The organism is Oscillibacter acetigenes, assembly GCF_025567605.1.
GTDB lineage: Bacteria > Bacillota > Clostridia > Oscillospirales > Oscillospiraceae > Oscillibacter > Oscillibacter welbionis.
Genome location: NZ_JAOQKG010000002.1, coordinates 321,054 through 436,396, shown reverse-complemented (window position 1 = coordinate 436,396; position 115,343 = coordinate 321,054). Strand labels below are relative to the sequence as shown.

The 115,343-nt window shown below is 57.6% G+C and carries 98 protein-coding genes, 1 tRNA gene and 1 riboswitch (2 of these 100 cut by a window edge); of the genes, 36 read left to right on the top strand and 63 right to left on the bottom strand.

Going from position 1 to position 115,343, the window contains the following annotated elements; genetic code table 11:
* The 4 genes from purD to OCV80_RS05955 form a co-directional block, all read left to right on the top strand.
* Positions 1–1,153, top strand: the 3' portion of a protein-coding gene (purD, locus tag OCV80_RS05970) for a phosphoribosylamine--glycine ligase (RefSeq protein WP_267288278.1). The gene continues 128 nt to the left of window position 1, outside the view; only the last 1,153 of its 1,281 coding nucleotides appear in the window; its start codon lies off the left edge, out of view; the stop codon is at positions 1,151–1,153.
* 46 nt (positions 1,154–1,199) lie between these two features.
* Positions 1,200–4,895 (top strand): phosphoribosylformylglycinamidine synthase, encoded by a 3,696-nt coding sequence (locus tag OCV80_RS05965; protein WP_136891536.1) that lies wholly within the window; start codon positions 1,200–1,202, stop codon positions 4,893–4,895.
* 63 nt (positions 4,896–4,958) lie between these two features.
* Complete coding sequence (locus OCV80_RS05960; RefSeq protein ID WP_021749356.1) at positions 4,959–5,447, top strand: GNAT family N-acetyltransferase; 489 nt, start codon at positions 4,959–4,961, stop codon at positions 5,445–5,447.
* A gap of 41 nt (positions 5,448–5,488) precedes the next feature.
* Positions 5,489–7,003, top strand: coding sequence for an IMP dehydrogenase (locus OCV80_RS05955; protein WP_021749357.1), 1,515 nt, complete (start codon positions 5,489–5,491; stop codon positions 7,001–7,003).
* Positions 7,004–7,536: 533 nt separating this feature from the next.
* On the opposite strand, the gene OCV80_RS05950 is transcribed toward OCV80_RS05955, so the two are convergent.
* Both OCV80_RS05950 and OCV80_RS05945 read right to left on the bottom strand, forming a co-directional pair.
* Complete coding sequence (locus OCV80_RS05950; protein ID WP_021749358.1) at positions 7,537–8,106, bottom strand: hypothetical protein; 570 nt, start codon at positions 8,104–8,106, stop codon at positions 7,537–7,539.
* On the bottom strand, positions 8,103–8,663 hold the full coding sequence (locus tag OCV80_RS05945) for an RNA polymerase sigma factor (protein ID WP_025543485.1): 561 nt from the start codon (positions 8,661–8,663) through the stop codon (positions 8,103–8,105). The genes OCV80_RS05950 and OCV80_RS05945 overlap by 4 nt, the downstream gene beginning before the upstream one ends.
* A 291-nt stretch (positions 8,664–8,954) precedes the next feature.
* Here OCV80_RS05945 and OCV80_RS05940 point away from each other — a divergent pair, with 291 nt between their 5' ends.
* Positions 8,955–9,368 (top strand): YjdF family protein, encoded by a 414-nt coding sequence (locus OCV80_RS05940; RefSeq protein WP_025543487.1) that lies wholly within the window; start codon positions 8,955–8,957, stop codon positions 9,366–9,368.
* Between the two features lie 129 nt (positions 9,369–9,497).
* On the top strand, positions 9,498–10,316 hold the full coding sequence (locus OCV80_RS05935; protein WP_021749362.1) for an amidohydrolase family protein: 819 nt from the start codon (positions 9,498–9,500) through the stop codon (positions 10,314–10,316).
* Between the two features lie 63 nt (positions 10,317–10,379).
* Here OCV80_RS05935 and ftsH read toward each other — a convergent pair whose 3' ends face one another.
* From ftsH to OCV80_RS05920, 3 genes are all read right to left on the bottom strand, one after another.
* Positions 10,380–12,194: an ATP-dependent zinc metalloprotease FtsH gene (ftsH, locus tag OCV80_RS05930; protein WP_021751877.1), complete on the bottom strand. Its 1,815-nt coding sequence runs from the start codon at positions 12,192–12,194 to the stop codon at positions 10,380–10,382.
* Positions 12,191–12,640 carry a hypothetical protein gene (locus OCV80_RS05925; RefSeq protein ID WP_136891535.1) on the bottom strand — a complete coding sequence of 150 codons (450 nt, stop codon included), beginning with the start codon at positions 12,638–12,640 and terminating at the stop codon, positions 12,191–12,193. Before OCV80_RS05925 ends, ftsH begins: the two co-directional genes overlap by 4 nt.
* 148 nt (positions 12,641–12,788) lie before the next feature.
* Positions 12,789–13,331, bottom strand: coding sequence for a TetR family transcriptional regulator (locus OCV80_RS05920; protein ID WP_021749366.1), 543 nt, complete (start codon positions 13,329–13,331; stop codon positions 12,789–12,791).
* A gap of 262 nt (positions 13,332–13,593) precedes the next feature.
* On the opposite strand from OCV80_RS05920, the gene OCV80_RS05915 reads away from it, so the two are divergent.
* Complete coding sequence (locus tag OCV80_RS05915) at positions 13,594–14,457, top strand: DegV family protein (RefSeq protein WP_036630382.1); 864 nt, start codon at positions 13,594–13,596, stop codon at positions 14,455–14,457.
* A 141-nt stretch (positions 14,458–14,598) separates the two neighbouring features.
* On the opposite strand, the gene OCV80_RS05910 is transcribed toward OCV80_RS05915, so the two are convergent.
* From OCV80_RS05910 to OCV80_RS05880, 7 genes are all read right to left on the bottom strand, one after another.
* Positions 14,599–14,991: a metal-dependent transcriptional regulator gene (locus OCV80_RS05910; RefSeq protein ID WP_021749369.1), complete on the bottom strand. Its 393-nt coding sequence runs from the start codon at positions 14,989–14,991 to the stop codon at positions 14,599–14,601.
* Between the two features lie 46 nt (positions 14,992–15,037).
* Positions 15,038–15,202, bottom strand: a complete 165-nt coding sequence (locus OCV80_RS05905; RefSeq protein WP_021749370.1) for a FeoB-associated Cys-rich membrane protein — start codon at positions 15,200–15,202, stop codon at positions 15,038–15,040.
* A gap of 15 nt (positions 15,203–15,217) precedes the next feature.
* A complete protein-coding gene (feoB, locus tag OCV80_RS05900) occupies positions 15,218–17,401 on the bottom strand; it encodes a ferrous iron transport protein B (protein ID WP_267288277.1) in 2,184 nt (727 codons plus the stop codon).
* A 318-nt stretch (positions 17,402–17,719) separates the two neighbouring features.
* The gene (locus tag OCV80_RS05895) at positions 17,720–17,941 is read right to left on the bottom strand and encodes a FeoA family protein (RefSeq protein WP_021749373.1); all 222 of its coding nucleotides are present in this window, start codon (positions 17,939–17,941) and stop codon (positions 17,720–17,722) included.
* Positions 17,942–17,962: 21 nt separating this feature from the next.
* A complete protein-coding gene (locus tag OCV80_RS05890) occupies positions 17,963–18,175 on the bottom strand; it encodes a FeoA family protein (protein ID WP_025543494.1) in 213 nt (70 codons plus the stop codon).
* A gap of 242 nt (positions 18,176–18,417) precedes the next feature.
* Positions 18,418–18,849: a flavodoxin gene (locus tag OCV80_RS05885; protein WP_119310673.1), complete on the bottom strand. Its 432-nt coding sequence runs from the start codon at positions 18,847–18,849 to the stop codon at positions 18,418–18,420.
* A 32-nt stretch (positions 18,850–18,881) separates the two neighbouring features.
* Positions 18,882–19,448: a DUF3793 family protein gene (locus tag OCV80_RS05880; RefSeq protein ID WP_021749377.1), complete on the bottom strand. Its 567-nt coding sequence runs from the start codon at positions 19,446–19,448 to the stop codon at positions 18,882–18,884.
* Between the two features lie 258 nt (positions 19,449–19,706).
* Here OCV80_RS05880 and OCV80_RS05875 point away from each other — a divergent pair, with 258 nt between their 5' ends.
* Together OCV80_RS05875 and OCV80_RS05870 are read left to right on the top strand one after the other, a co-directional pair.
* On the top strand, positions 19,707–20,174 hold the full coding sequence (locus OCV80_RS05875) for a metallophosphoesterase family protein (RefSeq protein WP_025543495.1): 468 nt from the start codon (positions 19,707–19,709) through the stop codon (positions 20,172–20,174).
* A 72-nt stretch (positions 20,175–20,246) separates the two neighbouring features.
* Entirely contained in the window at positions 20,247–20,651 is a 405-nt protein-coding gene (locus OCV80_RS05870) for a hypothetical protein (protein WP_021749380.1), read from the top strand.
* A gap of 43 nt (positions 20,652–20,694) precedes the next feature.
* On the opposite strand, the gene nifU is transcribed toward OCV80_RS05870, so the two are convergent.
* The 8 genes from nifU to iolE all read right to left on the bottom strand — a co-directional run bounded on the left by nifU (position 20,695) and on the right by iolE (position 29,310).
* The gene (gene nifU / locus OCV80_RS05865) at positions 20,695–21,132 is read right to left on the bottom strand and encodes a Fe-S cluster assembly scaffold protein NifU (protein WP_025543496.1); all 438 of its coding nucleotides are present in this window, start codon (positions 21,130–21,132) and stop codon (positions 20,695–20,697) included.
* A gap of 15 nt (positions 21,133–21,147) precedes the next feature.
* Positions 21,148–22,335, bottom strand: coding sequence for a cysteine desulfurase family protein (locus OCV80_RS05860; protein WP_119310672.1), 1,188 nt, complete (start codon positions 22,333–22,335; stop codon positions 21,148–21,150).
* A 126-nt stretch (positions 22,336–22,461) separates the two neighbouring features.
* Positions 22,462–22,995 carry a M15 family metallopeptidase gene (locus tag OCV80_RS05855; protein WP_394802910.1) on the bottom strand — a complete coding sequence of 178 codons (534 nt, stop codon included), beginning with the start codon at positions 22,993–22,995 and terminating at the stop codon, positions 22,462–22,464.
* A 568-nt stretch (positions 22,996–23,563) separates the two neighbouring features.
* On the bottom strand, positions 23,564–24,601 hold the full coding sequence (locus OCV80_RS05850; protein ID WP_021748895.1) for a Gfo/Idh/MocA family protein: 1,038 nt from the start codon (positions 24,599–24,601) through the stop codon (positions 23,564–23,566).
* Positions 24,602–25,029: 428 nt separating this feature from the next.
* The gene (locus tag OCV80_RS16545) at positions 25,030–25,242 is read right to left on the bottom strand and encodes a PF20097 family protein (protein ID WP_353733894.1); all 213 of its coding nucleotides are present in this window, start codon (positions 25,240–25,242) and stop codon (positions 25,030–25,032) included.
* Between the two features lie 224 nt (positions 25,243–25,466).
* The gene (iolD, locus tag OCV80_RS05845) at positions 25,467–27,395 is read right to left on the bottom strand and encodes a 3D-(3,5/4)-trihydroxycyclohexane-1,2-dione acylhydrolase (decyclizing) (protein ID WP_119310671.1); all 1,929 of its coding nucleotides are present in this window, start codon (positions 27,393–27,395) and stop codon (positions 25,467–25,469) included.
* Positions 27,396–27,412: 17 nt separating this feature from the next.
* Positions 27,413–28,216, bottom strand: coding sequence for a 5-deoxy-glucuronate isomerase (locus OCV80_RS05840; RefSeq protein WP_021748900.1), 804 nt, complete (start codon positions 28,214–28,216; stop codon positions 27,413–27,415).
* A 191-nt stretch (positions 28,217–28,407) separates the two neighbouring features.
* Entirely contained in the window at positions 28,408–29,310 is a 903-nt protein-coding gene (gene iolE, locus OCV80_RS05835; RefSeq protein ID WP_021748901.1) for a myo-inosose-2 dehydratase, read from the bottom strand.
* A gap of 944 nt (positions 29,311–30,254) precedes the next feature.
* Here iolE and OCV80_RS05830 point away from each other — a divergent pair.
* The gene (locus OCV80_RS05830) at positions 30,255–30,665 is read left to right on the top strand and encodes a putative ABC transporter permease (protein ID WP_025543501.1); all 411 of its coding nucleotides are present in this window, start codon (positions 30,255–30,257) and stop codon (positions 30,663–30,665) included.
* A gap of 30 nt (positions 30,666–30,695) precedes the next feature.
* Here the strand turns inward: OCV80_RS05830 and OCV80_RS05825 are convergent, their stop codons facing one another.
* From OCV80_RS05825 to OCV80_RS05745, 17 genes are all read right to left on the bottom strand, one after another.
* Positions 30,696–31,649 (bottom strand): VanZ family protein, encoded by a 954-nt coding sequence (locus OCV80_RS05825; RefSeq protein ID WP_025543503.1) that lies wholly within the window; start codon positions 31,647–31,649, stop codon positions 30,696–30,698.
* 91 nt (positions 31,650–31,740) lie between these two features.
* Complete coding sequence (locus OCV80_RS05820; RefSeq protein WP_025543504.1) at positions 31,741–33,633, bottom strand: polysaccharide biosynthesis protein; 1,893 nt, start codon at positions 33,631–33,633, stop codon at positions 31,741–31,743.
* A gap of 537 nt (positions 33,634–34,170) precedes the next feature.
* A complete protein-coding gene (gene asnB, locus OCV80_RS05815; protein WP_160117402.1) occupies positions 34,171–36,099 on the bottom strand; it encodes an asparagine synthase (glutamine-hydrolyzing) in 1,929 nt (642 codons plus the stop codon).
* Between the two features lie 311 nt (positions 36,100–36,410).
* On the bottom strand, positions 36,411–37,913 hold the full coding sequence (murJ, locus tag OCV80_RS05810; RefSeq protein ID WP_158629804.1) for a murein biosynthesis integral membrane protein MurJ: 1,503 nt from the start codon (positions 37,911–37,913) through the stop codon (positions 36,411–36,413).
* A 39-nt stretch (positions 37,914–37,952) separates the two neighbouring features.
* Positions 37,953–38,912, bottom strand: coding sequence for a flagellar basal body-associated FliL family protein (locus OCV80_RS05805; protein ID WP_136891533.1), 960 nt, complete (start codon positions 38,910–38,912; stop codon positions 37,953–37,955).
* Positions 38,899–40,254, bottom strand: coding sequence for a hypothetical protein (locus OCV80_RS05800; RefSeq protein ID WP_267288276.1), 1,356 nt, complete (start codon positions 40,252–40,254; stop codon positions 38,899–38,901). Before OCV80_RS05800 ends, OCV80_RS05805 begins: the two co-directional genes overlap by 14 nt.
* The gene (locus OCV80_RS05795; protein ID WP_136891531.1) at positions 40,255–41,352 is read right to left on the bottom strand and encodes a Gfo/Idh/MocA family protein; all 1,098 of its coding nucleotides are present in this window, start codon (positions 41,350–41,352) and stop codon (positions 40,255–40,257) included. It lies immediately after the preceding gene.
* A 15-nt stretch (positions 41,353–41,367) separates the two neighbouring features.
* Positions 41,368–42,483, bottom strand: a complete 1,116-nt coding sequence (locus OCV80_RS05790; RefSeq protein WP_256264372.1) for a glycosyltransferase family 4 protein — start codon at positions 42,481–42,483, stop codon at positions 41,368–41,370.
* Between the two features lie 50 nt (positions 42,484–42,533).
* The gene (locus OCV80_RS05785) at positions 42,534–43,853 is read right to left on the bottom strand and encodes a nucleotide sugar dehydrogenase (RefSeq protein WP_336303862.1); all 1,320 of its coding nucleotides are present in this window, start codon (positions 43,851–43,853) and stop codon (positions 42,534–42,536) included.
* Between the two features lie 5 nt (positions 43,854–43,858).
* Positions 43,859–44,761, bottom strand: a complete 903-nt coding sequence (locus tag OCV80_RS05780) for a UDP-3-O-(3-hydroxymyristoyl)glucosamine N-acyltransferase (RefSeq protein ID WP_136891529.1) — start codon at positions 44,759–44,761, stop codon at positions 43,859–43,861.
* Complete coding sequence (locus tag OCV80_RS05775) at positions 44,761–45,888, bottom strand: DegT/DnrJ/EryC1/StrS family aminotransferase (protein ID WP_136891528.1); 1,128 nt, start codon at positions 45,886–45,888, stop codon at positions 44,761–44,763. Before OCV80_RS05775 ends, OCV80_RS05780 begins: the two co-directional genes overlap by 1 nt.
* Positions 45,889–45,893: 5 nt before the next feature.
* Complete coding sequence (locus tag OCV80_RS05770) at positions 45,894–46,793, bottom strand: UDP-3-O-(3-hydroxymyristoyl)glucosamine N-acyltransferase (RefSeq protein WP_025543520.1); 900 nt, start codon at positions 46,791–46,793, stop codon at positions 45,894–45,896.
* Positions 46,790–47,518: a polysaccharide deacetylase family protein gene (locus tag OCV80_RS05765; protein ID WP_036626761.1), complete on the bottom strand. Its 729-nt coding sequence runs from the start codon at positions 47,516–47,518 to the stop codon at positions 46,790–46,792. Before OCV80_RS05765 ends, OCV80_RS05770 begins: the two co-directional genes overlap by 4 nt.
* A 5-nt stretch (positions 47,519–47,523) precedes the next feature.
* Entirely contained in the window at positions 47,524–48,750 is a 1,227-nt protein-coding gene (locus OCV80_RS05760) for a glycosyltransferase family 4 protein (RefSeq protein ID WP_025543522.1), read from the bottom strand.
* Between the two features lie 26 nt (positions 48,751–48,776).
* Positions 48,777–49,418 carry a sugar transferase gene (locus OCV80_RS05755; protein WP_256264374.1) on the bottom strand — a complete coding sequence of 214 codons (642 nt, stop codon included), beginning with the start codon at positions 49,416–49,418 and terminating at the stop codon, positions 48,777–48,779.
* A gap of 8 nt (positions 49,419–49,426) precedes the next feature.
* Complete coding sequence (locus tag OCV80_RS05750) at positions 49,427–50,620, bottom strand: DegT/DnrJ/EryC1/StrS family aminotransferase (protein WP_119310664.1); 1,194 nt, start codon at positions 50,618–50,620, stop codon at positions 49,427–49,429.
* Positions 50,621–50,913: 293 nt separating this feature from the next.
* Positions 50,914–53,391, bottom strand: coding sequence for an O-antigen ligase family protein (locus OCV80_RS05745; RefSeq protein ID WP_119310663.1), 2,478 nt, complete (start codon positions 53,389–53,391; stop codon positions 50,914–50,916).
* A gap of 558 nt (positions 53,392–53,949) precedes the next feature.
* Between OCV80_RS05745 and OCV80_RS05740 the strand changes: the two genes are divergently transcribed.
* Both OCV80_RS05740 and OCV80_RS05735 read left to right on the top strand, forming a co-directional pair.
* On the top strand, positions 53,950–56,787 hold the full coding sequence (locus OCV80_RS05740; protein WP_267288275.1) for an S-layer homology domain-containing protein: 2,838 nt from the start codon (positions 53,950–53,952) through the stop codon (positions 56,785–56,787).
* 159 nt (positions 56,788–56,946) lie between these two features.
* Positions 56,947–57,579 carry a hypothetical protein gene (locus OCV80_RS05735; RefSeq protein ID WP_267288274.1) on the top strand — a complete coding sequence of 211 codons (633 nt, stop codon included), beginning with the start codon at positions 56,947–56,949 and terminating at the stop codon, positions 57,577–57,579.
* A 268-nt stretch (positions 57,580–57,847) separates the two neighbouring features.
* Here the strand turns inward: OCV80_RS05735 and OCV80_RS05730 are convergent, their stop codons facing one another.
* Entirely contained in the window at positions 57,848–60,712 is a 2,865-nt protein-coding gene (locus OCV80_RS05730) for an S-layer homology domain-containing protein (RefSeq protein ID WP_267288273.1), read from the bottom strand.
* Between the two features lie 547 nt (positions 60,713–61,259).
* Here OCV80_RS05730 and OCV80_RS05725 point away from each other — a divergent pair.
* Together OCV80_RS05725 and OCV80_RS05720 are read left to right on the top strand one after the other, a co-directional pair.
* Positions 61,260–61,733: a COG2426 family protein gene (locus OCV80_RS05725; protein ID WP_267288272.1), complete on the top strand. Its 474-nt coding sequence runs from the start codon at positions 61,260–61,262 to the stop codon at positions 61,731–61,733.
* 810 nt (positions 61,734–62,543) lie between these two features.
* The gene (locus OCV80_RS05720; protein ID WP_119310658.1) at positions 62,544–63,602 is read left to right on the top strand and encodes an FUSC family protein; all 1,059 of its coding nucleotides are present in this window, start codon (positions 62,544–62,546) and stop codon (positions 63,600–63,602) included.
* 743 nt (positions 63,603–64,345) lie between these two features.
* Here OCV80_RS05720 and OCV80_RS05715 read toward each other — a convergent pair.
* The 5 genes from OCV80_RS05715 to OCV80_RS05695 form a co-directional block, all read right to left on the bottom strand.
* Complete coding sequence (locus OCV80_RS05715) at positions 64,346–65,716, bottom strand: MATE family efflux transporter (protein WP_119310657.1); 1,371 nt, start codon at positions 65,714–65,716, stop codon at positions 64,346–64,348.
* Between the two features lie 55 nt (positions 65,717–65,771).
* Positions 65,772–66,980, bottom strand: a complete 1,209-nt coding sequence (locus tag OCV80_RS05710; protein WP_025543535.1) for a GNAT family N-acetyltransferase — start codon at positions 66,978–66,980, stop codon at positions 65,772–65,774.
* Positions 66,981–67,211: 231 nt separating this feature from the next.
* Positions 67,212–67,922, bottom strand: coding sequence for a TVP38/TMEM64 family protein (locus OCV80_RS05705; RefSeq protein ID WP_249390697.1), 711 nt, complete (start codon positions 67,920–67,922; stop codon positions 67,212–67,214).
* A 65-nt stretch (positions 67,923–67,987) separates the two neighbouring features.
* On the bottom strand, positions 67,988–69,010 hold the full coding sequence (locus tag OCV80_RS05700; RefSeq protein ID WP_249390916.1) for a GNAT family N-acetyltransferase: 1,023 nt from the start codon (positions 69,008–69,010) through the stop codon (positions 67,988–67,990).
* A 27-nt stretch (positions 69,011–69,037) separates the two neighbouring features.
* The gene (locus OCV80_RS05695) at positions 69,038–70,369 is read right to left on the bottom strand and encodes an MATE family efflux transporter (protein ID WP_136891520.1); all 1,332 of its coding nucleotides are present in this window, start codon (positions 70,367–70,369) and stop codon (positions 69,038–69,040) included.
* An 87-nt stretch (positions 70,370–70,456) separates the two neighbouring features.
* Between OCV80_RS05695 and OCV80_RS05690 the strand changes: the two genes are divergently transcribed.
* The gene (locus OCV80_RS05690) at positions 70,457–71,284 is read left to right on the top strand and encodes a MerR family transcriptional regulator (protein ID WP_021748948.1); all 828 of its coding nucleotides are present in this window, start codon (positions 70,457–70,459) and stop codon (positions 71,282–71,284) included.
* A gap of 466 nt (positions 71,285–71,750) precedes the next feature.
* On the opposite strand, the gene OCV80_RS05685 is transcribed toward OCV80_RS05690, so the two are convergent.
* Both OCV80_RS05685 and OCV80_RS05680 read right to left on the bottom strand, forming a co-directional pair.
* Positions 71,751–72,059 (bottom strand): LytTR family transcriptional regulator DNA-binding domain-containing protein, encoded by a 309-nt coding sequence (locus OCV80_RS05685; protein WP_025543540.1) that lies wholly within the window; start codon positions 72,057–72,059, stop codon positions 71,751–71,753.
* Positions 72,056–72,433: a response regulator gene (locus OCV80_RS05680; protein WP_025543542.1), complete on the bottom strand. Its 378-nt coding sequence runs from the start codon at positions 72,431–72,433 to the stop codon at positions 72,056–72,058. The genes OCV80_RS05685 and OCV80_RS05680 overlap by 4 nt, the downstream gene beginning before the upstream one ends.
* Before the next feature lie 209 nt (positions 72,434–72,642).
* Here OCV80_RS05680 and OCV80_RS05675 point away from each other — a divergent pair, with 209 nt between their 5' ends.
* The 5 genes from OCV80_RS05675 to OCV80_RS05655 all read left to right on the top strand — a co-directional run bounded on the left by OCV80_RS05675 (position 72,643) and on the right by OCV80_RS05655 (position 79,205).
* Positions 72,643–72,966, top strand: coding sequence for a hypothetical protein (locus OCV80_RS05675; RefSeq protein WP_021751682.1), 324 nt, complete (start codon positions 72,643–72,645; stop codon positions 72,964–72,966).
* Positions 72,967–73,183: 217 nt separating this feature from the next.
* Positions 73,184–73,825, top strand: a complete 642-nt coding sequence (locus OCV80_RS05670) for a GntR family transcriptional regulator (RefSeq protein WP_025543544.1) — start codon at positions 73,184–73,186, stop codon at positions 73,823–73,825.
* 163 nt (positions 73,826–73,988) lie between these two features.
* Complete coding sequence (locus OCV80_RS05665) at positions 73,989–75,980, top strand: alpha/beta hydrolase family protein (protein ID WP_136891518.1); 1,992 nt, start codon at positions 73,989–73,991, stop codon at positions 75,978–75,980.
* Between the two features lie 2 nt (positions 75,981–75,982).
* Positions 75,983–77,947: an alpha/beta hydrolase family protein gene (locus OCV80_RS05660; RefSeq protein ID WP_267288271.1), complete on the top strand. Its 1,965-nt coding sequence runs from the start codon at positions 75,983–75,985 to the stop codon at positions 77,945–77,947.
* Positions 77,948–78,002: 55 nt separating this feature from the next.
* Positions 78,003–79,205 (top strand): hypothetical protein, encoded by a 1,203-nt coding sequence (locus OCV80_RS05655; protein ID WP_051319936.1) that lies wholly within the window; start codon positions 78,003–78,005, stop codon positions 79,203–79,205.
* A 664-nt stretch (positions 79,206–79,869) separates the two neighbouring features.
* Here the strand turns inward: OCV80_RS05655 and OCV80_RS05650 are convergent.
* From OCV80_RS05650 to OCV80_RS05600, 11 genes are all read right to left on the bottom strand, one after another.
* Entirely contained in the window at positions 79,870–81,468 is a 1,599-nt protein-coding gene (locus OCV80_RS05650; RefSeq protein ID WP_256264384.1) for a hypothetical protein, read from the bottom strand.
* Between the two features lie 73 nt (positions 81,469–81,541).
* Complete coding sequence (locus OCV80_RS05645) at positions 81,542–83,038, bottom strand: tripartite tricarboxylate transporter permease (RefSeq protein WP_119310648.1); 1,497 nt, start codon at positions 83,036–83,038, stop codon at positions 81,542–81,544.
* An 18-nt stretch (positions 83,039–83,056) separates the two neighbouring features.
* Positions 83,057–83,521, bottom strand: coding sequence for a tripartite tricarboxylate transporter TctB family protein (locus OCV80_RS05640; RefSeq protein WP_021749390.1), 465 nt, complete (start codon positions 83,519–83,521; stop codon positions 83,057–83,059).
* 63 nt (positions 83,522–83,584) lie between these two features.
* On the bottom strand, positions 83,585–84,604 hold the full coding sequence (locus tag OCV80_RS05635) for a Bug family tripartite tricarboxylate transporter substrate binding protein (RefSeq protein WP_249390694.1): 1,020 nt from the start codon (positions 84,602–84,604) through the stop codon (positions 83,585–83,587).
* A gap of 17 nt (positions 84,605–84,621) precedes the next feature.
* Positions 84,622–85,608: a ComEC/Rec2 family competence protein gene (locus OCV80_RS05630; RefSeq protein ID WP_267288270.1), complete on the bottom strand. Its 987-nt coding sequence runs from the start codon at positions 85,606–85,608 to the stop codon at positions 84,622–84,624.
* A 76-nt stretch (positions 85,609–85,684) separates the two neighbouring features.
* Positions 85,685–86,680 carry a LacI family DNA-binding transcriptional regulator gene (locus OCV80_RS05625; RefSeq protein ID WP_267288269.1) on the bottom strand — a complete coding sequence of 332 codons (996 nt, stop codon included), beginning with the start codon at positions 86,678–86,680 and terminating at the stop codon, positions 85,685–85,687.
* Between the two features lie 1,262 nt (positions 86,681–87,942).
* Positions 87,943–89,370 carry an alanine/glycine:cation symporter family protein gene (locus OCV80_RS05620; RefSeq protein ID WP_021749396.1) on the bottom strand — a complete coding sequence of 476 codons (1,428 nt, stop codon included), beginning with the start codon at positions 89,368–89,370 and terminating at the stop codon, positions 87,943–87,945.
* Between the two features lie 33 nt (positions 89,371–89,403).
* On the bottom strand, positions 89,404–90,159 hold the full coding sequence (locus OCV80_RS05615; protein ID WP_136891513.1) for a serine hydrolase: 756 nt from the start codon (positions 90,157–90,159) through the stop codon (positions 89,404–89,406).
* 25 nt (positions 90,160–90,184) lie between these two features.
* On the bottom strand, positions 90,185–91,537 hold the full coding sequence (locus OCV80_RS05610; RefSeq protein WP_256264385.1) for an N-acyl-D-amino-acid deacylase family protein: 1,353 nt from the start codon (positions 91,535–91,537) through the stop codon (positions 90,185–90,187).
* Complete coding sequence (locus OCV80_RS05605) at positions 91,521–91,691, bottom strand: hypothetical protein (RefSeq protein ID WP_160117397.1); 171 nt, start codon at positions 91,689–91,691, stop codon at positions 91,521–91,523. The genes OCV80_RS05610 and OCV80_RS05605 overlap by 17 nt, the downstream gene beginning before the upstream one ends.
* Positions 91,692–92,010: 319 nt before the next feature.
* Entirely contained in the window at positions 92,011–92,187 is a 177-nt protein-coding gene (locus OCV80_RS05600; RefSeq protein WP_158629797.1) for a hypothetical protein, read from the bottom strand.
* Positions 92,188–92,361: 174 nt separating this feature from the next.
* On the opposite strand from OCV80_RS05600, the gene OCV80_RS05595 reads away from it, so the two are divergent.
* Entirely contained in the window at positions 92,362–92,829 is a 468-nt protein-coding gene (locus OCV80_RS05595; protein WP_267288268.1) for a hypothetical protein, read from the top strand.
* A 125-nt stretch (positions 92,830–92,954) separates the two neighbouring features.
* On the opposite strand, the gene OCV80_RS05590 is transcribed toward OCV80_RS05595, so the two are convergent.
* Complete coding sequence (locus tag OCV80_RS05590; protein WP_021748554.1) at positions 92,955–94,400, bottom strand: sodium:solute symporter family protein; 1,446 nt, start codon at positions 94,398–94,400, stop codon at positions 92,955–92,957.
* Positions 94,401–94,803: 403 nt separating this feature from the next.
* Positions 94,804–95,661, bottom strand: a complete 858-nt coding sequence (locus OCV80_RS05585; RefSeq protein ID WP_267288267.1) for a patatin-like phospholipase family protein — start codon at positions 95,659–95,661, stop codon at positions 94,804–94,806.
* 173 nt (positions 95,662–95,834) lie between these two features.
* Positions 95,835–95,948, top strand: a riboswitch (FMN riboswitch).
* A 162-nt stretch (positions 95,949–96,110) separates the two neighbouring features.
* Between OCV80_RS05585 and OCV80_RS05580 the strand changes: the two genes are divergently transcribed.
* The 5 genes from OCV80_RS05580 to OCV80_RS05560 all read left to right on the top strand — a co-directional run bounded on the left by OCV80_RS05580 (position 96,111) and on the right by OCV80_RS05560 (position 99,055).
* The gene (locus OCV80_RS05580) at positions 96,111–96,527 is read left to right on the top strand and encodes an MATE family efflux transporter (RefSeq protein WP_267288266.1); all 417 of its coding nucleotides are present in this window, start codon (positions 96,111–96,113) and stop codon (positions 96,525–96,527) included.
* A gap of 1 nt (position 96,528) precedes the next feature.
* The gene (locus OCV80_RS05575) at positions 96,529–97,515 is read left to right on the top strand and encodes an MATE family efflux transporter (protein WP_267288265.1); all 987 of its coding nucleotides are present in this window, start codon (positions 96,529–96,531) and stop codon (positions 97,513–97,515) included.
* 70 nt (positions 97,516–97,585) lie between these two features.
* Entirely contained in the window at positions 97,586–97,849 is a 264-nt protein-coding gene (locus tag OCV80_RS05570; protein WP_119310643.1) for an HPr family phosphocarrier protein, read from the top strand.
* Positions 97,850–97,883: 34 nt separating this feature from the next.
* A complete protein-coding gene (locus tag OCV80_RS05565; RefSeq protein WP_119310642.1) occupies positions 97,884–98,267 on the top strand; it encodes a CDP-alcohol phosphatidyltransferase family protein in 384 nt (127 codons plus the stop codon).
* A 230-nt stretch (positions 98,268–98,497) separates the two neighbouring features.
* Positions 98,498–99,055 carry a site-specific integrase gene (locus OCV80_RS05560; RefSeq protein ID WP_119310641.1) on the top strand — a complete coding sequence of 186 codons (558 nt, stop codon included), beginning with the start codon at positions 98,498–98,500 and terminating at the stop codon, positions 99,053–99,055.
* A gap of 88 nt (positions 99,056–99,143) precedes the next feature.
* Here OCV80_RS05560 and OCV80_RS05555 read toward each other — a convergent pair.
* Positions 99,144–99,230 (bottom strand) — tRNA-Leu (locus tag OCV80_RS05555).
* A gap of 55 nt (positions 99,231–99,285) precedes the next feature.
* Positions 99,286–100,245, bottom strand: a complete 960-nt coding sequence (locus OCV80_RS05550) for an HpcH/HpaI aldolase/citrate lyase family protein (RefSeq protein WP_036629861.1) — start codon at positions 100,243–100,245, stop codon at positions 99,286–99,288.
* A gap of 222 nt (positions 100,246–100,467) precedes the next feature.
* On the opposite strand from OCV80_RS05550, the gene OCV80_RS05545 reads away from it, so the two are divergent.
* The 6 genes from OCV80_RS05545 to OCV80_RS05520 all read left to right on the top strand — a co-directional run bounded on the left by OCV80_RS05545 (position 100,468) and on the right by OCV80_RS05520 (position 108,546).
* Entirely contained in the window at positions 100,468–102,738 is a 2,271-nt protein-coding gene (locus OCV80_RS05545) for a YceG family protein (protein WP_267288264.1), read from the top strand.
* Between the two features lie 3 nt (positions 102,739–102,741).
* Positions 102,742–103,908, top strand: a complete 1,167-nt coding sequence (locus OCV80_RS05540; RefSeq protein ID WP_119310639.1) for a toxic anion resistance protein — start codon at positions 102,742–102,744, stop codon at positions 103,906–103,908.
* Between the two features lie 24 nt (positions 103,909–103,932).
* Positions 103,933–104,514 carry a TerD family protein gene (locus tag OCV80_RS05535; protein WP_021748541.1) on the top strand — a complete coding sequence of 194 codons (582 nt, stop codon included), beginning with the start codon at positions 103,933–103,935 and terminating at the stop codon, positions 104,512–104,514.
* 17 nt (positions 104,515–104,531) lie between these two features.
* Positions 104,532–105,113, top strand: coding sequence for a TerD family protein (locus OCV80_RS05530; protein WP_021748540.1), 582 nt, complete (start codon positions 104,532–104,534; stop codon positions 105,111–105,113).
* 77 nt (positions 105,114–105,190) lie between these two features.
* Complete coding sequence (locus OCV80_RS05525; protein WP_025545042.1) at positions 105,191–105,793, top strand: TerD family protein; 603 nt, start codon at positions 105,191–105,193, stop codon at positions 105,791–105,793.
* A gap of 95 nt (positions 105,794–105,888) precedes the next feature.
* On the top strand, positions 105,889–108,546 hold the full coding sequence (locus tag OCV80_RS05520; RefSeq protein ID WP_025545043.1) for a calcium-translocating P-type ATPase, PMCA-type: 2,658 nt from the start codon (positions 105,889–105,891) through the stop codon (positions 108,544–108,546).
* A 45-nt stretch (positions 108,547–108,591) separates the two neighbouring features.
* On the opposite strand, the gene OCV80_RS05515 is transcribed toward OCV80_RS05520, so the two are convergent.
* The gene (locus OCV80_RS05515; RefSeq protein WP_119310638.1) at positions 108,592–109,152 is read right to left on the bottom strand and encodes a rhomboid family intramembrane serine protease; all 561 of its coding nucleotides are present in this window, start codon (positions 109,150–109,152) and stop codon (positions 108,592–108,594) included.
* A 176-nt stretch (positions 109,153–109,328) separates the two neighbouring features.
* On the opposite strand from OCV80_RS05515, the gene OCV80_RS05510 reads away from it, so the two are divergent.
* From OCV80_RS05510 to OCV80_RS05495, 4 genes are read left to right on the top strand one after another with little or no spacing between them, the layout of a single operon-like run.
* Positions 109,329–110,453, top strand: coding sequence for a phosphoribosyltransferase domain-containing protein (locus tag OCV80_RS05510; RefSeq protein ID WP_119310637.1), 1,125 nt, complete (start codon positions 109,329–109,331; stop codon positions 110,451–110,453).
* Between the two features lie 9 nt (positions 110,454–110,462).
* On the top strand, positions 110,463–111,515 hold the full coding sequence (locus OCV80_RS05505; protein WP_119310636.1) for a cysteine protease StiP family protein: 1,053 nt from the start codon (positions 110,463–110,465) through the stop codon (positions 111,513–111,515).
* Between the two features lie 2 nt (positions 111,516–111,517).
* Positions 111,518–112,291, top strand: a complete 774-nt coding sequence (locus tag OCV80_RS05500) for an HAD family hydrolase (protein ID WP_119310635.1) — start codon at positions 111,518–111,520, stop codon at positions 112,289–112,291.
* A 56-nt stretch (positions 112,292–112,347) separates the two neighbouring features.
* Entirely contained in the window at positions 112,348–112,719 is a 372-nt protein-coding gene (locus OCV80_RS05495) for a cupin domain-containing protein (protein ID WP_021748532.1), read from the top strand.
* A 185-nt stretch (positions 112,720–112,904) separates the two neighbouring features.
* Here the strand turns inward: OCV80_RS05495 and OCV80_RS05490 are convergent, their stop codons facing one another.
* Entirely contained in the window at positions 112,905–114,854 is a 1,950-nt protein-coding gene (locus OCV80_RS05490) for an oxidoreductase (protein ID WP_119310634.1), read from the bottom strand.
* A gap of 3 nt (positions 114,855–114,857) precedes the next feature.
* Positions 114,858–115,343, bottom strand: the 3' portion of a protein-coding gene (locus OCV80_RS05485) for a peroxidase-related enzyme (protein WP_021748530.1). 126 nt of this gene lie beyond the right edge of the window; the window shows 486 of its 612 coding nt (coding positions 127–612); the start codon falls outside the window, past its right edge; its stop codon occupies positions 114,858–114,860.

Here is a 115,343-nt window from a genome sequence, read left to right as displayed (position 1 = left end):
TGTGCCGCAGATCAGCGCCACAGACATCGGCGCTATTGTGGACTTCGCCGTCTCCCACGCCGTGGGGTTCGCGGTGGTGGCGCCGGACGATCCTCTGGCTCTGGGGTGTGTGGACGCCCTCCACGCCGCGGGCATCCCCTGCTTCGGGCCGGACGCCAGAGCCGCCCGGATCGAGTCCAGCAAGGTCTTTGCCAAGGACCTGATGAAAAAATATCACATCCCCACCGCCCAATATGAGGTGTTCGATACGTCCGCTGCGGCGCTCGCCTATTTGAAAACCGCCTCCTTCCCCATCGTCATCAAGGCGGACGGTCTGGCCCTGGGCAAGGGCGTGCTGATCTCCCGGTCCTATGAAGAGGCAGAGGATGCCGTCAGGACCATGATGGAGGACCGGGCCTTCGGGGACTCCGGCAGCCGGGTGGTGATCGAGGAGTTTTTGACTGGCCCGGAGGTCAGCGTCCTGGCTTTCACCGACGGCACCGCCATCGCCCCCATGGTGTCCTCCATGGACCACAAGCGGGCGGGGGACGGAGATACTGGCCCCAACACCGGCGGCATGGGCACCGTGGCTCCCAACCCCTGCTACACCGAGGACATCGCCCGGGTGTGCATGGACACCATCTTCCTGCCCACTCTGGCCGCCATGCGGGCGGAAAGCTGCCCCTTCAAGGGCTGCCTGTACTTCGGTTTGATGCTGACCCCGGACGGGCCCAAGGTCATCGAGTACAACTGCCGCTTCGGGGACCCGGAGACCCAGGTGGTGCTGCCCCTGCTGAAAACAGACCTGCTGACGGTCATGCAGGCGGTGGAAAGCGAGACCCTGGGATCGCTCACCGTGGAGTGGCGGCACGCCTCCGCCGCCTGTGTGATCTTGGCCTCCGGCGGGTATCCAGGGCACTACGAAAAGGGTAAGCCCATCTCTCTGCCCGCGTCGGCACCGGGAAACGTGACCATCTACCACGCCGGGGACAGACTGGACGAGAATGGGCAGCTGGTCACCAGCGGCGGCCGGGTACTGGGCGTCACCGCCACCGGTCCCACTTTGCGGCAGGCTTTGCACGACGCCTACGCCGCCGCCAGGGCGGTGGACTTTGACGGCAAATACCTGCGCCATGACATCGGCCAGCGGGCTCTGGCGGCTCTGGCGGACTGAAACGCATATTTTGATGAGCGCCCAACCGGCGCCGGGAGGTCATACGATGGTAAGACGGATCTATGTGGAAAAGAAGCCGGGGCTCCGGCAGGAGGCCCGGGGCCTGCTGCACGAGCTGCAGACCGTGGTGGGCGTCTCCGCCTTGGAGGACCTGCGCCTGCTGAACCGCTATGACGTGGAGGGCCTGGACGAGGCCGCCTTCCGCCGGGCGGTGGGGACAGTGTTCTCTGAGCCTCAGGTGGACGATACTGCCGCAGCCCTGCCCGCCGGGGACTGCATCGCCTTCGGCGTGGAGCCCCTGCCGGGACAGTTCGACCAGCGGGCGGACTCCGCCGCCCAGTGTATTCAGCTGATGACTCAGGAGGAGCGGCCCACGGTCCGCACCGCCAGGATCTATCTGCTCTTCGGTCCCCTGACGGCGGCGGATGTGGACGCGGTGAAGCGGTATGTCCTCAACCCCGTGGAGTGCCGGGAGGCGTCTTTGGACCTGCCGGAGCGGCTGGCGGCAGAGACCGCCGTCCCGGCAGACGTGGAAACGGTCACGGGCTTCACTGCCCTGGACCGGGCGGGCCTGGATACCCTGCTGGCGCGGCTGGGTCTCGCCATGGACCTGGAGGACCTGTCGTTCCTCCAGGCATACTTCCGGGACTCGGAGCGCCGGGACCCCACCCTGACGGAGATCCGGGTGGTGGACACCTACTGGTCCGACCACTGCCGCCACACCACGTTCTCCACCCATCTGGACCACGTGGAGATCAACGATCCGGCGGTCCAGGCCGCCTATAACCGGTATCTGGCCGCCCGGGAGGAGGTCTATGGGACAGAGAAAGCTGCCCAGCGGCCACAGACCCTCATGGATATCGCCACCATCGGCGCCAAGGTGCTGAAGCGACGGGGGCTTCTGCCGGAAATTGACGAGAGTGAGGAGATCAACGCCTGCTCCATCCATGTCGCCGCCCAGGTGAACGACAAGCCCCAGGACTGGCTGCTGATGTTCAAGAACGAAACCCACAACCACCCCACGGAGATCGAGCCCTTCGGCGGCGCGGCCACCTGCATCGGCGGCTGCATCCGGGATCCCCTGTCCGGCCGGGCCTACGTCCACCAGGCCATGCGGCTCACCGGCTGCGGCGACCCCCGGACGCCGGTGGCGGAGACCCTGTCCGGCAAGCTGCCCCAGCGCAAGCTCGCCCAGACCGCCGCGGCGGGCTACTCCTCCTACGGCAACCAGATCGGCCTGGCCACAGGGCTGGTCAGCGAGGTATATCACCCCGGCTACATCGCCAAGCATTTGGAGTGCGGCGTGGTGGTGGCCGCCGCCCCGGCGGAGAATGTGGTCCGCGAACGGCCCCAGCCCGGGGACGTGGTGATCCTGCTGGGGGGGCGCACCGGCCGGGACGGCATCGGCGGCGCCACCGGCTCCTCCAAGAGCCACAACAGGCAGTCTCTCACCACCATGGCCAGCGAGGTCCAGAAGGGCAACGCCCCGGAGGAGCGGAAGATCCAGCGGCTGTTCCGGGATGGGAATGTCACCCGGCTCATCAAGCGGTGCAACGACTTCGGCGCAGGCGGCGTATCCGTGGCCGTGGGTGAGCTGGCGGACGGCCTGGATATCGATCTGGACGCAGTGCGGAAGAAGTACGACGGCCTGGACGGCACAGAGCTGGCCATCTCCGAGTCCCAGGAGCGAATGGCAGTGGTGGTGGCCCGGTCAAACGCAGACCGATTCATCGCCGCCGCGGAGGCGGAGAATCTGGAAGCGTACCCCGTGGCGGTGGTGACGGCGTCCCCCCGGATGGTGATGCGCTGGCGGGGCAGGACCATCGTGGACCTGAGCCGGGACTTCCTGAACACCAACGGCGCCGTGAAGCACGCCCGGGCGGCGGTTCCTGCCCCCATTCCCGCGTCCCCGGTCTCCCAGGATGCCGAAAACTCCTCCCTCCGCTCCATAGCCTCCAGTCTGGCGTCCGCCTCCCGCAGAGGGCTGGCGGAGCGGTTCGATTCCACCATCGGCTGTGGCAGCGTGTTGATGCCCTTCGGCGGCAGAAATCAGAGAACCCCCGCCCAGGTGATGGCCGCCCTTCTGCCGGTGCTGCCGGGGCAGGAGACGGACCAGGCCAGCGTTATGGCCTGGGGCTTCGACCCGGAGGCTATGGCGGCGGACCCCTACCGGGGGGCCTATAACGGTGTGGTCACCTCCCTTGCCAAGCTGGTGGCCGCCGGGGCAGACTATCGAAGGGCCTACCTCACCCTCCAGGAGTTCTTTGAAAAGCTCCGGGAGGACCCCGCACGCTGGGGCAAGCCCTTCGCCGCCCTGCTGGGGGCTCTGGACGCCCAGCTGGACTTCGGCGCGGCGGCCATCGGCGGCAAGGACTCCATGTCCGGCACCTTCAACGATCTGGACGTGCCCCCTACCCTCATCTCCTTTGCCATCGCCCCCATCCGGGCCGGGGAGGTGCTCTCCCCCGAGTTCAAGGAGGCGGGACATCCGGTGTACCTCTTTGCTCCCGCCAACGGCGGCGCCCAGAGCCAGAGGGAAGCCTGGGAGACCTTCCACCAGCTTTGCCGGGCGGGCAGGGTGTGCTCCGCCTGGGCGGTGGAGCACGGCATCGCCGAGGGGATTATGCAGATGTCCTTCGGTAACTCCATCGGCTTTCAGGCCGAGGGGCGTGAGATCGCCTGGGACCTGCCGTGCCCTGGCGCCATTGTGGCGGAGCTGACGGAGGACACAGACCTCCTCTGCGCCGTCAGGCTGGGCACCACCACGGCGGAGCCGGTCCTCACCACCGGCGCTGACAGCGTCTCCATCGACGAGCTGCTCTCCCTGAACGAGTCCGTGCTGGAGGATGTATACCCCAGCCGAGTCCCTGCCGATCCTGCGCTGGTGCCGGTACTGGAGGCCCCGGCCTTCTCCCGCGCCGCTCCCCGGACAGGCACGGCAAAGCCAAAGGTGCTGATTCCTGTGTTTCCCGGCACCAACTGCGAGTACGACAGCGCCCGGGCGGCGCTACGGGCTGGCCTGGAGCCGCAGATCCTGGTGCTGAATAATCAGACACCGGACCATGTGGCGGCATCCGCCGCCCGGTTTGCCCAGGCAGCCCGGAGCAGTCAGATCCTCTTCCTGCCCGGCGGCTTCTCCGGCGGCGACGAGCCCGACGGCTCCGGCAAGTTCATCACCGCCTTTCTCCGGTCCCCCCAGGCCGCAGACGCGGTGATGGACCTGCTGCAAAACCGGGATGGCCTCGTCCTGGGCATCTGCAACGGCTTCCAGGCCCTCATCAAGCTGGGGCTGGTCCCCTTCGGAGAAATCCGGGACACAGATGCCGCCTGCCCCACGCTGACTTACAATGTCATCGGCCGCCACCAGTCCCGGATCGTCCGGACCCGGGTGGCCTCCAACCGGTCCCCCTGGCTGACCAAGGTCCAGGTGGGGGACATCGTCAGCGTCCCCATCTCCCACGGGGAAGGGCGGTTCCTCTGCCCGCCGGATCTCTTGGCACAGTTGGCGGAAAACGGCCAGATCGCCACCCAGTACGTGGATCTGGACGGCCATCCCACCATGGATATCGACGGCAACCCCAACGGCTCCGTCTGGTCGGTAGAGGGCATCACCTCACCCGACGGCCGGGTCTTCGGCAAGATGGGGCACGCCGAGCGGGTGGGGCCCTGCCTGTACCGAAATATCCCGGGGAATTACGATCTTGGCCTGTTCGATGCCGCAAAGGACTATTTTTCTCTCTAACGGTTGACAGACCGGCCGGAACCGGGTATCATATCTGAAACATCCGCCGGGAGGTGCTTGAATATGGATTCAACCGTTGTGATCGAACCGGCCTATAATGCCCTCTCAGACGTTCGGGCCCTGTTTGAGGCGTACACCGCCATGCTGGTGACGCACGACCCAGCTTTTCAAATCTATCTGGACATCCAGCACTATGCGGACGAGCTGCGCGCCCCCGCCGCCAAGTACGCCCCGCCGGACGGACGGCTGTACCTGGCCCGGGTGGACGGGCGGGCGGCGGGCTGTATCGCCCTGCGGCGGCTGGACGGCGAGCGATGCGAAATGAAGCGCCTGTACGTCCAGCCGCAGTACCGGGGCCGGGGGCTTGCCCGGCAGCTGATCCGCCGGATCACAGAGGACGCGCGGCAGATCGGCTACCGCTGTATGCTGCTGGACACCCTGCCGGTTCTGGAGGATGCCGTCCGCCTCTACCGGCAGCTGGGATTTTACGAGATCCCCTGCTACAACGACAGTCCTGTGGAGTCCACACTGTTTTTCCAGCTGGACCTGTAAATCCAGCTTCCACTTGAAATCTGATGAAATGAGGTGGCCCTATGGCTTATTTTTTCTCCGAGCCCTCCCGTACCTTCAGTGAGTACCTGCTGGTGCCCGGCTACTCCTCCGCGGAGTGCATTCCCGCAAACGTCTCCCTCAAGACCCCGGTGGTGAAGTACCGGCGGGGGGAGGAGCCCGCTCTCACCATGAACGTGCCCATGGTCTCCGCCGTCATGCAGGCGGTATCCGGAGAGCAGATGGGCATCGCCCTGGCGAAGGAGGGCGGCATCGCCTTCATCTATGTCTCCCAGCCCATCGAGCAGCAGGCGGAGATGGTACGGAGGGTGAAGAACTACAAGGCGGGCTTTGTCATCAGCGACTCCAATCTCCGCCTGGGGGACACGCTGGCGGACGTGCTGGCCTTGAAGGAACGGACCGGCCACTCCACCATGGCGGTCACGGATGACGGCACCGGCACCGGAAAGCTGCTGGGCCTCGTCACCAGCCGGGACTACCGGGTGAGCCGCATGGACCCGGCCACCCCGGTCAGCGAATTCATGACCCCGGCGGAGAAAATCGTCTCCGCCCCGGAGGGCACCAGCCTGAAGGCCGCCAATGATATCATCTGGGACCACAAGCTCAACGCCCTGCCCATCGTCTCCGCCGGCGGGCATCTGGTGAGCTTCGTGTTCCGGAAGGACTACGACTCCCACAAGGGCAACCCCCTGGAGCTGCTGGACAGTCAGAAGCGGTATGTGGTGGGCGCCGGCATCAACTCCCGGGACTATGAGGAACGGGTGCCCGCCCTGGTGGAGGCCGGCGCGGACGTGCTGGTGATCGACTCCTCCGAGGGCTACTCCGAGTGGCAGAAGCGGACCCTGGCCTGGATTCGCTCCCGCTATGGCGACACCGTGAAGGTGGGCGCCGGCAACGTGGTGGATGGCGAGGGCTTCCGCTTCCTGGCGGATTGCGGTGCCGACTTCGTGAAGGTGGGCATCGGCGGCGGCTCCATCTGCATCACCCGGGAGACCAAAGGCATCGGCCGGGGCCAGGCCACGGCGGTCATCGATGTGGCGGCAGAGCGGGACCGGTATTTTGCCGAGACCGGCGTCTACGTGCCCATCTGTGCCGACGGCGGCATTGTCCAGGACTACCACATCACCCTGGCCCTGGCCATGGGCGCGGACTTCTGTATGCTGGGGCGGTATTTCTCCCGGTTCGACGAGTCCCCCACCAGCAAGGTGCTGATCGGCGGCAGCTATATGAAGGAGTACTGGGGCGAGGGCAGCGCCCGGGCCAGGAACTGGCAGCGGTACGACCTGGGCGGAGCGGCCAAGCTCTCCTTCGAGGAGGGCGTGGACTCCTACGTGCCCTATGCCGGCAAGCTGTCGGACGGCATGGCCACCACCCTTTCCAAGGTGCGGTCCACCATGTGCAACTGCGGCGCGCTGACCATCCCGGAACTGCGGGAGAAGGCCAAGTTGACCCTGGTGTCCTCCGTCTCCATTGTGGAGGGCGGAGCCCATGACGTGCTGCTGAAGGACACCACCAATTCGGGGAATCAGCGGAGCTGAGAGATTTTTCCTGCCAGAAAATACGAGGCGGCTGGACGGAAGGCCAGCCGCTTTTTTATGGGTCCCACATAGGGGGATTCAGCCGCGATGACGGCTTGTCCCAATGCACATTCCAAAAGAACGCCTTTTGTCGCGCTCCGGCACGTGCATGCAAAGTTGCTGTATGGGGGCGGCATGAGAGGGTGCCTGCGGGTTTACGATGGCATCCCGGCGGGCGCGGCGGAGTGCCGCAGAGACTTGGCAGTTGATTCCCGCGGCGAAGTGCCGACCAAAATCAGGGTGTAAGGACGCCTTCGATCTGCCTCTGTTTTTCTGTCTCGCGCTGCGGCGCTCTCAGTATTTGCGACACCAGTGTTCCGCTGGTTTCCCTCCTTCTGCGCGCTCCGCTTGCCCGCATCGGGCACGCCGCAACCGTAAGGCGGCACAGCCGTCAACGGATGCGCAGTCGCTGCGCGCTCCCCTGGCGGTCGTAGGGGCCGCCCTTTTTGGGAGGGAAATAACGGGACGTTTCCGCATCAGCCCTTCCTGCGCCCTTACGGGGATAAGGTCTTTAATAGTTCTTCTCCTGTGACCCCCAGCTGCGCTTCATCACTTGCAAACGGGATCCGCAGCAGTGCTTCTCCGTCTACTTTATAAATATATATGTAAATGCCGGAACCGATGTCCTGGGTATCGCCCAAAAATGAAAGGACCTCTTCTCGCGTCATGGTCGGTGTCAATTCCCTGACCTGTTCTGATGTCACCTGTGTTGGCCTTTGTATCGGTTCTCCGCTATCTGGCAGCAGGTTCAGAATTTCTTCCGTCAGCAGGCTGCTTTCTCCCGCATCCATCGTTTTCACGGCCTCTTTGATTTCCGTGCGGGAGTAGTCGCTCAGATCTTCAACGGGGATCCCGAGGGAACGCAGATAATCCACTGCCGCATGATACTGAATGGTATCCATGGCGAATACGGTCAGCGGCGCCGCAAGCAGCAGGCATAAACAGGCCGCGATCACTTTCCACTTAAACCGCCTCCGCTTCTCGGCTTTGGGATTTGCTCCGGCCTCTTTCACATAGTTCTCATTGATGTCACCGAGGACTTCGCAAAATTCCTCTCTTTTCACAGGTCAAAGCCCCTTTCCTGAAGATAGTTGTGTAATTTCAGCCGGAGGCGATTCAGTGTTACGGATACATGGTTCTCCGTCATTCCAAACCGGGACGCGATCTTGGAAACCGGATCGAAATACCAGTACCGGCAGACAAAAATGCGCCTCTTATCCGCTGGAAGCCTCTCCAAAAAAGTGTCGATCGCCCTTACAAGTTCCCTGCGGTCCACTGCCCGCTCCACGTTGTCCGTGTCGGATACGAGCTCCGCAATTTCATCCAGCACAGCCGGGGCCTCTCCGCCGCCTCGTTTCTCCGCGATATGATGCTTGTATCGGTTCAGGGACAAGTTTCTCGTGAGCTTCCCCAGGAATGCGGACAGAACCCTGGGCCTGTGGGGCGGCATAGAGGTCCATGCACACAGATAGGTATCATTGACGCATTCTTCGGCGTCTTCCCGATTGCCCAGGATGTTCCAGGCGATCGAGTTACAGTAGTTTCCATATTTGCCGGATGTGGCGGGGATGGCCCGCTCATCTCGATCCCAGTATAACTGGACGATTGTTGTGTCATCCATCGGCTTTCACCTCGCTTCTTATTTACCCCTTCACTGATATACACAAGGTTTGCGATCAAATCTTACAGCTTGTTTCGGTCCCTTTTATCATATCATACGACCGCCGCGGCTGATGGGAAAAGGGACGCTTTGTCTCCCGGCCTTGCCATCCCGCGCCCGCTGTGGTATGCTGATAGCGCAAAGATAAAAACACGTCCCGGTTGGTAGTCCGGGAGCGGCCCATGTGCCGTCAGTAACCTGCCTCCTTGGTTGTCCGTTCTTTGTGCGAGACCTTTAAAGGAGGACACACGCATGGGCACAAGCAGGCTCACCATCCTGTTCGACGATCCCTTCTGGATCGGCCTGTACGAGCGGGAGGACGACACGGAGTACTCCGTCTGCCGGATCGTCTTCGGCGCGGAGCCCCGGGACCAGGAGGTCTACGCCTATCTTCTGGAACACTGGCGGACGCTGCGATTCAGCCCGCCCCGGCCAGGGACAGAGCATCTGCCCCCTCCCAAAAGCCCCAAGCGGCGCCAGCGGGAGGCCCGGCGGATGACCCAGGCCGCAGGGATCGGCACCAAGGCCCAGCAGGCCCTGAAGCTCCAACAGGAGCAGGGGAAGCAGGCCCGTCTCGCCCGCACCCGCCAACAGCGGGAGGCGGAGGAAGCGCGGAAGTTCCAGCTGCGGCAGGCGCGTCGAAAGGAAAAGCACAGAGGTCACTGACCTCTGTGCTTTTTTCGGGAACCGTTTTCATACGGGGGTTGCGAAGGCGGCAAACTCTGTTATAATAGCGGTGTTGAAAAATCGCCGCTCCGCTGGATACCGGGGCGAACTGGAAGGAGAACTGCGGGTATGAAGATCATCGACGCCCACCTGCACCTGTTTTCGGAAGATTCTGCCGAGGAGATGGCCCGGCAGGTGGGCCATCACAACAACGTAGACCATCTGCGGGAGGTCTATGGAGAACTGCACATTGCCCACGGCGTGGTGATGGGAAATCACAGTCTGGAGCTCCGGCGGCACGACTACCCCACAGACCTGTTCCACTACTGCGTGGGCCTGGACAGCAGCCTGCTGGAGGACGGGAGCCGGGTGATCCCGGACCTGGCGGACCGGGTGGAGGCGCACCTGCGGCGGGACAACTGCTGCGGCGTGAAGCTGTACCCCGGGTACAACAAGATCGCTCTGTCGGACCCCATGTACCAGCCCATCTACCGCCTGGCAGCCCGTTACGGTAAGCCGGTGGCCGTTCACATGGGGCTGACCGCCTTCTCCCGGGCCCATCTGAAATACTGCCACCCCCTGGCCCTGGATGAGGTGGCGGCAGACCATCCGGATACCCAGTTCGTCATGTGCCACTTCGGCAACCCCTTTCTGGAGGCCGCGGCGGCAGTGGTGGAGAAAAATCCCAATGTGGCCGCCGACCTGTCCGGCCTTCTGGAGGGGCGGGTGGACCTGGACGCCTATTTCCGGGAGCAGGCGGGCTACGTGTTCCTGCTGCGCACCTGGCTGACGGCCATCCAGTGCTGGGACAAGGTGATGTTCGGGACCGACTGGCCCATTGTCAACCTGGGAGAATATATCGGCTTTATCCGCCGGCTGGTGCCGGAGACACACTGGGAGCCGGTGTTCTTTGACAACGCCAACCGCATCTACGGCCTGGGGCTGTGAGACGGCAGCAAAAGAGGAGGCGCCGAAGGGCGCCTCCTCTTTTCTGATTTACGGATCGGATGCTCACTGATTCAGGATCTCCATGAACTCGTCACCGGTAATCGTCTCCTTTTCGTACAGATACCGGGCCAGCTCGTCCAGCTTCTCCCGGTTCTCCGAGAGGATTCGGTTGGCCTTTTCGTGCTGGCGCTTCACCAGCTCCACCACCTGCCGGTCGATCTCCGCCGCAGTCTCGGCGGAGCAGGCCAGGGAGGCGTCGCCCCCCAAGTACTGATTTTGCACTGTCTCCAGGGCCACCATGTCAAAGTCAGGGCTCATGCCGTACCGGGTAATCATGGCCCGGGCCAGCTTGGTGGCCTGCTCGATGTCATTGGAGGCGCCGGTGGAGGCGGAGTGGAAGACCAGCTCTTCCGCCGCCCGGCCGCCGGTAAGCGTGGCGATCTTGTTCTCCAGCTCCTCCTGGCTCATCAGGTAGTGGTTGCCCTCCTCCACCTGCATGGTGTAGCCCAGGGCGCCGGAGGTCCGGGGCACGATGGTGATCTTCTGTACAGGGGCGGAATTGGTCTGCTTGGCCGCGACCAAAGCGTGGCCGATCTCGTGGTAGGCCACCACCTTCTTCTCCTGGTCTGTCAGGATGGCGTTCTTCTTCTGGTAGCCTGCGATGACCACCTCGATGCTCTCTTCCAGATCTGCCTGGGCAGCAAAGCGGCGGCCGTCCCGGACAGCCCGCAGCGCCGCCTCGTTGACGATGTTGGCCAGCTCTGCGCCGCTGGCGCCGGATGCCATTCGGGCCACCTTGCCCCAATCCACGTCCTCCGCCACCTTGATCTTCTTGGCGTGGACCTTCAGAATATCCTCCCGGCCCTGTAGGTCCGGCAGCTCCACCGGCACCCGCCGGTCAAACCGGCCGGGCCGGGTCAGGGCGGGGTCCAGGGACTCCGGCCGGTTGGTGGCCGCCAGGATGATGACGCCGGTATTGCCCTCAAAGCCGTCCATCTCGGTCAGCAGCTGGTTCAGGGTCTGCTCCCGCTCGTCGTTTCCGCCATAGGCGCCGGAATTCCGCTTCTGGCCGATGGCGTCGATCTCGTCGATGAACACGATGCAGGGGGCCTTCTCCTTGGCCTGCTTGAACAGGTCCCGCACCTTGCTGGCGCCCATGCCCACGAACATTTCCACGAAGTCGGAGCCGGAGATGGAGAAGAAGGGCACGTTGGCCTCGCCTGCCACGGCCTTGGCCAGCATGGTCTTGCCGGTGCCGGGAGGGCCTACCAGCAGGATGCCCTTGGGCATGGTGGCGCCGATCTCCTGATACTTCTTTGGGTCGTGGAGGTACTCCACGATCTCCTTGAGATTGTCCTTGGCCTCGTCCTCTCCGGCCACGTCGGAGAATTTGATGCCCTCAGAGGACTTGACATACACCTTGGCGTTGGACTTGCCGAAGGCCATGGCGTTGGGGCCGCCCATGTTCTTCATCATGCGCCGGGAGAGATACTGCCCCAGGGCAACAAAGATGACGATGGGCAGGATCCAGGTCAGCAGAAAGCTGAGGATGGGATCCGTCTGCTGGATGACTTGGCCGGAGAACTCCGCGCCGGAGTCCTTCAGCATCTGTTTCAGGTCCGGATCCGGGATCATGCCGGTGGAGTAGACGGCGGTCTCATCCTTGTTGGTAAAGACGATCTGGTTCTCCTGCTCCTGGATCTCCACTTGGCCCAGATCCTGGTTTTCCGCCATGTCCATGAAGGTGCCGTAATCCACCTCCTGGATCTGCTGGCGGGCCATCCAGGGCATGGCCAGGAAGTTGAACAGCAGCAGAATCAGCATGGCCACGCAGTAGTAAAAAATCAAGGGCCGTTTCGGGGGTCTGACTTCTTTCATACGGGATGTTCCTTTCCTTGTTGTTCCTCACAGTTCATCTGTTGGTCCATGGCGGCCAGGGCCGCCAGCAGGGCGCTGCGCACGCCCTGGGCCGCGAAGTCGATGGCGTACTCCGCGAAAAGGGCCGCTGCCTCCGCCCGCTCCTCCTGCGGGTCCTCTTCCCCGTGCATCAGGCGGGGCAGCCTGTCCCGCAGCAGCTCCTCCATCCGTTTGGAGTAGTCCCGCTGGACGCCCGCCAGCTCCGCCACTGCCGGGGAGCGGCAGCCCTCCGCGCTCTGCTCCAGCAGCAGGGCGTTTTCCCGATAGTCATCCAGCACGTCCGCCAGCAGGTGCCGGATCTTCTCGTGGTCCGCCCCCTGGCACAGCTCCAGGCGGCTTCTCAGCAGGCCGTACTGATGCTCCAGCTCGCAGAGCTTCACGGCAAACATTCCATCTCTCAATTCCATGCGCGCACTCCTTTCCGGTCACTGCGCTGTCTCCGCTCTCATGCTGTGGTTATACCACGTCCGCTCCGTGCGCGCCACTGGCAGAGGAGGCTGTCTGTCCTGACAAAAATGCCCGCGTGTCAAGCTCTTTGACACGCGGGCACATCTGTCAGGTTTCCGGAGGGCGGACCATCTCGCCGGACAGCAGGCGGAACAGCTGATCCGCCAGCTCCTGCCGGTCCAGATCCCGCTGGCGGCAGTTCTCCAGCAGCAGTCCGGTCATCCCATAGGCATAGAAATCCAGGGCAATCTTCCAGTCCCCGGCCCGGAGGGCGGGCGTTCCCCGCCGCTCCCGCAGGCTGTCCGCCAGGTATGTACGGGTGGCGTCCACCATGATCCGCTCTATGGCCTCCCGCCGCTGGGAGTTCAGCAGCCGCTGAACCAGGGGCTGGGATTCTACGGCAAAATCCACGAAGACGCCCAGGGCCTCCTGGGGGGTGGCGGCGTTCAGGCTCTCGCGCACCAGTCGCTGGACTCCCTGCTGAGCCGCCCACTCCACCACATCCACAATGTCCTTGAAGTGGTAGTAAAACGTCTGACGGGAGATCCCACAGACCTCCACCAGGTCCTTCACGGTGATCTTGTCTGCATCCTTCCGGCGAATGAGCTCCAGCAGTGCATCCGCCACAGCGGCCTTCACATCCAGCGGCACGGTCTTTCCTCCCTTTCAGATCCTGTGTTTTATCATACCGGAAATCCGCCGCCTTTGGCAAGTCCTCTCGCTACAAAATTTCACCAGTAGACAGGAACGGGCTTCCTGTTCCCCCTACGGGGATTTTCCTCTTGATTTTTACGGTAGCATTCCATATACTAGGTTATATTGATATGGTGTGACGGAATGGGCACACCATATCATCCGATCCGGCGGACAGGTCTGCCGGCCCTGCATGAGAGAAAGGTTTGGAGATGTGACCATGACACCCCAAAAAATCGCCCTGCTCACGGATTCCTGCGCGGACCTCTCCCCTCAACTGGCGGCGGAAAACCAGGTCTTTGTCGTGCCCCTGCGGATCCTGTGCAAAGACGGAGAGTACCGGGACGGCGTAGACATCCACGCCGCCGACATCTATGCCCGGCTGCGGTCCGGAGAGCTGCCTCAGACCTCCCTGCCCGCCGCTCAGGACATTTCGGACGCCTTTGACGCCATCGCCGCGGCGGGGTATGACGGGGTCATCGCCCTGATGCTCTCCGGCGGCCTATCCGGCACCTACAACATGGTGCGGCTGCTGGCGGAGGAGCGGAGGGACCTGACCATTCGGGTGTATGACTCCGTCAGCGGGTCTCTGGGCACCGGTATGATGATCCTCCAGCTGGCAGAGGAGCTGCGGCAGGGGATGGACTGGCAGACGCTGACAGAGCGCCGGGTGCCTTGGTTGATCCAGAACACCTTCCCCTTTTTCTCCGTGGACACGCTGGAATATCTACAGAAAGGCGGCCGCATCGGCAAGGTGACGGCCATGGCGGGCACCATGCTCCAGATCAAGCCCCTCATCACCTTCGCCGCCGACGGGCAGCTCCAGTCCATTGCCAAGGTCCGGGGCCGGAACCTGGTGATCCGCAAGCTCATCGAGCTGGTGACGCAGTCCCACAACGGCGCGGCGCGGTACAATCTGGCGGTGGCCAACGGCGGCGCTCCGGCGGAGATGGAGATTCTGCAGGGCAAGCTCACCACCGCCCTGCCAAACTACGACCACATCTGGAGCGGCGAGCTGGATGGTACGTTGAGCGTCTACATCGGCGACGGCGTGCTGGGAGCCGCGGTACAGAGACTGGAATAGAGCGTGAAGATAAAGGATCGGAAACAAAAGGACCTGGCGGCCCAATGGCCCCGGGTCTTCTCAAAATATATCATATCTCTTTTATAGTTCTATGCTCAAGAAAAGAGGCAGTCCTGCGGCAAAAGCCGCAGGACTGCTTTTTTAAGGCGTGGCACATCCCATTGTCCCGCCGGATTCGGTCGTGCAGAGCTTTCGGAGACAGTGCTCCGGCAGGACTGAGGCCAGGGCCCCCGCCACGGCGGCGGTCTCTTCCCGGTCCAGGTCCAGGCCCAGGGCCGGCAGCCGCCGCTCCAGGTCCCGGAGGCCCGCTTGCAGCTGATGGGCCAGGGCCGCCCCCGTCTCCGTCAGGGTGATCTTGCCGTAGCGTTCCTTGGTCACCAGGTCCTTTTCCGCCAGGACAGCCAGCATCCGGGTGACGGAGGGGCGGGACACCTGGAGGACCCGGGCCACCTGGGTGGAGCTGACCGCCGCCTTTCCCTGGGACAGCTCGCCAATGGCCAACAGATACCGCAGATGCGCTTGGCTCAGTTCCATGAAATGGAACGCCTCCTTCCGCCCGGTGGGGCCGGGCTTCCGCTCGTCAGGAATGACGGGTATTTCCGCAGTGGCATCCGCCGCAGGCCCCGCAGTCGCCGCCGCAGGAGCAGCCGCCCTTTCCGTGACGCCGGTTGTAGATGCCCTTGCCTACGATGGCCGCAAAGACCACCAGGACGATGAGGGCCGCGATGATAGTGGGTGCGTTCATTGGCTGCTTCCTTTCTTATTTCAGGGCGGCGCGGCGTCCGGCGGCATCCACCGAGCGGATGGTCAGCCGCTCGTCCTCGTACTTGTTCTTACGGAACAGCAGGTACACAATGCCCACAACCAGGACCACGGCCACCACAGTGCCGATGCCGAAGGAGACCTCGCCGGTGATGAGGCCGCCGATCTGATAGACAATCAGGGAGACCACATAGGCGAACACGCACATATAGCCGATGGCAAAGGCGGTCCACTTGGCGTTGTTCATCTCCCGCTTGATGGCGCCCATGGCCGCGAAACAGGGGGCGCACAGCAGGTTGAAGATCATAAAGGAGTAGGCGGAAATGGCGGTGTAGTCCTGTGCCACCAGAGCCCAAATCTCGTCGCCGTTCTCACTGAGCTCCCCAGCGAAGTTGTACAGCACGCCGAAGGTGGCCACTACGTTCTCCTTGGCGATCAGGCCCGTGACCACGGCCACAGTGGCCCGCCAGTTGCCGAAGCCCAGGGGCACGAAAATGAAGGCCACGGCACTGCCGATAGCGGCCAAGACGGAGTTATTCATGTCCTCCACCAGGCCGAAGGCGCCGTTCTCCCAACCGAAGCCCTGGAGGAACCACAGGATGATAGAGGAGGCCAGGATCACCGTGCCGGCCCGCTTGATGAAGGACCAGCCCCGCTCCCAGGTGGCCCGCAGTACGTTGCCCACGGAGGGGATGTGGTAAGCAGGCAGCTCCATGACGAAGGGCGCCGGGTCGCCGGCGAACATCTTGGTCTTTTTCAGGATGATACCGGAGATGACGATGGCCGCCACACCGATGAAGTAAGCGGATGCGGCCACCAGGCCGGAGCCACCGAACAGGGCGCCGGCGATCAGGCCGATGATGGGCATCTTAGCGCCGCAGGGGATGAAGCAGGTGGTCATGACCGTCATGCGGCGGTCCCGCTCGTTCTCAATGGTCCGAGAGGCCATGACGCCGGGGACACCGCAGCCGGTGCCCACCAGCATGGGGATGAAGCTCTTGCCGGAGAGGCCGAACTTCCGGAAGATCCGGTCCATGATGAAGGCGATTCGCGCCATGTAGCCGATGTCCTCCAGAATGGCCAGCATCAGGAACAGTACCAGCATCTGGGGCACGAAGCCCAGCACCGCGCCGACACCGGCCAGGGCGCCGTCGCAGATCAGGCCCACGACCACTTCGTTGACGCCCCAGCCCTCCAGGGCGGCACGGGGGATCTCCACCAGCCAGGCAGTGCCCAGCACATCGTTGGTCCAGTCCGTCAGGAAGGTGCCGAAGGGACCCATGGCGATCCAATACACCGCGAACATCACCACGGCGAAGATGGGCAGGGCCAGGATCCGGTTGGTGACGATCTGGTCGATCTTGTCGGAGGTGGAGAGGCGATGTTTCTCGCCCTTCTTCTTGACGGCCTTCGTCACCAGATCGTTGATGTACGCATACCGCTGGTTGGTGATGATGCTCTCCGCGTCGTCATCCAGCTCCTTCTCGCAGTCCACGATGTGGTCCTCCAGGTGGGCCCGGAGGTCTGTGCTCAGGTTCAGGTCCGCCAGGACCTTCTCATCCCGCTCAAAGACCTTCACCGCGTACCAGCGGAGATATCGGTCGTCCACCATACCCTGGATGGACTCCTCGATGTGGGCGATGGCGTGCTCCACGCTGCCCGTGAACACGTGGGGCAGTTCAGCGGCGCGCTTCTGCTGGGCCATCTTGGCAGCCAGCTCCGCAGCCTCCATGCCGCCCTCGCCCTTCAGGGCGCTGATCTCCACCACCTGGCAGCCCAGGGCGTCACTCAGCTTCCTGGCGTCGATCTGGTCGCCGTTTCTGCGGACCAGGTCCATCATGTTCACCGCCACTACCACGGGCAGGCCCAGTTCGATCAGCTGGGTGGTCAGGTACAGGTTCCGCTCGATATTGGTGCCGTCCACGATGTTCAAAATGGCGTCGGGCTTCTCCTTCACCAGATAGTTCCGGGCCACCACTTCCTCCAGTGTATAGGGGGACAGGGAGTAAATGCCGGGCAGGTCCTGGATGACGATATCCTTGCGTCCCTTCAGCCGGCCCTCCTTCTTTTCCACTGTGACGCCGGGCCAGTTGCCCACGTACTGGTTGGAGCCGGTCAAGTCGTTGAACAGCGTAGTCTTGCCGCAGTTCGGATTGCCGGCCAGTGCGATCTTCATGTCCATCGTTCTCTCCTTCCAAAGTGTTAGTTTAGGCTAACTTTCATCCTGAAAAACAGCGGCAACAGCCGCCATTGATATTTCCACCGTCCCCGCATCATCCGGGAAAGGGGGGCCAGGGGAAACCTCCGGCTTCCCCGGTTCTTTCGCCAGTGGCGAAAGAACAAAATGAAATCATTTTCGGCAGGGCGTGTACCTGCCGAAAATCCCCCGACCCGTGCGTCCCTGGGGCGCACACACCAGTGACCAACGTCACTGGTGTGGGGGAATAGTGGAGGCAGACCGCAGGTCTGCCGGAGCGTAAAGGGGGACGCAGTCCCCTCTTTAAGAGACCTCGATCTTCTCCGCGTCGGCCTTCCGCACACTGAGCTCATAGCCCCGCACATTCAGCTCCATCGGATCGCCCAGAGGCGCAACCTTGCGGACGTGGATCTCCACACCCTTGGTAATGCCCATATCCATGATCCGGCGCTTGGTAGCGCCCTCTCCGTGGAGTTTGACCACTGTGGCGGTCTCCCCCACCTTGACATCTTTCAGGCTCTTCATATTCTTCCTCCTACTCTGCTCTCAAATCATGATCCGGTTCGCCATGGTCTTGTCCAATGCCACCCGGCTGTCCTTCACCTGCAGGATCAGATTGCCGGCCAGCTGGCTGACCACCGTGACATCACTGTTCACCACGAATCCCAGCTCCGCCAGATGCTGCCGGACCTCATCCCTGCCGGTGATCTTGCGGATCGTAACAGTCTCTCCCGGCCGGGCCATTGTCAGAGGCATCATAAAACCTCCCTCCTCTGCAAGACACTTCTTCCACTTGGATCTGTTCTGTGGTTAGCTTTTGCTAACCTTCTTTCGGTTTTGTAGTTTACCATGGCTAACCATGGCTGTCAAGCCCTTTTTCGGAAAAATTTGAAAGCCGTGAAAAAGGAGTCGGCCCCCGCGCGGCAGGCACACCGCGCGAGGGCCATGTTGAGGGGAAAAAAGGAGATAAGTATCAAAGAAAGATCTTTGATGAGCAAATGTTACCAGGCCGCCAGCTTGCGGCCCAACTCCCGGCAGGCCTCTCGGGCCTCTTCATTGGGAGAATCATTGGCGATCAGGCCCGCTTCGTCATACAGGTTGGCGCCCGCCGCCTCGCAGCGGCTGCACCACTCCCGCATCCATTGGCCGTCGCCCCAGCCGTAGGAGCCGAACAGGGCGATCTTCTTTCCGCCCAGAGAGTCCTCCAATCCGGCGAACATGGGTTCCACTTCGTCCTCCTCCAGCTGCTCGGCGCCCATGGCGGGGCAGCCGAAGGCCACGACACCAAATTCAGAAAACCGGGCGGCAGAGAACTCCCCAGGGGGCAGCATGGCGACCTCCGCACCGGACTCCCTGGCGCCGTCTGCGATGCAGTTGGCCATGGTCTCCGTGTTGCCGGTACCGCTCCAGTATACGATGGCTAATTTGTTCATAGCATTGCTTCCTTTCCAGCTTGTGTTGGAGCTCACGCTGCGATCAGCTGCGTGATGGCCGTGCCCTTCCGGAACTGCTCACAGCAGGCGGCAGTGCAGCGGCGGTATTGATCGAAACGCTTTTGTGCCGCCTCCGGGTCGCCGTAGGCCTTCCAGTATCCGCAGCAGGTGTAGTTCCTGCCCCGGTTCCGGATGAAGCCCACCACATCCTCCAGGGGGTAGCCCAGAAAGACGCCGATCTCATGGGGGAATTCCCGCTCCAGGCACAGCCGCCTGGAAAGCTGCCTCAGCAGCTCCTGACAGCTCTGATCCGCCCCATACCCCTGCCCCGCCAGAAAGGCGCGGGTGGATGGCTCCGAGAGGATCGACCGAAGCCATCCGGCCCGGTACAGGTAGATCAGACAAGCACCCGTCTGCGGACAGTATTTCAGGACCCGGATGGTGATGCCGTAAGGGGCCAGCTCTTTGGCCCAGCGGGCCGCGGCCTCCCGGGGCTGCCGCTTGTCAGCGCCCTGATACCGGAACAGGCTGGCCGGCTTCACACCCGCCAGCGTGGTGGCACATTGTTCCACCAGCACCGCTTCAAAGCTCCGTTCCATGACTGCCCTCCGTTCCTGCCGCCGAAGTTAGTTTTAGCAAACCCCGGCGTTGAAAGTATGGGCCGCTCCCGGCCCGCGCCGTTAGTTAGTTTTAACTAACCACAGGTAGAATATACCATAGCCGCTCTGCTCTGTCAAGCCCCTTTTTCAATTTTTCCGCATCCGGGAAAGCGCGCCGGGGATCCACGCAAAAAATTTGCAAAATCTGCCGCCGTCCTCTATACTGAACCAAAAGACCTCTCCGGAAAGGAAATGCCTATGAAAATTCTGGTACTCTCGGATTCCCATGGCGCCGTCAGTCCCATGGAGCAGGCCGTGGAGCAGACCTCCCCGGACCTGATTCTGCATCTGGGGGACTGCTGGCGGGACGGGGAACGGCTCCACGACAGGTTTCCCTCCATCCCCCTGGAACAGGTTCCGGGCAACTGTGACTTCCGTCCCACAGAGCCGGCGGAACGGCTGCTGGAGCTGCGGGGCAAGCGTATTCTCCTGTGCCACGGCCACACCTACGGCGTGAAGCAGTCCCTGGTGACCGCGGGGTTTGCCGCGGAGGAACAACAGCTGGACCTCTTCCTCTTCGGCCACACCCACAGACCTCTGGTGGACCGGCGGGGCCGGACACTGTTCCTGAATCCCGGCAGCATCGGTGCCCCCACCCGCCCCTCCTATGGCGTAGTGACCATCCAGGACGGACAGTTGGACGGCCGGACATGGTGGCTCGCGTGAACACCCCTTGTCAAACCGGCGGTTTTCCTGTATAATGATCGTACTCAGTTGGACATGGGAGGAGAACCCTGCATGGATATCGCCTCAATCGCCCTCCATTTTCTGTGCGCGGCTGTCGCCGGTTTTCTTATCATGAGCATCTTCGGCGTTCAGGCCCTGGTGGCGCTTTGCTCCTCCATCTCCCTGGCCAGACGCCGGAAGCACCAGGTCCCGGCCTTTGATCTGGCGCTGGCACTCCGCCGGATCGCCTGGCGCACGGTGATCGGCTTTCTGGGCGTGGCCGTGATTTCCGCGCTGATGATCTGGCTCACCGCCGCCCCCGGCACCTTTGGATATCTCTTCGGTATGATTTTGTCCTTTCTGAAGAATCTGAATCGGATGACGCCCAACGACCGGAAGAATCAGCGCCGGTTTGAGAAGATGTTCGCGGACTGCTACCCGTACGAGGACGAGCTAGACGGGGACGATGATTTTTGATTGGGAGAAACAACGCCCCGGAGCATTGCTCCGAGGCGTTTTCTTAATGTCCGCAGGTATCGCAATGTCCTTCGCAAGCCCGCAGTTCCTCTCCGTAGGGGATGCTGTTCCGGTCGTAGTAATCCCGGATAGCAGCCCGCACCGCCTCTTCCGCAAGGACAGAGCAGTGGAGCTTATGGGCCGGAAGGCCGTCCAGAGCCTCCACCACTGCCCGGTTGGTGAGCTGCAGGGCCTCGGAAACAGGCTTGCCCTTGATCATCTCCGTAGCCATAGAGCTGGTGGCGATGGCACTGCCGCAGCCGAAGGTGTTGAACTTTACATCGGTAATCACTTGGGTCTCCGGGTCCACCTGGATATACATCCGCATGATATCCCCGCACTTGGCGTTGCCCACCTCGCCCACGCCGTCGGCGTCGGGCAGCTTCCCCACGTTCCGGGGATGCTGGAAGTGGTCCATCACTTTATCACTATATAAGGCCATAGTCATTGTCTCCTTTCAGATCAGATGCGGCCGCAGGCCGGTCTCCAGCTCGTCCCACACAGGGGACATGCCCCGCAGATAGGACACGATCCCCGGCAGGACCTCCAGGATATAGTCGATCTCCTCCGGCCGGTTCTCATGGCTCAGGCTCAGCCGGAGGGAGCCGTGAGCCACCTCGTGGGGCCGCCCCAGGGCCAGCAGCACATGGCTGGGGTCCAGGGAGCCGGAGGTACAGGCGCTGCCGGAGGAGGCGGCGATGCCCTTTTCATCCAGCAGCAACAGCAGGGACTCCCCTTCGATCCCCTCGAAGCACACGTTCACATTCCCCGGCAGCCGCCGGGCCGAATCGCCGTTCAGCGCGGTGTGGGGGATGGCGGTAAGGCCGGCGATCAGCCTGTCCCGCAGAGGCGTGAGGTAGGCGGCGTTCTGTTCTATGGTGGCACAGGCCTCGTCAAAGGCGGCCGCAGCGCCGCAGATGCCGGGGATGTCCTCCGTGCCGCCCCGCTTCCCCCGCTCCTGGGCACCGCCATGGATCAGCGTAGCCAGAGGAATACTGCGCCGGGCGTACAGCACTCCCACGCCCTTGGGCCCATGGAACTTATGGGCGGAGAGGGACAGCAGGTCCACCTGCATCGCCTCCACATCGATGGGCAGGTGGCCTGCCGCCTGGACCGCGTCCGTGTGAAACAGGACCCCCGCCTGGCGGCAGACGGCGCCGATCTCAGCAATGGGCTGGATGGTGCCGATCTCGTTGTTGGCAAACATGACGCTCACCAGACAAGTGTCCGGCCGGATGGCATCCCGGACCTGCTCCGCCGTCACCACGCCGTCCGGCGGAATGTCCAGCAGGGTTACTTCAAAGCCCTCCCGCTCCAGGGCCTGGAGGGTATGGAGCACGGCATGGTGCTCGAATTTCGTTGAGACGATATGACGTTTGCCCCGCTTCTCCCCCAAGGCCGCCGCGGTACGGAGGGCCTGGTTGTCCGCCTCGCTGCCGCCGGAGGTGAAGGTGATCTCCCGGGGATCCGCATGCAGGTTCCGTGCAAAGATCGCCCGGGCGGCCGCCAGCTTCTCCGCCGCCCGCTGTCCCGGCGTATGAAGGCTGGAAGGATTGCCGTAGATCTCCTGAAAGCAGGGCGTCATGGCCGCCAGCGCCGTGTCGCTCACCCGAGTGGTGGCCGCGTTGTCCGCGTAAATCTTCATCTGGTTCACTCCTTTTCCCAGTTAATTACTATGGTATAGTTATCTCACAAAAAATCCTATTTGTCAAGTAGGAATTCAGGGAAAATATACACGGCGGGTTTCCCCGCCGTGTATGTGGATGCAGTTTCAGATGGCCGCCGCCCCCTGCGGCGCGGTCTCCATAGAGCCGGATGCCGGGGCCGCCTGCCGGATTGTCTGCGCAGGCGCCAGCTCCGCCTCCGGCCCCTCCTGGCTCAGATACTCCTCCAGGCAGACGCCGGTGCGGTAGATGTCCGCTGCCGCCGCCTTGCCCACGTAACGGTAGTGCCAGGGCTCGTACCCGATGCCTGTGATGTCGCTCTTCTCCGAAGGATAACGGAGGATGAAGCCGTACTTCCAGCTGTTCTCCATCAGCCACTTCTGCTCCGCCGTGTCCTCCTGTTCCTCGTCCAGGATCTGATAGCCGGCGGCTACAATGTCCAGAGCCAGGCCGGTCTGGTGCTCGCTGGTGCCGGGCTTGGCCACCCACCGGGCGGCCTCCGCCTCCACCCGGTCCTCCGGCACACCGGAGGCCCGGACCCGCGCCACCTTGTTCCGGTACAGCCGGGTCTGGGTGGCCTCTGTCCGGTAAGCGGAGCAGACGATGGGGTTCAGGCCCGCCTCCCGGCAGTCGGAGAGCATGTCATCCAGATCATCATAGATCCGTTCGTCCACCTGGAGTCCATTGGATAACGTGGCCAGCTTGATCTCATATCCCTCCGGCACCGTGTGCCAAGGGTTCACCAGCAGCAGCTGCCAGTCCTCCTGCCCCCTCTGGTCTGCCGGAGCAAGCTGGGCCGCCGGGACAGTCTGGGGGATGTACGGTATCTCAGCCTCCGCCGCCAGGGCGGTTGGGGCCAGCACCAGAACCGCCGTCAGCAGGGCGCCGCAGCGAGTCAGGATTTTCTTTCGTATGTTCATATCGTTCCTTTCCGGCCGCGGACGGCCGTCTGATCTTCTTTGTTCTGTTTTTATGGTACAGCCTTCCGACCGCGAAAACAAGGGAGATTTTGTGAACGATTGGAAACAAAAAGAAACAAGTCCTCCAACAGAGCAAAACGTGAGGGGTGGAAATCAGAGATACGAAGAGGCAGCTTCTATCCAAACAGCAGCGCTCTTCGTTCTCAACTCTCGACCCTTCACGCTTCCCAGGGGATCCCCGCAAAAAGGCCGCCCGGGAGGGCGGCCTTTTTGCGCTTGATTTTGCAGATTACTTGTACATTTCCGGCTTTTCCATGGTCTCCACCTTCAGGAACTGAGAGGTTCCGCGGGAGGCGTTCAGAGCGTCGCCAGCCACGCAGGCCACGTAGCCGTCCCAGGAGGAGGGGCCGGTGAGCTTGCCGGCATGGACGGACTCCACCCACTTGCAGAACTCAATGTCATAAGCCTCGATGAAGCGCTCCTTCCAGTCGGTCATGATGGGCATGGACTCGGCGGGCTTCACGCTGTCCCAGCCGGCGGGACGGGAGCGGCACACCACGGCGTAGGGATCGGGCAGCTTGACGGTGCCGTTCTCGCAGACCACCTCGCACTGGATGTCATAGCCGTAGCCGTCGGCCACCTGGACCTCCACATCGATGAAGCAGCCCTTCTTGGTGCGCATCAGCATCACCTGGGGGTTATCATAGCCCTTGTCGGAGTTGGAGGACTGGCGGACCTTCACGCACTGCACGTCCTCATACTCGTCATCCAGCAGCCAGCGGCAGATGTCCAGCTCGTGAATGGCGACGTTGGTGACACCGTTCTCGGTCTTGAAGCCCGGGCCCTGGGAGACGTTGCGGTGGCAGGCCTTGATGATGAGGGGCTTGCCCAGCTCGCCGGAGGCGATGATCCGCTTCATCTCAGCGTAGCCCCGATCATAGTGGCGCATGAAGCCCACCTGCACCAGCCGCTTGCCGATCTCCTGCTCCCGGCGGATGATCTCCTCGCAGTCCTTGGCGTTCTGGCTCAGGGGCTTCTCACAGAAGCACCACTTCTCCTCTGCCAGAGTCTTCATGACGTAGTCGTGATGGGTAGGATCGATGGAGGTGATGACCACGGCCTCCACCTCAGGGTCCTTGATCATGCCGTCGCAGTCGTTGCCATAGGACTTGATGCCGTACTTGGCGGCAGTCTCGTCGGCGGCAGCAGCCACATAGTCGCTGACGGCCACGACCGTGGCGCCGGGGACCGTCTCGATAATGCGGCGGCAGTGATCCTTGCCGATGGCGCCGCAGCCGATGATGCCGATTTTCAGAACCTTATCCATGATTGTGTACCTTCCTTTATTTGAAAATGAGGATATGCAGTTGTAAGGCCGCCCGTTTCAGCGGGGAAAGGCAGCTATGATGATGTCTGGCAGATGCGCCCCCCATTTTCTTTTTGAGACATCAAAAAGAAAATGCGCCGCGCCCGGTGGAAAAGAAAACATGTTCGGCGGGTCGGTCTGCGCAGGCGCAGACCTCCTGCCGCCGGCGGGGGATGGTTGACGGTCCCTTGCGGCAGTCAGGGACGGAAACGCGCTACCCTTGGGGAAACCACCAGCCCGGGGAAGTCAGGGATACATCCTGCGCCGCTTTTCGCTGCCGCTCTCCTGGCAGTTCGGGAAAGCCCGGAGATCTTCCTGTAGGGGCGGTTATCAACCGCCCGCCGCACCGTGGCCCGGACGGTCATAGACGTGCCGACCGGGGCGGCAGCTCAGTAATCAAGAATAATCTTCCGGCACTTGGTACAGCGGGAGGCTGGGATATAAGGTGGCGTAATAAGCGGGGTATCCTGCCTGCTCAAATGCTCTGCATCCTTAGACAAGTCCGGTGGTCCGGCTTTCCGAGGCTTTGGCAGCCAATAGATTCCATAGTTGCTTTGCAAAGCGCCGCTCCCCATTTCCGCGCCGCAAAAAGGACAATTCAAACGAATCTCCTCCTCTTTCGATACCCGCAGGAAAGGGACTTGGGGAAACCAAGTGTTTTCCCAGTTCTTTCGCCAGCGGCGAAAGAAGATCTTTCAATCATTTTCGGCAGGACATGCGCCTGCCGAAAATTCCCCGCCCCAGGCGCCTGGGGCGCCGTTCACCAGTGACCGATGTCACTGGTGGTAGGGGAGGTCGAGGGGGAGCAAGCTCCCCCTTGAGAGGATCAATACTTCCGGGCGTCCCTCACGTGGTCCAGGTGATCCTGATAGGCCGCCAGGTTCTCCGGCCGCTCGGACACCTCCGTGTCGCCCACGCGCCACCAGGAGCCGTAGCCGTCGGTCATGGTCTTGGGCAGCACCTTGATGTCGAACAGCACCGGGCGGTCCTTCACCTTCTTGGCGTCCTCGAAGGCCGCCGCCAGCTCCTCCATGGTGCGGATGGAGTAGCTCTTGCAGCCGTAGCCCTCCGCTACCTTGGCGTAATCGATGTTCAGGAAGTCACCGAACAGGCCGTCCTTGCTGCGGTACCGCAGCTCCGTGCAGAGCGTCACGTTGCCGTGGCCCACCTGCAGGTTGTTGATGCAGCCGAAGGAGGCGTTATCGAACAGGCAGATGTTGATCTTCTTGCGCTCCATAACAGCGGTGACCAGCTCGCCGTGGAGCATGTTGAAGCTGCCGTCACCGCACATGGCGTAGACTTCCCGCTTGTCGCCAATGGCCAGCTTCACGCCCAGGGCACCGGCGATCTCATAGCCCATGGTGGAGTAGCCGTACTCCATGTTATAGCAGTCGATGCCGGTGGGCCGCCACATCCGCTGCATGTCGCCGGGCAGGGAGCCGGCGGCGCCGATAGCCACGTCGCCCTCGCTCATCATGGCGTTGATGGCGCCCAGCACGGTGGTCTGGCACAGGCCTGCGTCCAGGTCCTTGGCGAACCGCTTGGCGGAGTCGGCGTTGGCGTCGTTGATGATGGGTTTCCAGCTCTTCTTGTCCTCAAAGGTGATATGATCCAGGCGCTCCAGCTCCTTGGCCCACTTCTCGCGGGCGGCGGACACCTCAGTGGTGTAGGGAGCCTTGTAGCCGTCCAGCTTCGCCAGCAGGCGGGGCAGGGCATCCTTGGCGTCGGCCACCACGGGCACGGCGTCCATCTTCAGGGCCTGGAACTCGGACACATTGATGTTGACGAACTTGCAGGTGTCCTTGAACAGCCACTTGGAGGCGGTGGTGAAGTCGGTGTAGCGGGTGCCCACGCCGATGACCACGTCCGCCTTCTTGGCAATATCGTTGGCGGCGGAGCAGCCGGTGACGCCCAGGCCGCCCAGGTTCAGGGGGTGGGTCCACTCGATGGCGCTCTTGCCGGCCTGGGTTTCGCCGAAGGGGATGCCGGTGGCCTCTGCGAAGGCCCGGAACTCCTCGTGGGCCTCAGAGTAACGGACGCCGCCACCGCAGACCAGAATGGGCCGCTTGGCCTTCTTGATGACCTCCGCCGCGTCGGCCAGAGCGGCCTCGGTGGCGGGACGGCGCTCCAGACGCCAGACGCGCTTCTTGAAGAAGCTCTCGGGATAGTCATAGGCCTCGCCCTCCACGTCCTGAGGCATGGCGATGCAGACGGCGCCGGTGTTGGCGGGGTCCGTCAGCACCCGGAAAGCGGAGATCATGGCGCTCATCAGCTGCTCCGGCCGGACGATGCGGTCCCAGTAGCGGCAGACGGCCTTGAAGGCGTCGTTGGTGGAGATGGAGAGGTTGTTGGTCTGCTCCACCTGCTGGAGCACGGGGTCCGGCTGGCGGCAGGCGTACACGTCGCCGGGCAGCACCAACAGGGGGATGTTATTGGCGGTGGCGGTGCCGCAGGCGGTGACCATGTTGGCCGCGCCGGGGCCCACGGAGGAGGTGGCCACGCAAATCTGCTTGCGCTTCATCTGCTTGGCGAAGGCCACGGCTGCCTGGGCCATGCCCTGCTCATTCTGGCCGTGCCAGATCTCCAGGTGCTTGGCCTCCTGGCTCAGGGCCTGGCCCAGGCCCACCACGTTGCCGTGGCCGGGGATGATGAATACACCGCGGACGAAGCGGCTCTGTTCGCCGTCCACTTCGATATACTGGTTCTCAAGGAAACGGACCAAAGCCTGCGCCATGGTCAAACGAACGGTTTTCATGGGGTGATTACCTCCTGTCAGTGATTGGGATAGATGTGGTCGTTGGCATCGGCCTTCCACAGCCAAGCGTGCTCCGGATCGTCGATGCGGGTCTTGTCCCAGGGATCCCCCTCCAGGTGCCGGATGCCCCAGGCGTAGCACATGGCATAGCCCGGCGCGGCGGTCTGGGAGTGGAAGCCATGGTTGATGACGGCGCAGCCATTGTGCTGCGTCTTGAAGATCTCGCCGTTGGCAAAGCCCGCGCCGAAGCCGTCGGGATAGTCGAAGCGGTAGAAGTACACCTCCGGCTGGGGATGGTGGTGGGGCGGATAGGAGCTCCACTTGCCGGGCAGATTCAGCACCTCGCCCAGGACCATCTTGGAGAAGGGGGCGTTGTCCAGGTCGAAGAAGGTCTTGATCTCCCGGGACATGCAGCCCATCAGCTCGCCGCCAAAGCCCTTGTGCTCCACCTGGACCTTGTCCGGGGTGTACATGACGGCCTCATAGGGCGTCTCGTTGACAGTGGCCTGGATATACAGCTCACTGTGGGCCTTGGCGGTGATGGTCACCTTCGTGCCGCAGCCGGCCAGCAGGCAGTAGGCATCGTGGTGGAAGCAGTCCGGCCGGTCGGCCTCCACCTTCTTGCCGTCCCACTCATAGGTGACAGAGCCGGAAAACAGGAGGATTGCCACCTCTTTTTTGGCATCCTCATAGACGTAGGTATCCCCCGCCTCCATCAGCAGCAGGCCCACGTCCATCTGGGTGCCCATGTCGTCCACAGAGGAGTCAATATAGGCATTGTACCCGTTCTTCAGCTCGGCGTTCTTGTTCATATAGGCCATTGGAGTCATCTCCTAAATAAAGATTGTTGCTCAAATTCCATTCGCGCCAGCGGCGCGATGCATTTCAACCATTTTCGGCAGGACATGCGCCTGCCGAAAATACATTGACTTAGCCGCCCTGGGCGGCGTCCCCAGTGACCGACGTCACTGGGGAGGGGGGCGGTCGAGGGGGGACGCAGTCCCCCTTCGAATTAGAGTCCCGTATGCTCCCGGATGTACTTCCGTGCCTTCATGGCATACTCCAGCGGATTGGCCTTGGCAGGATCCTGTTCCGCCTCCACCAGCAGCCAGCCCTGGTAGCCGGCATCCGCCAGCACCTTGAACACAGGATCGAAGTCCACGTCGCCGTCACCGGGGACGGTGAAGGCGCCATTGCGGACGGCCTGCAGGAAGGACCAGTCATTCTTCCGGGCCTCTTCCACCACGGGCAGCCGCATATCCTTCAGGTGGACGTGGCCCACCCGGTCCACGTACTTCTTCAGCATAGCCAGGGGGTCCTCGCCGGCGAAGGTGAAGTGGCCGGTGTCATAGCACAGGAACACATACCGGGGATCGGTGTTGGCCATCATGCGGTCCGTCTCCTCGCTGGTCTGGACCACGGTGCCCATGTGGTGGTGGAAGCACAGCTTGAAGCCCCGGTCCGCAGCGATCTTGCCCAGCTTGTTCAGGCCGTCGCACAGGAGCTTCCACTCGGCGTCGTCCATCACATGCTTGTGGCCGCCGGTGAGCACGGGTACGTCCATCTTGCCCTGGATGGAGTAGCTCTGCTCGCTGACGTTGATGCGGTTGGCGCCCACAGCAGCCAGGAAGTCCAGGTTGGCGATGAAGTCCTTCTCCTCCTCCTCAAAGGGGCGGGTCAGGAGGAAGGATGAGTACCAGCGGCTGGCGATGCGCATGCCGCGCAGGTCCAGGGCCTTCTTCAGCTCGGCAGGATCCTTGGGATACTTGTTGCCGATCTCGCAGCCGGTGAAGCCCGCCAGTGCCATCTCGCTGACGGTCTGCTGGAAGGTGTTCTCCCCGCCCAGCTCCGGCATATCGTCGTTGCACCAGCCGATAGGTGCAATGCCCAGGAATACGTGGTTGGAATCAAACATTGGAATTTCCCCCTTGTGAAGCCTCAGAATTTTTCCAGCGGTCCCGTGAGAGCGGGCCGCATGTTTTGCACACTTCTCTCCATTCTGTGTTCGTTCACAGAAATGTGGAAAGCAATCACACGCCTCTCTGCGTGCTCTCTTACAAACTATCATTTTTAGGGAGAAAAATCAACTTCTTTTCCAGGGCCTCCGCCATTTTTTCTATTTTAGCCAAACGGCTCCTCTCTTTTTCGTAGATATAACCGTACTGTCTCCAACCCCCGCAGCGGATGTGCCCGATTTCTCCCTCGTTTCGTCCACAAAAGACTCCGTCCGCCGGAAATCCGGCCCCCAAAACATCATGGAGAAATTGCAGCTGGCTGTACGCTCCCGGAAAAAGGCATCGGCGAAATCGACACTCTGAAAACCGGAATGTCACCCGATAGTCGGCGGCACATTCGCGCCATACCCCCGAAAGATTGCTGTCCCCAAGAGTACGACAGGCACGGAAAACAGTGAATGAAGGCCACCCGTCCGGAGCCTTTCTCTGTTCAGCAGAATCTACGTTTTCTCTATGGAGTAATAAATTTTTCTAAAATCGGAAATGACTTCTATTTTGCGGTAATGTGCATAAACTAACAATGGCCTCTTGTCATTTGCCGCTGCCAAAATATAGCCATGCAGCTCATCTAAAGACGCTTTCCCGCAAGGTTTCCGACATCACGTTGCCAGTCCGCATACTGGAGAAATCAAACGGAGCTGCCCGAAAAATCCTCCATACTGCAGTTCCGATTGGCCACTGGCCTTGAGTTTGTGGCCACGCGCACGAGGTTCTTCACGAATACCTTGGCAAGGAGCTCCGTCATCCGCATACCGGATGGGAACTGTTGTTTCCGGCGTTCAGCATTGTGCATGCCTAATCAGGGAGGATGGGAAACGGATAATTTTTTTGAGGGGGACGTATCATGCAGCTGCTTTGGCATATATTCCGATGGTTCTGCGGCGGAGTCGTTTTCTGCGCTTTACAGCTTCTTTTGACCGGAAACTGCCATTGGACCGATCTTGCCGTATTCTCCCTCCTGTGTATCCCTTTGGACGCTGTCAACGAACGAATGCCCTGGACATTTCCGCTGTGGCTCCAGGCAGTTTTGGGAGGGATCGTGCTGATTGTTTCCCAGTTGACCGCCGGGCTGGTTTTCAATGTCTGGCTTGGTTTGGGGCTTTGGGATTACACTTCTCTTTTCGGCAATTTTTTGGGGCAGATTTGTCTCAGATATGCGCTTTTATGGCTGCTGTTGGCCGGCCCGCTCTTGATTCTGTTTGATATGATCGGATTCCGATCTGGCGGTCCCTGGCCGCACTATAAGCTTATTTGAAAGAGCACGAAGCCCGTTGGGGCTTCGTGCTTACATCTGGAATTCTTTATGGAGAAGCAGCGCTTTGCTTTTCACAATTAAAATGCAGCTGGCCCAAACCATGCTTCCCAGAAGGACACTCATGGCTATAGATAAAAGTCCCGGGATCAAGCAGCAACTATGCAGCCCCGCAAAGAAGACCGCTGCCAGCGCAGCAGTTGACACCGATACCGTGATCGAGCGCAGCAGCGGCCATCCCCGCATTGCCAGCGTCAGGATAGTCATCAGCCCCAACAGCCCCGCTGTTCCCGCATATAACATCTCCTTCATAACAGGAGAGATCCCCTCTAATACAGCGATCTTTCCGGCTGCGTCAAGCGTTTCCCAATTTTCCAGGAACCGCTGACAGAGGCGCTCAAAAACCGGATGGCTGAAGGCGGATTGTGTAAGGTGCGGCAGAATACAGGCACTGAGAAGGCCAATCCCTGCGGGCATCCATGTTCGGATTGCAGACAGCCGGCGCCGGTCTCTTCGCGCGGCTCCTACCCATCGCAGTAGAAACCAAATACCATACGCGATTGCGGCTCCCGCCAAATCGACCGCCACATCTCGTGCAGCTCCACTGCGCCCTGGAACAAACGTCTGATGAATCTCATCCAGGGCTGCCAGGACGGCACAGAAAACTCCCGCGGCAGCAGACCGGCGCAGGATGTTCCGGACAAAGGGCGCAAGCGCCGCTAACAACAGGATGACCAAAAGGAAATACAAAAACATGTGGGCGGCTTTTCTCTCAAAAAACGAGAGCACCTCAACAGCTGCCCCCTGAATATCGGCCTCGGACCGGGCATACGCAGGCGACAGCACAATTAAGATGCGATGCAGAAGTCCATCAGATACTTTCCCGGAGGCAGACGCTGTCTGGGCGGAAAATCCCCAAATGATTCGATACCAGAGCAATGGAGGAATCCAGAGCAGGAATCTGGCAAGGGAAAAATGATTGGTCATAGAACTCTCCTTATATCGTGTAGGAAATCTGTCCTGAAAAAACCGCCATGCGCTGACATTTCGCATGGCGGTTTTTTGAAAATTCTGATCTTTATCTGAAAGCAGCCTGTTGCGGAATGCGGACCTCGGCGCCTTGCCCGCAGTTCACCTCTTCCGGCTCATGGAAAGTTGGCACAACCCTGTGCAGCGCCTCCCGAATGCAGGAGGAATCATCCTTCTCCAGGGCCTCCTGGAGAATCTCCAGCTTCTCTCTCAGCTCACCGGGAGTAATCGCCGGCTGCCGCTCGATAAAAATCTGGCTGTTCTCCGTCTGCTCAATGTCCCGGCTGGCAATCAACAGCTCCTCGTACAGCTTTTCGCCGGGCCGCAGCCCCGTCTCCACAATGTCAATGTCCCGATACGGCACATACCCGGAGAGTCTGATCATATTTTCCGCCAAATCCAGGATTTTTACAGGTTGTCCCATATTCAGAACAAACAGCTCGTTCTTCCGGGCCATGGCACCGGTCTGCAGCACCAACTGCGCAGCTTCCGGAATTGTCATAAAATAACGGATAATGCGCTTGTCTGTTACCGTGATCGGTCCCCCCGCGGCGATCTGCCGCTGGAACAGCGGTACTACGGAGCCGTTGGAGCCCAGGACATTTCCGAATCGAACCGCCACGAAATCTGTGCCGCTGTGTCCTTTCATGGACTGAAGAATCATCTCGCAAAGCCGTTTGCTGGCGCCCATTACAGAGGTGGGATTGACCGCTTTGTCTGTGGAGATCAGCAGGAACTTCTGAACACAGAACTCATCCGCGGCCCGCACGAGGTTTAGTGTGCCAAATACATTGTTGCGGATCGCCTCCTGAGGGCTGTTTTCCATAAGCGGCACGTGTTTGTGCGCAGCGGCATGAAAAACCACATCCGGCCGGTATGTAGCGAAGATCTGCCGCATCCGCCTCCTGTCCCGTATAGAAGCGATCTCCACTTTCAGATTGAGCCGCCCACCATACTGGTACAGCAGTTCCTGCTGAATATCATAGGCGTTATTCTCATAGATATCCACGATCACCAGCTCTTTGGGATCGTGCTTGACAATCTGTCGGCACAGCTCTGAACCGATAGAGCCGCCGCCTCCAGTGACCAATACGGTTTTTCCAGAGAGATATGCATCCACAGGCGCTGGGTCCAAGTACACCGGCTCACGGCCCAATAAGTCCTCAATGCGGACCTCGCGCAGTTGAGAGCGCATCGGCTTTTGGCGGATCATGTCCAGTGTACTGGGCAAAACAGAAATTTTGATCCGCTCGAGGCCGGACAGTTTCTGTAAAATCTCGTGGCGGCGGTTTTCCCCCGCAGATGGAATCGCCACAATGATCTCCTGAATATCCATCGCGCGCAGGCGCTCCTGCACTTGGCTGATCGTCCCCTTCACTTCCACGCCATGGATTCGTTTTCCCAGCTTGCCAAGGTCGTCATCAAAAAAGCATTGCACACTGTATCGGCTGTCTGGATTGCTCTGGAGCTCATCCAGCAGCTGAACGCCAGCTGCTCCTGCACCGACAATGGCCACAGGGATTTGATGGCTGCCCTTACTAAATAGTACCCGACTGCGGTAAACACGGTAGGCAAAGCGCAGCAACAGCATTCCCAAGACCCAGAGGCTGGCCACACAAGTCAGGAGCATAAAGGAAATTATGCTCTGTAGAAAAATGCGGCTCAAGACCTCGTAGAGGAAAAATCCGCAAAATGCAGCCATGAGCAGCGACAGGTATTCCTTACTCTCAGCGTACCGCCAAAGGCTGTCATACGTGCGGAATAAAAGTTGGAAAAGCACTGTGCAGGCATAAAGCAACGCAAAATTTTGAATCAGCTGAACGGATTGTCCAACTGCATCCGTCAGATTATATCGCAGAGAAAACCACGAGAAAAAAGTCGAAAAAACAATTAAAATCAGACTGTCACACAAAAAGAGAATCTGTTTTCGCAGATGATTCATCTTGCCCATACGCTCCTAATTGCATTATGTGTCGTTCCCCGCTTAATTTAGGTTACGATCATATAACAAATTATACAGCGTTATGGCCGAAATTTAAAGTGGCAAATATATCTTTCTGCCATCTATTTTTTCAAATCCATTTTTCGGCTAGATTTTTTTAATTTTGTGTTTGTCATAGAAAAATGGATAAAATGGCGCAAAAAATCAAGTGTAAGCAACTCCTGCTATCGGAGTGCGCACAGGAGGACGTGAGTTTGTTTAGCGCCCCAGCGTGGAACTTTTCATATCCATTTTCAATTAACAAAAGTTCCTAGGCGCCACTCATTTTTTGCTTTTTTACCGCTAAGGACATCCTGTAATTCTGTTTCTACACTTCTGTAGTCAGTAACTTATTTTTACTTTTAACACAGGTCATGCGGATCTCCCCTCTTGTTTGTCCGGATGCGAATATATATCAATATTCGCACCAAAAAGCGAAATAGCCTCCACCACCCGAAAAACTATATCAAAGCAGTTTTCCCCTGTAATGTCCCATACTTATGACACATCAAACTGCCGTGCAAAAAGTTCAACCGCGAGAAATTCATAGATAGACGGTTCCGCTTGATTGCGGGTTACCATCTGTGCAAGCGCCTCTTTTTTGAAGTACTTCTCTGTACGGCAATCCTCAATGTACGCCAACAGATAATCCCGCGAAAACCTCCTGCCCCACTGTGTCACAGGCGCTCCAAAGCCCATTTTATTCGTGCGCCAGGTAACTTCCCGAGGCATTCTTCTGTCAAATGCCTGCCGCATCAGATACTTGGTGTAACCATTTTTGATCTTGTACTCAGGTGGAATCCGACAGCACAGTTCCACGAACTGATAGTCCATAAAAGGAATCCGGCTTTCAATTGAAGCCGACATATACAACCGGTCGTCATAGCGTACAATATGTGTCAACTGGGTTGCCGTCAACTCCGTGTATTGGAGATTTTCCAGTATTTTTGGATACAGCAACTCCCGCAACTCCACACGATTGCGCTGGTCTAACAGGTCGGGGTTGATGAACCGGCCGGCACGATGAAGCTGCCGTGAGTCCCGCACCACTGGCTGATTAAAGTAGAGCGCATAAGCGGCCAGATCTCTCACAGATAATTTGGAATGGCGACTGGCCTGACGAAATTCTGACACCAGAGTCTTCCACTGCTTTCTCTTGATCAGGGATGCGAAAAAGAATGCATAATAACGCTCGTAGCCAAGCATCAATTCATCACCACACTGGCCATTGAGAATCACCTTATAGCCGCGGCGATTGATTTCATCCAACAAAAATTTGCTGCCTAAAAGAGAGAGTCCACAGCTCCCTTCTACATGCCACACCAAATTCTCAAAACGCTTTTCAATGTCCTCGGCATCCGGTAGGATCTGGTTACCTGTACAGCCGCAGGAACGGTTGATAAGATCGGCAAAGAACCACTCGTCACAGGAGTTGTTACCAGGATAACTGGTAGTAAACGTTTGCAACCGTGAGGGGTCTTCCATCTGCGAACACATCTCAGTAACCATGCAGGAGGAATCCAGCCCTCCGGACAAAAGCGCCCCCAGGGGGGCGTCGCTACGCATACGCCAGCGGCAAGACCTGGAAAACTCCTCTGTCACCAACCGCACCCACTCCGCCTCGGTTTTACTGTTATCATAATGAACATGCAACGTCCAATAGGAAGAAATGGTAAAGGAGTCGATGGTGTTATGACCGGCCCCCAGCTGCACAACAAGCTTATGGCCAGGTCGGAGGGTCTTCATGCCTTCAATCAGAGTCTGATCGTTATAATCACTGATATGATATATCAGGTTAGCTGCCAAATAAGAGGTGTCAAACCGCCGTTGTACGGCACCATCCTGACAAAGCTGCTTCAGTTCTGATCCAAACATGATACGGTTTCCCTGGCGCCAGTAATGGAACGGTTTGGCTCCCAGCCGATCTCTGGCGCAAAACAGCTTATTTTCCTGTCCATCCCACAAAGCAAACCCCCACATGCCGTTGAACTGTGTGAGACAATCTTCACCCCATTCGCAGTAGGCATACAGTAAAACTTCCGTGTCGCTGGTGGTGTGGAAGGTATACCCCAGAGCTTCCAGTTGGGCGCGAAGTTCCATGTAGTTATATAACTCCCCATTGTAGATGAGGGTGATATCCCGTTCCGGCAAATACATCGGCTGATGACCACCAACGCTCAGATCCAAGATGCTCAGGCGGCGATGACCAAATCCCAAAAAGGAAGCGGTCCCCACGGCAGTTTCCAGCGGAGGGACCTCCAGCCCTTTTACTGTATCGTTCCCCCCGAAAAAAGATGTCCCACCGGGGCCAATCAAAGCATATCCCTCGTCATCCGGCCCCCGGTGACGGATGACATCCGTCATACGCCGCAAGATTCCAATATCCACTCCACGGTCTAGATCCAGATAACCACTGATGCCACACATAAAATAATTCCCTTCATTTGATATTCGTTGCCCGTGGCAATGCACACAGAGATACAACTGCTTTCTGCGAAGATAGCCCCAAATTGAGGCCAGCATTCGAGGCAGAATGCCTGCACGGCTCCAAAAAAGCTGAGTGGGGACAGGCAAAGAATCATAGCGTGAGCGCGCTAGCAGACCACTCAAAAAAGAGGCTACTCTGCATATGGGACGCGCCGCTTTCTTTCTGATCTCTGCAGAGCGTCCTTCCTCGGACTATAAAAATTACCAGCCGCTAATAGAAGGCTCCTCTTCAGTAGCGATATTTTTCCTGCTCATCTTTGTTTGCGCGAAAAATGACATGGCTTGATAAGCCCGGTTTTCCATACCGCAGGGATGACCAAAACACTATATCCAGAGAACACAAAGAAAGTGGTCAAGCACAGCCGAATCAGCAGCGGCAGTTCTGCAAGCCATTGCTTGCAGCCCCACGTCAAAAGGATGGACAGGATTCCACCTATCAATATGTTCGGTGTTAAGTTCCAAAGAGATTTCAACGACAGGAATGATGCGGTCCGGCGAGCAGACTGCACATTCAGCATGCCGATTACTAGGGTGGCTACGCTGCTGGCAAGGGTCACTCCAAATACACCGAACTTTCGACAAAGCAAAATGCTCAATGTAACATTGCAGGCGATGCCGATGACACTGTTTACCGCGGGGTGCTTAGAGTCCTGATATCCGTATTGGACCCGGCTATATACCTCACGTAACGCCAAAGGGATAAAACTCAGGCTGTAGCCCATCAATGCCTGGGCTGTCATAGCCGCCGCTTCCGCGTCAAATGCGCCGCGGCCATATATGAGCAGGACTATGTCTTCCGCCTGGCTTACTGCGATCACAGTGACAGGCAGCAGCAGAATCACCAGAACCAAAATCGCCCGTTCTGTCAGTTGGGCCACAGCCTGTTCCTTTTCCTGCGAAATATATTCTGTTACATGGGCATAAAGCACGGAGCAGAGGGAGCAAATCAGTGTCCCTACCAGATTGGAAAGTGTAGCGGCATAGCTCATGGCAGTGACCGTCCCATCCGCCAGTCCGGATACCAGGATTTTGTCTACCATTTGGTTGATATAAACTGCACCATAGCCGATAGAAAGTGGTCCAACCATTGCGAGAAGCGAACGGACCTGCGGATTACGGAACGGATTTCTACTGCTCTTCCTCAAATAAGTCCGCGCCTGATAACCCAGAAACCCGGCGCTGAAGGTTGCATACAACCAATATCCAATGACTAGGGAGTCCACGCCCAGATAGGGCGCTCCCAAAATAATCACGATAACCAGGATCACGCTTTGGTACAATCCCTCCAGTTGACCTGGGATAAAGCGTTTGTTGGAGTTGAGAAGTGCATGAAAAACCGCCATCCAAACCAATGGAATGAGGATCGGGGAAAATAGGCGAATATAGCCCCCGAGCTGGCTACTCAATTCCTGGGAATAGCTTGGGGCCAGCAATTTTGAGATCCAGGGGGAAAGCATAAAAATGGTCGCTGAAATCGCCGCTACAACGATGGTGCCTGCGCAAAGGGTGTCGCTGGCAAACTGCCCGGCTTCATTCTGGGTCTCTTCCTTCACATGAATATAAACAGATACCACTGCGGTAAGCATCACTTGAACCAGCAGATATTGGATGTCGCCGATAAATCCATAGGACAGATTGATCAGGTCAGTCTCGGCATTGGCGCCAAAAATGCCGGCGATTACCATCTGCTTGAAAAAACCCAGCGCCTTGACCAAAATCAGCACGCCACTGACAGAGAGAATATTTTTCAGCAAACGAGACTGCATCCCAGAGTATCCTTTCAAATCTTCAAATCACTGCTGCAGAGACTCCTTTTTGTAGGAAGAAGTCTCCCGGCATAGGACAAAAAAGCCGCCAGCACAGATACCCACAAGTCCAAAGAAGATCACAAAGGCCGTAAATGCCTCCTGTCGGGTGGCGGGCCGGGTAGTGTGGCCGATCTGGACCGTCACGTCCTCCTGCTCCGCCGAGAAGGTGATATTCAGATGGTTTTCCTGCGCAATCTCCTCCAGCAGGGCCACTGCCTCTTCCGCCCGCGCATCCAGCGCCCGGGCGGCGTCATCGAGGCGCTGCGCCATTTCTTCACTGGCCTGGCGCAGCGCGGGATACTCGTTTTCCAGCAGATTCAGCCGGGTATCCAGCTGTTCCAGATCCAGCTGCAGCTGGCGGTATTCCGCTGCCTGGGAAAGAATGGAGGCGTAGATCTCATTGACGGCGGCGTCGCTGGTACTCAGGCCGCCCACGGTATCCAGCAGAGATCTGGCATACTCGGATTTGCTGATATTTTGCAGCAGCGTCTCCCGCTCCCGCCGATACTGAGCCAGAGTGCTCTGACGTAGCTCATCGGGCAGGTAAAACGCATCCGGGGCGTTCAGATCCCAGTAGATAGGAACAAGCTCGTCCTCATCAAAGATCAGGATTTCTTCTTTCATCTCTAGGAGCTGCTCTTGCTGCGATTCCGTAATAGAGGAATCGTTCCGCACACCGTCAATGTACGAACAGAGGACCTTGCGCTGCTCCTTGATGTAGTCGTAACAGTCCACATAATAGGTGATACCCATGGGGACCTCCGCAAAGTCCACCGGCTCCCATGCCTGGGCGCTGCCGGACCCTTCCGCCGAGGCCCGGCCGGAAAAGAAGAATCCAGCAGCAAGACCCAGCAGGAGGAACCCGGCCACAATGACCAAAAATAGTTTCCAATCGCGCCGGAACCCGGAAATAAGGTCCTGAACGCGCAGTTCACGATTGTTCATTCTTTACGTGCTCCTCTTTTTGTACAGGAAATAGATACAGGAAGATACAGGCCATCAGGAATCCTCCGGACAGCAGGACGGTACTCCAGGAACCGTTGCAGAAACTCATAGCAAAAAACACACACAGCCCGATATAGATCTTTTGGGGGATGTCTCTGGCTGCCGCATCCAGCAGCCGGAACAGGATCACCAGGATCAGCGGCATCAGGAAAACCCCCAGCACGACCGGCAGATTGGCATACATATCACCCACCAGACCGTTGTTGGCGCTGGATCCGGTCCCCATATATTCTCCGATCACCTTGGGGATCTTAATGGAATAGACCGGGTCATAGGACAGCTTCCCCAAAATCCCGTCCCGGAACAGATTCAGCGGGTGCTCCCGGAAAAATTGGGCGTACACCTCGCTGAGCTGGACAGGCACGTACATGAGCCTGCGCACAAACAGGGACATGGGGGTGAGAAACTGGGCCCCGGCCTCCAGCACCCAGCAGCCCATGACTCCCAGTGACAACAGCCCGGCGCACCAGCGGTACATCCATTTCCGGTACAGCAGGTAGCAGAACAGCAGTAAAAAGAGAAACAAAAACACGGACTTCTGTGCGCTGATGGAGTAATAGAACAGATAGACTACCACCAGCACGCCTACCGCCACGTACCGGCGCTTTTGCAGCCAGTACAGGATCAGCACGGACAAAATGACCGTCATCCAGGAGAGAACGTAGGCAAAAAGACCGGGAATATCGTAGGCTACTGCCTCTGCCCGGATCCCATAGACATCTGAAAGGTTCAACTTCAGCCGGAATCCGGTATAGATCCCCGAGATCCCCATAACGAACAGGCACGCCCCCACACTCACGAGAAAAAATAACAAGGAGGTATGCCGGTGGGGCAGTTTGGGCACCAAGATGGTGGGCATACGCAGCTGCACCGCCAGCAGCACCAGCCAGTACACCGCCACTGCGCAGAAGAAGCCCAGATCACTTCCCTTGCATCCCAGATAGGACGTCATCGGGAGAAAGTAAACATAGTTCATCAGCGTCACCAGGATGGAGGAGGGACGTTCCTCCTGTCCCTGGAGCCCCACCACCAGGGGCAGACACACCAATACCAGCAGCCAGGAAAGGGCGTATTTGATCCACACCAGATCCGTGGTAAAGCCGCTGTAGGCGTAGATGGGAGAGAGCTGCGTAAGGTACATGAAGTCCAGCACCAGCCGGTAGAGGAGGATCAGTCCGCACTGGAACAAAAACTGATGCCTCCGGCTTACGCGGGAGAGCTTCTCCAGGGATTGGGCCGCCCGGCTCCCACGCAGTTTTTCTGTGACAGATGGCAGCTTCATTTACCCGTTTGTCTCCTCTTTTTTGTCAAACCGGCCTGTGAAGTCCAGGGAGGCCACGTCCTTGAGCGGCAGTTTCACCGGCATTCCGGTGGCCGCGGACTGATACATGGCAAGGATCATCTCCAGCGCCCGGCGGCCGGCCTGAGCGTCGATATACGGGGCCCGGTCATGGACGATGGCGTCCATCATATCCGCGTAAACGGCGGTATGGCCGTTGCCGTAGACATTGCTGGTGGCCTCCTGAAGCCCCTGCAGGGCTGCGTCCTCCTCCCGTTGGTCGGCAAACTGCCAGACGTCGATGTTATTGGTGGAGGTACCGCCGATCTTCACCGTTCCCGTCTCACCGAAGAGATACAGCGTCTCTTCCAGGTTTTTGGGGTAGACGTTGGTGGTGCCCTCGATGGTGCCGATGGCGCCGTTGGCGAATTTCACCACCGCCATGCCCACGTCCTCACATTCCAGATAGTGATGGAACTGCTGAGCCGTCTGGGCATAGACCTCCACCACATCATCCCCCATCATCCAGCGCAGAAGATCCACGCCATGGATGCACTGGTTCATCATGCAGCCTCCGTCCTGGGCCCAAGTGCCGCGCCAGGGGGCCTGGTCGTAATAGCCCTTGTTCCGGTTCCAGCGCACATGGATGGAGCCGTGGGAGAGCTTGCCGAACCGGCCCTCCTCCAGGGCCTTCCGGGTGGCCTGGACCGCCGGATTGAACCGGTTCTGGTGGCAGGCGCACACCTTGACATGGTGGGCCTGGGCAGCCTCCACAATGGCGTCGGCATCCGCCATGGACATGGCCATGGGCTTTTCGATGATGACGTTGACGCCGTGGGCGATGCAGTAGAGGGCGATCTCCGCGTGGATTCCGCTCTCCGTGGCAATGGCCGCCAGAGTGGGCTGCTCCGCCTCGATCATCTCCCGATAGTCGGTATAGCGGCGGATGGAAGTGTCCTTCTCCAGGCCGTGCTTGGCCAGGAGGGTCTCCATGGCCTCCGGCTTGACGTCGCACACAGCGGCCAGTTCCAGGTGGTTGTTCAGCACGGCTTTGATGTGGTTGACGGCGATCCGGCCGCAGCCGATGAGCACGTATTTCATGTTGATGGTCCCCTTTTATTCCTTGAAAATTTCCTCGTACAGGGCCAGAAGCTTTTTTTCCTCCACGCCCCAGTTGAATTCTTCCCGCACGGCCTGACGGCCATTCTCTCCCATCTGCCGGGCCTCCTCCGGATGATCCAGCAGATACCGGATAGCGGAGGCGATCTCCTCCACGTTCTCCGAGTCCACACAGATGCCGCAGTGCCAGCGCTCTACGAATGCCCGGTTGTAGGCAGACCCGTTCATCACCACCGGCAGCCCCATGGCCAGATACTCACAGATCTTGGTGGCCAGATTCTCAGCCTTCCAATACTGGCCCTGGTTCAAAAGCGGAGAAAGGCCCACCCGGCTGGTCTGCAGAAGCGCTGCCACCTGGTCCTTGGCCAGGACGCCCCGGTAATCTACGCTGGAAAATTCCGGCATCTTCCGGAGCTGGGCCTCATAGTCCGCCGGAGAGATCGGGCCAGCCAGCGCAAGTGTACACTTTGCCGACGCCGCAGCCCGGATCGCACTGGTGATGCCCCGGGCCTCCGTCAAAGAACCTGTCAGGCAGATCTGATCCTGGTTCCGTACGGCTTCCGGATCATACCGCTCATAAAAATCCTCCAGCTTGACGCTGTTGTCTACCAGCGCTGTGTGGGGACACCTTCCCGCAAAGGGGTCCTCTCCGTTCACGGTGCAGGGAAAGATGGCCCCGTCCAGGCGCCGGAGGACGTAACGCTCATACCGCGCATATCCAAACGCAATGATCCGCGTGCACCAGCCCGGCAGATAGGGTTTTTGCCGCAGCTGCACGGCATAGAGCTCGTGACTGTCGAAAATCACCTTTTTCCCCCGGCGCTTGAGCTTGATTCCGTAGGGAAGCAGCTCCGGATCATGAAGGTGATAAAGGTCTGCGTCTACGGCCAGTGCCGCCTCATACACTTTGCGGGCAAAGGAGGTCATCCGGGTAAGCCGCCCGCCGGAGGGCTGTCCCACACCGATGATCCGGACACCGGAGTTCTCCCCGCTCTCTCCCCGCTGCACCAGAAAAACCTGGTAACCGGCCTTTGCCAGAGAGACGCACTCCTTTTGAAAAATACGCGTGTCTCCCGGCTGATGGGCACTGGTCATATGGCATACTTTGATCATTCCTGAAACTCCTTCATACGGACGCGTTCCCAAAAGAGAAGCTGCCGGCTTTACAGAACCTCGATGTTCTCCCGGTTTTGAATGTGCTTGGTCACATTCTTGCAGTCAAAGACCGGCACGCCGCACTCGGCCACCATCTGGTAGTCCACCTTGGTGTGGGCCGTGGTGATGATGACCAGATCATAGGCTTTGACGGTCTCCGGCGTCAGCGCCTCCAGGCCCTGATACCACTGGCCTTCATGACGGTACTTGGGGATAAAGGGATCATAGAAATCCGTCATGGCCCCCGTTTTATGGAACTCCTCGATGACCCGGATGGCGGGGCTCTCCCGGTAGTCGTCGATATCCTGCTTGTAGGCCACGCCCAGCACCAGGACCTTGGAGCCGTTCAGAGCCTTCTTATAGCGGTTGAGGATCTTTCCGGCCCGCTCCACCGTGTACTCAGGCATCCGGTCGTTGACCATCATGGACGCTTCGATCATGGAGGTGTGGAAGCCGTACTCCCGGGCCTTCCAGCTGAGGTAATAGGGATCCAGGGGGATGCAGTGGCCGCCCAGGCCGGGACCGGGATAGAATGCCTGGAAGCCGTAAGGCTTGGTTTTGGCGGCGTCCACCACTTCCCAGATGTCAATGCCCATTTTATTGCACAAAATGGCCAGCTCATTGATCAGACCGATGTTTACGTTCCGATAGGTGTTCTCCAGGATCTTCTCCATCTCTGCCACGGCGGGAGAGGATACGGTGGTCACGTCCCCATCCAGAATGGAGCGGTACACCATGGAGATCACCTCCGTGGCGTCAGCACCGATGGCACCCACAACCTTGGGGGTGTTGCTGGTCTTATAGATGAGGTTGCCCGGATCCACCCGCTCCGGGGAGAAACCCAGGTAAAAGTCCTCCCCGCACTTGAGGCCGCTGCCCTCCTCCAGGATGGGGCGAATCAGCTCCTCCGTGGTGCCGGGATAAGTGGTGGACTCCAGCACTACCATGGATCCCCGTCTGAGGTGCTTGGAGATGGCGATGGTGGAATCCCGGACGTAGCTGATGTCCGGCTGCTGGTGCTTGTCCAGCGGCGTGGGCACGCAGATGGCGATGAAATCCACATCACACACCCGGGAGAAATCCGTGGTGGCGCTGAGCATCCCGGCATTCACCAGCTTTTCCAGATCCGCGTCCACCACGTCGCCGATGTAGTTTTTCCCGGCGTTCACCATGTCCACCTTTTCCTGTTGGACATCAAAGCCGATGGTGCGGAACCCGTGTTTCGCCTTATCCACCGCCAGGGGCAGTCCCACGTATCCCAGACCGCAGACACCCATACACAGGGTCTTGTTTTGGATCTTTTCGATCAGTTCTTCTTTCATGGACATATCAATTATTCCTCCAAAGACTTTTTCAAGTTGGATAAAAATTTCTGATGATCAATTGCAAAGTTGCCGGAGACTGTCTGCCCGGCGGGAACTTCTTTCGTCACGACAGACCCGAGGGATACCCGGGCGCCGTCGCCCACGCGCACGCGGTTGGACACAATCGCCCCGACGCCGACCCAGACGTGATCTCCCACCCGGCTGTTCCCGCAGCAGCGGCTGCCATTCGCCAGCAGGCAATTCCGACCGATATGGGAGCCGTGCGCAATGAAACACTGGGCATCCACTTTTGTATTTTCTCCAATCCGGGTCTCTTCCCAGGGAAAAATCCCGGTACTGATGGCTACCTGTTCAAAAATTTCCACATGGTCTTCGATGATGATCCGGGCAGTATCCTCCACAGAGACATTTTGACCCTGTGTATCCTTTGAAAAAGAGAATCCCTTGCAACCGATCACCGCACCGCTGCGGATGGTCACATCATTTCCGATGATCACGCGTCCCTTGATGACCACAAAGGGTTCAATTGTCACGCGGTCTCCGATGACGACGTTTTCACGGTCAATGGCTGCCAGGGGACTGATGGAGCACCCCTCCCCCACCACAGTAGCCGCAGAAGCGCCCACATAATCCGGATGGCGAGCCAAGCGGTTGTGAATCTCAAAGAGTGCAGCCTTGGGCCGGTCACAGAGGAACACACCTTTGATATGGGGCGGGATCTTTTCCGCCAATGCGGAGGTAGTCAGCACACAGGAAATCTTGGAATTATCCAGAGCCGGGAGGAATTTTTCCTTTTCCAGAAACGTCAGAAACTGGGACTGCTCCTGTTCCGTGGCAAATGCGATGCAGCTGAACTCCCCATCTGCAGCCAGCGTACCGGAAACGCCCCGGACAGCTTCAGATAATTTCATCACAGACCCTCCAAAACCGCGTCGATAACCTTGCGCTGCTCCGCCTCTTCCAGATAGGGATGCATGGGCAGGGAGAAGGTCCGGGCACAGTAGTCGTCCGCGTTGTGGAAGGTCTCTCCGTAATGAGGCTCGTCCCGGAACACCGGCAGCGCGTGCTGGGGCGTGGGATAGTAGATCATATTGGGGATCCCGGCCTCCTTCAGGTAGGCCACGATGGCGTCTCGCTGGGCGGTGTCCTTCGCCAGCAGGGCATACTGGGCCCAGGCGCTGACGCAGCCCTCCGCCACAAAGGGCGTCACAAACCGGCCGGCAAACGCCTCGTTGTACCGGTGGGCCACCATCTGTCGGGCGTCCATCTCATAGGTGCCCAGGGCCCTGAGTTTGGGCAGCAGCACGGCGGCCTGCATAGCATCCAGCCGGGAGTTCATGCCTACCCGCACATTGTCGTACTTGCCGCCGGGGCCCTTGCCGTGGACGCACAAAGACCGGCACAGCTGATCCACCGCGTCGTCATCCGTAAAGATAGCGCCGCCGTCACCATAGCAGCCCAAAGGCTTTGCCGGGAAGAAGGACGTGGTGGCGATATGGCCGAAGGCGCAGGCCTTTTTCCCATGGTAGGAGGCGCCGAAACTCTGGGCCGCGTCCTCGATGAGGAACAGACCGTATTTCTCGCAGATGGCCCCGATGGCATCATAGTCACAGGGATTTCCCAAAATATCCACTGCCACCGCAGCCTTGGGGGTCAGCTTTCCCTCCGTCAGCACGGCCTGGATCTGCCGCTCCAGGCCCGCCGGGCTCAGGCAGTAGGTGTCCGGCGTGATGTCACAGAATACAGCAGTGGCCCCAAACATTTTGGCCGGCTCCGTGGAGGAGATGAAGGTCATGTCCGGGCAAAACACCGCGTCCCCGGCACCCACACCTGCCACCATATAGGCGATCTGTAGGGCATCCGTACCGTTGGCGCAGGTGATGCAGTGCTTCCGGTCGGTGAAGGCCGCCAGCTGCGCCTCCAGCTCCTTCACATAAGGGCCGCCGATAAACTGGGCAGAGTCCAGCACGCCCCGGATATTGGCATCAATCTCATCTTTTAGTGCACGATACTGTGCTTTTAGATCAATAAATTGCATATTCTTCACGCTTTCTTTTTGATAAAGGGCTTTGCAGGGTTTCCCACCACGGTCTGACCGGGGGCAACATCTTTCACAACAACGGCACCCAAGCCTACAAACGCATTCTCTCCGATGGTGCACTGATTGCGGATAATATCGCCGGCGAGATAGGCATTCTCTCCCACATGCACGCTGCCGCTGACACTGCACGGAACTGGCATTGCCGCATTTCTTCCAAACCAGCAATTATGCGCGATATGCCCCAGCGCATCGATCTTGACTCCGTCCTCCAGAACGGTGTCATCAATGGTTCCACGGCTGATACAGACGTTTTCACCGATCAGAACATCGTTGCCGATACTGACGCCGCCAAAATGCTTCACCATGACCTTGTGATGCCCGGCATCCTCGGTATAGGCATATCCATCGTGACCAATCACAGCACCGGAGTGAATATCACACCGGCTTCCCACCGTCACCCGGTTCAACAGCACCACACTATTCCAGATGACCGTATCATCCCCGATGGTGATGTCCCCATCCAGCGTGCAGTTGTGGCCGATCCGGACGTTTCTTCCCAGCTTGACCCGCGGACCGATATAGGTAAACTGCCCCACGGCGGGCCGCTCCTCTGGTTGGGCATAAAAATGCTCAATCGAAGAAAAAAATGCGTGCTTGCTTTCCGGTGTCCGGATCACATTGGGAGCGTTACCGCCATCGACATCCTCCGCAACGAATACCAGAGCCAGACCCGTCAGATCCATTCCCAGCGGGATGTTCTCCTGCTTTTTGATCCAGGTGAAGGACCCCTCCCGGTAGTGGGAGAGAGAAGAAAATCGGTCCACTTCCCTCTCCGGGTCACCTGTAAAAGAAAACGGGATCCGGGCCGTCTGCAGAAAATCCAGAATTTCCTTAATTTTCATAAACACCGATCCCTCATCACAATGCTCGCCAAGTCTGTGATATTTTCCTGCATCTGTCCATAGCGTTCCGCATTTGCGGAACGGATAAACGCACTCACGGTTTCTGTGATGGATTCGTCTGCTTTGTGGTACCAGAAGGCATGGGTCAGAATGTGCAGGCGGTCATATGTTCCGGAACGGATGATTTCCTCCACTGGTTCCCGCCATCTCCGGCGGCTGTCCGAGAGGTATTTGAAATCATGGAAAAACGTCTGCCCATAGGAATTGATCATGCCGGGAATCTGAAGGTCCGACTCCAGCGTGGCTTGGGAAGGCCGGTGCATAGAGACGGTAGTCACCGGCGTCTCCAGAATGGAAGCCAGGATATCACGCTCATGGAGGATGCGGGACACTGTCTCCTCCGGTGTCCCTTCCAGATAGGCCTTTTCGTCAAAGTGCAGCCCAACTTCGTGCCCCATGGATTGGATGGACCGGAGCTTTTCCACGCTCCCTTTGGAGGCCGGGTTATAGAAATCGCTTGTAAGCAGCACGAAATAAGTACTGCTCACACCCAGCTCCCGCTCCACCCGGGCTAGTGCCATCGCTTGGCCCAAGCTGCTGTCAATATCATGCCGCAGGATCACACAGCGAGCTGTATCCTGCCAGTTGTGATAGGAACAGACCCGATATCCGCCCGTCTGAAGCAGGTGTATCAGGTTTTTGTATGCCGAATAGGTAAATTCCACACGGCTCATCCCCTTTTTTCCAAAATCTCCATCAGTTCCTGTGTTAAAACTCGGAAATCAAACCGTGCGGCAGCTTTCCTGGCATTGCCGCAAAGGCTCTCATAGGCCTGGGGCGAAAGCACCTGAATCTGCCGGATGGCGGCAGGAATCTCCGATACACTCGAAAGACAAATCCCGGCTTGAAATTGCTCCACTGGATTATATTTTGCAGGGAGATCCATCAGGATGGGCCGCCCGGCCGCAAAGCAGTCGAACATCTTGTTGGGGCTAATACCAAACCGGAACAATTCCTTTCCCTGATCTCCGCCATGGATCAAGTTGATATCGGCCCGGCTGACGATGCTGGGGATATACTTCTTCTCCACCTTTCCCTTGAACACCACATTTGAGATCTCTTCCTCCCGGACCCGCTGCTCCAGCGCTGCCCGCTGATCTCCGTCTCCCCAGATCAAAAATTTTACCCTGGGGTCTGTAACCTCTTTGGCGGCGTCCAGCAGCAGACCCAGATGATTTACCTTCCGGATGGAGCCGGTGTAGACGACCTTGAACACGGAGGGATCCTCCAGGTCCGGGTCCTGCACCGTATAGCGCGCCCGGTTCTCATCAAAGACTGCCAGATCCACGCCGTTATTGATATAGTGGATCTTGGCACGGGGGATCCTCCCCTCCCAGCCCTGCTCGACGATATAGTCATATCCGCCCTCGCAGGTGAACACCACGTCATCCGCCTTTTCATAGATCCACTTCTCCAGCCGCCGAAGGGCCAGCACCGCGGGATTCCGGGGTCCGGCGATCCCATAGGCCACAATGGACTCCGGCCAGAGATCTGCGATCTCCGCCACGCCCCGGCAGCCGTATTTCCGGGCCAGATGAATCCCCATGGCACAGGACGTGGGGGGCATAGAGGTGGCCACAATGGCATCGGGTCTGGGGAACTTCCGGCACACACCGGGCAGCTTCCAGGCGAACTCGCAGATGTTGTAAATCCGCTTGAGCCCGTTGCCCTGGTAATCCATGCACCGGATGTAGACATAGTGCACGCCGTCCACTACCTCATCCCGCCAGGGAGCTCCGTCGGTAATGAGATTCATGTTGGAGTTGTGAACGGTACTGGCGGCGAAGATCGTCACCGTGTGGCCCATGGCCATCAGATACCTGGCAAAGCAGGTCTGCCGGGCCAGGGGATAATATTTCGGAGGCACCGCGTAGTGGTTGATGAGCCAAATATCCATGGAGCAACGATTGTCCTTTCTTTTGCTTATCCCCGGATCACAACCGCCAATGTTTCAAAAATCAGGGCGATATCCTGAACAACACCGGCCCGAGGGATGTACGAGAGATCCAGACGCAGCTTTTCCGGCAGGATCTCCTGAATATACGTACGGTTGGGATCGTCGCTGGCGGCAAGCAGGTCGTTTTCATTACGATAGCGGATGGATGCCACCCCCGTGATCCCCGGACGGACCAGAAACACCTGCCTCTGCTCCTCTGTGTACAAATCGGTATACTCCTGTACCTCCGGCCGGGGGCCTACAAAACTCATATCCCCCCGCAGCACGTTGAACAGCTGGGGCAACTCGTCCAGCTTGGTCTTGCGCAGGATTCGGCCCACCGGTGTGATCCGGTCATCCCCGGAAGCCGTGATCTTCAATCCGGAATTTTCCTTCCGCATGGTACGGAACTTATAGATGATAAACGGTTTGCCTCCCAGCCCGATCCGTTCCTGACAGAACAGGATACCGCCCGGAGACGTCAGTCCTACAGCCAACGCCGTGATCAGGAACAACGGACTGAGGACCACCAGCCCGCAGGCCGCACAGACGATATCAAAGAGCCGCTTGGCGGCCATTGCACCCCGTCCGGGCGGGGCAAGGCGCTGGAACGTTTGGGTATTTGCCATGATTCCTCCTACAGGATCTCCCGCAGTGCCCCGCAGATCCGCTCTGCCTGGGCCTGGGTCAGTGTGGAATACAGCGGCAGCGTCAGCTCCCGCTCATACAAGCCATAGGCGTTGGGATAATCCTCCATCCGGAATCCCAGATCCCGGTATGCCGTCAGCAGAGGCAGTGGTTTATAGTGGACATTAGAGGCGATTCCCTGCTGGGCCAGAGCATCAATGACGGCATTGCGCTGGGAAAGGGTCTTCCCCTCCAGCTCCGTCAGATACAGGTGGCAGCTGGAGCGGCCATCCTCCGTCAGGTGCCGGGCGGGGCGAATGGCCGTACTCGCCAGCAGCTCATGATACTGCTCCACCAGGGCATACCGCTTGGCCAGCAGTTCCTCATACCGGTGCAGCTGGGCCAGGCCAATGGCGGCCATGATGTCCGTCATGTTGCACTTGTAAAGAGGCGCCACAATGTCATATTCCCACGCGCCGGCCTTGGTCTTAGCCAGGGCATCCTTGTCCTGGCCGTGAAGGCTCAGCAGCATATAGCGACGATAGAGCGCCGCATCATCCAGACCCAGATCCCTGCGCCAGGTCACTGCGCCGCCCTCTGCGGTGGTGAGATTCTTCACCGCATGGAAAGAAAAGGTGGTGAAATCCGCCCATGCACCGCTGCGGATGCCGCCGCGGACCGCACCGAAGCTGTGCGCGCCATCCGCGATCACCGCGATCCGCCCCAGCTGCGCCTGCAGAGGAGATGCCGGTGAAAAGTCTCCCCGGCGATCTTCCACGATGGAAAAAATACGGGTGTAATCACACAGGATCCCCCCCACATCCACCGGGATGATGGCCTTGGTGCGCGGCGTAATGGCTTTTTCAAGCTGTGCATAATCCATCTCATAACAGTCCGGCTGGCTGTCCACCATCACCAGCGTGGCGCCTACATGACATACCGGGCTGGCTGTGGCTGTATACGTATAAGCCGGTACGATCACCTCGTCCCCGGGGCCGATCCCCAGTACACGCAGCGTCAGCTCCAGGCTGGCGGTAGCGGAGTTGAGACACACCGCGGTATCCGTTCCGCAATAGGCCGCGATCTCCCGCTCAAACTGTTTGCTCTTGGGACCGGTGGTGATCCAGCCGGACCGCAAGGTATCCACCACTTCATCGATCTCCGCCTGGGTAATATCCGGCGGGGAAAACGGGATCTTTTCCATATAAACAACACATCCTGCTTTTGATTTGACCGGCTGGGTCCGTATCGCACGCCAGTCCGGCGGTACTTCCCAGATTCTAGATGCTACCCACAGATAAACTTCTGAATGAGAAAACATCTTCTCGTCATTTTTCCTAGTTAATCAGCTTATATTTTAGCACATTTTTCGACGCAGCTCAAGTTTTTGGGTAACTTTTGATAAGTTTTCCGGCTTATTCTTTTTCCTTTTTGCCATAATTCTGTAAAAGCAGGATAGTTCCGATGGATTCAGGACCATTCTGTTTTCTTTTCCACTTATTCCTGCTGCCCGGCAAATACCGCAGAGAGCAGCGCATACGCGGCAGAGGCATCCAGGTCCTCCGTCTCCACGGTGGTCACACTATCCGCGAGAGCCTGATTGGCCTCATCCAGCGCCACCGGAACCAGCAAATACTCGTTGGCCTGCTCCATCTGTTCCATGGTTGCCAAGACGCCTGCCACAAACGCATCCATCTGCGACTCGTCCAGTTGCGCAAAGGCCTGTCCGTACAGATCAAAGGCACTGTTCCACGCATCGGCATTAGACCGCTCCTGAGCCAGTCCCTCCTGCATGATCTCAAAGAAGCCGGAGAGATCCTGCAGGGGCAGATAATAGTAAGCGGCGACTTTATAACAAGCGTCAAAGTCCCCGGTCTCCCGCAGTTCCCGGGCACAGCGGGACGCCACACCCAGATTGAGGCTGCCCCCCTCCTGCAGTGCATTGACCATCCGGTTGACCTTATAATCCTGATCGGTATAGGCGTCCATCCGATCCAGCTTTTCCATGCTGTCCAGGAATTCCGACCGGGTCATATCCGTCGTATCGAAGTCCCTGAATTGCGCCTGTGCCATCTGGCTGCCCAAAAGCATCGCAAAGGAAACGACCAGCCAGAGTGCGGCGGCCAGGGTCCCTACGACCCGGAGGATCCGCACGCCGCTTCTCCCCTCCGCGGGCTCCCCACAGGAGACAACACTCATAAGGACCAGGAAAAACGCGGCACACTGGAACATCCGCACGGAGAAGGAGATCTCCATCAACCCGTGGAGATTCATCATCACCCAGCAGGCAAGCAATACCGCAGCCATACCATCCTGCTGTGTCCGCAGCCGCCGCACCAGCAGCCATGCCGCACCCAGCATCAGCGCCAGGAACGCCGCAAGACCCAGCAGACCCGTCTCGTCCATCACCTGCAGGATATGGTTATGCAGATAGAGGGACTGGTAGAAGAAGGGCTGCACCGAGGTCAGCAGACCCTCCGTAGCGCCCAGGCCGTGCCCCGTCAACGGTGATTGCGTAAACAGGGTCCAGCCGTCCTTGAGATACTGCACCCGCAGCAGGAAGCTGCGGTCCTGAAACAGATTCTTCTGGAACCGGCTCACCAGGTTTTCCGGCAGCAGCGTATAGGATGTGGGGATCTTCGTACCGTCGGAGAGGGACAGAGAGCGGATCTGAGTCCCCTCCGGTCCCCGGAACTGGAAGAGTACCCGGGTAATCCCCTCCGGCACGGTAAAGGAGGCCTCGGACAGCGGTCCGCTGTAATAAGTCTCCGTCCGGTTTTCCATCTCCTGCGCCTGGGTGGAGCCATAGGCCATCAGAGTGATCTCATCGCCGTTGTCCCAGTCGCCGGTGATGGTATAGGTCTCCCCGGAGGTGACGTCCGCGCCCCGGTAAAGAACATTTTCCTCCGTGCAGACGAAGGGCTCCGTCAGCGTAAAAGCGGCCACCGTTCCCGCAGCGCAGAGCACCACCAGACCGGTAGCAATCCCCGCGATCAGGCGGGGGTGTCCATTGAGAACCTCTGCCGCCTTCTGGCCCAAACCTTCATACAGGCCCCAGAGCACAAGTCCGCATGGCAACGCGGCCAATGTCCCAAGAACAGAGCCGGAGGAGAGCAGCGTCATAGACAGCAGACCGAATGCGCCCATGGATAACGCCGTGAAAAACAGGAGCAGGAACAGCTGGCCCCGCTGCCCTTTTCCCACAAACAACAGATAGCAGAGGACTGTCGCGCCAAAGCAGAGAATGGCACCACGGCTCATCGCGGTAAAAAAGGCCACTGCGGACAGTCCGGTCAGAAAGCAGGCCGCAAATCGCTCCCACGGTTTCCGTCCTGTACGGATCAGGTAGAGTCCCACCAAGACCGCCAGCGCCATCAGGCTGCCGGTCAGGTTTGCGTCGTTATAGATGCCGTCAAACCGGGCGCCCGTATAGGTCGCTTGATCCAGGCTCTGATAAGCTGCATCCCCAAGCCCCTCCATAAAAGAGGCAAAGCCGCGAAAGAGCGGTCCCCGGCACCCGGCATCGATACATAGAAGCCCAATCACTCCGCACACGGCAGAGAAGCTGAACAGGAGTCCGCCGGCGTTCTGTTCCCGTCCGCGTGCCAACAGCAGCAGGCCCAGGGCTCCGGACGCCAGCAGCTTGGCATATTCTCCGTAAGCGTAGGCGCCGAAGCTCGTATACAGGCTGGCGGCCCCGCAGAGGATCAAAAAGGCCAGAAACCCCAGGACCGGGATTCCCAGGCGGCCGCGAAACCGTGCATAGCCCCCCCTGCCAAAGGACAGCGCCAATGCCACAGCCGCCAGAATCAGGCTCATGGGAACCGTCTGCACCGTCATGGCAAAAAACAGCAGCACCGCAAATCCCACAACAAACAGGCGGTCATACAGCGGATGGTCTTTCTCCGGCACAGGCGCCGCATCATTCACCGGTTTTGGAACCACCTCTGCCGGCACGGTTTTTTTTCGCTTCATGAAATTGCTCCTCTCGCGAGAATAGTCTTTTACCGCGCAAAATTATATCAGATTTCTTGTTCATTGTCTATTCCAATGGTTTCATTTATGTATCAAATTAGCAGATTATATTTGTCACTCATTTTTAATCATCCTTCGCTTTTCAGTCCGCAGTCCGGACAAAGGGAATCCACCTCTGCGAGGGGCGGAATGCCTGTGTATTTTTATTTTTCAACGATGTGACATCCGTTTCAAGAAAGCGCGGGCCCGCCTTTCAGACCAAATCATTCAGAGAAAGAGCGGTACCGGAAAGCGCATTGGATGTCATCACAATCCTCGGCTGATCTGATGCATCAAAAAATTTCCATAATTGGCTGCTACCAAATCTTTAATTTTGCTACCAGACTTTCCAGGGTTTCCAAGCTTTGCAGCCGTTTGGTAGCATGAAAACTCAAAATGCTACCGAAGTTGTTCGGAAAACCGCTGGCCCACAAGGGCCGCAAGCCGTTGTGCGAGGAGTGTATCTCTCCAAACGAAAACGGGAGCGGAAGGCGGAAATTTAAAGGAGGTAAACACCCAATGAAGAAGTTCCTTTCTCTGGTACTGGCTCTGGTGATGACCATGTCTCTGGTCACCGTCAGCGCCGGCGCCAAGGACTTCAGTGATGACGGCAGCATCACCTACAAGGAAGCTGTCGACGTCATCAGCGGCATCGGCGTTGTCGACGGTTATTCCGGCGGCGACTTCAAGCCCACTGAAGTCCTGACCCGCGGTGCCGCCGCCAAGATCATCTGCAACCTGATCCTGGGGCCCACCACCGCTTCCTACCTGAGCGCTGACACCGCTCCCTTCAAGGATGTGCCCGTGACTAACGTGTTCGCAGGCTACATCACCTACTGCTCTCAGCAGGGCATCATCAACGGCTACGCCGACGGCACCTTCCGTCCCACCGCCACCCTGAGCGGCAATGCGTTCATGAAGATGCTGCTGGGCGCTCTGGGCTATGACAGCGCCATTGAGGGCTACACCGGTGCCAACTGGACCGTGGCCGTCATCAAGCAGGCTGCCGGTATCGGCCTGGACGACGGCAACGACGAGTTCGTCGGCTCCAAGGCCGTGACCCGTGAGGAGGCTGCCCTGTACGCCTTCAACATGCTGCAGGCCACCATGGTCGAGTACGACGCCAAGACCTCTGTTGACATCAACGGCGCTACCGTGACCATCGCCGGCGACAAGGCCAAGGAAGTTGCGCAGGGCTCCTACGACAACAACATGCACAAGCCCAACCTGCAGTTTGCCGAGCGCTACTTCGACAAGCTGGACAAGACCGAGACCACCGACGACTTCGCCCGTCCCGCCACCAAGTGGACTTTCAAGGGCGACAAGATCGGCACCTATGCGGACGCCGCTGATGTGACTTACACCAGCAACGTGAAGCTGGGTGATATCTACAGCGATCTCGACATGAGCGAGAAGGACAAGAACGCCGAGGTCTATTACAACGGCGTCGAGGCCGATGATGTTGCCGTGTCCAAGGGCAACACCGTCAAGGTCTCCAGCTCCAGCGCCAACAACAAGCTGGTGGCTGACGGCAGCACCGTTGAGGTCTTCTACGATGAGGACAACAACGATGTCACCATCTGCATCATCGACACCTATGTGGGCACCATCTCCTCCAAGGAAGAGAAGGTCTCCGATCCCTATGTTGTCGTGAACTCCGAGAGCCTCGTGACCGAGAAGGACGCTTCTACCTCTGTGTCCATCTCCGGCAGCAAGGCCCGCTTTGAGACCAATACCGACAACTTCGAGGAAGACGATGTGGTCCTGTTCACCTACTCCCAGAGCGCGGACGAGATCAAGTCCGTTGTGAAGGCCGAGTCCGTGGAGGGCACCCTCGACAAGTACACCCTGGGCAAGAACCTGACTCTGGCCGATACCGAGTACAAGTACTCCAAGAACATTGCGTTCTCCTTCGGCTCTGAGACCAGCATGACCACCAAGAGCGACTATGTCATCTATCTGGATACCAACGGCATGGTCATCTATGTGGATGAGCAGGAGTTCGACGCCTCTCAGTACGCGTATGTGCTCTACACCCAGAGCAGCAACAGCCGCTTCGGCAAGGATCAGGTTCAGCTGGTCATGTCCGACGGCTCCGTGAAGACGGTGGATACTGACGACGATTACACCTCTCTGGAGGGCACCATCGTCTACTACCGCGCTGACGACAAGGGCGAGTACGCTCTGCGTCAGGCCGCCAATGTTCATAAGAATGGCAACCCCACCATCACCACCACTGCCGATGCCAGCATTGCTACAAATGGCGTTCTGTCCGGCGGCGCTAACACCTTCGAGATGAAGAACACCCGCGCGGCTATCACCACCAAAACCGGCACTACGGTGTATGGCAACAGTGAGACCGTGTTCGTGGTGGCTGAGAGCGATGCCCGCGGCAAGACTGACTATTCCGTCTACAAGGGCATCAAGAACGCTCCCACCATCATGTCTGATGATCCGACCACCTCTCCCGCTGTGGAGACCAAGGCTGTTGAGATGGTCTACACCACCAGCGGCTCCAGCGATGTGGTGACCTTCGCCTTCATCGACGCCACCGGCGCCTATGTCACCAACGGCAAGCGCGATGTGGTGTTCCTGGCTGCTGAGTCCGCCACCAAGATGATCACCGATGGCGACAACAACCAGTACTACCTGTACAACGCAGTTGTGGACGACGAGATCACCACCGTGAAGGTCAAGGCCGCTCAGGATGCTGGCTCTGTGGTCGTGGCTGGCAACGACACGGTCAACCAGGTTGTGACCAATGCTGACTACAACAACAAGGGTCTGCTGACCTCCGCTGATGATATCTCCACATCTGATTACACCACCCTCAAGGGCACCGGCGTGTGGAAGCTCTCCGGCTCCTACAGCATCGGCCTGAACGGCACGACGGCTTCCGCCAGCGTCCGCTACACGGTTGCCTCTGACGCCAAGATGTACTACATCGATACCGATGGTGTTATCACCAAGATCGACGATGTGAAGAACATCAGCTCCGACTCCACTGCTACCTACATCGGCCTCCTCGATGTGACTGACGGCGACATCGCCTACCTGTTCATCCAGGAAGTTGACAACGGCAAGCAGGAGGGCGCCGGTAGCAGCGGCGTGGTCCTGAGCGGGATCAGCGCAAGCTACAGCAGCGGCACCGTCACTGTCACTCTGACCGGCACGAACGCCGGACAGGTCTACCCCGTGACCATCTCCCTGGTCAACGGCGGCACCCTGGTGAAGCTGACGACCGCCAACGTGACTGGCGCCGCGACAACGACGACCGCCACCATCTCTGCCGCTCTGTCTGCGGGCTCCACCTACATGGTGACCTGCGGCGACCAGAGCTTTGTGTTGGGTGTCTGATTACCCGCCAGAAGGGTGATTGTACCCGCGGTTGAAAATTCCCCCGGACTTCGGTCCGGGGGAATTTTTTGTTGCACGAAATTCTGCAATTTCTTCCGGTCAGGGGGGATTGGATAGCGGGAGTTTTCCCGCCACAATTTTCGGGAAAGGGTGAAGAATTTGCAGCAGACCAGTCAATTTCATCTCAACCAGTGGGAGCTGACGGACCGCATCCGGATGGAGGATTTCAACGGGGACAATCAGAAGCTGGAGACAGCCCTGGCCTCCCTGGCAGCCGCGGACGCGGCGGAGCAGCAGGCGAGAACGGCTCAGGATGCCGCCATCCGCCGGGAGGCAGCCGCAGCCGCCGAGGCCGTCCCACTGGTAAAACTTCTGGAAGTGCCTGTCACGCAGGAAGCAGCGCAGGTGGATGTGGATGTATCACAGATCGACTTCACGCAGTACACGGAGGTGTGGATCGTCCCCATCCTCTCCACAGCCTATCACTATATCTATCTGCGCTGCAACAATATTGCGACAGACAGCTATTTCCATCCGGGCACGCACCAAAACTACCTGTGCCGCCTGGAGATGAGCGGCCTCCTGGGTCAAGGCAAAGCAAAGATCCGTCTGGCAACTTATCTCTCCCCCATTGCCTGTATCTGTGAGCATATCTATGATACATCGAACCCGCCCTATTACAGCACCATCCCCTCCATCGCGCCGAAGGACCTGAAGACGCTGAACTTTATGACGGACGCCGGAACCATCAACGGGGAAGGGAAAATCATCCTCTGGGGCTGGAAACTGTAACCCAAAGGAACGCCCCCGGACAAAAGTCCGGGGGACCTTCGACTCTTCCGGTGCTGGCGGCGAAGGAACGGCTCATTCACCAGTTCGTTTCCTCTGCCAACTGGGCCAAAGCCTGTGCAAATCCTCGCAAGCCGTGTGTCCGTGCAGAGAGAAGCTATCAGAGGGCGTGCCGACCGGCTTTGACTATGCCTGACACATAAAAAGGATTCCCGGACAGAAGTCCGGGAATCCTTTTTGTCTTAGTGCATCAGCACGTTGACACAGTTCCTTAGGCAGTGAACGTTGCGTTCTGACCGCCGCAGGAGACCATGTAGATACCGCCGCTGGCAGCGATGCTGGCCAGAGTGCCCACGGACAGGACAGCGGTGGTGCTGGTAGCGCCGGTGGCGCCGGTGACCGTGTAGGTGCCCAGCTCAGTGGTCACACCGGCAACGATCATCTTCAGGGTGACCTTGTAGTTCTGGCCGGCGTTGGTGCCGTTCAGAGTCAGGGTCAGGTTGGGAGCAGAATAGGTCACACCAGTGATGCTGGTCAGCTCCTGTCTGCCGCCGGAAGAGGACTGGTCGTTATCCTCGAAGTACTGCTGGATGAACAGATAGCTGATCTGGCCATCCTCCAGGACGTAGGTCACGACATCCTCGTCGGAGCGGCGGATGTTGCTCACCGCACCCTCGGTAATGGTGCCGTCATCGTCGATGAAGAAGATCTTCGCATCGTCGGCGACCACATAGGTGGACTCAGAGCCGTTGCCGTAGCCAAGCACGACGTTCTCATTGTTCACCTTGTTGATGCCGGTGACGGTGCCGGAGTTGCCCAGTTTGTCCAGGCCGGTGATCACACCGTCGTCATAATCGGCGCCAGTGAAGACCACGTTGCTGCTGAAGGAGCCGTTGGAAGTTCTGTTGTTGATCTTCACGCTGGCATCGACCTTGACGCCCTCAACGATCTTGCCATCCACAACTGCGTTGTAGGTGTAGTACTCGTTGTCGGAGTCCTCGATCTTCTTGCTGCCGGACTCGAAGGCGAAGAAGATCACGTCGTTGTTGCCGCCGGTGACCTTGTAGTCAGCCTCGTCCACGCTCAGGTACACGATGGTGGCAACGCCGTTGTTGCGGCAGTAGTAGCTCATGCCGATGGCATTGGTAGCCGGGCTGCTGTCGTTGTCGTCCACGATGGTGGGAGCGTTGTTGATGCCGGTGTAGGCGCGATAGGTAGCATTCTTCCAATTCTCGCGAGCACCGCTGTCATAGGTGCCCACCACGAACACCGTCTTGCTGTCGGCATAGATGTAGTCGGTGCCCTGCTTGGCATCGGAGGCGTTGGTCACGCCCTTGTTAGTCAGGTTGATCCGGGCCACGCCGTTCCGCAGCTCGAAGGAGTCCTCGGCCTTAGCAATGCTGGGATTCTTGGTGTCGAGATCCTTCAGGCGATACTCGCCTTTGGAGGTCTCCTTCACCAGGACAATCTCAGATTTGGGATCACCAATCTGCAGCTCAGAACCATAGCCAGCGAAGTCGTTGGTGTAGTCCTCCTTGGTGTCGACGGTCTTCATCTTGCCGTCATAGGTGATCAGAGCAGCCTTGTCAGAGGCGAAAGCAACGCTGGAACCCTGCAGAGCGCGCAGATAGGCGTAGTCAGCGATGTTGTACTCAGTCTCCTCGACGTAGATGGCATAGCCGTTGGCATCCAGGTACACGACATACTCGCTGTCGATGCCCAGGCTGCTCTCGCCGCCGTCCACAGAATACATCTTGGAGAAGTCATACTTGGTCTCACCCAGGTTGATGGACTTGCCGGAAACCTTTCTGGTCAGAGTGCCCTCAGCGGACTCAGCAGCCTTGACAGACTGGATCTCGTTGTTGGCATAGGTGAAGAGGACGATCTGGTCGTTCTCGAAACCAGTGGTCTCGAACTCGTCGTTGGCACGCAGGCCGGAGGTGGCGCCGTTCTCAGCAGCCAGCTCGGACAGGGTGATGTAAGCATCCTTGGAGTTGGTCTTGGCCACAACCTTGTTGACCTCAGCCACGTAGGTGTTGATAGCCACGATGGTGACATCGTTGGTATCCTCATCCAGATAGGCCTCGACCAGAGTGCCGTTGCCGACGTTGCACTTCGCAACGGGAGAGTTGGTGAACTTCAGCTCGCTGACCTTCAGGTCGTTGCCCTTGGAGACCTTGGCGGACTCGCTGGCCTCAACGCCGTCCACGAAGACGGGAGCAGCCTCGTCCTTGTCGGACATGCCCAGGTCAGAGTAGATCTGGCCCAGCTTCACGTCGGCGGTGTAGGTGGCGTCAGCGGTCTTGGCGAAGGTGCCAACCTCAACGCCCTTGAAGCGCCAGGTGTTGGCGGGACGGCCGAAGTCATCGGTGGTGTCGGTGGTCAGGCGCAGGTCGGTGAAGTATCTCTCAGCGAACTGCATCTTGTTGTCGTCGTCGATGTAGCCGTCGGTACGAGAGGTGTTCTCGATCTCCTTGGCCTTGTCGCCGGCGATGGTCACGGTAGCGCCGTTGATGTCGACAGAAGTCTTGGCGTCGTACTCGACCATGGTGGCCTGCAGCATGTTGAAGGCGTACAGGGCAGCCTCCTCACGGGTCACGGCCTTGGAGCCGACGAACTCGTCGTTGCCGTCGTCCAGGCCGATACCGGCGGCCTGCTTGATGACGGCCACGGACCAGTTGGGACCAGTGTAGCTCTCGACAGCGCTGTCATAGCCCAGGGCGCCCAGCAGCATCTTCATGAACGCGTTGCCGGTCAGGGTGCCGGTGGGACGGAAGGTGCCGTCGGGATAGCCGTTGATGATCTTCTCCTGGGCGCAGTAGGTGATGTAGCCTGCGAAGGTGTTGCTCACGGGCACATCCTTAAAGGGAGCGCTGCTGGCGCTCAGAGCGGAAGCGGTGGTGGGCCCCAGGATCAGGTTGCAGATGATCTTGGCGGCGGCACCGCGGGTCAGGACATCAGTGGGCTTGAAGTCGCCGCCGGTGTAACCGTCGACAACACCAATCTCGGAGATGACGTCAACAGCTTCCTGATAGGTGATGCTGTCGTCATCACTGAAGTCCTTAGCACCAGCGCTGACGGTGACCAGAGACATGGTCATCACCAGAGCCAGTACCAGAGAAAGGAACTTCTTCATTGGGTGTTTACCTCCTTTAAATTTCCGCCTTCCGCTCCCGTTTTCGTTTGGAGAGATACACTCCGCAAACGCGGCCCCCCCCAAACTACCTCGGTGAGCGTTCGGCTTTAGAAGTTCAGAACGCCTGAGTGAAGCCTCTTTTTTACACGGTACACATACCGTGGCTAGCCATTCCTGTATCTGTACCGGGCAGCCAAGAGCGATTCCTCATTTGTTCTAGACGCATCATATCAGATCAATTTTCTGTTTGCAATAGATTTGCAGCTCTTGTAATATAACCGTAACATTCCGGCAGATCGTCTGCGATCCATACACTTTGATACGCTCTGTCCCAATATATATAATGTATGGCTTGCCAGATGTTCCTCCCGACCCCCCTCCCGGTTTGGGCCGTTCTTCTTTTAGGGTAAGGCTGTACCGTCTGCCCTCTATTGCTTACCGCCCAAATACATGTTTCGATTTGTACAGATAAAAATAAACATTGCTGCATCCGTCCCTCTATGGTAGAATGCAATCGTTACATTTATCATACAAAAAGGTGTATTCTATGGATTTATTCGATACTTTTTTCGGTGAGCTCCTCATGACATTCCTCATTGCCATGGTGCCTGTGCTGGAGCTGCGCGGTGCAATTCCGGCCGGTATAGCCGCCGGTCTGCCGCCAGCCGCAGCGGCGGCTGCCGCCATCCTCGGCAATCTCCTTCCAATCCCCTTTCTCATTCTTTTGCTCCGCCGTATTTTTGGCTGGCTGCGCAAATCCAGCTGGGTTGGACCGAAAATCGACTGGCTGGAACGCCGGGCACACCTCAAGGGCCGAATCGTGAAAAAGTATCGCACCATCGGCCTGATCACCCTCGTAGCAATCCCGCTGCCGGGGACCGGGGCCTGGACCGGCGCCCTGGTGGCCGATGTGCTGGACCTCCGGCTCCGGACAGCCCTCCCCGCCATCGCGCTTGGCGTCCTCATCGCCGGAATCATTACCACCACCGTGACCTGCGGCGTCATTCGAGTCTTTTGGTGAGTTTCGCTGTACGTGTGTAATCAGCCGCCTGCGGCGGCTGATACTCCTTTCTATACAGGAACTTCCCCATGTGCGATGGGGCAGTGACCGGAATGACCCTGCGCCGCATTCGCCCGGAAATGTACAACTGGTGGAAATGGCTTCCGGCAGGTATTCATGCAGCAGGAAAATAAGGTCCTGCCGTTTTTCAGGAGATGCGCAGAACTATCCTCTATTTGAAAAGCAGTCGTAACTTCAAGCAGCCTGCCAGCGTCGGTTCCCCACCGCTTTAAGAGGAAGGTCCCGGCAGATCAAACATTTTTTAAAAGAGTGGGCCGGGGCTGGCCTGTACTCCATGGCTGATGCGTTGCTGCGAAAGATGTCCGGTGCGAGGGAGCGACAGTCCGGCCGCCGCATCCGTTTCATATTTTGCGCTTTCATTTTGCTCCGTTTGTATTTAGCAGGCAACATAGGACTCCTATTCAGAAAAGTCCAAAGCCATTGCGCAGAAATGGCTTCGGACACAAAACGCCCCTGCCGATCAGAACAACGACAACTCTCTGTTCTAATCAGGCAGGGGCATTCAGACGGACCGGATGAAGCTGAAGCTGTAAGTACCCTGTCCCGCTCCCTTGCACCCACGCCGTTGACAGTGACTCCCCAAATTTTCTGATTTGTTCCGGCTAAGGGAAGGCGCCGCCTGTTTTCATCAATTCGGATCGGCTTTAACAGTCCCATGTCCGGAACTGTTTACAGTTTTTTTACAAAGGCTACGTTCTTGATTTCCCCGCCGGATATGATAGGATTATGCTCTGAGAAAGGAAGGTCCAGATGAACTTTTATCAGGCGATGCAATTAGATGTCTCTGTATGTAAGGGGAAAATCAGAAACGCAGCGAATCCGTCTGAACGGCACAAATTGATTGCGGCCTTGATTGTGAAGGATATCCTCTGTGTTCTCTTTGCAGTCGTTTTTATTTCTATTCTAAACTTTCTGTTTGGAGATGAAAACAGCTCTGCCGCCGTGGTAATCTTCTGCATTCTGCTGACGGTCCGGTTTGTCGACTTCGGCTACTGCCTCAAAAGCTCCCTGATAAACTTCTTTATTGTCTTTGTGCTGCTGACCTTCAGCCCTTGCATTGCGCAGTCCGTAAATCCGGCGTGGGGGTTTCTGATCAACTTCTTGAGCATCGGCTTTATCGTGATCTCCGCCTGCCACGAGCCGTTATACGGAGGGGCGGGCCTGTACCTGTTTGCCTATATGTTCCTATACGGGAATCCGGTTGGCGGACATCTGCTCGTGCTCCGGGTATTCGAAATGCTGCTGGGATGCCTGCTGTGCGGAATCATTTTCTACATCAATCACAGGAAGAAAGATTACGGCAAAACGTTCTCGCAGATCGTGAAAGACTTTTCCCTCTTTGATCCCCTCGGAAAATGGCAGTTTCAGGTGACGCTTGGATTATCGCTTGGAATCCTTGTCGGAGAACTACTTCAGGTAGACCGGATCATGTGGGTGGGCTGTGCCTGCCTGACGGTCCTATCGCAATATGGCGAGCGCCCAAACAAACGGGCATTTCAACGCCTGGGCGGCGTCGTGGCTGGGAGTGTTTTATTTGGGATCGTATACCAACTGCTTCCGGCTTCCGCCCACTCGTATCTGGGAATCTATTCAGGATTGCTGCTCGGCCTCTGCGCCGCCTATCATTGGAAAACCCTTCTGAACTGTTTTGGCGCGCTTCTTATGGCTACAAATATCTTTGGGGTAAAATCAGCAATTATCCTCCGTATTATAAACAACATCATCGGGTGTTGTTTCGGCGTCCTTTTCTATTATGTATATAACTTTATAGTCGACCGGTTTGCCAATGCCAGAACGGGACGGAGTTGACAATCATAACGAACAGCCGCTGTGGGAACCTCCACAGCGGCTGTCTTGAATTGTTGACCAGAGGATGAAAATATATAGAAACCTGCCCTGTCCCATACTTAGTTACTCATTTTGGTCTAGGATTTTTCCACCTCTCTTTTGGTCAAGTCACGTCGGCGCTAACAGCGCAGGCACCTCAGCCGTATTCTATCTTCCAGATATGGAATGCTTGGCCTCATTTGACGGAGTCCACTCCAGGGTCATGTCCTCAAACTGCTTTTCGTGGAAAATCATCCGCTATTCCACATTCTCCGCCGAAACGAAGCAAGGAACAGGCCATCCGAAGTTTTCCCTGCTCCTCTCCAACAAAAGCGGATGCCGGGCCATCCGCACCGCCGATAAACCCGCTCCCTGCTACATACGAAGTAGTCTTCGGCTGATCCGGGGCGCAGGGCGCCTGTCTGGGGCGATCCCCGTCGCCGCGGTCCGCAAGGGTCATAGCGCCGTCCTGCAGTTCCAGCGTAACGGTATAACTCATGGCGGCACAGTGCTCCGGATACTCCGTTCCTGCCTATGATCCCGGCTTTTCTGGGTGTGCAGAAATAGGCACGGTCATCCGCCCATTTCTCGATCCCCAGCAGCGCAAGGTCAATTTCCTTTTTGAAACGCTTGGTATGCAATATCCCGCAACCGTACAACCTCCTGCCGGTGGATTTTCGAGGCATTGTATCCTGGCACAATACCCAAAATCAGCCTGCGGACAGTCACTCCAGTCCGTCAACTCCCTGCGCCTGCCGGTGTGTATAACGGCGCAGGATCACCACAAACCAGGTGAACACGACGATGCCTTTTGCAATGCTGGAGATGCTGATGCTCCACCAGACCCCATCCAGCCCCAGTACCGTGGCGCTGAGGAATACAGCCAGAGGGATGCGGGCGGCGTTCCCGATGATACCGGCCAGCGTGGGCGGCATTGGGCGGCCCAGTCCCTGGAACGCGCCGGAGGAGGTGATCTCCAGGCACATCAAGATCTGGGAGTAACCCATGATCCGCAGATAGCTCACGCCGGTCTGCAGCACGTGGTCATCCGGAATGAATATCCGGAACAGCGGAACAGGAAAGACCACCAGCATAAGTGTGGTGAAGCCGCTCCAGACAACGATCATACCGATGGCTGTCCAATACCCCTTACGGATGCGCTCCATCCGGCCCGCGCCGAAGTTTTGTGCGATAAATGCGTTGACCGCCGTGGCAAATCCCTCCGCCGTGGTATAGGAGATGGACTCGATCTGCGAACCGACCTTCTGAGCCGCGATAGCGGCGTCCCCCCAACCCGCGACGAGCCTGGCGAGGATCATGGAGAGGCCGGAGAAAAACATGCTCTGGATGGAGACAGGCAAACCGATTTTCAAAATCTCCGCCCAGGCCCTCCACTGACTGGCCTGGAATATATGGATTTGCGGAAAAACGGTCATCTCGCGGCGGGCTGCCAGAAGGAACATGGCTGTTACGATGGCCTGGGCCAGAACGGTGGCTGTGGCGGCTCCGGCCACGCCCATCTGCGGGAATGGGCCGATCCCAAAGATCATAAGCGGGTCCAGAATGATGTTCCCCACCAGCCCGATGGCCGTGGAGCGCAGAACCACCACGCTTCCCCCCATAGCGGTGAACATCCCCGTAAAAATCTGATTGAAGAATGAGAAGAAAAATCCGGCCGCCACAATTACCAGATAGGTGCGTGCGTCCGCGATCACAGAGGGCGTGTTCAGCCTGAAAAATGCGATCAGCGGCCCGTTGAGTGTGATACAAAGCGTTGTAAACAGAACCACCAGCAAGGCCCCGAGATGGAATGCCGCCTGCCCATAAGAGGCCGCACGTTCTATATTTTGCGCGCCCAGCTCATGCGCCACTTTGACCTGCCCGCCCAGGCGCGGGATCATGGCAAGGCCGTTGGCGAGCCACAGATACATTCCCGCGGCGCCCACCGCCGCCACCGCATTGGCTGATACGCGGCCGATCCATATCATATCCGTCATATTGTAGGCCATCTGGATCAAAGACGTGGCCATGATGGGCAGGGCTAAACTGGTCAGGCTCCGAACAATGGAGCCCTCCAGCAAATCAACTTTCTGCATAGCGGGGGATCACCTGCCTTTGTGGAAGTAGTCTGAAAAAATGATATTCCGGCCCTTAGAAATAGTCGGATATATAGGGCGGCTGCTGCTCAATCGCGTCCTCCAGCATGTCAATCGTCTCCCCGCCGGCGTGGATTCTCCCGATTTTGGCGAGGTAGTCCGGGCGCTTATAGCCCATCAGCATGGTCGTCATGGTCTGGATGCTGATGCTGTCGGCGCACGGCTCGGAGATCTTCACAGCCGTCCCCCTGCCGTCCTTTGATATCTTCAGCAGGAACGAGCCCTGGTTGCACTCCATGATTGGGTCCGTCATGGAGAAGCGCCACTCCCGCTCCGTACCGTCCGCCTTGAAGGGATAGTCCGCGACGAACGCGGGGAAATCCACAATCCTCGCCATATAGTAGGGAGAGATGGACTCCTTGATGCTGGCGTCCTCCAGCAGGAAGGCCAGCGGCTCGTCCGTATAGGTGCTGCCCTCCACCCGGTCGATCATGGAGAAGTGGGCGGAAACAAAGTTCCACAGCCCCGTGCGGGCCTCCTCATGATTGAAAATCATGTCCTTGATATAGAACACTTCATTTTCGATCCAGTAGATGATATACCCGTCCGGCTCCTCATTCTCGTTATAGTAGATTGCCGCCATGATATCGTCCCGGTCCCAGAGCCAGTATTCGTTCCAGGCCAGCTCATCCCGGAGGATGGCTCCGTGGGTATGCTCGGCAAAGCGGGCGTAGGTCTCCTTCAGTTCCTCGCCGTCCGCCTTCACCCGGCGCACGCTGCCGGCGACCTGGTGGTTTTTCGGAAGCTGATAGTCCTTGATCTCATACGAGATCTTGTCCGAGATCAGTTCCCAGCCCTTTCGCCGGTAATAGGGGATCGAATAGGGGTAGAGATAGCAGATATACTGCTTTTTCTCCCTCATGTTTTTCAGGGCCTGCTCCAGCAGCTTGTGCATCAGGCCCATATTGGAGTATTCCGGGTAGGTCCCCACTCCCGTCAGGCCGCCCATGGAATAGGTCTTCCCAAAAACCTTGACGCGCATCGGATAGACCGCCACCTGGGAAACCAGGGTGTCGCCGTCAAACCAGCCGATCACGTCCGCTTTCTGCATGGTTGGAAATTTCGCCCGGATGATCTCCTTCTCCTGCCAGCCCACGGAACTGAGCTCCTGATCCGTCACCTGGAATACATAGCGCAGCAGGGCGTTATATTGTTCCAGATACTCATTGCCTACCGGCCGCATTTTCAAATCTTTTTTATTCATCAAGAATCACCAAATTCTCCGTTTCATACAAAATATATCCATCGTTATAGTATAGGGGAAGTTCAAATAAAAGACAAGCCGCCCCATGGCCCAACACAATCCCAGTTGTCTCAAAGCAGGATTACGCCCCAACAAGACAGCGCCGCCAGAAATCCGGAAGCGGCCGCCTTGTTGGGGCTGTCCACAGTCGCTATTCTCATTGAGCCAAAGAGGCCGGAACCTCTGCCGCAATCAGCAGGCCGCATCATTGCCTTTCCGCCGGGACAGGCGCTTCAGGATGGCCGCTTCGATCTGATCCCCATATTTCATCCCCAGAAGAAACAGGACTAACCCCGCTACACCGATCAAAACCATCGCCCACGGAGAGACATGAAAGGCGGCGCCGCCCAGGGCGCTGGCAAAGAGCAGTCCCCAGGGGCGGGCAAGCAGGACGATCACCGCAAAGCAACGGAATGAGAGCGAGGACAGGCCGGCCAGGATGCACAGAAGATCGTCTGGGAAAAAGGGGAAAAGGAACGCCAGAGTGAGGAACACCGGAGCCTTGGTCTGGAGGATCTGCTGATATTTTTCAGACAGCCTCCGGCTGACAAAACGCCCGGCAAAGTCCCGGCCCAGCACCCGGGCCAACCAGAACAACAGCAGGGAACCGGCGACTACTGCGGCGAAGGTGAGGAAAAAGGAAGGCCATGTTCCAAAGAGAACACCGCCCGCGGCAGCGGTAATATTGCTGGGGATCGGAGCCAGCACGACAGAGAGAAATTGGAGCAGGAAAAAACACAGGTGGGAGTATGGCGCAAAGTCGTCAATGTAGGCCCGCAGGGATTCCTGAGAGGACGCCGCCTGGAAAAAGCCGGTGGAGTATAGGAACCATCCACCTCCGACAATCAGAAGCCCCGCTGCGGTCAGGAAGAGAATACGCTGTCTGGATTTCGTAAAAGACACCTCTTTATCGTTGAGCCGTGAAAGGCATTTTATCACACGTGAAGGGGAAAACGACAGAAACTGTCTTAACATTCTATGAAGGAATCGTAAATAAACATGGTCAGGGTCCCGGATTTTCTCTTTGCCGCAAAGGTGTGGACGCGCTCCCCGCGGCGCTCCATGCCCCGGCACTCATAAAACGGGTAATTGCAGGTGGTGTCTGTGAACAGGAAGAAATTGCTGATCCGCCGGTTCCTCATGTAATCCCGCGCGGCATCAAACAGCTTCTTCCCCAGGCCGATGCCCCGGTATCTGGAATTGACCGCAAAGAAGGCAATCTCTCCCTGGTACTCGGTCTGGGTGTCCTGGAGGAGCTGCTGGTCGATCTCTTCCACGCCGGAAAAGAACCTAGTGACCATACGCCCCTCTTTGGACAGGAACAGCGACGCCACGGAGAGGAGCATCCGCAGTCTGAGGCGGAACGGGCATCTCTTCTCCCTGCGGTCTTTGACCATGATAATCCCCACCGGGACTTCATCCACCAGCGCGACCTGGGTAAAGGTCTGATTGGTGAGGCAGCTGTCCAGATAGGCCCGCGCCAGCTTCTGCGCCGCCTTGGGGGAGGCAAACTTGTCATACTGCCACGTCTCCCGGATGATCCCGATCAAAGCCGGGCGGTCTGATGTCTGGTATTCTCTCAATACGATCTGTCCATCCATTTTGTTTTCTCCATTTCTTCTTTCCAAAATCGTCTGCGGGATCTCCTGATACCGCTTCAGCACATAGTCCCGCTTTTTTGTGAACCACCGGTACTCTGTAATCAAGGCTCCGACCACAAACAGCGCACCTGCGATCAAAAGACTGTGCTGGAAGCCCGCCCATTTCAGGACACAATAGCTGATGCCGGACGAGAGCAGCGCGGCGGCCAGATAAATACCAATCGCGTACTGCTCCACCTTTTGCGGCGGCAGGGTGAGAAAGAAATCGTCCCATTTTTCGCTATTACCCCTGAACTGCTTCCCTTTCAGCCAAAAGAGCAGGAAAACCAGGCCCAGGCCGCTCCACAGGCACAGAAGCCATTTTCCTGCGATTACGGCCAGCAAAATCACCAGCTTCAAAATACTCCCCCCCTGGAATCAATAGCAGTAGCGCCGCCGGTATTTCAGGAGCATGACGGCGGACAGGACGACTGCCGCCAGCTCCGCGGCCGGTGTCGCCAGCCAGATCCCGGTGACGCCCAGAATGACCGGGAGGACCAGCATGGCGATCAGTGTAAAGACAAAGGTGCGGGAAAACGCCAGCACTGCCGAAATGAGCCCATTGGAAAGTGCGGTGAACATCCCGCTTGCAAAAATGTTGAAGCCCACAAAGAGCAGGGCCAGGGAACAGATCCGGTTTCCTGCCACAGCCAGGTCATAGACAGGTGTTCCGGGCCGGGCGAAGATGGACACCAGCGGCTCTGTGACAGCCAGAGAAACGAGCACGGTGGCCGCCGCGATCGCGCCGATGATTTTCAGGCTGGTGCGGACCAGCTTCCTGAGCTTCTCATGGTTCTGTTCCCCGTAATAAAAGCTGAGCATGGGGGCCACCCCGTAGGCATAACCGGCATACAGGGACCCGGCAAAGGCCAGCACATAGGAGATGATGGTAATTGCGGCAACGCCGTCCTCCCCTACATATTTGAGCATCGTCCAGTTGAACATCAGCGTGATGATGCCGTTGACCAGCGCGGTGGCCATTTCAGAGCAGCCGTTCGTGACGGCTCTCCCGAGCGTTTGGGGCCGGCAGACCGGCCTGACAAAATGGAGCAGGCTGTTCCGGTTGGAGAACACCAGCAGGCCCACGATGGCTGTGATGGAGTACCCCAGGCCGGTGGCAACCGCCGCCCCGCCGATCCCCCAGCGGAAAACGGCGATAAACAGGTAGTCCAGCACGATATTGGTCACGCCGCCGGCGACGGAGCAGAGCAGGGAAAGGGACGCCTTGCCTGCTGCGATCATATAGAGGGTGAAGTTATTCATCAGAAGAATAGGGACGGTGAACAGCAGGTAACGGCTCAGATATTCCCAGCAATAGGCGGAGACCTCCGGGGACAGGGACATGGAGCCGAAGATCTTCCCCATGAACAGATAGCCCAGCCCGCACATCACAAGGCCGGTCAGGACATTGACCAGGATCAGAAACGTAAAGTCCTGCTTTGCTTCATCGGGCTTTCCCTCTCCCATCTTTCTCATGATAGCCGCGCTGCCGCCGGTTGCGAGCATGGTGGAGATGGCCGTCACCAGCGCGATGACGGGATAGACCAGATTGAGGGCAGACAGGGCACTGGTCCCGATCAGGTTTGAGACGAACAGCCCGTCCACCATCGTATAGAAGGACATGAATACGCTCATGGCGATGGTGGGGACTGCAAATTTAAGAATGTTTGTCAGGGTGACGGGTCTGCTGTATGCAATTTCATTCTGCACGGAAATTCCTCCTGCTTCTTGTGGTAGTTACCGGCATGGAGTATCATAATCCCTACAGTTACTGTACGGTCAAGGGGGTTTTTGAAAATGCTGCGGGAAAAACCGAAGCTGTTTACCATCGGCCAGTTTGCCGCTCTGCATGGGATCAACAAAAAGACACTCATGTGGTATGATGAGATCGGGCTGTTCAAGCCTGCGTTTATCCACGAAGAAAATGGGTACCGGCTATACAGCTATTACCAGAGTACGGAGCTGGAGGTGATCCTGCTGCTCCGGGACATGAACGTGCCCATCCGGGATATTCAGGAATTTATGAAAAACAGGTCCGCTGGGAGCATGGCGGACCTGCTTCGGGATAAAATCTCAGAACTGGACCGGACGATCCAGGGGCTGAAGGCCGTCCGGTCAAAACTGTGCAGCCGCCGCCAGGAGATGACCGAACTTTTGGACCTGGACCTCTCCGAGATCTCCCTCATTGAGCGGGAACCGCAGTATCTGGCGACGGTGCAAACATCACCGGAAAAGTCCCTGGAGGAGGAGATCGAGCTGATTCTTGAGCAGACCAAGAAATATCAGCTTCCGCGTATGTACCAGACTCCCTACGGCTCCATGCTCCCGGTGGAAAACCTCCTGGCCCGGAGGTTTGAGGACTACTCCAAGCTGTTTATCGAACTGCCGGACACGCAGAACAGGATGGGACTCCACAGGCGCCCCGGCGGGGTCTATTTGCGGGCATTCTGCATTGGGAATTGGGACAGGCTGCCTGCCCGCTATGAAGCGATCCTCCGCTACGCAGAGCAGCACCATTTACAGTTCTCCGGCTATGCCTATGAGATTGGGATCAATGAACTGGTGATCGACAGAATCGAGGACTATATTACAAAAATTGAAATCCCGGTTTTGAATTTCAATTGACAACAAAAAGCCAGGGTGCAGCAATCTGAAAAGATCACCGTTCCCTGGCTTCTTCATACTCTATTCGCTGGACTATGCGTTTTAATGCCGCAATTTCATACCCGGTTTTAAACAGAATGAGGCCGCAAGCACTCTGCGGCCCATAGGGTTCAATCGTAAACCAGGATTTGATTGAGGGCTACGCTACGTCGTCAGTAACATGAAATGTAACTTTACATGCCGTCGCATCAATCTCGCAAATCATCGCATAATAAGTTCTTTCTGTGCAAATATTCCCGTCAGGAGTAAGACTGACAAGCACCAGAGCGGTTCGCTCATCATCAATGTCAACAGCTGTAACGGCATCCTGAACAATTCCTGTATTTTTTCGTAAATTCCGATCTCCACGGACCAAGGTTATAGGAACGCAAAGGCGCTGTCTTCACAAATTCTGTTCTATCTTGCGCGTATATATGCAGCCCCTTTATCACTGCGTCTTAAAAATTATTTTATCGCAAACGTTGAACTGCCCAGCGGCGGCAATGTCCCTTACTAAAACAGAGCAACGGCAGCGGATAACCTGATCTTCCAGCTGTTCCTGGGCGTGTTCGATCGTCTCCCGCGCAGTCACCCCCTGACCCGTCAAATGACAGCAAATAGAATGGGCCACTGTTTTGACGGAATCCACATACAATATCTCAGAAACCGGCAGCCGTACCGTTTCATCGATCCCGATGGGCAGTTCGACGGTGTCCCCGTCCGCGCTGTTTTGCTGCTCCGGCACCGCCATTTTCAAATATCGAATATACTCCCGAACCATCTCATTCTGATCCACACATTTTCAATAAACCCAAAGGGCCGCACGCCGCTGCGCAGAATATCCATGCCCTTCTCCCCATGGCCGGTAACAAAGACGATTTTCCCGCCGGGGTCCGTGTGGTAGATCTGCCGGACAAGGTCCACGCCGTTGGGGGGAATCCCTTCCCAGGTCATAATCGAGAAAATAGAGATAGCTTCCACCGCTGCGGATAAACTGGAGCGGCTCCTGACCAGCAGAGGCCAGACAGACAAGTTGGCCTCTGCTTTGCTTTGCCGGATCGCCCGTTCCAGCAGCTCGGACAGAAGCTGCAATGTGAAGGGATCGTCGTCGCAAAGAACGATCGGTACCATAGGCGGAATCCTTTCTTGTCCATCTTTTCCCGCAGTATATCAGATTGAAAGGTTTTGTCCTGAATAAATGCAATTTGTCCTGAACGCATAGGACTAACTCGCATTTAAAGCCGAGGACGCACATCTGGGGCCAAAATCCAGCCTATCGCTCTTCATTCATGCTACAATGCCGCCGATAACAAGAGGGGATAAAAACCAAGGATGTCCCCATGAATCAAAAGGCAACACGAAAAATTACCCCCGCGGCTGTCAGGCTGCTGGCATTGGATGCCGTCCGGGGGGCCGTGATTGGAATGCTGATCGGGACAGGCGGGAGCAAGGTTCTGCTGGCGGCGGCGCTGCCGGAAAGGAAGCTGAACTTGTTGTATCGTCCTTTTGCAAAGGTCGGAAAAGCTGCGCTGATGCTATACAGCGTTCCATTTGTATTGGCATGGATTTTGATGCTGTTTGGACTGACACCTTCTCTTCCCTCGCACAATTTCCCGGCGGGGATGTTGTGGTCATCCTCATCACACTGGCTGCTGGCTGGATAGGATATTTGATAAGGCCTATCTAATGTGAAGCGAGATGGTAGATATAAGAATCAGAAACAAACGCATATAGCATCTTGTTGGCATTTTTAACAATAATTTCTTGTAACCCCTTGTGAATTTATCATGAATTTTCGCCGCCCAATAAATGACACTTCTATTCCCTATTGTTTTTTTCTCTGTTCTCGATTACACTTATTTTAACTGGAGGAAGAATTCCATGAAAGTAAAGAATAGCCTGGACGAAATTTTGTATGAGCATATTGTTGAGAGCCTCATTAATGGTGATTATGAGATGGGACAAAACCTGACCTTGGACGAACTGGCTCATCGCTTCGAGGTCAGCCGAACGCCGGTGGTTCAGGCCGTTAAATTACTGGCCAATGACGGGATCCTTCAGATCATGGGTAATGGCCGCATCTATGTGCCGGAGTATGACCAGGAGCATGTGCGCCAGATGTGTGAAGTCCGTCAAATGGTAGAGGGACATGCGCTGGAGCGGTTTATGTCCGGCCTTGGGCTGTCGGCAGAAACCGTATTAGCCCAGTTGAATCGTTACAGTGAAGAGGGTGTCCGCCTCACCGGCAGTTCTTTTTCTCCAAAAGAATTCGCCATGTTGGACCGCCGCTTTCATCGGTTGCTTGTAGAAGCGTCAGGGAACAGGATTCTGCTGGAGACGTATGACCGGGTACAGGGGCGCTTTCTAGTGTCCAACTATCTGCTTTGCCCTTTGCGGCTCCGGGACTTTAGCGGCACAGCCAGAGATCACGTTCGCCTAGTAGAGTCCATCCGTTCCGGAGATATCACGAGGGCCCAGCACTGTTTACAGCAGCATATCGAAGGTGTGCTTCGCCGGTTGTAAGGATGGGGCCATTTTTTAATTATTTATTTTTAATTAAAAATAAATAATTAAAATCAGGATGCTATTTCCAGTTTCCAGACGCCGCCTCTCCCGGCAGCAGGACACATCTGCGGTGCCGCTGGTACAGGATGAAATTTGTAGTCAATGACGAAATGGAGTGAATATGATGGAGCCTATGATCTGCGAAACATTCCTGCAATTCCGATATCTCAGCGACCTGGGTCTCTCGCCGGACGGTCGGTACACTGCCTATATCCGCCAGCAGGCGAATTTGGCCTCCAATGGCTATGACGCCCGGCTGTGGGTCTATGACCACAGTACGGGGGCGGACCGTCCCCTCAGCTCCCTGAGTCCGGTGCGGGCTTTTTCTTGGATGGATAACCGGACCATCCTCTTTTCCGGGATGCGAGGCACAGCCGGTTCCGCTTCTCAGGATACCACTACATATTACGCGCTGCCGGTGGATGGCGGCGAGGCGCAGCCCCTGTTCACCGTCCCCATGCGGGCGGGCAGGGCCCGGCGCTTAACGGACGGGCGGTTCGTTTTCACCGCCACCGTGGACATGAACCGCCCAAATCTGGACAGTCTGAGTCCCCCGGAGGAAGCTTCGGCCCTGGAGGAATACAAAAACCGCACCTATGATGTGCTGGAGGACATTCCCTTCTGGGCCAACGGCCTGGGCCTCACCAGCGGGCAGCGGTCCCAGTTGTATATCCACGACCCTGCGTCCGGCGTAACCACCCCCCTCACCGCGCCGCCCTTCAAGGTTACAGGCTTTACCGTGGAAGATGGCCGGATCCTCTATACCGGTCATCGCTTCACGGATGTCCAGACTCTGCGCCACGGTGTTTTTATCTGGGACGCGGCCAGTGGAGAGACCCGGTGCCTCCTGGAACAGGACCGGTATCTGGTGAAGCTCTTTGCCCTTTGGCGGGACCAGGCGGTTCTCTGTCTTACCGACGGGCTTGGCTATGGAAATGGGGAAAATGGCGATTTCTACACCATCCCTCTCTCCGGAGGAGAACCAGAGCTGCTCCTCCGCCACAGCCATCATTGTGTGGGCAACACCGTGGCCACCGACAGCCGCCTTGGTGCCGGAGAGACCTGGCGCGTCTGCGGAGACACGCTCTATTTCCTCTCCACCGTGGACCGGGACAGCCGGATTGAGGCTTTGGATCTGACCTCCGGCGAGGCCCGCCCCCTCACCGGGCCGGGCAGTGTGGAGTATTTGGATGCCGCGGCAGACCGGCTGGTGTACCTGGCGTTTCGGGAAAACCGGATCGGAGAGATCTACACTCTGGAGCATGGCCGGGAGATCCGTCTGACCCACGCCAACGACGGGATCTATGACCGCTGCGCCGTCTCCACGCCCCAGCCGCTGGAGGTGGATACCGGAGGTCCGCTGCCGGTCCAGGGGTGGGTACTCCCGCCGGTGGCCTACGTTCCCGGCAAAAAATACCCAGCCATTTTGACCATCCATGGCGGGCCCCGCCTGAGCTACGGCTCGGTGTTCTTTCACGAGATGCAGGTCCTGGCGGGAGCCGGATACTTCGTTCTGTTCTGCAACCCCCGTGGAAGCGAGGGCCGTGGAAATGACTTTGCCGATATCCGGGGCCGGTTCGGGACCATCGACTATCAGGATATCATGGCTTTCTTGGACGGAGCCCTGGCCCGCTGGCCGGACATCGATCCCACCCGTTTGGGCGTTGGCGGCGGGTCCTATGGCGGTTTCATGACCAACTGGATCATCGGCCACACGGACCGGTTCCAGGCAGCCTGCTCCCAGCGGTCCATCGCAAACTGGACCGGGATGGAGGGCACGGCGGACATCGGCTACTACTTCGCCAAGGGGCAAACCGGCGCTTCCCACCGGGAGGATCGGGATCTCCAGTGGCAGCAGTCCCCTCTTCGCTATGCCGATCATGTGACCACGCCCACATTGTTCCTCCACGGTGAGGAGGACTATCGCTGCTGGAAACTGGAAGCGATCCAGATGTTCACCGCTCTCCAGCTGCGGGGAGTTCCCTCCCGGCTGTGTCTTTTCCCAGGGGAAAACCACGAACTCTCCCGCTCCGGCCGGCCCCGTCAGCGGCTCCGGCGACTGGAGGAAATGCTCCGCTGGTACCAGCGGTATCTCAATAAACAGGAGGCATAATTATGGAACGCATCAAAGCAGATGACTTGTACGCATACCGATTCCTCTCCGAGGTGGCGGTCGCACCCGACGGGGCTCACGCAGCTTTTGTGTCCCGCCGGGCCAGAGATGATGGAAAAGGCTATTACGCCTGCATCCATCTGCTGGACACCGCAACCGGCGCCGTTCGCCCCCTGACCGGCAACGGCGACGAGGCCGCTTTTCGCTGGCTGGATTCAAATACGCTGATCTTCCCCTCCTGCCGGACCGGGGATCAGCCTGGTAAAACCGCCTTTTACCGGCTGGACATCCGGGGAAGCGAAGCAGAACGGGCTTTCACCATTCCCCTGTCGGTAAAGCAGTTTCACCCCCTGCCCGACGGAAGATGGTTCGTCCTGACCCGGCGGCCCATGACCCCTCCGGAGGACCTGCCTGCGGACCAGCCTCAGCCCGGCCGTGACTATACGGTTTTTGACGAACTGCCCTTCTGGGCCGACGGTCTGGGGATGATTAACGGCACCCGGATGAGCGGATGGATTTTCGATCCTGCCGACGGCTCCGTAAACCAGATCACCCCTCCCACCTATGACATGGAAGGAGCGGCAGTCTCTCCGGAAGGCTCTCGGATCCTCTATTGGGGTGTGAGCTTTGAGGGAATCCGGCCTGACTACCGGCAGCTGATGCTCTACGATCTGGCCACCGGCCAAACCCGGTCACTGGTCCCCGATAGGAAATATCGGATCACCCAGGTGGGCTGGTGGGGCACGGATATCTGGTTCGAGGGCGGCGACCCACACACCAGCGTCTCCCGAAGCCCCAAGCTCTATCTGCTGAATCCGGCCACCGGGGACTGCCGGACCTTCTGCGCCCCGGACGGTTTTTTGGGTACCTCCGCCATCGGGGATATGTCTTTGGGCGGCGGCAAGGTCTGTGCCGTCCAGGGAGACAGTCTCTATGCCGTCCGTCTCCAGCGCGACGTCACCGCCCTGCTGCGCTTCGACAAGGCGGGGAACTTTGCTCCTGTGGCCTCCTATGAGGGGATTGCCTGCTTTGATATCATTGGAGAGAACGCCTATCTGGCAGCTTTCCGGGATCACCGGCCTCAGGAGCTGTACCGCCAGCCCCTCTCCGGCGGGGAACCGGAGAGGCTCACCCAATTCCACGACGCCTTTCTGGAGACCCGCCAGATCTCACGTCCGGAGCACATCACGTTCCGCAGCCGGGACGGTCAGGAGGTGGATGGCTGGGTCATCCGCCCCTCCGGATACGAGCCGGGGAAGAAGTATCCCGGCGTATTGAACATTCACGGCGGCCCCAAGGCGGCCTACGGTTCCCAGTACTACCATGAGATGCAGCTGCTGGCCGCTGGCGGTCGGTTCGTGTTCTATACAAATCCCCACGGCAGCGACGGTCGGGGGCAGGATTACTTCGATCTGGTAGGTCGGTGGGGCACCATCGATTACCAGGATCTGATGGACTTCACCGATGAGGTGCTTCGCCGTTATCCGGACGTGGACGCGGATCGGTTGGGCGTGTGCGGCGGGTCCTATGGCGGCTACATGACCAACTGGATCATCGGCCACACCCAGCGGTTCAAGGCTGCCTGTGCCATGCGGAGCATTTCCAACTTTGTCACCTCCATCTCCACCTGTGACAAGGGGTATCTGTTCCTGCTGGAGCACATGGGCCTCAATGCCCTGGAGCGGAAAGGCGTCATCTGGGACGAGAGCCAGATCCTCTGGGACAAGTCTCCCCTGAAGTACGTCCGCAATGTCACCACTCCCACCCTGTTTATCCACTCCAACACCGACTACCGCTGCTGGATGGACGAGCCCCTGCAGATGTTCACCAGTCTGCGTCAGCAGGGTGTTCCTTCCAAGGTGGTCCTGATTCATCAGGAGGGCCACGAGCTCAACCGGTCCGGGCGGCCGGTCAACCGTCTGATCCGGCTCAACGCTCTGTGCGACTGGTTCGACCAGTATCTCTAAAAGGCTGCGCCGGGCGGCCCTTTCAATAAACAGATAGAGAAAGGATGAATGACAAGTGTTTGATATGTTGCTGTGGTTCGCAGTGGTGATGGTTCTCTTCGCTGTCGGCGACGTAGTGGCCAAGCTGACCAAAGCCCGGATCTCCTCGGTGTTCGCCACGCTGATGCTGTTCCTGGTCCTGTTCGTCGCCGGCGTATTGCCCGCCGACATCATCGAAAAGGCCGGTCTCAGCGCCGCTTCCAGCTGGAGCGTGCCAATGCTGCTCTTCGCTATGGGGTCCATGATTAACCTGCGCCAGTTCATGGATGAGTGGCGGACTGTGGTCACTTGCTGGTTCGGTATGCTGGCGGTAATCATCGGCGTCTCACTGACCATCCCTATCATCGGCAAGGAGATGGCCCTCAGCGCCATCCCGGTAGTCAACGGCGCTCTGCCCGCAACGCAGATCATGACGGAGGCTGCCACCAAGGCTGGCTATCCTCTGGCCGCCGCGCTGGCTGCCATTACCTTCGCCGTGCAGAAGTTCGTGGGTACGCCCTTTGCCTCCAGCGCCAGTCTCCGCTATGCCCAGGGCCTGATCGGCGAATACCGGAAGGCCAAATCCAGCGGCACCCTGGACGAGTTTATGGCCGCCGCGGGCAAATCCGAGAATCGGAACAGCGAGGCAAAGACAGCGTCCAAGAGGATAACATTGGCCGAGAAATTTGACGGCTTTTATTCCAGCAATGTGTGCATTTTGCTGGCAGTAGTCGGCGGCCTGCTCTCTGTATGGCTGGGTGAGCTGACCCACATCAACTACGCCATCCTGGGGCTGGTGTTGGGCGTGATCTTCACCCAGCTGGGTGTGGTGCCCAAGAACCTCCTCCAGAAAGCCCAAGCCAGCGGTTTTATCAACATGGTGGTGTTCGCTGCCATCATTCCCGCCCTGGCCAACATCTCCATATCCGACCTCATCGACCTGATCCTCCCGCTGGTGGTTGTGTTCGCGGTGTCGGTACTTTCCATCTTTGTTATGATGAAAGTCCTGCCGGTGTGGAAGATTCTGGGGGATAAGTCCATGGCCTTCGGCGTAGGCTTCTGTCAGATGCTGGGGTTCCCCTCCACTTACCTAATCTCTGTGGAGGTATGCAATGCTGTGGCGGAGGATGAGGATGAAAAGGCCTTTCTGATGAGCCGGGTCATGCCTCGCCTGGTAGTGGGCGGTATGGCCGCAATGGTCTCTATTTTGGTGGCCGGTGTGATGGCCGGTATGCTGTAAATTGCAGCCGATCAGATCCTAAAAACTCGGATTCCCTTTAAGATGTTTTCGGGTGAGGACATGGCGGATCACTTCTAAACTCGAAAAGCGACTCATTCCCGCTTGATTGAAGTTCTCAAAATTCGTGACACCTCCCTGAAATTTGTTATAGCAATATAAGCGTCAAACAGGAAACCGCCAAGCATCAAAAGAGGCTTGACGGTTTCTTGTTTGCTGCTCACTCTAAAGGGCCGGAAAGCCAAAAACTTCTAAAGCCCCGCCCGGCAGAGCCGAAAAGCAAATCACAGCAGAAATCTTTTAAGAGAATAAACAGAAGATCTGCCAGCGTGCCGGTCAGGAGACGTTCCAATCGGCTCTTGCGAAATGCAGTCTGTTTTATGGGGGAGATGACACCTTCTCGACGCCATGCATTTACATAAAGGAACAGGAAAGATTGCTTCATGCAAGCTTTAGCGCAACTGCTTAAAAAACCGAAGAAGATGTCTTTGAGCCAATTCGCCGTAGTTCTCCCCCAGCTATGCACTACGGGTCAGCTTTGGTTTATTCATTGTCAGTCAAAACAAGATATCCACCATCATGCGGTTTATCAATAGAATATTCACTGTGGAGAAAGGGAACGGATCACAGCCCGTTCCCTTTCCTCACATAACGATATCGTCAAATATTAGTTTACGATTGCAGGAATCCAATCATTTGTTGCCAAAGAGCTGCCCAAAACCGAGTTCCGCTCTGTAGCGGATAAAGTTAGCGTACCATCGTCTGCAACATATACATTTGCGCCATAACGGAAATGAACTCCCATCATACCAGCCATTCCTCCAACACTGACCATGTGAATCTGCTGAAGTGCTTCTCCAATGGTCCATGTTTCCGTATTCAACTGGTACAGGTATGCATAATCCGCAAATGTCACACCCTCGCTTGGCGACCAAAGCCCTATCATATAAATATCATTTGTCCCATCCTCAGTAATCAAGCCAAAACCTTGAAAGTCCTTATCAGATTCAAAACTTCCAACTTCGGAGAACCGGGCGTTTTCAATGCCATTTGATGCCAATGCACGATAGACATGGTACACAGTATTCTCGCCATCTAAATGGGCAACTATCATCACGTAATACTCAATGCCGTTTTTATCCTCATAAGAAGTAATCCCCAAAGCACCAGCCTTATGGCTTACAGCTAAGTCAAATGTCTCAACTCTTCTTAGTTCTTTTACGGCCAATGAACGCAAATCATATAAAGCTATATGCGCGGAAGCATCTTGTTCAGAGGGAACCAACAGATAATCTCCCATTACTTGAACGCCACCAGGATGTCTCCAATTCTGAAGGTATGTTTTGAACCCCCACTTGTCACTGCCCGTTTTGGGGCCGGCGACAATATGCGCATAGGGCGCAGTTCCTACACTATGCGTCAGAATAGAATATCGAGTATGATCGCAACTATCATACTGCGCATATCCCTGGATATGATTTACGGTAGGGTCATAGCTGCCGGGGAAACCTTCCAAATTGCTTTGAACACCATCAATCGGAAGCGCAGCAAATTTATTTTTAACATCGACAACTTTATTCGCACTATCCGCAGCAGCTTCTACCACGTGAATGGCTTCCAGAGAAATCTCATTAACCTCGTTGCCGCCTCTCAAAAACGATGCATAAACTGTTCTTCCCTCTGTCGTACTTCCAATTGCCAATACAGTGTCGGGGCCGTCACTATCTCTTGTATGCTGGCCAGAGCGTTGACCAAACCACCAATTATTTCTAAACAAGGTGCTCCCCTGAGCAATAACAACATCAGGAAATGTAACACTTAGACCCTGCGGATCATCGGCAGTATCCACAACCAAATTCAAATCACCGACAAAGGCAAAATTCAAATCATCAGCAGTCTGGTCAAATGTTGTTCTATCTCCGTTCACAGAAGGATCATTATATCCTGAGATCTTTGAATTGAACCATGATGCAACGCTTTCAGAGGCACTGCGCCCAACGCTGAATGTAAATTCCCCATTTTCAAGTGTATGCACCTGTCCAACATAGTTGCGACCATCAGGATCTTGCCCGTTTGTAATACTGAGATCCTTTATTACGAATGTTCCACTTACGATGCCAAGTCCGTCAGCTGCTGATATTGTAACGGCATTTGACCGGTAAGCCATATAAGTGGAGGTTCCTTCTGCCCCCGCAGTACTCATTAACATCACAACAGCGATAGCCAAGCAGAAAAGCCTTTTCAAAATTTTCTTCATCTCAAACACCGTCGCTCTTCAAATTGTATGAATTTGGCAATGCTCAAATAAGGAGATGTCTCAGTACTTGCGCAGATCTGTATTATTTCTGTGTGGTTTTTACCTTTGCCTTGTGATTTTTCCAGGCAAACAGCAAAATAGAACCTACAGCAATCAAGATAAAGGCACAGCTGATAGGACGGGTAAAGAAAATGTCCAGACTCCCGTCAGACAGCACCAGTGCCCGGCGGAAGTTTTTCTCGGCCAAAGGCCCCAGCACAATGCCGAGCAGAATGGGAACCAACTGAAAATCCATCCGGCGCAGGAAATACGCTACAATGCCGAAGATCAGGATGATGTAGATATCATACATCCGGTTATTGGTGGAATACGCACCCGCAATGCAAAAGGTCAATACAATAGCCGCCAAAATCTCGTAGGGAATACGGGTGATATGCGCGTAAAAACGGGTAAAGCCACTGCCCAGAATATACATAAACACATTGACCACGATCAGGCCCAGCATAATGGCATATAGAATATTGCCCTGCTCTTCGAACAGCGTGGGGCCGGGGATCATGCCGTGGATCATGAATGCACCCATCAAGATAGCGGTGGCGCCGTCCCCTGGGACCCCCAGCGTCAGCATGGGGATCATCGTTGCGCCGCAGGCGCCATTGTTGGCGGACTCGGAGGCGGCCACACCCTCGATCTCGCCGTGGCCAAAAGTCTCGGGATGGCTGGAGGATTGCTTCACCTGGTTATAAGAGATGAACGCCGCCAAACCACCGCCAGTTCCAGGGGTTGCGCCGATAATGACACCGATCAGGGAGCCAATGCCGATTGGTTTGCGGCATCGCCGATACTCGTCCTTCGTGATTTTATCTCTGGTGATGGCTGAAGAACTGATAGTCTTGTGGTCGGTCCTTGGATCATACTGGGACTTCATCATAATCTCAGAGATAGCAAACAGTCCAATGAGGGCGATGATCAGGTCGATACCACTCATGAGCCGATTGCTTCCAAAGGTAAAGCGGGCGGTGCCGCTGATATTGTCCATGCCGATGGTAGCCATGAACAAGCCGATGCAAGCGCCGATCAGTCCCTTGAAAATACTGTTGTTAGAGACGCCCGCAATCACGGATAGTCCAAAAACTGCCAAAGCAAAATATTCGGCAGGGCCAAACAGCAGTGTGATTTTTGCGATCTGGGGAGCCAGAAACAGTAGGGCAAATGCGCTTATAAGGCCACCGATGGTTGATGCGTACAGTGCCATTTGCAGTGCCTTGAACGCTTGTCCTCTTTGGGTCATGGGATAACCGTCAAACAGCGTTGCCGCATTGGCCGAGGTACCCGGGGTGTTGATGAGAATCGCAGTGATGGAACCGCCGTAGGTACCGCCGCAGTAGATGGCCAGCAGCATTAAAATAGCCATCGTGGGATCCATGCCATAGGTCAAGGGTATACAAAGGATGAGACCTAAATCGGAGGTCAGTCCGGGGATAGCACCCACAATAATACCGATTGCCAGCCCCACCGGAATAATCAAAAAGTTCTGCCACTGCAGCAGAACTTGCAGTCCGCCTAAAAATTGTTCCATAAGTATTCTCCTTTTCGATCAGGGCAGGGAAATATGAAGAAGCACCTTGAATACGTAGTACACGATGCCCACCATCCCCAGAGGAATCGCATAGTAGTACCACTTTCTGGCTTTATAGAACATCATGACCGCCAGTACCAGCAGGATTGTGGAGACAATATAGCCCAGATGTCCAATCAGGAAACAGTAGGCGATCAAAAGCAATGCGAACACTACGGAACGCATTTCTTTTTTAAAGGCATTGGAGCGAAAACTCTCTTTCGTCACATACAACTCCTGCTTCTCCCGGACGAAGATCCCCTCCAGCAGCAGACCGACAGAGCAGAGGAACATACCACCAATGGCGATACGGGGGAAGGTCTGTGCGTTGATTGGCGTTTTCTCCAGCGTCTGGACCTGTACGGGAATCAGGAACCACAGCACTGCGCTCAGAACCACAAAAATAGCGCCCGATATTATTTCTCTGTTATATCTGATTTTCATAATTCAATACCTCTTTTTAAAATGGGTGCCCCATATCTCGGCGATATGGGGCACCGCAGAGTGTCACTGCACCAGAGGAATATACTCGGTCATCGCCTCGGTCTGAGCTTCTACCATATCAACGATCTCGCTCTCAGTGGCCTCCCAGGCTTCCATGCCCATGCCTTTCATAAATTCCTGGAACTCGGGATCAGCATAAACCTCCGCGATGAAGTTGGTCAAAACTTCCTTCTTGCTGTCATCCACAGAGGAGCGGACCGCAAAGTAGTCCATGCCGGTGAAGTCCACGTCGACTCCCTGATCCCTAAAGGAACTGATGTGGCCAATGCCTTCCACCTCCAGCCCCTCGGGAATGAAGGTTCCCAGGCAGTTCAATTCGCCGTTGATCACATAATCGCGGTAAGTCGGGGGAGAACCGATAGCCACGTCAACATGGCCGCCCACCAACGCATTGATGGCCTCCTGGCCGCCGTCGTAGGGAACAGGCTCAGCGGGGATGTCCAATAACTTGAACAGGACGGAAATCATAGTATAGCTGTCGTTGCCAGGGCCGCCTGTGGTAGCGTACTTGATTGTGTTCCCCTCTGCGGCATAGGCTTTCAGCTCGTCGATATTGGTGATGCCGCTCTTAGAGTTAGTCAGAACAACGAACTCCGTGATACGCATACCAATCAGAGGCGTAATATCATCCAGTGTGTAGTTGACATTAATGAAGCTGGGAGTCAGTGAGAACAGGGGGCCGTTGGCAACCACCATGGTATAACCGTCATCCTCCGCCTGCAATGCATCGTTCATGGCGATAGTTCCGGAACCACCGGTATGGTTTTCCACAATCACGGGCACACCCAGATACTTCTCACCATAGGAGGCAACCTGGCGGGCAATGGTATCGGGTCCGCCGCCAAGGCTCCAGGGCATAATAATAGTGATCTGCTTTTCAGGGAAAGCGCCGTCCGAAGTCGCGGGAGTTTCCTGCTGGGAATCGCCTGCGCTGTCAGGTGACGTTCCCGTGGTTTTGCCGCCGCAGGCAGCCAAACTCAGAATCATAGCGAGTGCGAGGACCAGCGACATGAGTTTTTTCATTGTTTTCTCTCCTCTTTTCATTGAATTCTAATAAACTCCGGTATAACCATCCCGGAATCCATTACAAGTTTGATAGCCTGAAAGCCTTCGGGCTGTGAGAAATAAGGCGGATACTCTCGCTCATCCGAAAACAAAAAGTGTGGTGGATGCTCCGCCGGAAAGATTGCGGCCAGCTTCTGATATACCGCCTGATTCGCGCTATGATACCGTCTATCAGATGCCGAGGTCGTAATAATATACTCCAACGGCATATTTTTCATAAAAGATTCCGAAATTGAATCTATTTGTCCATGATGCGGCAATTTGAGAACGTTTACATTTTTGAAAAAAATTTCAGGCACCTCATCCCATTCAGATGGACAGCTATCCGCCGCGCTGAGAAAAACGATGTCTCCCAGTTCGAAGCGCAACAGCATACTGGTGTGATTGGATGTAGCGTCCAACCGGATCAGGCACTCAGTCACGGCATCTGTATCCGCCTCAAGACTGTATGCCCGTTCCACGATCTCCATATATGCATCTACAACACAGCTTTTGGGTGCCAGTATCCGCATCTTCGTGTCTATTCCAAATTTCAGTACCTGTCCTGCTTTCAACACGGTAACAGGAATGCCTTTTTCCTTCGCATGAAGCAAAATCCTCCGATACGCATTCAAGGCCGCAACATATAGCGGTACACTGCGGGGAGCGTTACTGGCTGGAGTCAGTTCACAGCCTTTTAAGAAAGGCTCTACCGGGTACGGAACATAGAGATGATCTACCACTGTCTGCTGTAATACCGCCTCCAGCCCGCATACATGATCTTCATGGATATGCGAAATAATCACAGCATTCAAATGCTCAATCTGCTGTCTGGCAAGATAATCTGCTGACCGAATGCGATAAGAATCGCCTTCAAATTCTGACTCCAGGGCACTTCCTCCATCCAGCAGTGCAGTATACCCATTCTTTAACTGAAAGAGGATTGCGTCTCCGTAACCGACATTGATGACTGTAACACACATGGCATCACATCCTTCCGCACTTTGACTTCACCATTTAAAACGCTCTATCAGGAGCGTGTCAAATTTCTACATAGCATCAAGCGGTTCCCCGCACTATAAGCTCCGTAGGAATTTGAATATGCGCCTTTTCTACCGGCATCCCCGCAATTAAGTCAAATAACGTTTGCATGGCAAGGCATCCCATCTTAGCAGCATCAATTCGAACAGTGGTCAACTCGGGTTCCACCACACGGCTGATATAGCTGTCATCAAACCCTATGATCGCTATATCTTCCGGCACTCTCAGCCCTGCCCGGGTAACTGCCTTCATGGCGCCTGCGGCAATGGTGTCATTGGTGCAGAAAAAAGCTGTGGGGCGATCCACCTCCCGCAGCATCCGGGTCATGATTTCCTCGCCATCTTCCAGCGCCGGCTCAATATCAGCAATAAAACGATCATCAACGGGAATATCATACTTAGCAAGAGTTTTAACGAAGCCCTCTATACGAGCTTCACTAACTTGTGGTGAAAACCGGCCGGACAACAGGCCGATTTTACAATGTCCCAGCTTGCAAAGATATTCCGTAGCCTGCACAGCACCGCCATAGTGATCTGCCGAAATGCACACTAAGCCATCCATATCCAAATAGTTGTTTACCAACACTACCGGAATGCTCTGTTTACGAAACTCTTCAATGACCCGGATATCAACCTCGCCAGCAAAAATCACTCCATCCATGTGCTTTTTGATATAAATATCTCCATTGGGCAGGTGGATATCCTGACTGGTCGTTACGAACAGGCTGTAATTCCTTCGGGTTCCCTCCTGCATGGCTGCTTCCAGCATCGGAGAATAAAAAGGATTCAAAATAGCGGGATACTGCTTTTCGTGGATAATAAATGCAATATTTTCTGTCTGTTGCCGAACCATCGCCCTTGCGATGGCATTAGGCGCATAGTTCAACTGCTTCGCTGCCGCATATATCTTTTCACGCGCCTTCTCACTGACTGCTTCCGGAGACGCATATGCTCTGGAAACTGTTGCCTTTGAGTAACCACATAACCGTGCGACGTCAATGATTGTTACTGCCATGTATGTATCCCACGCCCTCTTGAAAACGTTCTCATTTTTAAGGTCAAAAAAACACTGGCACTCTATTGTGAAAAATAAACAACCAGTATCGCCGCGTCCTCTTTTCTTAACATGTTTTTAACATAAAGCCGCCATCAAAAAAAGTCAACACTTTTTTTGACAAACCACACTATTTTGGAATCATTCCCAAATTTTGCATGTCTTTTTTTGCAATTTTGACTTAAGCAGTAGGCCCCTGTTATTGCTGCACAAACAAACTCATTCCCAAATAGCATTATATGGATTTGGCGCGCTTTAGCGGCAGTATCAGGAGCTGACACAGGATCTCCGAAGAAAACGAGCCGTACATATTACGGGCTCTCTTCCCTGCCCCGCACAGATGAACCACGGGAATGCTTTACAGAGTTCTCATTCGTCTGCCTGTGGAATGATGGGACATTTGTACGCTCTGGGGGCAGCTACGGCGTGCAGACGAGCCAACATCACATTCGATAATATCCAGGCCCTTCACTTTCATGTCCTTCGCCACACTTTCACAAGCAACATAATTTATGGCGGGGCGTCTTTAAAGATGTCCGAGAGCTGCTGGGCCTTTCCAGCGTGAACACCACCATGAACATCTACGCCCATGCAAAGAAAGAAACCACAGGTTCTTCCGCCCGGTTTCTGGATAAGGGGGCGGGTGAAAGCTGAGAGCTTTCCCTTACAGACATCTCGTAAGGAAAAAAGCAAGGGAAATGGCCAAGAAAATATCCCCGGAAACCTTGAAAACACAAGGATTTCCGGGGAGCGCGGCCCAAATGTATTAGAAAAATGACAGGAGGAATTCAAAATGTGCAGAACCCCAAAAGGTGGTCATCCTGAAAATCCGTTCGAGCAAGCCGGGAGAAAGCCGGATACACCCAAGCGGCTGCAGCAAAGCACGTACACTTGTTGTATGAGGCAGGGACTTCTGCCCCTCCATTTGGCATCGTGTGCCGCATGGCCGATCTGTACCATTGCAGTCCAGCTGACTTCCGTCTTATGGAATACAGGCCGAAGTGATGGATGGAGTCTGTACCGATGTGACATTGATTTCAGCCGTTTCCTGCGACAGGGACTTCGTTGATTCACTTGCCAGCGTTATGACAGAGGGCAGCTTAACCCTATACATCTGTTCGATGTGGTGTTGGATGCGCTGTCCTGATATTTTCCGCCGCTGGAGGGCGTGGCAGAGCCACGCCCTCCTCTTGGCTTCTCAATCCGCCATTTTCAGGCTCGGTTTATTCCTCTTCATCAAAAAGTCTGAAGTTCGGATCAACGGTACCGATTCCCAGATAACGAGCCTTGTAGTCCTTAAGCAATTGGAAGAACTTTCCGCTCAGTATGACAATGACAATCAGGTTTACAAAGGCAGGTATTCCCGTTGTCAAATTGGCGATTTCCCAAATATCCGCACCAGAAATATCGTTTCCCACCGCAGCCAGAAGCACTACAAGGAACCCGGGAATGGGGTAGATTACCTTAAATACGTTAATCAAGGTCCGCTTGAGCTTTTCATTCGTGCCGCACAAATGGCGCAACAGCACTTCGAAATAAGCCCACCATCCGGTAGTAGTAGAAAGAGCAAAGAGGAAAATGGCCACCGTGATGATGATAGTTCCAACAGGCCCAAGCACTGTTTCGAAAGCCGCCAAGGTCAATGGAGCACCATCCAGGCCGGAATCCCACAGGCCGGTAACGACGATAACCAAGGAGGTAACCGTGCAGATACACATCGTACCGACAAAAACCTCAAATGCCCCCCACAATCCCTGCTTCACCGGATGCTCCGTTTTGGCGGAGGCGTGAATCATAGGCGATGTACCCCAGCCAGCCTCGCTGGAGAACATGGCGCGGGATAAGCCGGTTCGGATAATCAAAGCCACGCCCGCTCCCATGAAAGCGCCGGTGGCTGCGGTCCCGGTAAATGCATCGCTGATAATCAGTCCAAGCGCTGCGGGCAATTGTGTGATATTTACTATGATAATCACGATTCCGCCTACCAGGTAAAAGACGCACATGGGGGGAACTACTTTCGCCGCCAGCTTGCCCAGCCAAGGAATTTCACGGACAGTAGCCAAATAGGTGAGACCAACATAGACTAAACCTACCGCCAGCATGGGAATGCCAAAAGTGGCGTTGACGGACTGTGCGACCGTGAAGTTTTGCATGGAAAAGACATTTCCAAAAATGCCGATCCCGAAGATAACCGCCAGCACGCCCCAGAATTTGAAGCCCTTATCCCGTCCCAACCCTTTCTCCATATAGTATGTAGGCCCACCATAATAGCCGCCCTTTTCATCCTTTGAACGGTAGTATACCGCCAGGGAAACTTCGGCCATTTTCATCATCATGCCCAAAAAGGCCGCAACCCAAATCCAAAAGGCTGCACCCGGTCCGCCCACCGCGATAGCGGTCGCTACGCCGCCGATATTGCCAACACCCACTGCTCCGCCAACGGCAATGCTGATTACTTCCAAGGGTTTCATCATGCCCTTACCGTTGTCCTTTTTTGAAAAAAGTGTTCCAATGGTGTTTTTCAGAATATGCTTTAAGTGTGCGATTTGAAAGAATTTGGAGCCGACCGTAAAGATAATGCCAGCCAACAGAATAAGTACGATGAGAGGCATTCCCCACAGAAGGTCCGAGATCGTCTTAATAATGGCCATAACAAGTTTTCTCCTTTTTCTATATGTCTGTCATCACACTCGTGTATAGTGCAGGCTCACTGTCCGGATTACCTGCTCAAAGGCCGGTACATCAGTTTCATTGGATACCAATACCAGAACACAGGGTTCTCTCCCATATAGAATCCCCACATCATTCGTAATCCCCTCATCCTCGCCGGTCTTGTGCTCCACCCGCACGGTGGGCGGAAGCAGGCTGGGGATTTTATGGTTAATCTGCTGTTGCGATAGCATCGCCCGCATTCGCTCAGACGCATTGGCACTCACGCAGCGTCCGTGGTAGATTTCCTCCAGAAGGCTACCGATCTCCTTCGGTTGACATAAATTCTCCTTTCCCTGACGTGCGGCCTCCGTGTCAAACAGAAAGCGAAAAATCTTGGTTTCCTGAAGGCCGAGCACCCGGAATCGCTCATTCAGGAACTCAATGCCAAAGCGGCGGATTAACACATTCGTAGCCGTATTGTCACTGATAGTAATCATCAGCTTACAGAGGCTTTCTATGTCATACGCCTGCGTACCGGAGATATGCTGCAATGCGCCGCATCCGGGCACTTTGTCGCCGTCCCGGACCAAGAGCCGCTCCTGCAGCACACCGGGATGCTCCCGCTCCTCCAGCAGGATGGCCGCCAAAATTGGCAGTTTAATTACGCTGGCCGCTTGGAACAACTCCGTTTGGCGGCTTCCGTCCGTTTCTCCCGTGACTAGGTTTTTGTAGTAAAATCCGATATGCCCCGGAACTGAGGAAAGCTGCCGCTTCACATATTCGTCCATGCCGTCTCTCCCTCCTGCTCCATTGCTAAGCGCGAATGGCTCGTCCTAGACTTGACTGCTTGACTGTTCCGTGTTCCACAGCGATTTTTCCCCCAATCAAGACCCATTCTATCCCTTCCGGAGGACGGTCGGGATGCTCAAACGTAGCACAGTCCCGGATCCGATCCATATCAAAAATTACGATGTCTGCATCTGCGCCCTTGCGTAAGGTCCCCTTTCTCGTCAGCCCCAGTTTTTGGGCCGGCATGGCACTCATCTTGGCGACCGCATCATCCAAGTTCATCTTCCCGGCTGCAACATACCGGCACAGCAGGCGTGGAAACGCCCCTGCACCTCTCGGGTGTCCTTGCCCCCGATCCATCAGCCCATCACTGGCCAGCATAATGGCCGGATGAGACAGGGCCAAAGCTACATCCTCCGCCTTCATAACATGGCAGACCGTCAATGTGTCCGGTGCTGTCTGACGCAGTTCATGAAACAATCTCTCCGTGCATCGTTGTCCCTTGTACATACCCTCGCAGATTTCTATCGCAGAATACTGTGTGCAGTAACGCTCCAAAAATCCCTCATCGTAGGTTGTTTCCCCTATTCGCGTGCTGAAAGCGTCATACGGATAGCAATCTCCGCTCAGTTCCATACCGGAGGCGCGATATCTATCTATGAGGGCCAGCAGTCGTTCCATCTGCCCAAATCCCCCCATGCTTCCCACATGGGAAACTTGAACCGGAAGATCCAGCTGCCGCCCTATGGAAACCAACTCCTCCACCGCGCCGAATACATTATCCGCGTCATCTCGCACATGGGCGGCCACAAGACGGCCATGGCTTTGGCAGAAGCAGGCGGTTTTCACCATCTCATCCCGTGTCACACCGGGTACATAGCGAATACCGAAGGACACCCCAAAGCAACCTGCTTCCAGAGCCTCTTTGACCAGCCTTGACAACCGTTGTTGTTCATCGGGCCGAATTGCACTGTACTTGTCCCGGTGCCCGGCCTGCTCCCGCAGGAAGGTATGGCCAGCTAGTAGTCCCATATTGATCGGGCCGCCATCACGGTCCATCAATTCTAAATACCGCAGAGGCGAGACCGTATTGATACCGCAGTTTCCACCAATCGCTGTAGTGACTCCCATGCGAAGCATGGAGGTCATAATGCTGGGAATCAGTCGCCCCTCCTCTGGGTCATAAGGATCCTCGTGCATGTGGATATCCACAAAACCAGGTGAAACCACCATCCCTTCGGCATCCAAAATCACATCAGCTTCCGGCTCTTCAGCAGTCAGCCCCTGAATACGCCCGTCTTCCACTAGCAGATTATTTTTGGAGTGAACATGACTGGCCGGGTCTACAATCAGTCCGTGTTTAATCAGTGTGCGCATCACTTTGCCCCCTTTCTCCGTCCGTCAGCCATTCAGGCAGGCCCGTATTTTGCGGCACGCCTTCATATCCTTGGCGGCGGACAACCAGCGCATCCTCTCCGAGGTTCAACAGCACAACCATCGGCATACAATGCATATTGTAATTCTTCTTCATCCGTGCTTCTACATCCGCCCAGACAAAAAGATAGCGCCCATCGGCGCCGAACAGTACCACTTTGCGGTGATTCACTCACATTACAGAGGGGGATTCATTCTAGAAATTATGCTCTGGACAGCGTAAGGGTATCATACCATAAGATCACGAAAAAGCCAATTATATAATGAAGTTATTTTCCATCTCCTGACTCCAGTATTCTGAGCACTTCCTTGTTAGAGTCGGAGACCATTTTCCGGGTCTTGTTGAACGCATCATGCTCCTTGTCTGCCTTGACGACGGCCGCTTGTCTGGGGGCGCGCCCTTATCCCAAAATATCCTATCGGCGGAAAACCAGAAGCTCACTGACACAGGCGGCAAATTTCCACATGGCGAAGGTGCTCTGGCGCTCGATCAGATACTCAATGCAGTTGGAATACCCGCTCATCGTACGCCCATCCAGCACGCGTTTCCAGGCGATCAGGTCCATTGGTCTTGCTGCGGTCCGCACTGGCACAAATGATCTCTGCCCGGCTGTGCCCTGTGACGGCGTAAAAGCCCGCAGAACTGTTTTATACCATGGTGTATAGAAGTCCCGCGCGGTGGGCGGCCCGCAATGACGGATACGGGTTGTAAAAGCGTGCCTCCCTTGTTTTGGTCTTTCTCCCCATCGCTCCGCAGGGCGTGCTTGTTGTATTTTTGCAATGACTTCTTCCTGCAATTCGCCTTTCTGAACGATATTAGTTTCCTTTCTGAGAATGGCTTGGAATGGCGAGAAGGCAGATGTCGCTCTGCTGACAAATCCGCATGGGATATGTCGCGTCACACGGCAGGATATCGGTCTGCTGAAGCTGTGCTCCGGACAAATCAGGATCACTTCTCAGCCTTTGCCATCATCCGGTTCCGCAGCAGAAATCCAGTAACCTTTGTTGTTGCAAAGATGGTCCATGGCCAGGCGCACAAGCGCAGGCCACCGTCCCGCCATGTAGTTGATGCGTGCAGGACAGGATTTTGGGATGCAGAAGATGAAGAACTGCCATACGCTGTCGGAAGCTCTGAGGACGGAGCGCTGACCGCCGCATTGGTGACGCGATCTGAAAAAGCGGTGTGTGCCATTGGTATTGGGGCAAAGACAGCAGTGGCGAGGTCTGCTGTCTGATCGGAGACTTTTTATCTATCAGTAATACGCCAAAACAAAGCCAGCCGGGGATCTTCAAAATTTCCGGCTGGCTCTTATAATGTTCACTCCATTGCTTTCCGATATGGGGATGCAGCAGCTCCCTATCAGCTCTGCTTTTCAGCTTTCAGGAATACGGACGGTGCGCGCTTATAAGTCGCAAGGCTCACAACGACCAGTGCGATACCGCAGGCAACCGTGCCCGGCACCGCCGCCCCAAGGCCGAAGGGCTGGCCTGCCAGCTTCCAGCCAACGCAGACAACAAACCCGCCCAGCAACCCGGCCATGACGCCGGTCTTGGTTGCCTTCTTCCAGAACAGCGCTGCAAATGCGGGAATCCCAGCCGATGCGGCATAGAAGCTCCAGGCGAACATGAGGATGTTGTATGCATTGTGGATGTACAACGCGATCACCAGCGCGCCCAGGGGCAGGACAATGGAGAAGATGCGGGAGAGGGAGATCTCGGTCCGCTCCGGCATTTGGGGACGGATGGTCTTTCCGATGTCGTGGACGCAGGTCTGCACAGATACCAGCAGATAGCTGTCCGCCGTGGACATGATGACCGAGAGCATACCGGCCAACGCAAGTCCCGTCAGACCGGCGGGAAGGATCCGGATCGCCAGGGCCGGAACGACAGCGTCCGTCGAGCCATACTGCGCCAGGATGTCGCCGCCGAGGATCTGACGGCCCACAACACCCATGAAGTAGACCAGCACAATGGTCACGCCGTATACGGCCGTACCCAGGAACATCCCGCGCTTTGCCGCCCTTCGGCTCTTGGCGGCAAATGCGCGCTGCCACATTTCCGCACCTGCCATGGTGAAAACCAGATAGGTGATGATGTCTCCCAAAATGCTGCCGTCAATATGCGGCTCCACCAGCGCCGGGTCCAGGTTGGCCGCAAAGTTCGCAAAGCCGCCCACGTTGAACAGGGCCGCCACCGGGATCAGGATATACACGAAGACGATCAGCATATAAAATTGCAGCACGTCGGTGTATACCACGCCGAACAGGCCGGAGGTGGCTGTGTAGACCATAAAGACCACTGTTGCGATCAGCGCGCCCATCTCATAGGAGAGGCCGAACTCTCCCCCCAGCATCCGGATGATCGTGGCCGTGGCGGTGACCTGGGAGGCCACCGTCCCCATCATGGCGAACGCGATCAGCACAGAGAGGGTGATCTTGGCTGCCCGGCCAAACCGCCGTTCAAACAGCTCCGGGATAGAGGTGATCCCGTACTGCATCCCGATATCCGAGATCTTCCCGGCGATGCCGGAGAAAATGAACATTCCCAGAAGGTATGGAATTGCGGTAAGGACCGCCTTGAAGCCGTCGGTATAGGCCACACCTGCCCGGCCCATCAGACCGCTGCCGCCGATGATCGTCGCGCAGACGGTGGCCATCAGCACCATCGGCCCAAAGGACCGGCCCGCTACATAATAATCCTTTGTGTTCTGGATCCGCCTGACGGAATAGACCCCCACCAGGACCATGATGACAAGGTATGCCGCAATGATTCCCAGATCCAAAATCGTCAATACGCTGTGATCCATCAAAAATGCCCTCCTTTTCTTTGTTTGCTCCAGAGGGCCGCACCTGCATACCTTTGTCCGGCAAGATCTTCAGCAGCTGTCTGCTTCCATTCACACCCACATTATATATGTTTCGGCGCAGCCCTCTACCCATAAGGGCAGATCCTGATCCATATTCTTCACCCCTTCTAACCACGTCCTCTTGTGGCAGTGAATATATGAACATTATAATGTTACTTGAAAAAAATGTCAATTTGTCCGATATGTATCAGAAATTCTTTATTCAAAAAGTATATATGCCATCCCGCCAGTTTTGCCAACCATGATACCTGGACCAAGGGACGCTGTATACTGCACAAAGAAAAACTGCGCATCCATACAAGCCCCTGCCTGCTGGATGCGCAATTTCCTATATCATCTACCATCATTCATGCGTCAGCAAATACTCTTTCAGTCCGCTGAGAGACGCCCTGCCGGCCTCTGCCCCGAGGTCATAAACAGCCTGCAGCTTGGCGGGGTCCTTTTCCACACGCCTGATTGGGAGTGGGCCATTGGGCCGAACCACGAAGAGCCCCCCGCGCTGCTCCATCCCTATGATCTCCTCCACCTGCCGGTTATAGACTTCCCACCGCCGGTTCAGACTCTCCGCAAAGGCCGGATAGCGATGGTAATAGAGGCGGTTGAATCGCTGAAGCCATGCTGCGGGCCGCTCTTTCCGATACTCCAAGGGACGTGTGAGCACGAGAACGGTCTTGTCGTAGCCCAGACTCTTGCAGAAATGGACTGGAATACTGTCGCTGACCCCGCCATCCAGGTAGAACCTCCCATCCAACTCCACAGGCCGGGAGACATAGGGCATGGCAGAGGTGGCCCGCAGGACCTCCATCTGACGGAACGGCTCTGTGATCCGGATATACTCCGGGGCGCCTGTGTGCAGATCGGTGACCGCGGCATAGAAGTCAACGCCCGATCTCTGAAAGGCCGCTTCATCAAATACGTCCAGCTTGGAGGACACCTCATAGAAGGCAAAGTCGGCGTTGATCAGATTGCCCGTGGTCAGCAGCGAGCGCAGCCCCATGTACCGCTTATCCCGGATATACTTCAAATTATACCGTATGGCGCGTCCCTTCTGACCGGCGGGAGCATTGATCCCAAACAGCGCACCGGCCGACACACCGACGATTCCATCAAAGGATATCTGTTCATCCATCCAGGAGTCCAGAACGCCTGCGGTAAACATTCCGCGCATGGCGCCGCCCTCCAAGACCAAGCCCGTTTTCATCCCTGTCCTGCCTCCTGTGATTTTGTCGATTTTGATATTTTACCACAGGAAAAGCCAAAATGGAATGCCTTGTACGGGACACAGGATATCGATCAGAAAGCGCAGAAGTTGATACGGCGGGAAGGACATTTTCCTTGACGGTTCTTTTATTTAATGATACATTTAGGTATGTAAGTTTTCTTCGGAAACGAGATATTTCTCTACTGGCGGTAACAGTCCGCGAGCGATCAGCTAATCCGGTGGAATTCCGGAGCCAACAGGTTCGGTCTGGAGGGGAGAAGAAGGCTTTCTGGTGCCGTGCCGGATGCCCATCCTCCTCAAGCAAAAGTGTATACTCTAAGCACCCGGTACAGCCATCTCTCTGCGTCAGGGAAATGGCGCCGGGATTTTTTATTTCCGGCGGCTTCTCCCTCGGAAGCGTCCAGTATGAATACGGAAGGAGCCTTGCTATGGAGCCAAACCTGCAGCCAAACCCATTGGAAACGGATCCCATACCCAAACTGATCGTTCGATACGCCGTTCCCACCTCACTGACACTGATGGTCAACTACCTCTATAACATCGTGGATCAGATCTTTGTCGGACAGGGCGTGGGCATTACAGGAATGGCAGCCACTAATATCGCGTTCCCGCTGACCATTCTGGTCAATGCTGTGGCATTGATGCTGGGAGACGGATGTGCCGCCAATATCAGTCTGTGCCTGGGTCGGAAAGAGCAGCGGGAGGCGGACAGCACCATCAGTCACGCCCTCACCCTGATCTTGGCCAGCGGTCTGCTGGCCGCTCTGGCCTGCGGCATCTTCGCCCCGCAGATCGTAGTCCTTTTCGGCGCGACGTCGACTGCCTATGCAGAGTCTCTGTCCTAATATGCGCGCCATCGCATGGGGGATCCCGTTCCAGCTCCTTTGTCCCGCCTTCACCGCCATTATCCGGGCGGACGGCTCCCCGCAGTACATGATGAAGTGCATGATGACAGGGGCGGTCATCAACCTGATCCTGGACCCTATCTTTATCTTTCCGCTGAAGATGGGCGTTGTGGGCGCCGGGATCGCCACGGTGATCGGGCAGGTGGCTGCTGGATGCCTGGCCCTGCTCTACCTGCGCCGCCTCAAAACCGTTCATATCCGGCGGGAGGACCTGCGCCCTACACGGAAGCTGACCTGTCGTATTCTGGCACTGGGCTTCCCCAGCTTGCTTACGCAGATGCTCTCCGCTCTGGTGCAGATTACCCTGAACAATCTGATGCGGGCCTATGGAGCCGCCACAGTCTATGGCAGTGACATTGCCTTATCCGTCTACGGCATGATGATGAAGGTCTACCAGATCGCTCACTCCATGTTCGTCGGGGTGTCCTCTGCCATCCAGCCCATCAACGGCTATAATTTCGGCGCCAACCACTATGCGCGGGTCCAAAAGACATTCCATATAGCTTCTCTTATTGCAGTAGGCATTTCAGTGGTGTGGTTTCTCATTTTCATGGTGTTCCCGCGGCAGATCGCAAGCTGCTTTGTATCGGACAATGCGCTCTATCTGGATTGCGCACAGCACTGCTTCCGGCTCTATATGCTGGCCTTTTTCCTGTATGGCCTTCACATGACCTCAGCCTCCTTCTTCCAGGGGATCGGCCGGCCTGGTAAGTCCCTGCTGATTCCTCTGGCCCGGCAGGGCTGCTTCCTGATCCCTCTGGCGCTTCTGCTATCCCGCTCCTTCGGGCTGGACGGCGCACTTCTGGCCGCACCGATAGCCGATGCTCTTGCGTTCCTGCTCTGCCTGCTGCTGGCCCGCTGGGAATTTCGGAGTTGGAGAAGAAAGGGCTGGCTGTGCAAAGGAGAGCGCAAATATCGCGCATCATAAGCGCACATGTTCCGAAGCCCCTGGATCGAGCATTTATAAATGAAAATCTATCATTGGGAGGACGATTCCCATGACAACGCGGACCCTTTCATTGCAGTTGGAGGAAGATTTCACCACACATACAGCCGCACTGTTTGTAAGCCATGTCAATGTCTTTCAGAGCACCATCCGCATAATCGCCGGTGAGCGAAGCATCAATGCGAAAAGTCTTCTCGGGGTCGTCTCCTTCGGCTTTCGTCAGGGACAGCAGGTACAGGTCGCTGCAGACGGCCCTGACGAAGCCGAAGCTGTAAACGCGTTGTCGCAATTTTTCCAGTCTTCTGCTTCCGCATGACTTGTCTGCATATAGGAGATGGAGAAGAACCTCAATGAAGCCATTCAACACAAAAGAGAGATTCTCTATTCCGAACCTGATGGGATATTTTCGGCTCCTCCTCATTCCGGTATTCTGTTACCTCTATCTGGCAAAAGAAGCGTACCATTGGGCCGCAGGTGTTGTCCTCCTCTCCAGTCTCACGGATCTGTTTGATGGGATGATCGCAAGAAAGTTCAACATGATCACAAATTTGGGCAAGGCGCTTGACCCGATCGCGGACAAACTGACACACGGTGCATTGGCTCTTTGTCTGGCCTTCCGCTATCCCCAGATGTGGGTCCTGTTTGGTCTTATGGTGCTCAAGGAGGGCTACATGGTGGTTATGGGCCTGCTCTTTTTCAGAAAAGGGAAAATGCTCAATCTGAAAATATCTTAGGCATACGAATTCCTCCACACCCGTGTGACTTTTCTATCAAATGATCCATTTGAAGATGTGAACGGTTTTCCCTTTTGGGAGAAACAAAAATGTAACACGAGCGCATACTTACTTTTGCAGGCCGGCTCCGTATGGAGCGAATACACATGCATTAAGACAACCATTTTATTTATTTGGTCATTTTTGATGGACATTTTATGTAAGGAGATCCGGTAGAATTTCCGGTCCTGATGGCTGCGTTCTACGGCCTGCGTAGAAGTGGGGTTATGGGACCGCGGTGGAGCGCAATCGACTTTGAGGGAAATACTCTCACGGTCGACCATACTGTGGTCCAGTATCGTTCCGATGGCAAGAACCGGATGAAAAACAAATCCAGCTGCAGAACGATGCCGCCGGTTCCCCAGTACCGGGAACTTCTGTTGCGGATGCAGGAACGGAAAGCCGCTTGTAAAGAGTTCTGCGGAAACTGCTACACGGAGTCGGAGTACATCTATGTCAACGAGCTGGGTATCCCATATAAGCCTAATTTTGTGTCCGACCATTTCAAACGGGTCCTGAAGCAGCACGGCCTTCGTCCGATTCGTTTCCACGATTTCAGATATACGTGCGCATCCCTGCTTCTGAAAAACGGAGTCGCGGTGAAGGATATTCAGGATTGGCTGGGACACTGCAGCTACGCTACAACCGCCAATATCTACGCGCACCTGGACACGGATTCCAAGAAACAGCCTGCAACGAAAATGAACCAGACAGTCAGCATCACCCCTGGCATCTCAGCCGCGATTTAAGCCGGAGGAGAGAACTCGGGGAGAGAACCGGGCTTCAAAAAGAAAATACTCAGGTTTTCAATTCATGAAAAACCTGAGTATTTTCAACTGGTGCCAGTGGTGGGACTCGAACCCACACGGTGTCGCCACCAACGGATTTTGAGTCCGTCACGTCTACCAATTCCATCACACTGGCCGGTGGATACTGGTTTATTATACAGGAGGTCGGAGCGAAATTCAAGTCCTTTTTCTCACGCCCTGACGCCGTACCGCTCCGCACGCAGGACGATCCGCCGGGCCCAGCGGCTATGGGTGTTGTACTCGTTCATCCGGCCGCCGTCCTCACTGGCAGAGACCAGACTGCCGCTGCCGGTATCCCAGTTCAGGATAGCCCGGGCGTCCGCGTAATCCCGCTGGGAGACGCGGAGCATTTCGTTCACCACGGGGATCTGATTGGGATGGATGACGGTCTTGCCGGTGAAGCCATTCAGCAGATCCAGCTCCATCTCCCGGCGCAGCCCCTCTTCCCATCCCTCGCCGGAGTAATACTCCCATACCGGGCCGGACACCACGTATTGAGTGCCGAAAGCCGCCACGATGTCGATGAGGATATCCGCCACCGGGCGCAGGTCGTAGATGGTCCGATTTGCCGGACGGCGCAGGCCGAAGGCGTGGGAGAGGTCGTTCCCCCCCACCCGGATGTTTAAAATGGAGCCAGACACGGTGTCCAGCTGGGCCCGCACCTCCGTCAGAGCCTCCCGGCGAGTCTGCGGGGGAATCATGGCCGCAGACTCAAACACCGGCATATAGAAGTACTCCTCCGTCCGGCCGATGGAGCGGATGGCTGCAAGATAGGCCCCGCAGTTCTCCAGGAAAAACTTGGGCAGGATGAATCCGCGGAGAATGGAGGAAAACGGGGCGTACTCCTCCGCCAGCCGCAGCAGCTGCTCCGGTGACCGGACCCGGACAAAAATGGGCGGCAGAAAAAAGGAGCCGCCCTCCGCAGCGGACGCGATCCGGGACAGCGTCCCCCGCAGCATCCGCTCCGCGTCCGCCACGGCGTCCTCCCGCACCGTGTCCTCCAGGCAGAACGCCAGAGAATACGGCGTTGGAAACCGCTGCTCCACAATCGCGCCCACAATCGACCCGTGGGCGTTGGCAGGGCAGTAGAGCAGTGCTCCCACGTCATATCCAGTCAACTTGCTTCTCATGCTCATCCTCTTTTACCTTCAGATCAGCGGCCGGCTTCGGCCGGGCACTTATGGGCGCTATTATAGCACTTCCCGCCGGAGAAGAAAATACCCGCGCCATGCTGACGAATGTAAAATTTTTGTGGATTCTCAAGCTATGCTCCATGCATCTGTTGAAAATCCTCTCCAAAGCCGCTATAATGAGAAACACAAATCTTGTGATGAGAAAGAGACTGGGCTACGATGTTTCAACAGGCGGGAACGGCACAACTGAATGATTATTTCCGCCCGCTCTCGGAACGGGGCGGGTCCCGCGTGTTTTTCTGCCGGATCGCCGGGTACGGGGAGACGGTGGCCGCTTTTCTGCGCCGCTACTATGAGGCGGCCCGCCGGTCCGGCGTCATCATCGACGGGCGCATCCCCAACCCCACGCCCGACAACCTGTCCTATTTCAATGAGATGATGGGGTCCGGTTTCCAGATGGACCGGGATTTTCTCTCCCAGCGGCTGAAAAAATGGCTGCCCCGGATGACGGACGGGCAGCGGGACGCTGTGGTGACGGCCATGTATGCCACCCTGGACGATATGCGCCGGGCGGGCAAAAACGACAATATGCTCCGCAATGCCTACATGAAATACATGTGCTGGCTCTACTACAAGTTCGAGCGGATCGTCAACGTGCTGGGCGGCGAGACGCTGCCCAAGATCCTCTATGCCGGGGACGTGAGCCATTATGAGCTGCAGCTGCTGACGGTCCTCTCCCGGGCGGGGGCGGATATCGTCCTGCTGGAGTGCGGCGGCGACCAGGCATATCTCACCGTGGACCCCCAGTCGGCCCTGTCGCACCTGTATCAGGCCCCTGGCCTGGGGTCCTTCCCGGCGGGCTTCGGTGTCAAGCAGCTTCAGGCGGAGCTGGAGCGGGAGGTGCGCCGCCAGCGGCTCTACGGCACGCCGCCCTCCCTCTCTCCCTGCACCAACGCCTGGGTGCAGAAGGCAGAGCTGAACGCGGCGCTGACGGCTGTGCAGGCCCGCGGAAACGATCCCCGCTTTTTCTGCAACCTCTTCCTCTGCCAGTACGGCGTGGAGGACAATCTCACCTATACCAACGACCTCTTCGCGTTTTATCAGTCCCTCCAGGGCGGCGGCCGCCGGATCTGCGTGGTCAACGGAGACCCCGCGCCCCCCGGGCCGGAGGAGATCGCCGCGGTCAAGCGGGGCAACTACGCCTCCGCAGAGCAGCTGGCGGCGGGTCTCGCCGCCAACATCCGGTATCCGGCCAATGTGGAGCTCCAGCGCCTGATGACCCGAGCTTTCATCGATCTGGTGCTGGAGGAGGGGGAGCGGTGCGGCGGCAGCGTCTCCAAGCTCACCAGCCGGGCGGTGTACCTCCTGTGCTGGCTGAACCGGTATCAGAAGGACCTCTTTCCGGACTGGAAGGCGCCGGAGGTGGCGGTCTTTCTCCAGTTTGGCAGATGCGCGTCGGACACCGGAGCCCTGTTCCTGCGGCTGCTGGCCCGCCTGCCGGTGGATGTCCTGTTGCTGCTCCCCAATCTGAATGAGGGCAGCGCCCTCCACACCCCGGATCTGCTGGAGGTCCACTGTCCCCAATCCGTCTCTCTGGACCGCTTCCCGGTGGACCAGAACCAGGCCCGGGTCACCACCGCCGCCTATCAGGCGGAGCGGGATCTGGACCGGCTGATGTACCAGGATACGGGACTGTATCGGAACCAGCAGTACGCCAAGGCCTCCACGGTCCTGCTGCAGACCATGTACGAGGAAATCCCGATTCTGTGGGACCAGGAGATGAAATACCGTCCCAGCTTTTCCGCCGCGGGGGACACCGTCACCCTGCCGGTGATCTGCCAGAAGATCTGCGGCGTGAAGGACGGCAACGCCTCCCAGTACTGGCTGGACATCAAGAAGCTCATCACGCCGGACACGGAGGTGGTCCGGTCTGTCCCCTGGGTCCAGGGCACGGATCCCAACCCCGTGAAGCCGTACGCCACGCAGTTTTTGAAGAACGGCAAGCTGCTGCGCGGCAAGATCAAGTCCCACAGCGCCTATCTCTACGGCATCCTGCGGGCGGAGATGCAGGAGCACCTGTTGGACAAATTGCAGCTGCTGCTGGACCAGAAGCTGATCCGCGGCACCTTTGAGAACGGCACGGAGTACACGGTGATCGCCACCGCCCTGAATCTCCCCAAGGACCTGCTGCGGAAGATCCAGAAGTTCGACTTCACCAAGAAGAACCCCAAGCTCATCTACATCAACCCCACAGAGGAGAGGATCTCTCTGGAGGACAGCATCCTCACCGCGTTTCTAAGCCTGGTTGGCTTCGACGTGCTATTCTTCGTCCCCACCGGCTACCAGTGCATCGAGCAGCACTTCACGCGCCCCTTTGCCAGCGAGACGCAGATCGGGGACTATCTTTACGACCTGCGGATTCCTGATTTCAACACCGTGCAGGAAAGCGGACTGCACTCCATCAGAAAACTATTTGGAAGGAGTATATGACTTATGGGCCTGAATCTCAGCAGACCGACCCCATCCCAGCCTCAGCCCTCTCAGGGACAGGCACCTGCCGCCCCCCAGGAAGAAGAGAGCTATCAGCAGTACGACATCTCCGCCGACCGGCAGATGATGACCCAGACGCTGGTCAACTCGCCGGAGGTGGATGCCCTGGCCAGCCAGATCGAGGTATACAACCTGGAGTCCATTGTCTCCTTCGGCGCCGGAGCAGCAGACGAGATCTCCAAGTGCTCCGACGTGGTACTCAACAGCATGAACCTGTCCCAGCTGGATGACTCCAGCGCGATGCTGAACACGCTGGCCAAGATCATGGACAAGTTCGACATCGAAGAGATCAAGGAGAACCCCGGCCTCTTCGGCAAGCTGTTCGGAAACCTCCGCAAGCAGCTGGACAAAATCCTCGCCAAGTACCACACCATGGGCGATGAAGTGGACAAGATCTATGTCCAGCTGAAGCAGTACGAGGCAGACATCAAGCAGTCCAACCGGAAGCTGGAGGAGATGTTCCAGGCCAATGTGAACTACTACCACGAGCTGGTGCGTTACATCCTGGCCGGTGAGCAGGGGTGCCGGGAGCTGGAGGCATACATCGCCCAGCGCCAGGCGGATATGGAGGCCACAGGGGACAACTCCATCCAGTTCGAGCTGACCACCCTGAATCAGGCCCTGATGATGCTGGAGCAGCGGACTCAGGACCTGCGGACGGCGGAGAACGTGGCCATGCAGTCCATCCCCATGATCAAGACCATGCAGTTCAGCAATATGAATCTGGTGCGGAAGATCAACTCCGCCTTCATCATCACCCTGCCGGTGTTCAAGCAGGCGCTGACCCAGGCCATCATGCTCAAGCGCCAGCGGCTGCAGACGGAGGCCATGAGCGCCCTGGACGCCAAGACCAATGAAATGCTGATCCGCAACGCCCAGAACACGGCGGAGCAGGCCAAGATGACCGCCCGTCTGGCCTCCGGCAGCTCCATTAAAATCGAGACGCTGGAGCAGACCTGGCGCACCATCGTCAGCGGCATCGACGAGACGAAGCAGATCCAGGAGAACGCCCGCAAGCAGCGGGTGGAGGACCAAAAGCGACTGGAGGCCATCAAGGCCCAGTTCGACCAGATGTATCACATGCCGGACAAGGGGTCCGTGAATCATTAAATATTGGGAACGGAGGAAATCACTATGCCGATCAATCTTTCCAAGGGACAAAAAGTCGACCTGACCAAGGGCAACCCCGGCCTCACCAAGATCATGGTGGGCCTGGGCTGGGACGTGAACGCCTTTGACAGCGGCAGCGCCTTTGACCTGGACGCGGCTGCCTTCCTGCTGGGCGCCAGCGGAAAGTGCCCCACGGAGCGGGACTTCATCTTCTACGGCAACCTCAAGCACAGCACCGGCGCGGTGGAGCACATGGGCGACAACCTGACCGGCGAAGGCGACGGCGATGACGAGCAGATCATGGTGGATCTGGCCAAGGTACCCGCCAGCATCGAGCGGATCGCCTTCACCTGCACCATCTATGACGCGGAGAACCGCCGCCAGAACTTCGGCCAGGTGTCCAATGCCTTCATCCGCATCGTGGACCAGTCCACCGGCACGGAACTGATCCGCTACGACCTGGCGGAGGACTTCTCCATCGAGACGGCCATCGTGGTGGGTGAGCTGTACCGCCACAACGGCGAGTGGAAATTCAATGCCATCGGCAGCGGCTTCCAGGGCGGTCTGGCAGCCCTGTGCGGCCACTACGGCATTGACGCTGAGTGATTACAAGGAGGAATATCATGCCTATCAGTTTACAAAAAGGACAGAAAGTCAGCCTGACCAAGGGGAATCCCGGCCTGACCAAGGTGGTCGTGGGCCTGGGCTGGGACGTGAACAGCTTTGACACCGGCGGGGATTTTGATTTGGACGCGGCGGCCTTCCTGCTGGGAGAGAGCGGCAAAGTGACCTCCTCCGGGGACTTCGTGTTCTACGGCAATCTCAAGCACAGTTCCGGCGCGGTAGAGCATCTGGGCGATAACCTGACCGGGGAGGGTGCCGGGGACGATGAACAGATCCGCATCGACCTGACGAAGGTGCCCGACAACATCCAGCGCATTGCCTTCACCGTGACCATCTACGAGGCGGAGAGCCGCCGGCAGAACTTCGGTATGGTGAACAACGCCTTCATCCGCATCTTCGATGAGACCAACGGCCAGGAGATGCTCCGCTATGACCTGGGCGAGGACTTCTCCATCGAGACGGCAGCGGTGTTCGGTGAGGTCTATAAGAACAACGGCGAGTGGAAGTTCAACGCCATCGGCAGCGGCTATCAGGGCGGTCTGGCGGCCCTGTGCGCCAACTACGGCGTGGACGTGGAATAAGCATCCCGACAGGGAGCATCAGATCTCTCCGGCCGCGCCCGGGGGCGCGGCCGGACATTTTGAAGGAGGAAATATATATGTCTGTGAGTCTGCAAAAGGGCCAGAAGATCAGCCTGACCAAGGGCAACGAGGGTCTTTCCAAAGTCATCATCGGTCTGGGCTGGGATGAGGCCGCCAAGTCCAAGGGCGGTTTGTTCGGCAGCCTGTTCGGGTCCTCTGGCCCCGCCATCGATTGCGATGCCTCTGCCTTTGTGCTGCAGAACGGCAAGCTGACGGACAAGAAGGACATCGTCTACTTCGGCAATCTGAAGCACTACACCGGCACTGTCCAGCACATGGGCGATAACCTGACCGGCGCCGGCGAAGGCGACGATGAGCAGATCGTGGTGGATCTGGCCCGCGTCCCCGCGGAGTATGACCGCATTGTCCTGGTGGTGAACATCTATCAGGCAGTGCAGCGCCGCCAGCACTTCGGCATGATCCAGAACGCGTTCATCCGCATCGTGGACGCCCGGAACAACCAGGAGATGTGCCGCTACAACCTCTCCGAGAACTACGACAACATGACCGCCATGATCTTCGGCGAGGTCTATCGCAACAACGGCGAGTGGAAGTTCAACGCCATCGGCCAGGCCACCACGGATCCCGGCCTGGTGGAGCTGGCCCGGCGCTATATGTGAGCGGCGGCCCCAAAAAAAGATATTGAAAATTTGAACCGCGGGAGGGGTCTGCTGTGCGCAGGCCCCCCTTCCCGCAGCGAATGGGTGTAACAATCATGCATTTTAATGGACTGACTGACAAACAAGTTGAGGAATCCCGAAAAAAATACGGGTCCAATGTGATCCCCGACTCCGAACCCACCACCTTCTGGGCGGAGTTCAAGGAGACGTTCAAGGACCCCATGATCCGGATCCTGCTGGCTATTGCGGCCCTGATGATCGTCATGTGTGTGCTGGGCTATGCGGAGATCTATGAGCCCATCGGCACTGTCGTGGCCGTGCTGATCGTGGCATTCGTCTCCGCCAAGACCGGCGTGGCCAGCGACACGAAGTACCGCCAGCTGAAGGACAGCACCAAAAAAGATCAGTGCAAGGTCTACCGCAACGGTCTGGTCACCGTCATCGACGTGGATGACGTGGTGGTGGGGGACAAGGTCCTGCTCCAGTCCGGCGACAAGGTGCCGGCGGACGGCGTGCTGATCCACGGAACTTTAAGGGTGGACAACTCCGCCCTCAACGGCGAGGCGGAGGAATGCCCCAAGACCGCGGCGGACGAGTCCTTCCCCCTGCCGGAGGACATCACCGGCGACACCTTCGTGGACGCCCACTCCCTGTTCCGGGGCGCCGTGCTGTTTGACGGCGAGGGCGTGCTGGATGTGCGCAAGGTGGGCCTTGCCACCATGATGGGCAAGATGGCCGAGGAGATGCAGGACGACGAGCCGGACTCTCCCCTGAAGGTGAAGCTCGGGAAGCTGGCGGACATGATCTCCCGCTTCGGCTACATCGGCGCCGTGGTTATCGCCATCATGTACTTTGGCTACTTCATCCTCTCCGCCGGCGGGTTTGCGGCGTACTTCTCCTCCGGAGCCCCAGTCATCATCCAGGACATCGTGGAGGCTGTGTCCCTGGCGGTGGTCATCATCGTGTGCGCCGTGCCGGAGGGGCTGCCCCTGATGATCTCTCTGGTGCTGATGCAGAACACCAGCAAGATGCTGGACCACAACGTGCTGGTCCGCAAGGCGGAGGGTATCGAGACCGCCGGCTCCCTGAACATCCTGTTCAGTGACAAGACGGGCACCATTACCAAGGGCCACCTGGAGGTGGTGGAGTTCTTCACCGCAGACGGCGTGGCTATCCCTCTGGATCAACTGGCCCAGCAAACCAAGCTCAAGGGCCTGATCGATCTGGCCATCGGCAAGAACAGCCAGTCCATGTATGACGGCAGCGGCCGCGTGGTGGGCGGCAACGCCACGGACCAGGCGCTGATGCGCTTTCTGGGGCAGGAGACCTTCCACAAGCTGGATGAGGTCTCCTCCTATGCCGTCACCAAATCCCAAAGCTTCAACTCCGCCAATAAGTTCAGCCAGGCCTACATCGCCGGGGCGGGCCGCACCTTCTACAAGGGCGCGCCGGAGAAGTTCCTGGCCGTGGCCCAGAAGTACCTCAGCCTGGACGGGGACGAGCATCCCCTGGACCTGGAGTCCCTGAACGCCAAGATCGACGAGCTGGCAGGCAAGTCCATGCGGGTGCTGGCCTTCGGCTACTCCCCCAGCGAGATGACGGAGAACGCCATCAACGCCGACACGGTGCTGATCGGCCTGGTGGGCATCCGGGACGACGTGCGTCCCGAGGCCCGGGAGGCCATCGCCGAGGTGCAGAAGGCCGGCATCCAGGTGGTCATGATTACCGGCGACCGGCTGGAGACCGCCGTGGCCATCGCCCGGGAGGCCGGGCTGCTGCGGACCCGGGACGATGTGGCGCTGACCTCCACCCAGCTCAACGAGCTGTCCGACGACGAGGTGAAGAAGATCATCCCCCGCATCCGGGTCATCGCCCGCGCCCTGCCCACGGACAAGTCCCGGATGGTGCGCCTGTGCCAGGAGCTGAACCTGGTGGTGGGCATGACCGGCGACGGCGTCAACGACTCCCCGGCCCTGAAGCGGGCGGACGTGGGCTTCGCCATGGGCAGCGGCACCGAGGCCGCCAAGGAGGCCGGCAAGATCGTCATCCTGGACGACAACTTCAAGTCCATCAAGGACGCCATCTGGTACGGCCGGACCATTTACCACAATATCCTGAAATTCTGCAGGTTCCAGCTGGTCATCAATGTGGCCGCCGTGGTGGTCAGCGCTATCGCTCCCTTCTTCGGCGTGGAGGAGCCCCTGAAAGTCACCCACCTGCTGTTCGTGAACCTGGTGATGGACGGCTTGGGCGCCATCATGCTGGGCAATGAGCCCGCCCAGGAGCGGTATATGTCCGAGCCGCCCCGCCGCCGGGATGAGAGCATTGTCAGCAAGTCCATGATGGCCCAGATCGTCACCATGGGCCTGTGGCTGACGGCGTTGAGCTTTGTCTTCCTGAAAGTGCCTTTCTTTGACAGCTTCTTTGCCAGCACGGAGCAGAAGCTCTCCGCCTATTTCGTGCTGTTCATCTGGAGCGCCCTGTTCAACGCCTTCAACGTGCGCAGCGACAGCTTTGACATCTTTAAGGATCTGAAGCTGAACCCCGGTTTCATGCGGGTGTTCGTTATCATCGTCCTGGTGCAGGCGTTCATCGTCAACGCTGCCCTGATCCCCGTGCCGGTATTCGGCTGGATCAGCAATATGTTCAGCTGTGTGCCCTTCCCGCCCGCCGGGTGGGCTGCCGCCATTCTGCTGGCGTTCACCATGATCCCCGTGGACATCCTCCGCAAGGTGATCGTGGGACGGAAGTAAACCGAAAAAAGAGGCAGGCATCCAAAATGCCCGCCTCTTTTTTCTTCACCGCCTTTTTGCCAGCACCACGCCGAATACCGTGCCGGTGACGCCGCCCACCAGATGCATGAAGTTGGCCACGTTGTCCCGCAGGGCCACCATGGCGTACACCTCCTGCCCCAGATACAGGACCGCTGCCAGGATCAGCGTCAGGGGGATGCGGCCGTCCTTCATGCCCGCCAGGGAGGCCAGCATAATCAGCATGAACACAATGCCGCTGGCCCCCAGCAGGGCGGAGCCGGGGAAGAACACGCATTGCAGGATGCCGGAGACCCCCGCCGTCAGTAGAATGCCGGCCAGCAGCGTCCGGCTACCGTACTTCTCCTCCAGCGGCGGGCCGATCACCAAAAGCAGCAGCATATTGCCCAGGAAATGGTCGAAATCCGCGTGGCCCAGCACATGGCCGAACAGCCGCACATAGAACAGCGGATCTGCCAGGGAGGAGCGGTAGACACAGAAGGCGTGCAGGGTCGTCCATCCTCCGGTGATCCAGTCCAGCAGCAGGACACCCAGGGACAGCAGGAAAAAGGTCAGGATCACCGGAGAATTGTATTGCAGCTTTTTCATGGCGCGCTCCTCCCCGCCGGCCGCGGCGGTGTTGTTTTTCCCATCTTACCACAGATTCTCCGGCGGCGCAATTTGAAATGGCCGAGGCGCGGGAAAGAGGTTTCTTTGGGGTGGAAGCTGTGCTATAATCAAAGTCTCACCACGATTTCATGACACGACGAAGGGAGGGTGCCGCAATGCACCCATATACGGCCGCAGACACGCTGCGGATCGCCAAGCGATACAACAACCCCAAGCGGAGCTACCTGCTGGTCAATCCCCTGCAGGCCAAGCACATCCCTGTGAGCCCCGCGGCGGCTCTGGAGATGATGGGTGCCCTGGGGGACCAGGTGGCCGCCAAGTACCCGGAGGCCCGGCTGGTCATCGGCTTTGCCGAGACGGCCACCGCCATCGGCGCCGCCGTGGCAGCCCGGCTGGGGCCGGACTGCCTCTATGTCCACACCACCCGGGAGGCGTTGGACGGAGATTGGATCCTCTTTCGGGAGGAGCACAGCCACGCAGCGGAGCACCGGCTCTGTGCCGACCAGCTGGCGGACTGGATCGACCGCAGCCCCGCCATCGTATTCGTGGATGACGAGTTCTCCACCGGGCGGACCCTCATCAACATGGTCCAGCAGCTGCGGGAGCGGTATCCCCGGCTGGGCGAGCGGCGGCTGGCAGCTGCGTCCATCCTCAGCCGGGTCTCTCCGGAGAACCAGGCCAGGCTGGCAGAGGCCGGCATTGCCTGTGAGTGCCTGGTGCGGCTGGAACATCAAGACTATGAGCGGATGGTGACCGGGATCCCTGTAAAGGAGGCGGCTCCCCCTGCCCAGGGCCCCCTGCCGGACCTGCGGACGCTGTACACGGCGGAGCCTCTGCCGGACCCACGCCGTGGTGTGGCCGTCGGCTGCTATACGGACTGCTGCCGCGCCGCCGCGGAAGAGCTGCTGTCCCGCCTCCGGGAGGAGCTGCCGGACCAGGGCGCCCTGCTGGTGCTGGGGACCGAAGAGTGCATGTATCCTGCCCTGACGGTAGGGTCGCTGGCGGAGCAGACGGGTCTCTGTGCCACAGTACGCTGCCATGCCACTACCCGCAGTCCCATCGGCATCTGCCCCGACTCTGCCTACCCCATCCGAAACGGGGTGCTGCTGCCCAGCTTCTACGGTGGGGACCGGAAGACATATCTCTATGACCTAGCCGCCTATGACGCCGCTCTGGTGGTGACGGATGCGCCCGCGGCGGTGGACGGGACCGCCTGCACCCGGCTGGCGGCGGCCCTGGGGCAGCTGGGCTGTCCCCGACTCTATCTCTGCAGAATTTGAGAGGATCTTATGTTCAGCACATATCAAAGTCAGGATGTGACCATCCTGCTGAAAGACATCACCGGCCTGGTGACGCCCCTGGGCACCCGGGAGCGGGAGGCCAGGATCCAGAGCGGTGTCCACTACTCGGAGATGCTGCCCCTGGAGTATGAGCCCTCCCCGGCCTATCTGGCCGCCTATCACGACGCCCTGGAGCGGTACGCCGGCATCACAGCGGAGGCTGTGGCCCGGGCGGCGGAGCAGATCTGGGAGAGCAGGGGAAGGCAGTGCGCCCTGGTCTCCCTGGCCCGGGCAGGGACGCCCATCGGCATTCTGATCCGCCGCTATCTCCAAGGCCGGTACGGTGCCGACCTCCCCCATTACACCATCTCCATCATTCGGGGCCGGGGCATCGACCGCAATGCCATGGCCTATCTCCTGAACCGCCACGCCCCTGGAGATATCCAGTTCGTGGACGGCTGGACCGGCAAGGGCGCCATCCAGCGGCAGCTGGACGCAGCCATGACGGACTACCCCGGCGTCTCGCCGGGGCTGACAGTTTTGTCGGACCCGGCCAACGTAGCGGCCATCTGCGGCACCCATGACGATTTCCTCATCGCCAGCTCCTGCCTGAACTCCACCGTGTCCGGCCTGTTGAGCCGGACGTTCCTCCGCGGCGACATCATCAGCCCCGGGGACTTTCACGGCGCTGCCTTCTACCGGGAGCTGAAGGACCAGGACCTGACGTACCAGTTCATCGACACCATCCAGGCCCATTTCCCCGCCTGTGCCGACGCCGTTCCCCCGCCCCGGCGCAGCGGCCGGGCCGGACTGGAGGAGGTGCACCGGATCGGGGCGGACTTCGGCATCCGGGACATCAATCTCATCAAGCCCAGCATCGGGGAGGCCACCCGTGTCCTGCTGCGGCGGGTGCCCTGGAAGGTGCTGGTCCACAGCCTCCGAGACGAAGCCCATCTGGGGCACATCTACCAACTGGCCAGGGAGAAGGGCGCGGAGCTGGTGGAGTATCCCCTGGAGAACTACCGGGCCTGCGGCCTGATCCGGGACCTGGCGGACACATAGCCATGGGAACGATTCTGTTTGCCAGCGACCTGGACAACACGCTCCTCTTCTCCCACCGGCACCGGCAGCCCGAGGACCGGTGTGTGGAGCGTCTGAACGGGGCCGAGCAGGGCTTCTTCACCCGGGAGACGCCAGACCTGCTGCCCCAGGTCGTCCAGCGGGTCCATCTGCTGCCCATCACCACCCGGTCCATCGAGCAGTACCAGCGCATCCAGTGGCCGGACGGCACGGCGCCCAGGATTGCCCTGACCGCCAACGGCGCCGTCCTGCTGCGGGACGGTCAGGTGGACCGGGCGTGGTACGCCGCGTCCCAGGCGCTGGTCCGGGACCACCGGGAGGCGCTGGCCGCGGTCCTGGATCATCTGACCCGGCAGGGCGGGGCCACCTCCGTGCGGTGCGTGGAGGGTGTGTACGTCTACGCCGCTTATCCGGACATCCCGGCGGCGGAACGCGTGGCCCGGGATTGGTGCGGCGGCTCCGCCCTCCAGGCGGTGGTCTCCGGCCGGAAGGTCTATTTCTTTCCACCGGGGATCGACAAGGGGACCGCTCTCCGCCGGGCGGTGGAGCGGTTCGGCCCGGAGCGGGTGATCGCCGCCGGGGACAGCGTCATCGACGTGCCCATGCTCCGTCAGGCGGACCTGGCCCTGATCCCGGACGCGGAGCTGCTGCCCCGGCTGCCCCGGGAGCGCACGCGGGTGTGCGGCAGGGACTGCCGCTTTCCCGACTTTGTACTGGAGAACGTGCTCCGCTATGCCGCCTCTCTGGAGAACACTTGATTTTTCCACCCAAAGATTCTATACTGAGGTTATCAAAATAAGGGGAGGATCTGTCTATGAGCGAGTATTCCGGCAACATCCGGGATCTGCCGGTGGTGACCGGCGGACACTTCATTGAAAATTCCACCAAGAAGATCGTCTTCGGGCCTGACGGCCGGTTCTGGAACGACTATGTGATGCGCCTCTTCACTCTGGAGCCGGAGGCCGAGAGCAGTGTCCACTCCCACCCCTGGCCACACTGGTTCCTCTGCATCCAGGGGGAGGGCTATTTCCTCATCGACAAGGAACGGGTGCCCCTGGAGTTCGGCACCTGGGTCCATGTGCCCGGCGGCGTGCGCCACAACTTCGGCAATACCGGCAAGGGGCAGCTGATGGCCCTGTGCATCGTGCCGCCGGAGGGGGATGTGAATCCCCTGAACGGGTGCTGAACCGTTTGCCTGACCCTGCCAAAAAGAGACCGGACAGAAATCTGTCCGGTCTCTTTTACCGTGTGCGATTAGAAATAATGCCCAAAAAGCTTCATGTACAGCGGCATTTGCCGGTATTCCCGGTGCGCCGGATCATGCGGGAATCGCTGTGCCCGTTCCGGCCCCTTTCCGGGGAGCCTGCCAAATCACTCTGCCTCGAAGCCCCATGCCTTTTCAAAGCCATCCCGGGTAGCACCGGCAATGCGGCCCGGCATCTCGGCGCTGCCCACCAGAATGGCGTTCAGTCCGGCGGCCCGGTAAGACGCCTCCATGGCCTCCTGGCTGTGGGTGCCCATGGCCAGCACCACGGTGTCCGCGGCGATGGTCTTGGTCTCACCGGTAGCCATGTCCTCCACGGTCACGCCGGTATCAGTGACGGCAGTGAGCCTGTGGCTGGTGTAGACCTCCGGATCATAGGGCTTGATACGGCTGTAAATGTCGTTGAACACCACGCCGAAAATCCCCTGGCCCACGGTGGGGTTCATCTCCACCATGGCGAGGCTGTGGCCCTGCTCCAGGATCATCTCCGCGCACTCCAGGCCCGTCAGGCCGGTGCCCACCAGCACCACCTTGCCGGTGCAAGGGGCCTTACCCAGGATGACGTCCTCCGCCAGCACGGCCTTGTCGATGCCGGGGATGGACTTCGGCACCACCGGCGGCGCACCGGCAGCCAGAAACACCCCCACGGGGTGCAGGGCCGCCACGGTCTCCGGCGTGGCCTCGGTGTTCAGCTTCACGGTGACGCCCAGCTCCCTGGCCTCCAGCGCCAGCACGTCGGTGACGTCCTGGAGGTTGGCCTTGTGGGGCGGCAGCTTGGCGATGTTCAACGTGCCGCCCAGGGCGGCCTCCTTCTCCAGCAGCGTCACGGCGAAGCCCCGCTTGGCCAGGATGACGGCGCACTCCAAGCCGCCGGGGCCGCCGCCCACGACTACCACGGGGCGGCTGTTGCCGTTCTTCTGGAGGTCCTGCCAGCGGTAGCGGTACTCCCGGCCCAGCCGGGGGTTCAGGGAGCACTCCACCGGCATGGCGTTGCCCAGCAGCCGCTCCCGGCAGTACATGCAGCCGATGCACTTACGGATGCTCTCCGGCTTGCCGGCCCTGGCCTTGTTCATGAACTCCGGGTCCGCGAACTGGCTGCGGCCCAGGGCCACGAAGTCGCTGACGCCCTCCTCCAGCAAAGATTCGGCGAAATCCGGGTCCTTGATGGTGTTGGTGGCGATGACGGGAATGGACAGCGCCTCCTTGAAGGCCTTGGCCACGTGCTTCTTCCAGCCGGGGGTGTAGGAGAAGGGCTCGCAGTTGGCGTTGCCGTTCCAGGAGCTGCCATTGGAAATGTTGATGCAGTCGATGCCCTGGGCCTCCAGGTGGCGGCCGATCTCCAGGCCGTCCTCCAGCGTGAGGAAGCCGGGCTCGTCGGTCATCTCGTCGCCGCAGATGCGGACCGAGATGGGATACCGCCCCAGCTTGGCTCGGATGCCGGCGATGATCTCGTCGATGAAGCGGCAGCGGTTCTCCAGGGAGCCGCCGTACGCGTCGGTGCGGCGGTTGTAGTACTTGCTGAAGAACTGGGCGATCAGATAGGAGTGGGCGCCGTGGAGCTCCACACCGTCATAGCCCGCCTTCTTGCAGCGGATGGCGGCGGCGATGAACTTCTCCTGCACCCGCTTGATGTCCTCCAGGGTCATCTCCCGGGGCACCTCGCCCCCGGGCGCCATGGGGACACCGCTGGGGCTCAGGTTCTGCCGACCGGTGAAGGCGCTTTTGGAGGTGGCGCCGCCGTGGTGGAGCTGGGCGAAAATCTTGGCGCCGTAGGCGTGGACGGAGCGGGTCAGCTCCTCCGCCTCCTGGACGTTGTAGTCCTGGGCCATCCGCAGGTTGTGCTGGGTGGGGATGGAGTCCACGTCGTCCACTCCGGTGTACTCGTTGATGATGAGGCCGATGCCACCCTTGGCCCGCTCAGTGTAATAGGCGATCAGACGGGGTGTGGCGTTGCCCCGAATGTCCGCCAGGTCTGTGCCCATGGGGGACATGACGGCCCGATTCCGGATGGTGAGGCCGCCGATGCGGCCAGGTTCAAAGAGCTTTTTGTACGCCATGGGTCAGCCCTCGAAATTGCGGTTGTGGCTGAAGTGACCGGGATTGGCCACTGGGGCGATGGTAGAAACCCAGCGGTTGGTGTAGTTGAAGAAGCCGGCCACAAAGGCGGCCTCCAGGATCTCGTGGTCGTTGAAGCCCGCCTTGCGCAGGTTCTCGATCTGGGTCTCGTCGATCTCGTCGGCGTGCTTGGTGACATACCAGGCATACTCGCACAGGGCATACTGCTTCTCCGTCAGCAGATCCTTGGCGGAGCGGAAGTTGTAGCAGAGCTTATCCACCAACATGGGATTCTTGGTATAGCCCCGCAGCGCATCGCCGTGGGTGGTCAGGCAGTAGGAGCAGCAGTTGATGGAGGAGACTACCACGCCGATCATCTCTTTGTCCGCGTTGGTGAGGTAGCAGGTGTCCGGGTTGAACAGGGATCCCTTGAAGTCCAGGAAGCCGATGTACTGGGATGCGTTCAGAGGCAGGACCTTGAACAGGTTGTT

Coding starts and splice junctions, on each gene's coding strand:
- OCV80_RS05965 (WP_136891536.1), top strand. CDS start 1,200: ATGGTAAGACGGATCTATGTGGAAAAGAAGCCGGGGCTCCGGCAGGAG.
- OCV80_RS05960 (WP_021749356.1), top strand. CDS start 4,959: ATGGATTCAACCGTTGTGATCGAACCGGCCTATAATGCCCTCTCAGAC.
- OCV80_RS05955 (WP_021749357.1), top strand. CDS start 5,489: ATGGCTTATTTTTTCTCCGAGCCCTCCCGTACCTTCAGTGAGTACCTG.
- OCV80_RS05945 (WP_025543485.1), bottom strand. CDS start 8,663: ATGGATGACACAACAATCGTCCAGTTATACTGGGATCGAGATGAGCGG.
- OCV80_RS05940 (WP_025543487.1), top strand. CDS start 8,955: ATGGGCACAAGCAGGCTCACCATCCTGTTCGACGATCCCTTCTGGATC.
- OCV80_RS05935 (WP_021749362.1), top strand. CDS start 9,498: ATGAAGATCATCGACGCCCACCTGCACCTGTTTTCGGAAGATTCTGCC.
- ftsH (WP_021751877.1), bottom strand. CDS start 12,194: ATGAAAGAAGTCAGACCCCCGAAACGGCCCTTGATTTTTTACTACTGC.
- OCV80_RS05925 (WP_136891535.1), bottom strand. CDS start 12,640: ATGGAATTGAGAGATGGAATGTTTGCCGTGAAGCTCTGCGAGCTGGAG.
- OCV80_RS05915 (WP_036630382.1), top strand. CDS start 13,594: ATGACACCCCAAAAAATCGCCCTGCTCACGGATTCCTGCGCGGACCTC.
- OCV80_RS05910 (WP_021749369.1), bottom strand. CDS start 14,991: ATGGAACTGAGCCAAGCGCATCTGCGGTATCTGTTGGCCATTGGCGAG.
- OCV80_RS05905 (WP_021749370.1), bottom strand. CDS start 15,202: ATGAACGCACCCACTATCATCGCGGCCCTCATCGTCCTGGTGGTCTTT.
- feoB (WP_267288277.1), bottom strand. CDS start 17,401: ATGGACATGAAGATCGCACTGGCCGGCAATCCGAACTGCGGCAAGACT.
- OCV80_RS05895 (WP_021749373.1), bottom strand. CDS start 17,941: ATGAAGAGCCTGAAAGATGTCAAGGTGGGGGAGACCGCCACAGTGGTC.
- OCV80_RS05890 (WP_025543494.1), bottom strand. CDS start 18,175: ATGATGCCTCTGACAATGGCCCGGCCGGGAGAGACTGTTACGATCCGC.
- OCV80_RS05885 (WP_119310673.1), bottom strand. CDS start 18,849: ATGAACAAATTAGCCATCGTATACTGGAGCGGTACCGGCAACACGGAG.
- OCV80_RS05880 (WP_021749377.1), bottom strand. CDS start 19,448: ATGGAACGGAGCTTTGAAGCGGTGCTGGTGGAACAATGTGCCACCACG.
- OCV80_RS05875 (WP_025543495.1), top strand. CDS start 19,707: ATGAAAATTCTGGTACTCTCGGATTCCCATGGCGCCGTCAGTCCCATG.
- OCV80_RS05870 (WP_021749380.1), top strand. CDS start 20,247: ATGGATATCGCCTCAATCGCCCTCCATTTTCTGTGCGCGGCTGTCGCC.
- nifU (WP_025543496.1), bottom strand. CDS start 21,132: ATGGCCTTATATAGTGATAAAGTGATGGACCACTTCCAGCATCCCCGG.
- OCV80_RS05860 (WP_119310672.1), bottom strand. CDS start 22,335: ATGAAGATTTACGCGGACAACGCGGCCACCACTCGGGTGAGCGACACG.
- OCV80_RS05855 (WP_394802910.1), bottom strand. CDS start 22,995: ATGCTCTCCGACTGCCGGGAGGCGGGCCTGAACCCCATCGTCTGCTCC.
- OCV80_RS05850 (WP_021748895.1), bottom strand. CDS start 24,601: ATGGATAAGGTTCTGAAAATCGGCATCATCGGCTGCGGCGCCATCGGC.
- iolD (WP_119310671.1), bottom strand. CDS start 27,395: ATGAAAACCGTTCGTTTGACCATGGCGCAGGCTTTGGTCCGTTTCCTT.
- OCV80_RS05840 (WP_021748900.1), bottom strand. CDS start 28,216: ATGGCCTATATGAACAAGAACGCCGAGCTGAAGAACGGGTACAATGCC.
- iolE (WP_021748901.1), bottom strand. CDS start 29,310: ATGTTTGATTCCAACCACGTATTCCTGGGCATTGCACCTATCGGCTGG.
- OCV80_RS05830 (WP_025543501.1), top strand. CDS start 30,255: ATGCAGCTGCTTTGGCATATATTCCGATGGTTCTGCGGCGGAGTCGTT.
- OCV80_RS05825 (WP_025543503.1), bottom strand. CDS start 31,649: ATGACCAATCATTTTTCCCTTGCCAGATTCCTGCTCTGGATTCCTCCA.
- OCV80_RS05820 (WP_025543504.1), bottom strand. CDS start 33,633: ATGAATCATCTGCGAAAACAGATTCTCTTTTTGTGTGACAGTCTGATT.
- asnB (WP_160117402.1), bottom strand. CDS start 36,099: ATGTGTGGCATCAGTGGTTATCTGGATCTAGACCGTGGAGTGGATATT.
- OCV80_RS05805 (WP_136891533.1), bottom strand. CDS start 38,912: ATGAACAATCGTGAACTGCGCGTTCAGGACCTTATTTCCGGGTTCCGG.
- OCV80_RS05800 (WP_267288276.1), bottom strand. CDS start 40,254: ATGAAGCTGCCATCTGTCACAGAAAAACTGCGTGGGAGCCGGGCGGCC.
- OCV80_RS05795 (WP_136891531.1), bottom strand. CDS start 41,352: ATGAAATACGTGCTCATCGGCTGCGGCCGGATCGCCGTCAACCACATC.
- OCV80_RS05790 (WP_256264372.1), bottom strand. CDS start 42,483: ATGATCAAAGTATGCCATATGACCAGTGCCCATCAGCCGGGAGACACG.
- OCV80_RS05785 (WP_336303862.1), bottom strand. CDS start 43,853: ATGTCCATGAAAGAAGAACTGATCGAAAAGATCCAAAACAAGACCCTG.
- OCV80_RS05780 (WP_136891529.1), bottom strand. CDS start 44,761: ATGAAATTATCTGAAGCTGTCCGGGGCGTTTCCGGTACGCTGGCTGCA.
- OCV80_RS05775 (WP_136891528.1), bottom strand. CDS start 45,888: ATGCAATTTATTGATCTAAAAGCACAGTATCGTGCACTAAAAGATGAG.
- OCV80_RS05770 (WP_025543520.1), bottom strand. CDS start 46,793: ATGAAAATTAAGGAAATTCTGGATTTTCTGCAGACGGCCCGGATCCCG.
- OCV80_RS05760 (WP_025543522.1), bottom strand. CDS start 48,750: ATGGATATTTGGCTCATCAACCACTACGCGGTGCCTCCGAAATATTAT.
- OCV80_RS05755 (WP_256264374.1), bottom strand. CDS start 49,418: ATGGCAAATACCCAAACGTTCCAGCGCCTTGCCCCGCCCGGACGGGGT.
- OCV80_RS05750 (WP_119310664.1), bottom strand. CDS start 50,620: ATGGAAAAGATCCCGTTTTCCCCGCCGGATATTACCCAGGCGGAGATC.
- OCV80_RS05745 (WP_119310663.1), bottom strand. CDS start 53,391: ATGAAGCGAAAAAAAACCGTGCCGGCAGAGGTGGTTCCAAAACCGGTG.
- OCV80_RS05740 (WP_267288275.1), top strand. CDS start 53,950: ATGAAGAAGTTCCTTTCTCTGGTACTGGCTCTGGTGATGACCATGTCT.
- OCV80_RS05730 (WP_267288273.1), bottom strand. CDS start 60,712: ATGAAGAAGTTCCTTTCTCTGGTACTGGCTCTGGTGATGACCATGTCT.
- OCV80_RS05725 (WP_267288272.1), top strand. CDS start 61,260: ATGGATTTATTCGATACTTTTTTCGGTGAGCTCCTCATGACATTCCTC.
- OCV80_RS05720 (WP_119310658.1), top strand. CDS start 62,544: ATGAACTTTTATCAGGCGATGCAATTAGATGTCTCTGTATGTAAGGGG.
- OCV80_RS05715 (WP_119310657.1), bottom strand. CDS start 65,716: ATGCAGAAAGTTGATTTGCTGGAGGGCTCCATTGTTCGGAGCCTGACC.
- OCV80_RS05710 (WP_025543535.1), bottom strand. CDS start 66,980: ATGAATAAAAAAGATTTGAAAATGCGGCCGGTAGGCAATGAGTATCTG.
- OCV80_RS05690 (WP_021748948.1), top strand. CDS start 70,457: ATGCTGCGGGAAAAACCGAAGCTGTTTACCATCGGCCAGTTTGCCGCT.
- OCV80_RS05680 (WP_025543542.1), bottom strand. CDS start 72,433: ATGGTACCGATCGTTCTTTGCGACGACGATCCCTTCACATTGCAGCTT.
- OCV80_RS05675 (WP_021751682.1), top strand. CDS start 72,643: ATGAATCAAAAGGCAACACGAAAAATTACCCCCGCGGCTGTCAGGCTG.
- OCV80_RS05670 (WP_025543544.1), top strand. CDS start 73,184: ATGAAAGTAAAGAATAGCCTGGACGAAATTTTGTATGAGCATATTGTT.
- OCV80_RS05665 (WP_136891518.1), top strand. CDS start 73,989: ATGATGGAGCCTATGATCTGCGAAACATTCCTGCAATTCCGATATCTC.
- OCV80_RS05660 (WP_267288271.1), top strand. CDS start 75,983: ATGGAACGCATCAAAGCAGATGACTTGTACGCATACCGATTCCTCTCC.
- OCV80_RS05645 (WP_119310648.1), bottom strand. CDS start 83,038: ATGGAACAATTTTTAGGCGGACTGCAAGTTCTGCTGCAGTGGCAGAAC.
- OCV80_RS05640 (WP_021749390.1), bottom strand. CDS start 83,521: ATGAAAATCAGATATAACAGAGAAATAATATCGGGCGCTATTTTTGTG.
- OCV80_RS05635 (WP_249390694.1), bottom strand. CDS start 84,604: ATGAAAAAACTCATGTCGCTGGTCCTCGCACTCGCTATGATTCTGAGT.
- OCV80_RS05630 (WP_267288270.1), bottom strand. CDS start 85,608: ATGTGTGTTACAGTCATCAATGTCGGTTACGGAGACGCAATCCTCTTT.
- OCV80_RS05625 (WP_267288269.1), bottom strand. CDS start 86,680: ATGGCAGTAACAATCATTGACGTCGCACGGTTATGTGGTTACTCAAAG.
- OCV80_RS05620 (WP_021749396.1), bottom strand. CDS start 89,370: ATGGCCATTATTAAGACGATCTCGGACCTTCTGTGGGGAATGCCTCTC.
- OCV80_RS05615 (WP_136891513.1), bottom strand. CDS start 90,159: ATGGACGAATATGTGAAGCGGCAGCTTTCCTCAGTTCCGGGGCATATC.
- OCV80_RS05610 (WP_256264385.1), bottom strand. CDS start 91,537: ATGCGCACACTGATTAAACACGGACTGATTGTAGACCCGGCCAGTCAT.
- OCV80_RS05605 (WP_160117397.1), bottom strand. CDS start 91,691: ATGAAGAAGAATTACAATATGCATTGTATGCCGATGGTTGTGCTGTTG.
- OCV80_RS05590 (WP_021748554.1), bottom strand. CDS start 94,400: ATGGATCACAGCGTATTGACGATTTTGGATCTGGGAATCATTGCGGCA.
- OCV80_RS05585 (WP_267288267.1), bottom strand. CDS start 95,661: ATGAAAACGGGCTTGGTCTTGGAGGGCGGCGCCATGCGCGGAATGTTT.
- OCV80_RS05580 (WP_267288266.1), top strand. CDS start 96,111: ATGGAGCCAAACCTGCAGCCAAACCCATTGGAAACGGATCCCATACCC.
- OCV80_RS05575 (WP_267288265.1), top strand. CDS start 96,529: ATGCGCGCCATCGCATGGGGGATCCCGTTCCAGCTCCTTTGTCCCGCC.
- OCV80_RS05570 (WP_119310643.1), top strand. CDS start 97,586: ATGACAACGCGGACCCTTTCATTGCAGTTGGAGGAAGATTTCACCACA.
- OCV80_RS05565 (WP_119310642.1), top strand. CDS start 97,884: ATGAAGCCATTCAACACAAAAGAGAGATTCTCTATTCCGAACCTGATG.
- OCV80_RS05560 (WP_119310641.1), top strand. CDS start 98,498: ATGGCTGCGTTCTACGGCCTGCGTAGAAGTGGGGTTATGGGACCGCGG.
- OCV80_RS05550 (WP_036629861.1), bottom strand. CDS start 100,245: ATGAGAAGCAAGTTGACTGGATATGACGTGGGAGCACTGCTCTACTGC.
- OCV80_RS05545 (WP_267288264.1), top strand. CDS start 100,468: ATGTTTCAACAGGCGGGAACGGCACAACTGAATGATTATTTCCGCCCG.
- OCV80_RS05540 (WP_119310639.1), top strand. CDS start 102,742: ATGGGCCTGAATCTCAGCAGACCGACCCCATCCCAGCCTCAGCCCTCT.
- OCV80_RS05535 (WP_021748541.1), top strand. CDS start 103,933: ATGCCGATCAATCTTTCCAAGGGACAAAAAGTCGACCTGACCAAGGGC.
- OCV80_RS05530 (WP_021748540.1), top strand. CDS start 104,532: ATGCCTATCAGTTTACAAAAAGGACAGAAAGTCAGCCTGACCAAGGGG.
- OCV80_RS05525 (WP_025545042.1), top strand. CDS start 105,191: ATGTCTGTGAGTCTGCAAAAGGGCCAGAAGATCAGCCTGACCAAGGGC.
- OCV80_RS05520 (WP_025545043.1), top strand. CDS start 105,889: ATGCATTTTAATGGACTGACTGACAAACAAGTTGAGGAATCCCGAAAA.
- OCV80_RS05515 (WP_119310638.1), bottom strand. CDS start 109,152: ATGAAAAAGCTGCAATACAATTCTCCGGTGATCCTGACCTTTTTCCTG.
- OCV80_RS05510 (WP_119310637.1), top strand. CDS start 109,329: ATGCACCCATATACGGCCGCAGACACGCTGCGGATCGCCAAGCGATAC.
- OCV80_RS05505 (WP_119310636.1), top strand. CDS start 110,463: ATGTTCAGCACATATCAAAGTCAGGATGTGACCATCCTGCTGAAAGAC.
- OCV80_RS05500 (WP_119310635.1), top strand. CDS start 111,518: ATGGGAACGATTCTGTTTGCCAGCGACCTGGACAACACGCTCCTCTTC.
- OCV80_RS05495 (WP_021748532.1), top strand. CDS start 112,348: ATGAGCGAGTATTCCGGCAACATCCGGGATCTGCCGGTGGTGACCGGC.
- OCV80_RS05490 (WP_119310634.1), bottom strand. CDS start 114,854: ATGGCGTACAAAAAGCTCTTTGAACCTGGCCGCATCGGCGGCCTCACC.